This window comes from Streptomyces sp. NPDC056479 (assembly GCF_042795335.1).
Classification (GTDB): domain Bacteria; phylum Actinomycetota; class Actinomycetes; order Streptomycetales; family Streptomycetaceae; genus Streptomyces.
Genome location: NZ_JBHTRZ010000001.1, coordinates 35,768 through 151,110, shown reverse-complemented (window position 1 = coordinate 151,110; position 115,343 = coordinate 35,768). Strand labels below are relative to the sequence as shown.

General features: G+C 70.6%; 87 protein-coding genes, 1 tRNA gene and 1 pseudogene (1 of these 89 cut by a window edge). 44 read left to right on the top strand and 45 right to left on the bottom strand.

Annotated features, from left to right (window positions below; translation table 11 throughout):
- Together ACFQ6S_RS00595 and ACFQ6S_RS00590 are read left to right on the top strand one after the other, a co-directional pair.
- Positions 1-227: the end of an ATP-grasp domain-containing protein gene (locus ACFQ6S_RS00595; protein WP_383401311.1), read on the top strand. It extends 907 nt beyond the left edge of the window; only the last 227 of its 1,134 coding nucleotides appear in the window; its start codon lies beyond the left edge, outside the window; the stop codon is at positions 225-227.
- A 127-nt stretch (positions 228-354) separates the two neighbouring features.
- On the top strand, positions 355-2,037 hold the full coding sequence (locus tag ACFQ6S_RS00590; RefSeq protein WP_383401309.1) for a carbohydrate binding domain-containing protein: 1,683 nt from the start codon (positions 355-357) through the stop codon (positions 2,035-2,037).
- Positions 2,038-2,212: 175 nt separating this feature from the next.
- On the opposite strand, the gene ACFQ6S_RS00585 is transcribed toward ACFQ6S_RS00590, so the two are convergent.
- The 4 genes from ACFQ6S_RS00585 to ACFQ6S_RS00570 form a co-directional block, all read right to left on the bottom strand.
- Positions 2,213-3,463 carry an alpha-L-fucosidase gene (locus ACFQ6S_RS00585; RefSeq protein WP_383401306.1) on the bottom strand — a complete coding sequence of 417 codons (1,251 nt, stop codon included), beginning with the start codon at positions 3,461-3,463 and terminating at the stop codon, positions 2,213-2,215.
- Positions 3,463-6,510: an alpha-mannosidase gene (locus tag ACFQ6S_RS00580; RefSeq protein WP_383401303.1), complete on the bottom strand. Its 3,048-nt coding sequence runs from the start codon at positions 6,508-6,510 to the stop codon at positions 3,463-3,465. The genes ACFQ6S_RS00585 and ACFQ6S_RS00580 overlap by 1 nt, the downstream gene beginning before the upstream one ends.
- A gap of 88 nt (positions 6,511-6,598) precedes the next feature.
- On the bottom strand, positions 6,599-7,939 hold the full coding sequence (locus tag ACFQ6S_RS00575) for a 6-phospho-beta-glucosidase (protein WP_383401300.1): 1,341 nt from the start codon (positions 7,937-7,939) through the stop codon (positions 6,599-6,601).
- Positions 7,936-8,700 (bottom strand): DeoR/GlpR family DNA-binding transcription regulator, encoded by a 765-nt coding sequence (locus ACFQ6S_RS00570; RefSeq protein ID WP_383404240.1) that lies wholly within the window; start codon positions 8,698-8,700, stop codon positions 7,936-7,938. The genes ACFQ6S_RS00575 and ACFQ6S_RS00570 overlap by 4 nt, the downstream gene beginning before the upstream one ends.
- A 150-nt stretch (positions 8,701-8,850) precedes the next feature.
- Between ACFQ6S_RS00570 and ACFQ6S_RS00565 the strand changes: the two genes are divergently transcribed.
- The 9 genes from ACFQ6S_RS00565 to ACFQ6S_RS00525 all read left to right on the top strand — a co-directional run bounded on the left by ACFQ6S_RS00565 (position 8,851) and on the right by ACFQ6S_RS00525 (position 21,523).
- Positions 8,851-9,870: a carbohydrate kinase family protein gene (locus ACFQ6S_RS00565; protein WP_383401298.1), complete on the top strand. Its 1,020-nt coding sequence runs from the start codon at positions 8,851-8,853 to the stop codon at positions 9,868-9,870.
- Positions 9,871-9,927: 57 nt separating this feature from the next.
- Positions 9,928-11,214 carry an ABC transporter substrate-binding protein gene (locus ACFQ6S_RS00560; RefSeq protein WP_383401296.1) on the top strand — a complete coding sequence of 429 codons (1,287 nt, stop codon included), beginning with the start codon at positions 9,928-9,930 and terminating at the stop codon, positions 11,212-11,214.
- On the top strand, positions 11,214-12,170 hold the full coding sequence (locus ACFQ6S_RS00555; protein ID WP_383401293.1) for a carbohydrate ABC transporter permease: 957 nt from the start codon (positions 11,214-11,216) through the stop codon (positions 12,168-12,170). The genes ACFQ6S_RS00560 and ACFQ6S_RS00555 overlap by 1 nt, the downstream gene beginning before the upstream one ends.
- Before the next feature lie 15 nt (positions 12,171-12,185).
- Positions 12,186-13,049, top strand: coding sequence for a carbohydrate ABC transporter permease (locus ACFQ6S_RS00550; RefSeq protein WP_383401290.1), 864 nt, complete (start codon positions 12,186-12,188; stop codon positions 13,047-13,049).
- Entirely contained in the window at positions 13,049-15,964 is a 2,916-nt protein-coding gene (locus tag ACFQ6S_RS00545; protein ID WP_383401288.1) for a glycoside hydrolase family 2 TIM barrel-domain containing protein, read from the top strand. Before ACFQ6S_RS00550 ends, ACFQ6S_RS00545 begins: the two co-directional genes overlap by 1 nt.
- Before the next feature lie 56 nt (positions 15,965-16,020).
- The gene (locus ACFQ6S_RS00540) at positions 16,021-17,847 is read left to right on the top strand and encodes a LamG-like jellyroll fold domain-containing protein (protein WP_383401285.1); all 1,827 of its coding nucleotides are present in this window, start codon (positions 16,021-16,023) and stop codon (positions 17,845-17,847) included.
- A 20-nt stretch (positions 17,848-17,867) separates the two neighbouring features.
- Entirely contained in the window at positions 17,868-19,553 is a 1,686-nt protein-coding gene (locus ACFQ6S_RS00535; protein WP_383401283.1) for a PHP domain-containing protein, read from the top strand.
- Positions 19,554-19,558: 5 nt separating this feature from the next.
- Positions 19,559-20,410, top strand: a complete 852-nt coding sequence (locus tag ACFQ6S_RS00530; protein ID WP_383401281.1) for a hypothetical protein — start codon at positions 19,559-19,561, stop codon at positions 20,408-20,410.
- 219 nt (positions 20,411-20,629) lie between these two features.
- The gene (locus tag ACFQ6S_RS00525) at positions 20,630-21,523 is read left to right on the top strand and encodes an alpha/beta fold hydrolase (RefSeq protein WP_383401280.1); all 894 of its coding nucleotides are present in this window, start codon (positions 20,630-20,632) and stop codon (positions 21,521-21,523) included.
- A gap of 12 nt (positions 21,524-21,535) precedes the next feature.
- Here ACFQ6S_RS00525 and fxsT read toward each other — a convergent pair whose 3' ends face one another.
- The 8 genes from fxsT to ACFQ6S_RS00485 all read right to left on the bottom strand — a co-directional run bounded on the left by fxsT (position 21,536) and on the right by ACFQ6S_RS00485 (position 34,049).
- Entirely contained in the window at positions 21,536-25,606 is a 4,071-nt protein-coding gene (gene fxsT, locus ACFQ6S_RS00520) for an FxSxx-COOH system tetratricopeptide repeat protein (RefSeq protein WP_383401278.1), read from the bottom strand.
- Positions 25,593-27,071: a TIR-like protein FxsC gene (locus tag ACFQ6S_RS00515; protein WP_383401276.1), complete on the bottom strand. Its 1,479-nt coding sequence runs from the start codon at positions 27,069-27,071 to the stop codon at positions 25,593-25,595. Before ACFQ6S_RS00515 ends, fxsT begins: the two co-directional genes overlap by 14 nt.
- Complete coding sequence (locus ACFQ6S_RS00510) at positions 26,953-27,786, bottom strand: aminoglycoside N(3)-acetyltransferase (protein WP_383401274.1); 834 nt, start codon at positions 27,784-27,786, stop codon at positions 26,953-26,955. Before ACFQ6S_RS00510 ends, ACFQ6S_RS00515 begins: the two co-directional genes overlap by 119 nt.
- Positions 27,783-29,915, bottom strand: a complete 2,133-nt coding sequence (locus ACFQ6S_RS00505; RefSeq protein ID WP_383401273.1) for an FxsB family cyclophane-forming radical SAM/SPASM peptide maturase — start codon at positions 29,913-29,915, stop codon at positions 27,783-27,785. The genes ACFQ6S_RS00510 and ACFQ6S_RS00505 overlap by 4 nt, the downstream gene beginning before the upstream one ends.
- Positions 29,916-30,267: 352 nt before the next feature.
- Entirely contained in the window at positions 30,268-30,723 is a 456-nt protein-coding gene (locus tag ACFQ6S_RS00500; RefSeq protein ID WP_383401272.1) for a MaoC family dehydratase, read from the bottom strand.
- Positions 30,720-32,234 carry an o-succinylbenzoate--CoA ligase gene (menE, locus tag ACFQ6S_RS00495; RefSeq protein ID WP_383401270.1) on the bottom strand — a complete coding sequence of 505 codons (1,515 nt, stop codon included), beginning with the start codon at positions 32,232-32,234 and terminating at the stop codon, positions 30,720-30,722. The genes ACFQ6S_RS00500 and menE overlap by 4 nt, the downstream gene beginning before the upstream one ends.
- A 10-nt stretch (positions 32,235-32,244) precedes the next feature.
- Complete coding sequence (locus ACFQ6S_RS00490) at positions 32,245-33,120, bottom strand: amidohydrolase family protein (protein ID WP_383404238.1); 876 nt, start codon at positions 33,118-33,120, stop codon at positions 32,245-32,247.
- An 11-nt stretch (positions 33,121-33,131) separates the two neighbouring features.
- Complete coding sequence (locus ACFQ6S_RS00485) at positions 33,132-34,049, bottom strand: SDR family NAD(P)-dependent oxidoreductase (RefSeq protein WP_383401269.1); 918 nt, start codon at positions 34,047-34,049, stop codon at positions 33,132-33,134.
- A 219-nt stretch (positions 34,050-34,268) separates the two neighbouring features.
- On the opposite strand from ACFQ6S_RS00485, the gene ACFQ6S_RS00480 reads away from it, so the two are divergent.
- From ACFQ6S_RS00480 to ACFQ6S_RS00460, 5 genes are all read left to right on the top strand, one after another.
- Entirely contained in the window at positions 34,269-34,694 is a 426-nt protein-coding gene (locus ACFQ6S_RS00480) for a MarR family winged helix-turn-helix transcriptional regulator (RefSeq protein ID WP_383401267.1), read from the top strand.
- Between the two features lie 4 nt (positions 34,695-34,698).
- Positions 34,699-35,493 (top strand): IclR family transcriptional regulator, encoded by a 795-nt coding sequence (locus tag ACFQ6S_RS00475; protein WP_383401265.1) that lies wholly within the window; start codon positions 34,699-34,701, stop codon positions 35,491-35,493.
- Positions 35,494-35,628: 135 nt separating this feature from the next.
- Positions 35,629-40,728, top strand: coding sequence for a caspase family protein (locus ACFQ6S_RS00470; RefSeq protein WP_383401263.1), 5,100 nt, complete (start codon positions 35,629-35,631; stop codon positions 40,726-40,728).
- The gene (locus ACFQ6S_RS00465) at positions 40,725-41,075 is read left to right on the top strand and encodes a hypothetical protein (protein WP_383401261.1); all 351 of its coding nucleotides are present in this window, start codon (positions 40,725-40,727) and stop codon (positions 41,073-41,075) included. Before ACFQ6S_RS00470 ends, ACFQ6S_RS00465 begins: the two co-directional genes overlap by 4 nt.
- Positions 41,072-41,674, top strand: a complete 603-nt coding sequence (locus tag ACFQ6S_RS00460) for a hypothetical protein (RefSeq protein WP_383401259.1) — start codon at positions 41,072-41,074, stop codon at positions 41,672-41,674. The genes ACFQ6S_RS00465 and ACFQ6S_RS00460 overlap by 4 nt, the downstream gene beginning before the upstream one ends.
- A gap of 33 nt (positions 41,675-41,707) precedes the next feature.
- On the opposite strand, the gene ACFQ6S_RS00455 is transcribed toward ACFQ6S_RS00460, so the two are convergent.
- Positions 41,708-41,995: a DUF1905 domain-containing protein gene (locus tag ACFQ6S_RS00455; protein ID WP_383401257.1), complete on the bottom strand. Its 288-nt coding sequence runs from the start codon at positions 41,993-41,995 to the stop codon at positions 41,708-41,710.
- A 230-nt stretch (positions 41,996-42,225) separates the two neighbouring features.
- Here ACFQ6S_RS00455 and ACFQ6S_RS00450 point away from each other — a divergent pair, with 230 nt between their 5' ends.
- A complete protein-coding gene (locus tag ACFQ6S_RS00450) occupies positions 42,226-43,620 on the top strand; it encodes a glycoside hydrolase family 16 protein (protein ID WP_383401255.1) in 1,395 nt (464 codons plus the stop codon).
- Between the two features lie 54 nt (positions 43,621-43,674).
- Here the strand turns inward: ACFQ6S_RS00450 and ACFQ6S_RS00445 are convergent, their stop codons facing one another.
- Together ACFQ6S_RS00445 and ACFQ6S_RS00440 are read right to left on the bottom strand one after the other, a co-directional pair.
- Positions 43,675-44,106 carry a spore germination protein GerW family protein gene (locus ACFQ6S_RS00445; RefSeq protein WP_383401254.1) on the bottom strand — a complete coding sequence of 144 codons (432 nt, stop codon included), beginning with the start codon at positions 44,104-44,106 and terminating at the stop codon, positions 43,675-43,677.
- 74 nt (positions 44,107-44,180) lie between these two features.
- Positions 44,181-45,071 (bottom strand): AraC family transcriptional regulator, encoded by an 891-nt coding sequence (locus ACFQ6S_RS00440; RefSeq protein ID WP_383401252.1) that lies wholly within the window; start codon positions 45,069-45,071, stop codon positions 44,181-44,183.
- A 177-nt stretch (positions 45,072-45,248) separates the two neighbouring features.
- Here ACFQ6S_RS00440 and tkt point away from each other — a divergent pair, with 177 nt between their 5' ends.
- From tkt to ACFQ6S_RS00400, 8 genes are read left to right on the top strand one after another with little or no spacing between them, the layout of a single operon-like run.
- Positions 45,249-47,342, top strand: coding sequence for a transketolase (gene tkt / locus ACFQ6S_RS00435; RefSeq protein ID WP_383401250.1), 2,094 nt, complete (start codon positions 45,249-45,251; stop codon positions 47,340-47,342).
- A gap of 18 nt (positions 47,343-47,360) precedes the next feature.
- On the top strand, positions 47,361-48,509 hold the full coding sequence (tal, locus tag ACFQ6S_RS00430) for a transaldolase (protein WP_383401249.1): 1,149 nt from the start codon (positions 47,361-47,363) through the stop codon (positions 48,507-48,509).
- On the top strand, positions 48,506-50,050 hold the full coding sequence (gene zwf, locus ACFQ6S_RS00425) for a glucose-6-phosphate dehydrogenase (protein ID WP_383401247.1): 1,545 nt from the start codon (positions 48,506-48,508) through the stop codon (positions 50,048-50,050). The genes tal and zwf overlap by 4 nt, the downstream gene beginning before the upstream one ends.
- A complete protein-coding gene (opcA, locus tag ACFQ6S_RS00420; RefSeq protein WP_383401245.1) occupies positions 50,047-50,982 on the top strand; it encodes a glucose-6-phosphate dehydrogenase assembly protein OpcA in 936 nt (311 codons plus the stop codon). The genes zwf and opcA overlap by 4 nt, the downstream gene beginning before the upstream one ends.
- Positions 50,975-52,627 carry a glucose-6-phosphate isomerase gene (pgi, locus tag ACFQ6S_RS00415; protein ID WP_383401243.1) on the top strand — a complete coding sequence of 551 codons (1,653 nt, stop codon included), beginning with the start codon at positions 50,975-50,977 and terminating at the stop codon, positions 52,625-52,627. The genes opcA and pgi overlap by 8 nt, the downstream gene beginning before the upstream one ends.
- A gap of 1 nt (position 52,628) precedes the next feature.
- Complete coding sequence (gene gnd, locus ACFQ6S_RS00410) at positions 52,629-53,507, top strand: phosphogluconate dehydrogenase (NAD(+)-dependent, decarboxylating) (RefSeq protein WP_383401241.1); 879 nt, start codon at positions 52,629-52,631, stop codon at positions 53,505-53,507.
- A gap of 6 nt (positions 53,508-53,513) precedes the next feature.
- The gene (locus tag ACFQ6S_RS00405; RefSeq protein WP_383401240.1) at positions 53,514-54,101 is read left to right on the top strand and encodes a histidine phosphatase family protein; all 588 of its coding nucleotides are present in this window, start codon (positions 53,514-53,516) and stop codon (positions 54,099-54,101) included.
- A gap of 42 nt (positions 54,102-54,143) precedes the next feature.
- Positions 54,144-55,586, top strand: coding sequence for a membrane-associated oxidoreductase (locus tag ACFQ6S_RS00400; protein ID WP_383401238.1), 1,443 nt, complete (start codon positions 54,144-54,146; stop codon positions 55,584-55,586).
- Here ACFQ6S_RS00400 and ACFQ6S_RS00395 read toward each other — a convergent pair.
- Complete coding sequence (locus ACFQ6S_RS00395) at positions 55,573-57,375, bottom strand: bifunctional sugar phosphate isomerase/epimerase/4-hydroxyphenylpyruvate dioxygenase family protein (protein ID WP_383401237.1); 1,803 nt, start codon at positions 57,373-57,375, stop codon at positions 55,573-55,575. The genes ACFQ6S_RS00400 and ACFQ6S_RS00395 overlap by 14 nt on opposite strands.
- A 14-nt stretch (positions 57,376-57,389) precedes the next feature.
- Complete coding sequence (locus ACFQ6S_RS00390) at positions 57,390-58,274, bottom strand: shikimate dehydrogenase (protein ID WP_383401235.1); 885 nt, start codon at positions 58,272-58,274, stop codon at positions 57,390-57,392.
- Positions 58,275-58,444: 170 nt separating this feature from the next.
- Between ACFQ6S_RS00390 and ACFQ6S_RS00385 the strand changes: the two genes are divergently transcribed.
- Positions 58,445-59,110 carry a TetR/AcrR family transcriptional regulator gene (locus tag ACFQ6S_RS00385; RefSeq protein ID WP_383401233.1) on the top strand — a complete coding sequence of 222 codons (666 nt, stop codon included), beginning with the start codon at positions 58,445-58,447 and terminating at the stop codon, positions 59,108-59,110.
- A 212-nt stretch (positions 59,111-59,322) separates the two neighbouring features.
- Positions 59,323-60,663 (top strand): MFS transporter, encoded by a 1,341-nt coding sequence (locus ACFQ6S_RS00380; protein ID WP_383401231.1) that lies wholly within the window; start codon positions 59,323-59,325, stop codon positions 60,661-60,663.
- A 56-nt stretch (positions 60,664-60,719) separates the two neighbouring features.
- On the opposite strand, the gene ACFQ6S_RS00375 is transcribed toward ACFQ6S_RS00380, so the two are convergent.
- From ACFQ6S_RS00375 to wecB, 4 genes are read right to left on the bottom strand one after another with little or no spacing between them, the layout of a single operon-like run.
- Complete coding sequence (locus ACFQ6S_RS00375; RefSeq protein WP_383401229.1) at positions 60,720-62,903, bottom strand: glycosyltransferase; 2,184 nt, start codon at positions 62,901-62,903, stop codon at positions 60,720-60,722.
- Entirely contained in the window at positions 62,900-64,708 is a 1,809-nt protein-coding gene (locus ACFQ6S_RS00370) for a hypothetical protein (protein ID WP_383401227.1), read from the bottom strand. Before ACFQ6S_RS00370 ends, ACFQ6S_RS00375 begins: the two co-directional genes overlap by 4 nt.
- Entirely contained in the window at positions 64,708-65,379 is a 672-nt protein-coding gene (locus ACFQ6S_RS00365) for a class I SAM-dependent methyltransferase (RefSeq protein WP_383401226.1), read from the bottom strand. Before ACFQ6S_RS00365 ends, ACFQ6S_RS00370 begins: the two co-directional genes overlap by 1 nt.
- Positions 65,372-66,460, bottom strand: coding sequence for a non-hydrolyzing UDP-N-acetylglucosamine 2-epimerase (wecB, locus tag ACFQ6S_RS00360; protein WP_383401224.1), 1,089 nt, complete (start codon positions 66,458-66,460; stop codon positions 65,372-65,374). The genes ACFQ6S_RS00365 and wecB overlap by 8 nt, the downstream gene beginning before the upstream one ends.
- A 109-nt stretch (positions 66,461-66,569) precedes the next feature.
- Between wecB and ACFQ6S_RS00355 the strand changes: the two genes are divergently transcribed.
- The 3 genes from ACFQ6S_RS00355 to ACFQ6S_RS00345 are packed head-to-tail and all read left to right on the top strand — an operon-like array spanning position 66,570 to position 70,604.
- Positions 66,570-68,030 carry a glycosyltransferase family 4 protein gene (locus tag ACFQ6S_RS00355; RefSeq protein WP_383401222.1) on the top strand — a complete coding sequence of 487 codons (1,461 nt, stop codon included), beginning with the start codon at positions 66,570-66,572 and terminating at the stop codon, positions 68,028-68,030.
- Positions 68,031-68,035: 5 nt separating this feature from the next.
- Positions 68,036-69,361, top strand: coding sequence for a nucleotide sugar dehydrogenase (locus tag ACFQ6S_RS00350; RefSeq protein ID WP_383401221.1), 1,326 nt, complete (start codon positions 68,036-68,038; stop codon positions 69,359-69,361).
- A 55-nt stretch (positions 69,362-69,416) separates the two neighbouring features.
- A complete protein-coding gene (locus ACFQ6S_RS00345) occupies positions 69,417-70,604 on the top strand; it encodes a glycosyltransferase (RefSeq protein WP_383401219.1) in 1,188 nt (395 codons plus the stop codon).
- On the opposite strand, the gene ACFQ6S_RS00340 is transcribed toward ACFQ6S_RS00345, so the two are convergent.
- Together ACFQ6S_RS00340 and ACFQ6S_RS00335 are read right to left on the bottom strand one after the other, a co-directional pair.
- Positions 70,540-70,950, bottom strand: a complete 411-nt coding sequence (locus ACFQ6S_RS00340; RefSeq protein ID WP_383401217.1) for a VOC family protein — start codon at positions 70,948-70,950, stop codon at positions 70,540-70,542. The two genes, ACFQ6S_RS00345 and ACFQ6S_RS00340, sit on opposite strands and share 65 nt — an antisense overlap.
- Before the next feature lie 135 nt (positions 70,951-71,085).
- Complete coding sequence (locus ACFQ6S_RS00335; protein ID WP_383401215.1) at positions 71,086-71,535, bottom strand: PPOX class F420-dependent oxidoreductase; 450 nt, start codon at positions 71,533-71,535, stop codon at positions 71,086-71,088.
- A 90-nt stretch (positions 71,536-71,625) separates the two neighbouring features.
- Between ACFQ6S_RS00335 and ACFQ6S_RS00330 the strand changes: the two genes are divergently transcribed.
- The 3 genes from ACFQ6S_RS00330 to ACFQ6S_RS00320 all read left to right on the top strand — a co-directional run bounded on the left by ACFQ6S_RS00330 (position 71,626) and on the right by ACFQ6S_RS00320 (position 74,867).
- The gene (locus ACFQ6S_RS00330; protein WP_383404236.1) at positions 71,626-72,219 is read left to right on the top strand and encodes a TetR/AcrR family transcriptional regulator; all 594 of its coding nucleotides are present in this window, start codon (positions 71,626-71,628) and stop codon (positions 72,217-72,219) included.
- Positions 72,216-73,565 (top strand): MFS transporter, encoded by a 1,350-nt coding sequence (locus tag ACFQ6S_RS00325; protein ID WP_383401213.1) that lies wholly within the window; start codon positions 72,216-72,218, stop codon positions 73,563-73,565. Before ACFQ6S_RS00330 ends, ACFQ6S_RS00325 begins: the two co-directional genes overlap by 4 nt.
- Positions 73,566-73,631: 66 nt before the next feature.
- Positions 73,632-74,867 (top strand): serine hydrolase domain-containing protein, encoded by a 1,236-nt coding sequence (locus tag ACFQ6S_RS00320; protein ID WP_383401211.1) that lies wholly within the window; start codon positions 73,632-73,634, stop codon positions 74,865-74,867.
- A gap of 11 nt (positions 74,868-74,878) precedes the next feature.
- On the opposite strand, the gene ACFQ6S_RS00315 is transcribed toward ACFQ6S_RS00320, so the two are convergent.
- Both ACFQ6S_RS00315 and ribA read right to left on the bottom strand, forming a co-directional pair.
- Complete coding sequence (locus ACFQ6S_RS00315) at positions 74,879-76,018, bottom strand: NAD(P)/FAD-dependent oxidoreductase (protein WP_383404234.1); 1,140 nt, start codon at positions 76,016-76,018, stop codon at positions 74,879-74,881.
- A gap of 163 nt (positions 76,019-76,181) precedes the next feature.
- Positions 76,182-76,850, bottom strand: coding sequence for a GTP cyclohydrolase II (ribA, locus tag ACFQ6S_RS00310; RefSeq protein WP_383401209.1), 669 nt, complete (start codon positions 76,848-76,850; stop codon positions 76,182-76,184).
- 41 nt (positions 76,851-76,891) lie between these two features.
- On the opposite strand from ribA, the gene ACFQ6S_RS00305 reads away from it, so the two are divergent.
- Entirely contained in the window at positions 76,892-77,680 is a 789-nt protein-coding gene (locus tag ACFQ6S_RS00305) for a creatininase family protein (protein ID WP_383401208.1), read from the top strand.
- A gap of 146 nt (positions 77,681-77,826) precedes the next feature.
- Here the strand turns inward: ACFQ6S_RS00305 and ACFQ6S_RS00300 are convergent.
- From ACFQ6S_RS00300 to ACFQ6S_RS00280, 5 genes and pseudogenes are all read right to left on the bottom strand, one after another.
- A pseudogene (locus ACFQ6S_RS00300) lies at positions 77,827-78,888 on the bottom strand (YbhN family protein); the annotation flags it as partial.
- On the bottom strand, positions 78,885-79,832 hold the full coding sequence (locus ACFQ6S_RS00295) for a class I SAM-dependent methyltransferase (RefSeq protein WP_383401206.1): 948 nt from the start codon (positions 79,830-79,832) through the stop codon (positions 78,885-78,887). The pseudogene ACFQ6S_RS00300 and the gene ACFQ6S_RS00295, both read right to left, overlap by 4 nt.
- Before the next feature lie 116 nt (positions 79,833-79,948).
- The gene (locus ACFQ6S_RS00290) at positions 79,949-81,157 is read right to left on the bottom strand and encodes a glycosyltransferase family 4 protein (RefSeq protein ID WP_383401204.1); all 1,209 of its coding nucleotides are present in this window, start codon (positions 81,155-81,157) and stop codon (positions 79,949-79,951) included.
- Positions 81,154-81,552 (bottom strand): 6-pyruvoyl tetrahydropterin synthase family protein, encoded by a 399-nt coding sequence (locus ACFQ6S_RS00285; protein ID WP_383401202.1) that lies wholly within the window; start codon positions 81,550-81,552, stop codon positions 81,154-81,156. Before ACFQ6S_RS00285 ends, ACFQ6S_RS00290 begins: the two co-directional genes overlap by 4 nt.
- Before the next feature lie 110 nt (positions 81,553-81,662).
- Positions 81,663-82,643 (bottom strand): dehydrogenase, encoded by a 981-nt coding sequence (locus ACFQ6S_RS00280; protein ID WP_383401201.1) that lies wholly within the window; start codon positions 82,641-82,643, stop codon positions 81,663-81,665.
- A gap of 108 nt (positions 82,644-82,751) precedes the next feature.
- On the opposite strand from ACFQ6S_RS00280, the gene ACFQ6S_RS00275 reads away from it, so the two are divergent.
- Positions 82,752-83,519 carry a CDP-alcohol phosphatidyltransferase family protein gene (locus tag ACFQ6S_RS00275; RefSeq protein WP_383404232.1) on the top strand — a complete coding sequence of 256 codons (768 nt, stop codon included), beginning with the start codon at positions 82,752-82,754 and terminating at the stop codon, positions 83,517-83,519.
- A 6-nt stretch (positions 83,520-83,525) separates the two neighbouring features.
- On the opposite strand, the gene ACFQ6S_RS00270 is transcribed toward ACFQ6S_RS00275, so the two are convergent.
- The 5 genes from ACFQ6S_RS00270 to ACFQ6S_RS00250 are packed head-to-tail and all read right to left on the bottom strand — an operon-like array spanning position 83,526 to position 89,093.
- Positions 83,526-83,963 (bottom strand): GNAT family N-acetyltransferase, encoded by a 438-nt coding sequence (locus tag ACFQ6S_RS00270; RefSeq protein ID WP_383401199.1) that lies wholly within the window; start codon positions 83,961-83,963, stop codon positions 83,526-83,528.
- Between the two features lie 10 nt (positions 83,964-83,973).
- A complete protein-coding gene (locus ACFQ6S_RS00265) occupies positions 83,974-85,203 on the bottom strand; it encodes an MDR family MFS transporter (RefSeq protein WP_383401197.1) in 1,230 nt (409 codons plus the stop codon).
- On the bottom strand, positions 85,200-86,996 hold the full coding sequence (locus tag ACFQ6S_RS00260) for an ABC transporter permease subunit (protein ID WP_383401196.1): 1,797 nt from the start codon (positions 86,994-86,996) through the stop codon (positions 85,200-85,202). Before ACFQ6S_RS00260 ends, ACFQ6S_RS00265 begins: the two co-directional genes overlap by 4 nt.
- Before the next feature lie 3 nt (positions 86,997-86,999).
- Positions 87,000-88,496, bottom strand: a complete 1,497-nt coding sequence (locus ACFQ6S_RS00255; protein ID WP_383401195.1) for an ABC transporter substrate-binding protein — start codon at positions 88,494-88,496, stop codon at positions 87,000-87,002.
- A gap of 42 nt (positions 88,497-88,538) precedes the next feature.
- Complete coding sequence (locus ACFQ6S_RS00250) at positions 88,539-89,093, bottom strand: GNAT family N-acetyltransferase (protein ID WP_383401193.1); 555 nt, start codon at positions 89,091-89,093, stop codon at positions 88,539-88,541.
- A 182-nt stretch (positions 89,094-89,275) separates the two neighbouring features.
- Here ACFQ6S_RS00250 and ACFQ6S_RS00245 point away from each other — a divergent pair, with 182 nt between their 5' ends.
- The 3 genes from ACFQ6S_RS00245 (at position 89,276) to ACFQ6S_RS00235 (ending at position 91,125) form a co-directional block, all read left to right on the top strand.
- Complete coding sequence (locus ACFQ6S_RS00245) at positions 89,276-90,223, top strand: ATP-binding protein (RefSeq protein WP_383401191.1); 948 nt, start codon at positions 89,276-89,278, stop codon at positions 90,221-90,223.
- 93 nt (positions 90,224-90,316) lie between these two features.
- Complete coding sequence (locus ACFQ6S_RS00240; protein ID WP_383401189.1) at positions 90,317-90,460, top strand: hypothetical protein; 144 nt, start codon at positions 90,317-90,319, stop codon at positions 90,458-90,460.
- Between the two features lie 17 nt (positions 90,461-90,477).
- The gene (locus ACFQ6S_RS00235) at positions 90,478-91,125 is read left to right on the top strand and encodes a DUF6461 domain-containing protein (protein WP_383401187.1); all 648 of its coding nucleotides are present in this window, start codon (positions 90,478-90,480) and stop codon (positions 91,123-91,125) included.
- 551 nt (positions 91,126-91,676) lie between these two features.
- Here ACFQ6S_RS00235 and ACFQ6S_RS00230 read toward each other — a convergent pair.
- From ACFQ6S_RS00230 to ACFQ6S_RS00215, 4 genes are read right to left on the bottom strand one after another with little or no spacing between them, the layout of a single operon-like run.
- Positions 91,677-93,041: a GH1 family beta-glucosidase gene (locus ACFQ6S_RS00230; protein ID WP_383401185.1), complete on the bottom strand. Its 1,365-nt coding sequence runs from the start codon at positions 93,039-93,041 to the stop codon at positions 91,677-91,679.
- A 47-nt stretch (positions 93,042-93,088) separates the two neighbouring features.
- Positions 93,089-93,928 carry a carbohydrate ABC transporter permease gene (locus tag ACFQ6S_RS00225; RefSeq protein WP_383404230.1) on the bottom strand — a complete coding sequence of 280 codons (840 nt, stop codon included), beginning with the start codon at positions 93,926-93,928 and terminating at the stop codon, positions 93,089-93,091.
- Positions 93,929-93,935: 7 nt separating this feature from the next.
- A complete protein-coding gene (locus ACFQ6S_RS00220; RefSeq protein WP_383401183.1) occupies positions 93,936-94,925 on the bottom strand; it encodes a carbohydrate ABC transporter permease in 990 nt (329 codons plus the stop codon).
- A 5-nt stretch (positions 94,926-94,930) separates the two neighbouring features.
- Positions 94,931-96,250: an ABC transporter substrate-binding protein gene (locus ACFQ6S_RS00215; protein ID WP_383401181.1), complete on the bottom strand. Its 1,320-nt coding sequence runs from the start codon at positions 96,248-96,250 to the stop codon at positions 94,931-94,933.
- 207 nt (positions 96,251-96,457) lie between these two features.
- Between ACFQ6S_RS00215 and ACFQ6S_RS00210 the strand changes: the two genes are divergently transcribed.
- The gene (locus ACFQ6S_RS00210; protein ID WP_383401179.1) at positions 96,458-98,254 is read left to right on the top strand and encodes a coagulation factor 5/8 type domain-containing protein; all 1,797 of its coding nucleotides are present in this window, start codon (positions 96,458-96,460) and stop codon (positions 98,252-98,254) included.
- 64 nt (positions 98,255-98,318) lie between these two features.
- Here ACFQ6S_RS00210 and fusA read toward each other — a convergent pair whose 3' ends face one another.
- On the bottom strand, positions 98,319-100,367 hold the full coding sequence (gene fusA, locus ACFQ6S_RS00205; RefSeq protein WP_383401177.1) for an elongation factor G: 2,049 nt from the start codon (positions 100,365-100,367) through the stop codon (positions 98,319-98,321).
- Between the two features lie 518 nt (positions 100,368-100,885).
- Here fusA and ACFQ6S_RS00200 point away from each other — a divergent pair.
- The gene (locus tag ACFQ6S_RS00200) at positions 100,886-101,764 is read left to right on the top strand and encodes an ABC transporter substrate-binding protein (protein WP_383401175.1); all 879 of its coding nucleotides are present in this window, start codon (positions 100,886-100,888) and stop codon (positions 101,762-101,764) included.
- A 54-nt stretch (positions 101,765-101,818) separates the two neighbouring features.
- Here the strand turns inward: ACFQ6S_RS00200 and ACFQ6S_RS00195 are convergent, their stop codons facing one another.
- A complete protein-coding gene (locus ACFQ6S_RS00195; protein ID WP_383401174.1) occupies positions 101,819-104,551 on the bottom strand; it encodes a SpoIIE family protein phosphatase in 2,733 nt (910 codons plus the stop codon).
- Between the two features lie 173 nt (positions 104,552-104,724).
- Positions 104,725-104,809, bottom strand: a tRNA-Leu gene (locus tag ACFQ6S_RS00190).
- Positions 104,810-104,951: 142 nt separating this feature from the next.
- Between ACFQ6S_RS00190 and ACFQ6S_RS00185 the strand changes: the two genes are divergently transcribed.
- The gene (locus tag ACFQ6S_RS00185) at positions 104,952-106,283 is read left to right on the top strand and encodes a DUF2254 domain-containing protein (protein ID WP_383401172.1); all 1,332 of its coding nucleotides are present in this window, start codon (positions 104,952-104,954) and stop codon (positions 106,281-106,283) included.
- Between the two features lie 38 nt (positions 106,284-106,321).
- Here the strand turns inward: ACFQ6S_RS00185 and ACFQ6S_RS00180 are convergent, their stop codons facing one another.
- The 3 genes from ACFQ6S_RS00180 to sucC form a co-directional block, all read right to left on the bottom strand.
- The gene (locus ACFQ6S_RS00180; RefSeq protein ID WP_383401171.1) at positions 106,322-107,863 is read right to left on the bottom strand and encodes an aldehyde dehydrogenase family protein; all 1,542 of its coding nucleotides are present in this window, start codon (positions 107,861-107,863) and stop codon (positions 106,322-106,324) included.
- Positions 107,864-107,973: 110 nt separating this feature from the next.
- On the bottom strand, positions 107,974-108,858 hold the full coding sequence (gene sucD, locus ACFQ6S_RS00175) for a succinate--CoA ligase subunit alpha (RefSeq protein ID WP_383401169.1): 885 nt from the start codon (positions 108,856-108,858) through the stop codon (positions 107,974-107,976).
- A gap of 14 nt (positions 108,859-108,872) precedes the next feature.
- Entirely contained in the window at positions 108,873-110,006 is a 1,134-nt protein-coding gene (gene sucC / locus ACFQ6S_RS00170) for an ADP-forming succinate--CoA ligase subunit beta (RefSeq protein WP_383401167.1), read from the bottom strand.
- Between the two features lie 145 nt (positions 110,007-110,151).
- On the opposite strand from sucC, the gene ACFQ6S_RS00165 reads away from it, so the two are divergent.
- The 3 genes from ACFQ6S_RS00165 to ACFQ6S_RS00155 are packed head-to-tail and all read left to right on the top strand — an operon-like array spanning position 110,152 to position 115,235.
- Positions 110,152-111,834: a thiamine pyrophosphate-binding protein gene (locus tag ACFQ6S_RS00165; RefSeq protein ID WP_383401165.1), complete on the top strand. Its 1,683-nt coding sequence runs from the start codon at positions 110,152-110,154 to the stop codon at positions 111,832-111,834.
- A gap of 10 nt (positions 111,835-111,844) precedes the next feature.
- Complete coding sequence (gene frc / locus ACFQ6S_RS00160) at positions 111,845-113,086, top strand: formyl-CoA transferase (RefSeq protein WP_383401163.1); 1,242 nt, start codon at positions 111,845-111,847, stop codon at positions 113,084-113,086.
- Positions 113,087-113,090: 4 nt separating this feature from the next.
- Entirely contained in the window at positions 113,091-115,235 is a 2,145-nt protein-coding gene (locus tag ACFQ6S_RS00155; protein ID WP_383401161.1) for an acetate--CoA ligase family protein, read from the top strand.
- Positions 115,236-115,343 lie beyond the last annotated feature (108 nt).

Sequence of the window (115,343 nt, the reverse complement as noted above, 5' to 3'; positions counted from 1 at the left end):
ACGTTCCCTGGCTGGCCGTGAAGTTGGCGCTCGGGGAGGACCCGGGCGAGGTGGTTCCGCCGTTCCTGGGGCAGGACTACACGGTCGTCTCCGGACCGCGGCCCCTGCGGCCGGTGTCCATTCCGCAGCAGCGGGCGGAGGAAACCGAGCCGTTGCTGCCGGCGATGCCCGCACCGGCGCCGGTCGACTCGGTGGGGAGCGCGGCGGCTCAGGCACTGCCGCTCTAGCCCGCGACACCCGGTCTGGACCAATCTCGGCGTGAGAGCTTGACAGCGAGATTGGTCCATACCAACTTGGTCTGCGCACCTCAGCACCTGTGCACTCCCGAACACCCCACTTTCCCAGGGAGATCACGTGCGCAACCAACCCCTCAGACGTCTCAGACGTCGACTTCTCGCCCTGCTCGGCTCCGCCGCTCTCGCCGTGACCGGAGCCGTCGCCCTTCCCGGTACGGCACACGCGGCCAACGTCCTGACCAACCCCGGCTTCGAGTCGGGCGGCCTCTCCCCGTGGTCGTGCACCGGCAACCTCGGCTCAGTCGTCTCCTCCCCCGTGCGCGCGGGGTCCAAGGCCCTTGCGGGGGCGGTGAGTTCGAATGACATCGCCAAGTGCGGCCAGACCGTCACCGTGCGGCCCAACACGACGTACACCCTGAGCGGCTGGGTGCGCGGCTCCTACGTCTACCTCGGGGTGGACGGCGGAGCGTCCACCTGGACGTCGTCGCCCACGGCGTACAGTCAACTGTCCCTGTCCTTCACGACCGGTGCCTCCCAGACCAGCGCGACCGTCTATGTGCACGGCTGGTACGCCCAGGGCACCTACTACGCCGACGACATCGGTCTCGACGGTCCCGGTGGCGGCTCGGACAGCCAGGCGCCCACCGCTCCGGGCAGCCTGCGCTCCACCGGCAAGACCTCGTCCAGCGTGTCACTCGCGTGGAACGCCTCGACGGACAACGTCGGGGTCACCGGGTACGACATCTACAGCGGATCGAACCAGGTGCTGAGCGTCTCCGGTACGAGCGCCACGGTGAGCGGACTCGCGGCGAGCACCTCGTACACCTTCACGGTGAAGGCGCGGGACGCGGCCGGGAACACCTCGCCCGCCTCCAACGCCGTCAGCGTCACCACGGACACGGGCGGCGGTGGCGGTACCGGATTCAAGCAGGCCGCGCCCTATCTGTACCTCGGCTGGGGCGATCCGCCCAGCGCCACCTCCGTGATGAGCGCGACCGGCGTCAAGTGGTACACGATGGCGTTCATCCTGTCCTCCGGCGGCTGCAACCCGGCCTGGGACGGACAGCGTCCGCTGACCGGCGGCAACGACCAGAGCGTCATCAACTCCATCCGTTCCGCGGGCGGTGACATCGTGCCGTCGATCGGCGGCTGGAGCGGCAACAAGCTCGGGCCGAACTGCTCGACGCCGGAGGCGCTGGCGGGTGCGTATCAGCGCGTCATCGACGCATACGGACTGAAGGCGATCGACGTCGACATCGAGAACACCGACGAGTTCGAGAACGCGACCGTGCAGGACCGGATCCTGAGCGCCCTGAAGATCGTCAAGGCGAACAACCCCGGACTGCGGACCGTCCTCACCTTCGGCACCTCGACGACCGGGCCGACCTACTGGGGCAACCGGCTCATCGAGCAGGCCAAGGCACTCAACGCCGGCATCGACGTCTTCACGATCATGCCGTTCGACTTCGGCGGCGGCGCCGACATGTACGGCAACACCGTGAACGCGTCGGAGGGGCTGAAGAACAAGCTGAAGTCCACCTTCGGGTGGGACGACGCCACGGCCTACGCCCACATCGGCATCTCCGGCATGAACGGCCTGTCCGACCAGCAGGAGCTCACCTCGCCCGCGACCTGGACCCAGATCCGCGACTGGGCGAACTCCCACCACATCGCCCGCCTCGCGTTCTGGTCGGTCAACCGCGACCGGCCGTGCCCGGGCGGCGGCGTGACGAGCAACTGCTCCGGGATCAGCCAGAACAACTGGCAGTTCACGTCCATCACGGCCGGGTTCACCGGCTGAGGCAGAACTCTTCTCAGGAAAGGTGTATCAGGGCGCGGACAGCGCGCTCATAAGAGTGAAAGGCAACGGGGGAACCACGGGGGAACGCGCCACCACGGGGGAATCACGGGGGATTCGGGCCGGTCGGCCGCCGTAACGGGGACGGCGGCCGACCGGCCCGAGACGCGTCACGGGGTCAGAAGCGGCCCGCCCCCCGGTACAGCTCCAGTTCCCCGTCCAACTCGACGGCGAGCACGGTGGCGTACGGGTCGAGGTCCGCCCCGGTGGGCGGTTCGATCCAGAGCACCCCGGGTGTCTCGTGCAGGCCACCGGTGATCCGGTGGGCCAGTTCGGTGCCACTGCCGAGCACGGTGACCCGGCGTACCGAGCCGAGCAGTCCGCGTACGTTGATCTCGGCGCGCGGGGCGTCGAAGAGGACCAGGTAGAGGGTGCGGCGGTCCTTGGAGAGGGTGCTAGGGCCGTAGTGGTGGCCGGCCGGCAGACCCCGCACGGTGCCGTACACCGCCTCCGCGTGCCTGGCGATCCAGTCACCCAGTCCCTCCAGGCGCTCGATCTGTTCGGCCGGGATCGTGCCGTCCTCGCGTGGCCCGACGCTCAGCAGCAGGTTGCCACCGCCGCCGATCGTCTCCGTGAAGTAGCGGATCAGCTGGTCGACCGACTTGTGGTTGTGGTCGTGATGCTGATGGCCCCAGGAGTCGTTGATCGTCAGGCACAGCTCCCAGGGGCCCTCGGGCGGGACGACCGGGGCACCTTGTTCCGGTGTGGCGTAGTCGCCCTCGCCGAGCATCCGGGCGTTGAAGACGACGTCCGGCACCTCGGAGCGGATCAGCGCGGCCAGCTCCTGGATCCGCCACTGCTCCGCGCTGCGGTCCCACTCGCCGTCGAACCACATCAGGTCCGGCCGGTAGCGGGAGGTGAGTTCACGGATCTGGCCGTCCCGGTAGGCGAGGAAGCGTTCCCAGGCGTCCAGGTCCTCGAACTCGGCCGCGACCTCCGAGTAACGGTTGTCCTCCAGCTCCGGCGGGCGGCCGGGCTTTCGGGTGGACGCGTAGTCGGGATGGCTCCAGTCGGAATGCGAATAGTAGAGACCGACCTTGAGGCCCTGCTCGCGCAGGGCGTCGGCGTATCCGGCTATCAGGTCACGGCCCACGTTCAGGTCACCGAACGCGGTGTCCCAGAGGGCGACGCCGTCGTGATGGCGGCTGGTCAGGACGGAGTACTTGGCGCCGGCCCGCGCGAAGAGCTTCGCCCAGTCGCGCGGGTCGTAGCGGGAGGCCGTGAAGCGGTCGAACTGGGACATGTACCGGTCGTACGGGACGATGTCGTCGTAGAACGACCAGGACTCCTGGACGCCGTCGACCGCGTAGATGCCCCAGTGGACGAAGATCCCGAGCTTGGCGTCGGTGAACCAGGGCTGCATGGCCATCAGTTCACCTCGGCACGCCGCAGGCGCAGGGTCAGCACCTGGAAGGGGCGCAGCGAGACCGCGACCCCGCCGTCGACCGTGGCTTCCTCCAGCGGCCGCTCCAGCAGGTCGGTGATCTGCGCGCCGGCCAGCGGGAAGCCGGTGTGCAGCACGCCCTGGGCCCGGCCGCCGCGCGACTCGTAGAGCCGGACCACGACATCGCCGGACTGGTCGTCGGCCAGCTTGACCGCCTCCACGGTCACACCGTCACCGGTCACGGAGACGACCGGCTCGGGCGCGCCCGTGGCGTCCGCCACCCGCAGGGGCAGGTTGAGGGCGTAGCCCTCGGCGACGGCGTCCTCGATGCTCGCGCCGGGGAGCAGGGAGTAGGTGAAGCGGTGCATGCCCTGGTCGGCCTCGGGGTCCGGGACGCGCGGGGCACGGACCAGGCTGAGGCTGACCCTGGTCGTCGTACCGCCGTCCTCGCGGACCGTGCGGGTCACGTCGTGGCCGTACGTCGAGTCGTTGATGACGGCGACGCCGTAGCCGGGCTCGGCGATGTGCACCCAGCGGTGGCCGGCGACCTCGAAGCGGGCCGCCTCCCAGCTGGTGTTGGTGTGGGTGGGACGCTGGATGTGGCCGAACTGGATCTCGGCGGAGGAGTGCGGTGCCCGGATGTCCACCGGGAAGCCCGCCTTGAGGATCTTCTCGGCCTCGTGCCAGTCGATCTCGGTCTCGAAGTCGATACGGGGGCTGCCGGCCCGCAGGGTGATCGTCTGGGTGACGCGCGATCCCTTGCCGAAGGCCCGCTCGACCCTGATCGCCCCGATCAGCGGGTCCTGCTCCACGACGGTCACCGCGTCCGCGTCCAGCAGGTCCTTGTAGCGGTTCCGGTAGTGCTTGTCGATGTCCCAGGCGTCCCAGTAGTTGGGCAGGTCGGTGTGCAGGCGCAGCAGGTTGCCCTGCTCGGCGAGGACTTCGCGGTTCGCCCGGAGGTCGAGCACGGACGCCAGGGTGCCGTCCTCGGCGATCTCGACCCGGACCAGGCCGTTGTCGAGGACACGGCCGGTGACGGACACGGGCTGCGCGGGCTCGGTCGAGGCCAGTGGCGCGCTGCCGCTCGCGGGCACCGTGACGTACGCCGGTGCGCCCTCGGCCGTGCGGACCACCTCGGCGCGCTCGAACGGGCTCGTGTTGAAGACCCGGGCCTCTCCCCCGCCCAGCGCCGCGACCGCCTCGGCCGTCAGCGCTTCCAACTCTTCTGCCACGCGCGCGTATTCGGCCTCCGCCTCGCGGTGCACCCAGGCGATCGACGAACCCGGCAGGATGTCGTGGAACTGGTGCAGCAGGACCGTCTTCCAGAGCCGGTCCAGCTTCTCGTACGGGTAGCTGTAGCCCGGCGCGTGCAGCGCGGCTGTCGTCGCCCACAGCTCGGCCTCGCGCAGCTTGTGTTCGCTGCGCCGGTTGCCCTGCTTGGTGCGGGCCTGCGAGGTGTAGGTGGCGCGGTGCAGCTCCAGATAGAGCTCGCCGTTCCAGACCGGGGCGTCCTCGTACTCCGCGCGGGCCTTGGCGAAGAACTCGTCCGGGTGCTCGACGACGACCTTGGGCGAGCCCTCCAGGTCGGCGAGCCGGCGCGCTCGCTCCATGATCTCGCGGGTGGGGCCGCCACCGCCGTCGCCCCAGCCGAAGGGCGCGAGGGAGCGCGTACCGCCGCCCTTCTCCTGGTAGTTGCGGACCGCGCGGTCCATCTCCTCGCCGCTGAAGCGGGCGTTGTAGGTGTCGACCGGCGGGAAGTGGGTGAAGATGCGGGTGCCGTCGATGCCCTCCCACCAGAAGGTGTGGTGGGGGAACTTGTTGGTCTGGTTCCAGGAGATCTTCTGGGTCAGGAACCACTCGTTGCCGGCGAGCTTGGCGAGCTGCGGGTAGGCGGCGGTGTATCCGAAGGAGTCCGGCAGCCAGACGCCCTTGGTCTCGACGCCGAAGTGCTCGATGAAGAACCGCTTGCCGTGGATCAGCTGGCGGGCGATGGCCTCACCGCCGGGCAGGTTGCCGTCGGCCTCGACCCACATGCCGCCGACCGGCGCCCACTGGCCCTTCTTCACCGACTCCTGGATGCGGGCCCACACATGCGGGTAGTTGTCGCGCACCCACTCGTACTGCTGGGCCTGCGAGCAGGCGAAGATGAAGTCCTCGTACTCGTCGGCCAGGGACGTGACGTTGGAGAAGGTGCGGGACGTCTTGCGCTTGGTCTCGCGGATGGGCCACAGCCAGGCGGAGTCGATGTGGGCGTGGCCGACGCCGGAGATCGTGTGGGCGCTGGCGTGCGCGGGGCGGGCGAGGACGGGCGCGAGCACCTCTCGTACGGCCGCCGCGCTGCCGGAGATCTCGTCCAGGTCGAGGACGTCCATGGCCCGGTCCAGGGCGTGCATGATCTCGTGCCGGCGGGGCTCGTGTTCGCCAAGGTGGACCATGAGTTCGCTCAGCACCTGCAGGTCCAGGTCGAGGTGCCAGACCTCCTCGTCCAGGACGGCGATGTCGGCGCGCTGGAAGGTGTAAAGCGGCTTGTCGCCCGCGGTCAGGACGTCGCCGAGCGGGGTCGGGGCCGCGAAGTCGTTGGCCAGGATGTCGGGGTTGGAGGCGGCCTCGACGAGGTAGTCGATCTCCTCGCCGCCCGCGACCGGGTTGCCGATCGGCACGTACTGGTTCAGCGGGTTGACTGCCTTCAGCGGCCGGCCGTCGGCCAGGTGGACCAGGGCCTCGGCCTGGTTGCCGGGCCAGTCCCCCACGAAGCCGAGGTCGATGACCGCCTCGACCCGTCGTCCGGCCCACTCGGCGGGCACCTGTCCGCGCATCCGGAACCAGGTGGTGCCCCAGGGCGGGCCCCACGGGGTGTCCATCGCGAAGGGCTGGTACCGGGCGGCCGCGGCCTCCTCGAAGGAGACCGGCTCGCCCGGCGCCTGCCAGGCCTCGACCTCGAAGGGGACGGTGGCCGCGTAGATCGCGGGCTTGATGCGCTGGTTGTGGACGCGCTGGACGCGTTCCTCGATCCGGCGGCGTTCGTCGTGCATCAGGGTCTCCAGGGAGGGAGAGAACGGAGATGGGAAACGAGGGGACAGCGAGACCAGAAGGCGCTGGAAGCGCTTTCTGGGGCGGGCGCTACTTAAGGTACGCGAGGCCGGGATGGACCCCGGTGTAGCCCTCGACCAGCCTGCGGGCGACGCCCACCGAGTCGACCAGCGGGTGCAGCGCGAAGGCCTTCACCGCCGTGGTGCGCGAACCGGACTCGGCGGCGGCCAGCACCTCCCGCTCGACCGCCTTCACCGAGCAGACGAGGCCGGTGGCGTGGTCGGGCAGCGGGGTGACGGCGACCGGGTGGGCGCCGTTGGCGTCGACGAGGCAGGGCACCTCGATGACGGCCTCGGAGTCGAGCACGGAGAGGGTGTTCTGGTTGCGGACGTTGAGGATCAGGGTCGTGCGCTCGTCACGGGCGATGGCCCGCATCAGTGCGAGCGCCACCTTCTCGTAGCCGCCCGAGAGGTCGTCCGCGTCCCGCTCTCCGGCGCCGGCGGTCTCCCGGTTCTCGGCCATGTAGGTGGCCTCGCGCTCGGCGCGGGTGCGGTCCCAGATCTGCAGGGCGGAGGCATCGGGGTCGCGCACCTGCTCGTAGAAGCCGGCCTGCTGGTCGCGCAGGAAGGCCCCGCGGGTCTTGTCGGCCTCCTGGTAGGCCCGGACGGCCTCGCGGTTGAAGTAGTAGTAGTGCAGGTATTCGTTCGGGATGGCGCCGAGCGAGCGGAGCCAGTCGACGCCGAAGAGCTTGCCCTCCTCGAAGGAGCCGAGCAGGTCGGGGTCGGCGAGCAGACGCGGGAGTTCGTCGCGGCCGGCGACGCGCAGGCCGCGCACCCAGCCGAGGTGGTTGAGGCCGACGTAGTCGATCCACGCCTCAGCGGGGTTCTTCACGCCCAGCACGCGGGCGATACGGCGGCCGAGGCCGACCGGTGAGTCGCAGATGCCGATGACGCGGTCGCCGAGGTGGCGGGACATGGCCTCGGTGACCAGTCCGGCGGGGTTGGTGAAGTTGATGACCCAGGCGTCCGGCGCGAGACGGGCCACCCGCTGGGCGATGTCGACGGCGACCGGGACCGTGCGCAGGCCGTAGGCGATGCCGCCCGCGCCGACCGTCTCCTGGCCGAGGACGCCCTCGGCGAGCGCGACCCGCTCGTCGTTCGCCCGGCCTTCGAGGCCGCCGACGCGGATCGCGGAGAAGACGAAGTCGGCGCCCCGCAGGGCCTCGTCGAGGTCGGTGGTGGCGGTCACCTCGGGTGCGTCGGGCACGCCGGCCGCCTGCTCGGCGAGGACGCGGGTGACGGCGTTCAGCCGGCCGGCGTCCAGGTCGTGCAGCACGACATGGGTGACCCGGCCCTCGGCGCGGTCCGTCAGGAGCGCCCCGTACACGAGTGGCACACGGAAACCTCCGCCGCCGAGAATCGTCAGCTTCACGTCTGCACCTTTCCCGCCACGACGACCTCGACGCCTGCCTCCTGCAAAGAGGCCCTCGTCACCGTGTCGACCGGCGCGTTCGTCACCACCACGTCCAGGTCCTCGGGACCGCACACCTTCGCCATCCCGTGCCCGGGGAACTTCGCCGCGTCGGCGAGCAGGACGACCTTGTCGCTCGACTTGATCATGGCCCGCTTGACCGGCACCTCGACGACCGTCGTGTCCATCACCTGGCCGCCCGGCCGCACTCCACTGGTGCCCAGGAACAGCCAGTCGGCATGCAGCTGGCGCAGATTGTCCTCGGTGAGGAAGCCGACCAGGGAGCGGTACTCACGGCGGACCATGCCGCCGAGCAGCACCAGCTCGATGCCCTCGTCGTCGGCGAGTTCCTCGTAGACCACGAGGTTGCTGGTGATCACGGTGAGCCGGCGGCCGTGCAGCTGGCGGGCCAGCCTGAAGGCGGTGGTGCCGATGTCGAGCAGCACGGACTGACCGTCCTCGACCATCGAGGCGGCGTGCGCGGCTATGGCGTCCTTCTCGGCCACGCGCACCCCGGCGACCTCGGCGAAGGGCTGGTCGCCCTCGTCCGCGACCGCACCGCCGTGCACCCGCGTGAGCAGGCCGTCGTCCTCGAGTTTGAGCAGGTCACGCCTGATCGTGGCGGGGCTCACACCCAGCTGCTCGGAGAGATCGGTCACGGCCGCGGGGCCGCCTGAGCGCAGGGCCCGCAGGATGAGTTGGTGTCGTCGTTCTGCCAGCACGGCGTGAACACTACTCGTCATCTTCAATCATCGCCATGCTCATTTCTGCTCGGGTATTGACCAATCCCTCGGAGCGGCGCACGATTCCGGTCACCAAATGAAGAGTTTTGACGAGCTCTCCGAGCGGGTCCCGAACGAGAGGACGATTCCGTGGACGATGACCGGCCCGATGTGCTGCTGACCGGGCTGCTCTTCTACGACCTCGTTCTCACGGGGCTCGGGAAGCCGCCGACACCGGGCGAGGAGATCTGGACCGGCGGCATGGGCTGCGGTCCGGGCGGCATCGCCAACCTGGCGGTGGCCGCCTCCCGCTTCGGCCTGAGAACCTCACTGGCCACGGTGTTCGGCGACGACCTCTACGGCGAGTACTGCCGGGACATCCTGTGCGACCAGGAGGACATCGACCTCTCGCTCTCCCGCACCGCGGACGGCTGGCCCACCCCGGTCACCGTCTCCCTCGCCTACGGCCACGACCGGGCGCTCGTCACCCACGGCCAGGAACCCCCGTACTCGCAGGACGTGCTGATGGGCGACCCGCCCGAGGCGCGCACCGCCCTCGTGCACATCGAGGCCGAACCCTGCGAGTGGCTGGCCAAGGCAGCCGCGAACGGCACCCACATCTACGCCGACGTCGGCTGGGACCCCACCCAGCAGTGGTCGACCGACCTGCTCGACCAGCTCGCCCTGTGCCATGCCTTCCTCCCCAACGAGACCGAGGCCATGGCGTACACCCGCACCGACAGCGCGGTCGCGGCGCTCGGCACGCTCAGCGAGCTGGTGCCGGTGGCCGTGGTGACGCGCGGCGGCGACGGCGCCGTCGCCGTCGACCAGACGACCGGCGAGTACGCGGACGTGCCCGCCCTCGACATCGACGTCCTCGACGCGACGGGCGCCGGGGACGTGTTCGGGGCGAGCTTCGTCGCGGCCTCGCTCGGCGGCTGGCCCCTGGAGGAACGGCTGAGGTTCGCCGTACTCGCCGCCGGGCTGTCGGTCCGGCACCACGGCGGAGCCCTCGCGGCCCCCGGCTGGTACGGCGTCGACCGCTGGTGGCGCTCCCTGACCGACCCCGGACTGAAGCGGGCGTACGGCTTCCTGGCGGACCGGCTCCCGGACGATCCCGGGCCGCCCGTCGCGTACGCCCCCGTCACCCCTCCCGCACGGCAGAACTGACTTCCCCCCACGCCCCTCATGCGAAGTCCCGAAAAGATCCGAAAGGCGGTGGGAGCTGTGCGGCTCTCACGAAGAGGCCTGCTCCGCGCAGGCCTGGCCGGTACGGCCGCCACGGCGCTCGGCGGCCTGGCGTCCGGCTGTGCCGTTCCGACCGGCTCGACCGGCCGGAACATGGTCCTGTGGTACTGGGACGGCGGCCTCGGTGACACCGCCGTCGACAAGGCCAAGGCCCGCTACGCGAGCAGCGTGGACCTCCAGGCCATCAAGATCGGCGGCTACTACCGGTCCAAGCTGATCACCACGATGGCCGGCAACGCCCACGTCCCCGACATAGCCGGCCTCAAGGGCGAGGACATGGCGTCCTACCTGCCCAACGCGGACCAGTTCGTGGACCTCAGGACACTGGGCGCGGACAAGTACCGGAGCCAGTACCTGGACTGGAAGTGGGACCAGGGCATCGCCGACGACGGCACGATGATCGGCTTCCCGATCGACTGCGGCCCGGTCGCGCACTTCTTCCAGTACGAGGTGTTCCGCAAGGCGGGACTGCCGTACGAGCCCGCCGACGTCTCCAGGGAGCTGAACACCTGGGAGAAGTTCTTCGCGGCCGGCGAGCGGCTCAAGCAGCGGATCCCCGGCACCTCGATGCTCACCGACGTCAACAGCGTCTTCGAGAACGTCGTGCAGCAGGGCAGCAAGCGGTACGTCGACAAGGACCGGCACTTCATCGGCGACCAGGAGCACGTACGGAACGCCTGGGCGCTCGCTGTGGAGGCCAAGCGGCGCGGGATCGTCTCCAACCTCGTGACCGGCACCCCGGACCAGATCTCCGCGGTCGACAGCGGCAAGCTCCCCAGTCAGCTCGGCGCCTCCTGGGCGACGTACGACATCAAGAACGGCAACCCGAAGACCAAGGGCAAGTGGCGGATCGCCGACATGCCGGTGCGGCCCTCCAACAACGGCGGTTCGTTCCTGTCGATCACCAAGGCGTGCCGGGAGCCCGAGCGGGCCTTCGAGATCATCGTGTGGATGCTGAACGCGTCCAACCAGGCCTCCGGTTACGTCGACGCGGGCCTGTTCCCCTCGACGCCCGCCGCGTACGACCTGAAGCAGCTGCGCGAACCCGACCCCTTCTTCGGGGGCCAGGTGACGACGGACGTCTTCGGGCCCGCCGCGCAGAAGATCGTGGTCGCCTACAACAGCCCGTTCGACGTGGCGCTCGGGCAGCCGATCAAGGACGAGATCAAGAACGTCGGCGTCCTCGGCAAGGACCCGAAGAAGGCCTGGAGTGACGCCATGGGCAAGTGCCGGCGGATCGCGAAGCACCTGGGGGTGAGCTACTGATGGCCACCGCGTTGGAAAAGCCGCCCGTCATCACGGAGCAGGCGTCGGCAGCCGGGCCCCGCTCGGGTTTCCGTAAGTACTGGCACCTCTACGCCGCGATCTCCCCGTTCTACCTCCTCTTCCTCGCCTTCGGCCTGATCCCCGTCGGCTTCTCGCTCTACCTCTCCTTCCACCGCTGGGACGGCCTCGGCTCGATGGAGTGGGCGGGCCTCTCGCAGTACCAGTACCTGCTGAGCGACAGCGACTTCTGGAGCTCGATCGGGACCACGCTGATCATCTGGGCGCTGGCCACCTTCCCCATGATCTTCCTGGCGATGATCACGGCCGTGATGCTCAACTCGGCGGTGCGCTTCAAGAACGTCTACCGCTTCGCGTACTTCCTGCCGAACGTCACCTCGGTCGTCGCCATCGCCATCGTCTTCGGCTCGGTCTTCTCCACCAACTTCGGACTGATGAACGCCCTGTTGCAGGCCGTGGGGCTGGACCAGGTGGCGTGGCTGAACACCCCGTGGGGCATCAAGGTCGCCATCGCGACGCTGATGACCTGGCAGTGGACCGGTTACAACGCGATCATCTTCCTCGCGGGCCTGCAGACGGTCCCGAGCGAGCTGTACGAAGCGGCGCGGGTGGACGGCGCCGGTCCCGTGCAGACGTTCTTCCGGATCACGCTGCCGATGCTGCGGCCGACGCTGCTGTTCGTGCTGGTGGTCTCGACAGTCACCGGACTGCAGAGCTTCACCGAGGCGCAGGTGCTGCTGCAGAACACCTCGAACGACTCGACGTTCTCCGGCGGCCCGGACCACGCGGGCCGAACGATGGTCCTCTACTTCTTCCAGCAGACCTTCGACAACAACGACTTCGGCTACGGCGCCGCCGTGGCGTGGGGGATCTTCCTCGTCGTCGTCATCTTCTCGATCATCAACTGGCGCTTGGTGCAGCGCCGGGGCGAAGACTAGGGAGGCCTGACCACCATGGCATCCATTCAGGGAACACGGCGACCGAAGGCCATTCGGGGAACCCGCAGCCGGGGCATCGCGCTGCACGCCGTACTCGTCATCGGACTGCTGCTGTCGGCCTTCCCGTTCTACTGGGCCGTCATCATGTCGACGCACACGTCGACCGAGATCTTCTCCTACCCGCCGAAGCTGCTGCCCGGCTCGCACTTCCTGCAGAACGCCCGCAGCCTCTTCGACAACATCGACTTCTTCGGCTCGATGCTCAACTCGCTGCTGGTGGCAGTGGCCGTGACCTTCCTCGTCCTGCTCTTCGACTCGCTGGCCGCGTTCGTCTTCGCGAAGTTCGACTTCCCCGGCCGCAGACTGCTCTTCACCCTGCTGATGATCATCTTCATGGTCCCGACGCAGCTCGCGATCATCCCGCAGTTCGTGATGATGGCGAACATCGGCTGGATAGGCTCGATGACGGCGCTGATCGTGCCGGCGGCAGCGAACGCCTTCGGCATCTTCTGGATGCGCCAGTACATGAAGAGCGCCATCCACGACGAACTGCTGGACGCCTCGAAGATCGACGGCGCGAACTTCCTGCGCCAGTACTGGCACGTGGCCCTCCCGGTCGTCCGGCCGGGCCTGGCCTTCCTCGGCATCTTCACCTTCATGGCCCAGTGGAACGACTACGCCTGGCCCCTGATCGCCCTCACCAACCCGGACAACGTCACCCTCCAGGTCGCGCTGTCCCAGCTCAACGGCGTCCACGGCACCACGGACTACGGCATGGTGATGACCGGCGCGCTGCTCGCCCTGATCCCCCTGCTCATCGTCTTCGCCATCGGCGCCAAGCAGATCATCGGCGACCTCGGCAAGGGAGCCATCCGCTGATGGACCCGCTGCTGGGGCTCCGTCCCTGGGAGGCACCCGAGGTGACCTCCTGGGGGCGACTGCCCATGAACGCCGTCGACCGGCGCCGCGGAGCACTCCCCCTCGACGGCGACTGGCGCTTCCAGCTGCTGCCGGCTCCGGACGCGCCGGTCGGCGGTGCCTGGTCCTCGTCGTATGTCCCGGGCGTCTGGACCATGCAGGGCACGGACGACCTGCCGCAGTACACCAACGTCCGCATGCCGTTCTCCGAGTTCCCGCCCCACTCCCCCGCCGCCAACCCGACGGGGGTGTACGAGCGTGAGGTGGACGTCCCCGCCGAGTGGGCCGGGCGCCGGATCGTGCTCCAGATCGGGGCGGCCGAGAGCGTGCTGCTGGTGCACGTGGACGGGCGGCCCGTCGGCATCTCCAAGGACTCGCACCTGGCCGCCGAGTTCGACCTGACGGGACTGGTGCGCCCCGGCGAACGGGCCACCGTACGGCTGACCGTCGTGAAGTGGTCCGACGCCTCGCACATCGAGGACCAGGACCAGTGGTGGCACGGCGGCATCACCCGCTCGGTGCTGCTGTACGCGACGGACCCGCTGTATCTCGCGGACGTGAGCGTGCGGGCTGCCTTCAGCGGGGAGCTGCGGGTGGACTGCCGGGTGCGGGACGCTCGCGGCGCGCTCCCCGCGGGGTGGTACGTCAGCGGGGAGCTGGAGGGTCAACTCCTCTTGCAGGATCGAGAGTTCGACCGCTTCAATGCCGAGGACGAGCGCGTCTCCGACTTCCTCGGCGAGGCACGGATGGGGACGACCGTCGAGGAGGTGCGCACCTGGAACGCGGAGACGCCCGAGCTCTACGACCTGACCGTCCGCCTGCACCGCGCCGACGGCACGGTCGCCGACACCTCCCGCCACCGGATCGGCTTCCGGGACGTCGAGATCGTCGGCCGGGACCTGCTCGTCAACGGGGAGCGGGTGTTCATCCGGGGCGTCAACCGGCACGACTTCAACCCGCTGACCGGGCGGACGGTCTCGTACGACGACTTGCGCGCCGATCTCGTCCTGCTCAAGCGCTTCGGCTTCAACGCGATCCGCACCTCCCACTACCCGGGCGACCCGGCGCTGTACGACCTCGCGGACGAGCTCGGCTTCTACGTGGTCGACGAGGCGGACATCGAGTCGCACGACCACGCCCACGAGATCGCCGACGACCCGCGCTACCTGAACGCCTTCGTGGACCGCGTCTCGCGCATGGTGCTGCGCGACAAGAACCATCCGTCGGTGATCATCTGGTCGCTGGGCAACGAGTCCGACTACGGCGCCAACCACGACGCGGCGGCCGGCTGGGTGCGACGGCACGACCCGACGCGGCCGATCCAGTACGAGGGGGCGGCCAAGCTCGACTGGGCGGCGACGGACGACGCCTCCGACATCGCCTGCCCCATGTACGCGCCCGTCGAGGACTGTGTCGCCCACGCGCTCTCCGGCGAGCAGACCAGGCCGCTCATCCAGTGCGAGTACTCGCACGCCATGGGCAACAGCAACGGCACGCTGGCGGACCACTGGGCTGCCATCGAGGCCACCCCGGGTCTTCAGGGCGGGTTCATCTGGGAGTTCTGGGACCACGGAATTCTGCAACACGTGAGCGATGGCAGACCTGCCGGGCGCGCGGGCGCCGGGCTCTTCGACAACGGTGTCGCCGCGCCCGGGTATCGCTGGGCGTACGGCGGCGACTTCGGGGAGACGATCCACGACGGCGCCTTCATCGCCGACGGCGTGGTCTTCCCCGACCGCACGCCCAAGCCCGCGATGTACGAGCACCGGGAGATCGCGGCGCCCGTACGCATCGAGTGCTACAAGCACGAGGGCATCGTGCTCGGCAACCACCAGCACTTCCGCGGCCTTGACTGGCTGGCCGGCGAGTGGCGGCTGGACCTCGCCGACGGCACCACCCTGACCGGACCGGCCGAACTGCCGAGCCTGTGCCCCGGCGAGACGGCCGCCGTACCGCTGCCCTTCGCGGTGCCGCACGACGGCGGCGAGGCGTGGCTGACGCTGCGGGTGACGGTGGCCGAGGACCAGCCGTGGGCACCGCGCGGCACCGAGGTGTGCCTGCCGCAGATCAGGCTGCGCGGGCCGGCCGCCGTGGAGGACGCTCAGGTGCCCCGGCAGGTCGAGGTGGACGGCGAGGGTCTCCTCGTCCATCCGCTGCTGACGGCCGCGCCGACACTCTCGCTGTGGCGGGCGCCCACCGACAACGACGAGCTCGGCGGCATGGCGCGGCGCTGGCGGAGCTGGGGACTCGACGCGCTGGTACGCAAGGTCGTGTCGGTGCGCGAGGACGGCGGCCGCGTGACCGTGGAGACCGAGTACGCGGGCACGACCGGTGTCGTACGGCACCGGCAGGTGCTGACGCCCGTCGAGGGCGGCGTCCGGATCGAGGAGGAGGCCGAGCTCCCGGAGGCGTTCGACGACGTGGCCCGGGTGGGCACGGTCCTCGAGACGGTCGCCGGACTCGACCTGCTGGAGTGGTTCGGGCAGGGCCCGTGGGAGTCGTATCCCGACCGCAGCGCGGGTGCGCCCGTCGGTCATCACTCCGTCCCCGTCGACGAGTTGTTCACCCCTTACCTGCGGCCGCAGGAGAGCGGCGGCCGGCACGGCGTACGGCGGTTCACGCTGTCGGCGCCGGACGCCACCGGGCTCTCCGTCGCCCTGGACGAGCCGCGTCAGATCTCGGTGACCCGTTACCGGGCCGAGGACCTCGCGGCCACCGAACACCACGACGAGCTGGTCCCGCGGCCCGGCTGCGTGGTGCACATCGACGCCGCGCACCGGGGCCTGGGCACCGCCTCCTGCGGGCCCGACACCTCGCCCCCCTATCTCGTCGCACCGGGCATCCATCGCTGGAGCTGGACCCTGCGCGTTCTCTGAACCCCCCACGCCCTTCACCGTCACCTTTTCTCACGGATCTTCCTTACGGAGCACACGTGTGTACTTCGCATGACCAGGAACAGGGCGAGGCCGCGCAGGCCGGTGCCGGAAGACGCGGATTCCTGCGTGCCACGGCGCTGCTCGGCGCCGCGGCAACGGCGGGGGTCGCACTGCCGGCCACCGCCGAGGCCGTCACCGAGAGCCGCTGGCGCCCGGACACCGAGAGCGGCCGCTTCACGCTGGCCGTGATGCCCGACACCCAGTACCTCTTCGACGGGCCGAGCATCAACCCGGCGCCCATCGAGGCGTCCCTGCGCTACCTGCTGGAGCACGGCCGGGACAAGAACATCGTCTTCCTCTCCCACCTCGGCGACCTCACCGAGAACGGCGCGAAGGAAGAGTGCGCCGCGATCGGCAAGGCGTTCGAGCTGCTCGACCGGCGGGGCGTCGGTTACAGCGTCCTCGCCGGCAACCACGACGTGAAGTCGTCCACCGACGACCAGCGCGGCTCGACGCCGTACCTGGACACGTTCGGACCGCGGCGCTTCCAGGGCAAGTCCACCTTCGGCGGCGCCTCTTCCGACGGCTACAACACCTACCACCTCTTCAAGGCGGCCGGCCGCGAGTGGATGGTGCTTGCGCTGGACTGGCGGCTGTCGGCGAAGGGCTACGCCTGGGCGAAGGACGTCCTCGCTCGGCATCCGAAGACGCCCGTCATCCTCACCACACATGAACTGGTCGTCGACGACGACACGTTGTCGTCCTACGGTCAGCAGCTGTGGGACCAGCTGATCAAGGACCACGACCAGATCTTCCTCACCCTCAACGGCCACTACTGGCCGGCGGGCCGCGCCGTCCGCGAGAACGCGGCGGGCAACGACGTCCACCTGCACCTGACGAACTACCAGAACCGCTATTTCGGCGGCGCGGCGATGATCCGCCTCTACCACTTCGACCTGGACCGTAACGTCATCGACGTCGAGACGGTCTCCCCGTGGATCCTGGGCCGGGCCGCGAAGGGCCTCAACGAGCTGGAGCGGCAGGAGATCGAACTCAGCGGCGACACCGACCGGTTCTCGGTCGGCATCGACTTCGCCGACCGCTTCTCCGGTTTCGCCCCGGTGCCGGCCCGCCCGGCGCGCCCCGCGTCGAGGATGCTGATCCGAGGCACGGCCGCCTACTGGCGCTTCGACTCCCCCGTCTCCGGCACCGTCCGCGACCTGTCCGGCCGCGGCAACGACCTCACCGTGGTCTCCGTGGGCGGCGGCAGGCTCGGCTGGTCGGACGACCACCACCCCGACCAGCCCGGACACGGCAGCCTGGAGTTCCAGGGCTTCAAGTCCCCGCTGCGGGGCGCGTATCTGCGCACGGTCGACGGCGCCCCGCTCAACTCGGCGACCTTCAGAAGCGGTTACACCATTGAGGCCTTCTACCGGCTCCCCGCCGACTGGGACGCCTCGCACAACGCCTGGGGCGGCCTGATCAGCCGTACCGGCACGGGCGGCGCCGCCGGCAAGACGGAGGGCGACCCCGACGAGCCGCTCGCCACGCTGTCCCTCTCCGACGGGCCCGGCCCGCAGTGGGCGGTCCGGCCGCTCAACCAGCAGGGAATCGCCACCAACTGGGGCGACGAGACGGCGCGGGAGACGTGGTGGCACGTCGCCGTCGTCAACGACGGCCGGCACACCACGATGTACGTCCAGGGCTCCCCCGTGGCCCGCAACCCGCACGCCACCGCGATCGGCCTCACCTCGGTCGGCCTGCCGTGGCTGCTCGGCGGCTACGAGTACGGCGGCCGGATCGACCAGATCATGTACGGCCGCCTCGGCGACGTCCGTGTCGTCGAACGGGCGCTGCCCGTCACCTCCTTCATGACTCACTGACCCCCCTGCCGAGGATCACCATGACCGAGCAGCAGCTGCCCACCTGGGCCGACCCGTCCGTCTCCCCCGCCGACCTCGACCCGCAGGGCGTCTCCCGACGCGGACTCCTGCGCCGCGCGGGCCTGTTCGGCGCCGCGTTCGCGCTGGGCGGCGCGGCCGTGCCCGCGATGGCGGCACCGGCATCGGCCGCATCCGACCGCCGTCTCGGCGGGGACGACCCCCGCGTCGCCTACCTCGTCGGCGACCACCACATCCACACCGTCTACAGCCACGACGCCAAGTACACGTTCTCCCAACTGGCCGCCGCGGGCGCCAAGTACGGGCTGGACTGGATGGTGTTCACCGAGCACTCCAACTTCGGGCACGCCAAGTACGGTGCCCCGCTGGAGCACCGGGAGATCCTCAGGGCCCGCGCCGAGAACCCGCGCCAGCTCATCTTCCAGGGCTTGGAGTGGTACATCCCGGCCGCCGAGCACTGCACGGTCTTCGCGGCGCCCGGCCGCCACGAGGTGGACCTGCTCACCCAGTTCGAGAACGCCTACGACGGCAAGCTGCTCGGCTACACCGAGGGAGCCCCGGGGGCCGCGGACACGGCCCGCAACGAGGCCCACGCGGTCAAGGCCATCAAGTGGCTGGCCGAGCAGCGCCGCAGGGGCTACGTGGACGACGTCCTGGTCCTCGCCAACCACCCGCTGCGCCTGGGCATCGACTCCCCGCACGAGATGCGCAACTGGCGGGACGCGGCCCCCGAGATCATGATCGGCATGGAGGGCGCGCCGGGCGCCCAGGGCGCGGCCATCCCCGGCTGGCGCGGGGCGACCTCGATGCGCGGCGAGTACGAGAACAAGCCGTCGGCGCAGTCCTGGCCGGGCTACCCGGCACAGGCGTATCTGACGTACGGCGGCTTCGACTGGGCGACCGCGACGGTCGGCGGCCTGTGGGACTCGATGCTGGCGGAGGGCCGCCTGTTCTCGATCACCACGAACTCCGACGCCCACCGCATCGTCTTCGACACCTGGCGGAACGGCGACTGGCCGGCGGGCCAGAACTTCGACAACACCGGCAAGCTGCCCGACCCGGTGAACACCGACACCCCGCAGCCGGGCAGTGACTTCTGGCCTGGCCAGTTCAGCCGCACCCACGTCGGCGTGACCCGCTACGGCTACCGCGCGGTGATGGCGGGCCTGCGCGCGGGCCGGGTCTGGCTGGACCATGGGCATCTGCTGGACGGCCTCGACGTACGCGTCAAGCGGGACTGCGACCACGGCAGGGGCGTGACGCTGGGCGGACGGCTGCGCGTACGCAAGGGCGAGCGGATCACCCTGAACGTCACGGTCACTTCGGCCTCCCGCCCCAACGCCCAGGGCATCCTGCCGGAGTTGGCGCACGTCGACGTCATCCGGGGCACGGTGCGCGGCCCGGTGGCGGACCGGGACTCCTGGCAGGCGCCGGACACCAAGGTCGTGGCGACGAAGGACGTGTCCGGCCGCAAGGGGACGTACACCCTGCGGATCCCGCTGACCGCCGGGAGCGAGTCCTTCTACGTCCGACTGCGCGGCAGCGACGGCAACCGCAACGGCACGGGCTACCTCGGCGCCTCGGTCGACCCGCACGGGCCGATCCCGCACGCGCCCGGAGACGGTGACCCGTGGACGGATACGTGGTTCTATTCGAACCCCGTATTCGTCGACGTGGCAGGAGCCTGAGTCTGATGAAGCGTCAACTGACCGCCGTGACCGCCTTATTGAGCGCCTTCACACTGGGCGCCGCGGGCACGGCGTCGGCCGCCGGTGACCCGGGCTGGGCGGAGACCGGCACGGCGTACACCGACACCCTGGGCGGCGGGCAGGGCCTCGCGACCCGGGCGGACGGCTCCCTCCTGTACCGGGGCATGACCGACATCCCGCTGGACCTGCGGTTCAAGGGCTGGAACCACGTCGGCGACCCCGACATCGCCCGCGGCCACACCTTCGACGCCTACCAGGGCCCGGACACGGCCACGTCCAAGATGTTCGCGGTGACGACCCCGTCCGGGAAGCGCTACGAGTACGTCCACCAGCTCAACCCGGGCGAGAAACTGAACAACTCCTTCGCCACCGTCTCGCCCGACGGCCAGTGGCTGGTGTCGGGCGAATGGGGCGAGCAGCGAAGACTCCAGGTCTTCCCCGCGCCCCTGCTCAACCCGTCCACGCCCCAGACCGGCGGCGACCTGAAGGAGGCCTGGCAGATCACCCTGGACAAGCCCGTACGCGACATCCAGGGCTGCGACTTCGTGACGGACACCCGCCTGCTGTGCGCCTCGAACGACGCCTCGGCCACCCTCTTCCCCGAGCTCCGCCCGCTCCTCCAGGTGGACCTGCCCCGCAAGGTCGACGGCCAGCCGATCACCGGCTCGGTGAAGGCCCTGTTCGCGCTGCCGCAACGGAGCGTGTGCACGGGGGCGTTCGAGACGGAGGGGGTCGACCATGACGTGAACAGCGGGACGCTGCGGGTGGAGATGATTCCGCCGGGGGTGTGCGCGGTGGCGACGGCCGTGTACTCGTACCAGCAGGTCACCAGCTGACCGAGTAGTCGTGTGAGGGCCGCGGCGACCGCAGAGAACGGTCACCGCGGCCCTCATCTCTCGTACCGATCCGACAAGTCCCCGCCACCTCTTGGCCATTGACCCGCCAGAAGCCGGAAACAACCGCACACCGGGATGATGTGGGGCACGATGGGGAATGGCCGTGGCACGACCACACGGCATGCCGCAGCGGGCGGGGGCTTCGGAAGGGGGCCGCGCATGCTCAAGGACGTGTACACGGGGGACGGGCGCCGATTAGCCGTCGAGATCAGCGGAGATCCCGGCGGCTCACCGGTGTTCCTGCTGCACGGCACGCCCGGCAGCCGGCTCGGTCCGGCACCCCGGCCGATGCTGCTCTACCACCAACAGGTCCGGCTCATCACCTACGACCGCCCGGGCTACGGCCCCTCGGACCGTCTCCCGGGGCGTCAGGTTGCCCATGTCTCCGCCGATGTCGCCGCCATCGCGGACGCCCTCGGCGTCGAGCGCTTCGCCGTGGTGGGCCGCTCCGGCGGCGGTCCGCACGCCCTTGCCTGTGCCGCGCTGCTGCCGCACCGGGTGACCCGGGCCGCCGTCCTGGTCAGCCTCGCCCCGCGGGACGCGGACGGGCTGGACTGGTTCGCGGGGATGGCGGCCTCCAACGTCAACGAGTACACCAAGGCCCTGGACGGACCCGATCAGCTCGCGGACAGTCTGCGAAAACGTTCAGTCGACATTCGGTCGGATCCTGGAAAGCTGCTGGCACAACTGCGCTGGGAGCTGACCGAGTCCGATCTGCGGGTGGTCGCCGACGCGGCGATCCGCGCGATGCTGCTGCGCAACTACCGGGAGGCGTTCAGCGTGTCCGCGGACGGCTGGGTGGACGACGCGCTGTCCTTCTGCGGCCCGTGGGGCTTCTCGCCGGCCGACATCTCCGTACCCGTCCTGTTGTGGCACGGCGAACGGGACGGCTTCTCGCCGGCCAGCCACACCAGGTGGCTGGCCGAGCGCATTCCGGGCGGCCGGGCCGTGCTGCACCCCGAGGAGGCGCACTTCGCGTCGATCCGGGTACTGCCGGACGTCGTCACCTGGTTGTTGGGAGGACGCTCGCGGCTGACGGCCGACCCCGTCTGACTCCCGCACCCCTCACACGGCCGGCGGCTCCAGGTCCCGGTGGATGCGCTTGCCCTCGCGGACGCTCACCGTGTGCGGATGGTTCTCCCCGAGCAGTCGGACGAACTCGTCGTGGCTGCTCTTCTTGAGCTGCTCGGCCTCGGGGATACGCTCCAGAGCCCGCAAGGTCACGCCCAGGTTGGCGCGCGAGACGATGGTGTCCGGGTGCTCGTGGCCGAGGGTCTCCTGGAAGCCGGCCACCGCCATCCGCTCCAGACCTTCCGCCTGGCGCAGCTCGTTCAGCTCCGCCAGCACATTGGCGAGGTTGACGGCACAGGCGAGCGTATAGGGGTGGCCTTCGCCGAGCGCCTCGCGCAGGATGTCGAAGTTCTTCTCCAGCAGCGCCCGCGCCCTGCTCACCTCGCCGGAACCACGCAGGAAGATCCCGAGGTTGTTGACGGCGGCGAGCGTCGCCGGATGCCGCTCGCCGGGCGCCGTGCGGTACTGCCGCACGATGTCCTGAGCCAGCGTCAGGGCCTCCTCGCGCGCTCCGGTGGCGTACAGGTCGGTGGCGTAGTTCAGGGTGCAGTCCAGCACGTCGGGGGTGGACGCGGGCGTGTCGCGCAGCCGGTAGTGCTCCCGGGTCTGCTGGGTGAGCGCCCGAGCCTCGTCCACCCGCCCCGCCTTGCGCTGCGAGACGGCGAGGCTCTTGGCACTGCGCAGGGTGTCCGGGCTCGCTTCGCCGAACAGTCGCTTGTACGACTCGTAGCTGCTGCTCAGCAACGAGATGGACGCCTCGTACTCACCGGTCTCGCGCAGATCGCGGCCCAGGTTGGTGATGCTGATCAGGGTGTGCGGATGGGCGGCGCCCAGGTCGTTGCGCCGCAGATCGTAGATCTCCTGGTCGACATCGCGGGCCTCGGTGTAGCGGCCGAGGAGTCGCAGGCACACGGCACGGTTGTTGTTGGCGCTGAGGGTGCGCGAGTGATCCTCGCCGAAATACTCCCGGAAACCGTTGTACGCCTCGGTCGCCAGCTCCAGGGCGTCCTCGAACCGGCCGATGCTGCCCAGGTCGGTGGCGAGTCCGCTGGCCGTCATCATGATGTGCGGATGGCCCAGCTGCAGCAGGTCGCGCTGCTGGGTGAGGGTGTCGGAGCCGAGCTCCTCCGCCTCCACGTACTTGCCGAGCGAGCGCAGCACGTTGGCGATGTGGAACCGCAGGTGCAGCAGCTGGGTCTGGAGTTCCGTCGCGTACCGGCGCTCCTCGTCGAGGGTGCGCGGGGCCCGCGGATCGACTGCGCCGGCCGGCGCGGGCGCCTGCCGGCCGGGCCCTTGCACCTCGAGCTCGGCGATCCGGTCACGGCTGTCGGTCAGCTGCTGCTTCCACAGCTCCCGCAGGCCGTCGCCGAAGGCGAGCGCGGCGTTCAGGTCGCCGCGCTTCCACAGGTAGCGGACGCGGTCTATGAGCAGTTGCCGGGTCTTCGGCTCGTCACAGGTACTTGCCTCGGAGGCCTCCAGGTGCGGCCAGATCGCGGCGAAGATGGGCTGGTTCTTCGGGTCGTCGATGGGTTCCTCGCCCGAGGGACGCGCGCCGGCCAGGATGCGGTGCACGACATGCTGGGCGTCCTCCTGCTCCCGTGGGGTGAGCTGGGAGCGGATCACCGCCTGCACCAGCCGGTGCACCTGGATCGACTCGGTGGCCCGGTCCACCTTGGCGAGGGCGAACCGGCCGATCTCCCGGATCACCCTCCCGAGCACCATCTTCTCCTGGAGCGAGGGGTCGAGCTCGGACAGGACGCTCGTCATCTCGTCGCCGTACAGCAGCTCCATGGAGATGGGTTCGGCGGCGAAGAAGGCGCACAGCTGAAGCAGCCGAACGGCGGCCGGGGAGCGTTCCGTCAGCCGCTCGATGGACACGTTCCAGGTGGCGCCTACCGGCTCGGGGTAGTTCGCGGGCTGGCTGAGCGACAGCACCCGCGCCGCCTGCTGCTCCAGTTCGGCCAGATAGGTGTCGACCGGCGTGGCGGTCTCGGCCAGCCAGGCGCCGGCCTGGTCGAGGGCGAGGGGCAGGTCACCCACGGCGGCGGCGACCCGGTCGGCGTCCTCCGTGGTGAGGTCGGCGGCCCGCCGCAGCAGATGCTCGATGCTCTCCTCGCGCAGGAACGGGTCGATCTCCAGGGCCTCGCCGAAATGCAGCCAGGTCTGGTTGCGGGAGGTGACCAGCACATGCCCGGTGCCGCCGGGGAAGTGCTTGCTGACCTCCTGCGGCTCGTCGGCGTTGTCGAACACCAGCAGCCAGCGCAACGTCGAGGACGACTGGCGCAGATGGTCACAGACCTCCTGGGCGGCCTGGGCGGCGTCGTCACCGACCCGCAGACCCAGCCTGCGGGCGAGATCGGTGAGGGCGGAGACCACCAGTTCGTTCTGCTCGGACGGAATCCACCACACCAGGTCATAGTCCGCGGCGAAGCGGTGCACGTACTCCAGCGCGATCTGCGTCTTGCCGACACCGCCCAGCCCGTACAGGGCGCACGGCGCCGGGGAGCCCGCCGAATTGCTGCTTCCGAGTCCGTCGCGGAGTTTCTCCAGCAGTGCGCTGCGTCCGGTGAAGGAGGAGTTGCGAGGGGAGACGTTCCAGAACTTGGGCACGGTGTCCGGGAAGCGGGCGTCCCTGAGCGCCGTCTCATCGGTCAGCTCGGCGGGCAGCGTCGGCTTGCCGAGGGCACGCAGCAGCGCGGACGTGGCGATCTTCTCGCCGGTGCGCACCAGGTCGACCGAGGGCCGCTCACCGAACGTGGGCGACGGGCGCAGGTCGCCGACCCGTACGGCAACCACCTGGCGGCGTCCCGAGAGGTCGCCGCCGGTGGCCGCGTCCCACACCTGACGGGCCCGTGCCGAGCGCTGGAAGGCCGGTGAGAGGACGACGACGGTGCGGTCGGCGGGCTTCTCGGCACCGTCCCCCTCGCAGCCGACGTACCGTCGCGACACCTTGAATCCCGCCCGGGACAGCTGGATGGCGATCCAGTCGGCCCACATACGGTCCTCGGACACATAGCTGAGGTGCAGGTCGACGGGGAGCGCGAGGCGGGGGCGGGTGAACTTCGCCGTGACGGTCTCGCGCAGTTCCTTGGGCATGCGCGGCAGGGAGATGACGGCCTGTTCGCTGATCATGCCGGTGAGCCGCTCGAAGGCGGACAGCAGGGACGTGGCGTTGCCGGCCTCGTCGCCGAACGTGGCCAGCGTCTCCTCGTAGGCGTAGTAAGGCCGGTAGGGGACTTCCACCGACCCCCAGTAGTGGGTGAGTTCGTCCTCGGTCATTCCGGAGGGGAACCCGTCGAACTTGGCGCGGGCCAATGCGCGCCCGGCATCCGCCTTCTCCTTCTCGCCCTCGTCGATGCGCATGGGGACGGGCAGGATGCGGATACGACGGCTGCGGAACCGGTCGCGGATGTCGTACGCGACGGCCGCGGCGCCGTCGATGCTCTGGTCGCTGAGGGTGAAGCAGTCGACGAGGACGTCGGGCAGATGGGCGGTACATATGTCAGCTATGTCGGACAGACCGGTGCGGCTGTCGATGAGGACGTAGTCGTAGTTCTGCCGCATGTCGTCGCGCAGCGCGTCGAAGAAGAGTCCGCCGCCGAGGTCGTCGTAGAAGTGGTCCCAGTCGAAGGTGCTCACCAGTCCCGAGTAGTCGCGGTCCTGCCGTCCCGCGGAGACCAGATCGAGCGTGCCGGGCTCGGGAAAGTGCTGCCAGTCCAGGGAGACCGCGTGGCGCTGGATGCGGGCGTAGTCCAGATGCCAGTCCGGCGGCCGCTCGTCGGTGTCACCGAGGTCTGAGTCGCCGGTGGCCGCCCACGCGTATTCCTTCAGCATGTCGATGACGCCGGTGGTGGCGCCGACGGTGGCCGGATCGAGGAACGGGTGGTAGAAGCGGTGCAGTCCGGGCGCTTCGAGGTCCCAGTCCACGGCGAGGACCCGTTTGCCGTTGGCGGCCAGGATCCACGCCACGTTGGCAAGGGCCATCGTCCGGCCGGTGCCGCCCTTGTACGAGTAGAACGTGACGATGCGGCCGGCCCGGCCGTCCTGTTCGTCAAGGCTGCTCATCGCGGTCTTCCTCCTCGGCGTTCCGGCGGTGTCCCTGGGGTCGGCTGTCCTGGTCGTCCTTCCCGCACAGCCGGAATCGCTCGGTGCCCTTCCCGGCCGGCGGCCTGGGCTGGGCCCGTTTGCGGTACTCGCCCTCCGCCCAGTGCACGACTTCGGGGAGGACCTTGTCGAAGGCCTGGCGGTCCGGTACGCCGCGGACCGCGGGTCTGCAGGCCTGCCGCCCGATCCGGATGCGGCGCGGCAGCGTCGCCTCGGCCTGGGCGGCGAGTTCGAACTCGGCCTCGTCACTGTCGGGATCGTTCTCGTTCCACGGCACCACCAGGCCGGTCGGCGGCAGATCACTCCGGTCGAACTCGCCGAGCGCGGCGCGGCGTTCGGGATCGCGCAGCACCCAGCGGTCGAGGAGCACGACCTCCGGCCCCTCGGCCGGACCCGCGGTGTGGTCGAACTCGCGTATGTCGGGGCGGAAGGCCAGCCCCTCGGCGATGTCGGCGGCGACCTGGGCGAGGGGGCGGCCGGAGGTGGGCTCGTACGGGTTCCAGTCGACGGCCGAAGGACCGTAGTAGTCGGAGGTGCGTCCCTCGGGCAGCCGGTTCGCGGAAGGGGCCGCCACGCTGATCCGCAGCGTGCGCCCGGTGGTCGAGGTCGTCGCGGGGGTGGCCGCGAAGGCGTCGGGGGCCGCGTCCAGCTGGACGCGGTCGGCGTGGTCGACGACGACGTTGTCGCCCACGTCGACGATGCGCCGGGCCAGATGCAGGACGGCCTTCTCGTAGTCGCTGCGGAACGCTTTCAGCTTCGCCAGCCCGTACAGCCCGAACGTGCGGTAGCGCTGGCCGAGTTCGGGATGCGCGTACTGCACCTCTCTGACGCATGGGGGAAGTCGGTGATCGGGCACCGGCGCCCACAGTGCGGGCACCACCGCGCTGGCGACGCCTGGTTGTCCCGCCTCGCGGTGGCGCGCCGCGCGGCTGCCGAAGGCGGCCCACTCCCTGCCGCACCAGGAGCTGATGAAGTATCGCGGCGAGTACAAGGGCACGAACACCCTGCAGCGGGCCAGCGAGTCGCCGAGCTCACTGCTCCAGATCTGCCCGACGCGCATCGATCCGTCCATGAATCCCGGCGCGCCCGAATGGGCCGTCATGTTCTTGATGTGCTCGCATAGTTGGTCGAAGAGACGGTGAACCCACAGATCCGGGTTCGCCGCACCGGCCCCGTCCTGTGGCATTCGGGCGTAACTGAGAAAGAAATAGGGGGCAGCGGCATTCCCCCATGGTTCCGTCGGCTCCACGCGATCCCCCGATCCCGTCCCCCGCCCCCCGTGCCCCGGCTCCGCGGGGGGTGGACACTCAGTGTAGGAACCTCGCAGCGTTTTGTGACGGGTCTGTGAAAAGGCGGCGGGATCGATTTCCGGCCAGCCAAGTGGTGGCGAATTCCACGGCCGCGTCGAGCGGGAAGAGCCGGGCATGCGTGTCCCCGACGCGCCCACCGCGCACGACCGGGTCGGGCCGGGCGGCGTCGCCCTTCTCGAAGTCGGCACCCAGCGCACCGAAGTCACCGTCGTCCAGGTCGATGTCCTCGTACGACATCCAGCGGCGCACCCCGTCGCGCAGGACCACGCAGCGATACGTCCGCCGGGGCGGATCGGGGACCCGGTACTCCGCGAGGTGGAAGGCGCTGCACACCTCGAAGCCGACGCCCAGGAGCAGTACCTGGGCCTTTGCCCCGTACAGCCGGTTCAGCGGAGAGCGCTCACCCAGATGGCAGTTCTCGTCGTGCACCGTCAGCAGTTCCTCAGCCCGCCCGCCCACGGCGGCGAACGAGGTCTGCGGATGCGAGCTGCGCACCCGCCCTTCGGCGTGCCGAACAGCCTCGGCCAGCCGCCCCATCCCCTGGGAGGGCGTCCTGTCCGGATCGAAGGGGGGCATCTGCCGGTGCAGTGCCCGGATTTGATCGGTCGTCATGTTCCGGGTGCGGTCCCGGTACGCCGGTGAGGTGTCGGAGTTGCCCGCGGTGAACGTCGGCACGACGAGCGTGCCCTCGGGTCCGAGGACGGCGCGCAGAGCGGCCAGCGTGGCATCGGCGCCGGCTCCGACCCGGCGCAGGGAGGCGTGGGCCAGTACGGTGGCTCCGGGCCGCAGGCCAAGTGCCACGAGTTCTTCGGCGAGCGAGGCGGCGGTCACAGGCTCCGCCCGATGCCGTCGACGAACCGCCGGCCGAGCGCGGTCAGCGAGCCGGTCTCCGACAGCTCCGCCCACTGGGCGCGCGTGCGGCGAGCCGCCTCGGCGTCGGGCCTCAGAGCATCGGTCGCGGCGCGCGCGTAGGTGTCGCCGAGCAGCGCTCCGGTGCGGGCGTCCGACTCGTCGTACAGGTCGCACGCGTCGAGCAGGGCGTCCAGCACGCCCAGCCGGAAACCGCGCACCAGGTTCACGGCGACGCGTTCCGGGACGAGGTCGAGAGGGACGCCCAGCGCCCCGAATCCCCCGCCGGGTACGAAGTGTTCGGGATCCGGCGGGGCGGCCAGCGGAGTGATCACACGCACGCCCGCCGCCATCCCGGAGGCGACGGCCGGCAGCGCCTCGCGGATCAACGCCCAGGCCTGCGGCAGCACATGGCGCCAGAGCTCGCTCTCCGCGTCCGTCAGCCGTGCGCCGACGGGGATGCCGAAGCAGTCGCGATGGGGGTCCGCGTCGTCCAGGGCGATGTCCAGCCCGTCGGCGCGGACCCGGTGCAGCGGCTCCCAGTCCGGACCGGCGAGGTGATGCGCCGCCAATTTCGCTGTGGGCAAAGGAAGTTGCATCCGGAGGCTGCCCAGGCCCGGCAGATACGCCACTCCCGCACGCACCGGCACCGTCGTCTTCTCCACGGCCCCCGCCGGCAGCGCCAGGGCGGCCACGAGGGAGGCCAGATGAGCGGGCGAGGCGGCGCCGTCCAGGCAGCGCACGGCCCAGGTGCGGGTGTACGGGTGCGACAGCAGCGGTTCGAGCAGGGCGCCGTCGCGTCGCCCCAGGTCGAGGGCGAGCTGCCAGGATCGCTCCCACCCCTCGCCCGCGCCCGGCCCGATCTCCTCGTGCACGGCGGTCAGGAGCCCACGGGTGATGTCCTGCCGGACCCTCGCCAACTGCCGTACGCCGGGGCCCTCGTCGCTGCCGTCGGCGAGAGCGTCGAAGCCTTCGATCGGACGGGTCGCGCTCGCGCCGGTCCGGGCGTCGATGGACTGGATCAGTTCCTTGAGATCCGCGCAGAAGACGGACGGGTTGTCGAACCCGGTGCCGTCGGACCGGTAGCGGTGGGCGAAAAGTCCACCGCCACAGGACCGCACCACGGGGCAGGTGCGGCACTCGGCGCACAGGTCGTCCAGGCCGTGCTGCCGGGCTGCGATGCCGGGATGGCGGGCCACCTGGTCGAGGGTGTGCTGGAAGACGTCCTTGCCGGTGACCGGCGCCCCGTCGTAGGCGGTCTTCAGCGAGTCGGCCTGTTCGTAGGTGCCGTCGGTCTCGACCACTACGACGTCGGCGGCTTCCAGCCCCATCGCCTCGGTGAGGCCGGGACCGCCGCCCAGTGTGCTGACGATCGAGTCGAACAGCCGCACCGGCATCGGGCGCCCCCGCTCGCTCCAGCGGCGATGGATGGCGAGGAGCCACTTGGCATACGGGGTACCGGTGCCGTCGGGTCGCAGCGGCGGCTCGTCCCAGGTGGCGTGGGGCAGGAGGAAGTCGATGCGCGGGGGCCCCAGGGCGGCCAGGGCGTCGTAGACGGCGACGGGGTCGTTGCGCACGTCGATGGTGCACAGGATGCCGGCGTAGAGGTGGCGGTAGCGGTCCTGGTCGAGCAGGGCGATGGCCCGGAGAACCTTGTCGTGGCTGCTGCGGCCGTTGGCGAAGAGCCGGTGGCGGTCGTTTGCGGCCCGGTCCCCGTCGAGGGAGATGCCGACCCGGACGCCGTACTCGGCGAAGAGGTCGAGATGGCGCTCGCCGAGCTGAACGGCATTGGTGTGGATGCGCAGATCTAGGTCGCAGACGCCGTGCAGTGCGGTGGTCAGCGCCTCACAGACGGCCCGTAAGCGTGCTGGACCGGCGAGCAGCGGCTCGCCTCCGTGCAGAATGACCTGTACGGAGGCGAGCTGATGTTTCTTGGCATGCTCCGCCAGCCGGAGGGCGGTCCAGGAGATCGTTTCCTGTGAGATAACCCTGGGACGCGAGCTCCAGCTCTGGTCGGCATGCTCGTAGATGTAGCAGTGCCGGCAGGCGAGATCGCATCTGCTGTGCACCTTCAGCACGAGCTGCCGCAGCGGGACGGTCGGACCGGTCATGACGGCGTATGCGGTTGTCCTCAGATGGACGACTGGAAGGTTACCCCTGCCCCCTTGCGCGTCTGCGTGGACGAGCGGGCGCGACGTACGCCTCGGACGCTCTTCGGGTCGTGCGGAGCGTCGAGACGCGGCGCGGTGGTGTGAGCTTCGGCGGCCGACGGCCGCACCTCGGTGCCGGCAGTGGCTCTGGTTCGAACGGTCACGGTATTCCCTGATCAGGAGGGTAGGGTGAAGGTGAGTGGCTGGACACTCTGACAGCACGGTACAGCCGCGGGGTCGTCAGTACCCACTGGTGACCAAACTATGCCTCCGTCCGGGGGATATCGGTACCGTTTCGGGGTAACGAAACACCTCAGCTGTAGAAGCGCGACAGACTCGTCAGTACGGCCGCCGGCTTGGCCCCGCCCTCGATCTCGATGGTGCCTTCCACGGCGATCTGTACGCCGCCCGGCACCTCCTCCACCTCCGCCAGTTTCGCGACGAGCCGTATCCACGACCCGACTTTCACCGGAGCCGGAAAACGCACCTTGTTCAGCCCATAGTTGACCTTCGTCGTCACCCCCTGGACGTCCAACAGCTCGGTGAACAAAGGGATGAAGAGGGAGAGGGTCAGATACCCGTGGGCGATGGGCGCGCCGAACGGTCCCTCGGCAGCCTTGTCCGGATCCACGTGGATCCACTGGTGGTCGCCCGTCGCGTCGGCGAACGTGTTGATGCGGTCCTGGGTGATCTCGATCCACTCGCTGGTGCCGAGGTCGCTGCCGGCCAGCTTCTTCAGTTCGTCGAGGCCGTTGACGGTGATGCTCATGCGGTTCCTTCGCTGTTGCCGTATCGGGTACGGACACGGGACTTGAGGAGTTTTCCGGAGGCGGTGCGCGGGAGTTCGTCCGCGAGGACCACCGACTTGGGGATTTTGTATTTGGCGAGGCGGCCGGACAGGGAGGCGAGTACCTCGTCGGGGTCGAGTGCGGCGCCCTCCCGCGCGACGACCACCGCACGCGGGACCTCGCCCCACTTGTCGTCGGGGACGCCGATGACCGCGCACTCGACGATGTCGGGGTGGGCGAGGAGGAGGTCCTCGATCTCGGCGGGGTAGATGTTCTCGCCGCCGGAGATGATCATGTCCTTGATGCGGTCGACGATGAAGACGTAGCCGTCCTCGTCGACGCGGGCCGCGTCCCCGCTGCGGAACCAGCCCTCGGCGAAGGACGCGGCGGTCTCGTCCGGCAGGCCCCAGTAGCCGGGCATGACATGGGGGCCGCGGACCACGACCTCGCCGGTCTCCTCGACGTCGACGGGAGTGAGGTCCGGCCGTACCACCCTCACGTCGCTGAAGAAGTGCGGTACGCCCGCCGAACCGGCCTTGCTCACCGCGTGTTCGGCGTCCAGGAACAGGGTTCCGGGTGCCGCCTCCGTCATGCCGTAGCCCTGGAGGAAGGTCAGGCCGCGCTGCTGGTAGGCGGCGATCAGCGGGGTCGGGACCGGGGAGCCGCCGCAGGTCAGGATGCGGAGGGAGGACAGGTCCGCGCTCGGCCAGCGGGGGTGGCGGGCCAACTGGTCGAACATGGTCGGTACGCCGAACATGAAGGTGATGCCGTGACGCGCGATCAGGTCGAAGGTGACGTCCGGGTCGAAGGCCTCGACCAGCACGCAGGTGCCGCCCTTGAGGAGGACAGGCAGCGTCAGCATGTTCAGGCCGGCCGTGTGGAACAACGGCGCCGAGACCAGGGCGCGTTCGTCGGCGATCAGGTCGGTGTCGACGAGGACGTTGAGCGCGTTCCAGGTGATGTTGCCGTGGGTGAGCATCGCGCCCTTGGGGCGGCCGGTCGTCCCCGAGGTGTACATGATGAGGCAGGTGTCGTCGGGGGTGACGGGGGCGTCGATCGGTTCGTCGGACGCCGACGCCAGCGCCCCCTCGTAGTCGGGGCCCGCTTCGAGGTAGGTGCGGACGTCGGTGTGGCCGGGGAGTCCCGCGACCAGTCCGGCGTGCGACGGTCCGTAGATCAGGGCCTTGGCTCCGGAGTCGGCCAGTTGGTAGGCGATCTCGGGGCCGGCCAGACGGGTGTTGAGGGGGACGAAGACCGCGCCGAGCGTGCCGGCCGCGAAGAGGGTCTCCAGGTAGGACGGGTGGTTCGGGCCCAGGTATGCGATGCGGTCGCCGCGACGGACGCCGCGGTCGCGCAGGGCGTGGGCCAGGCGGTTGGTGCGCTGGTGCAGGGTGGCGTACGACGTCGGTGTCCCGCCGTGGATCAGGGCGGTGCGGTGGGGTGTCTTGCGGGCCCGGCGTGCGGGCCACGACCCCAGTCCCTCGTTGCGCATGTCACGCCCCTTAACGTTTCGTCAGCCCGAGCAGCCGGGCGGCGTTCCCCTTGAGGATCTTCGGCTTGACCTCGTCCTTGATCGACAGCTTCTCGAAGTCGGCGAGCCAGCGGTCGGGGGTGAGGACGGGGAAGTCGGAGCCGAAGAGGACCTTGTCCTTCAGCAGTGTGTTCGCGTACTGCACCAGTTGGGGCGGGAAGTACTTCGGCGACCAGCCGGAGAGGTCGATGTGGACGCCCGGCTTGTGGGTCGCCACCGCGAGGGCCTCGTCCTGCCAGGGGAAGGACGGGTGCGCCAGGATGATCTTCAAGTGCGGGAAGTCGGCCGCCACGTCGTCCACGTGGAGGGGGTTGGAGTACTTGAGGCGGATGCCGCCGCCTCCGGGCACTCCCGCGCCGATGCCCGTCTGGCCCGTGTGGAAGAGGGCGATCGTGCCGGTCTCCTCGATCACCTCGTAGAGGGCGTACGCCACCGAGCGGTCGTTGGGGAAGAAGCCCTGGATGCTGGGGTGGAACTTGAAGCCCCGTACCCCGTACTCCTCGACGAGGCGGCGGGCCTGCTTCACCCCCGCCTTCCCCCGGAACGGGTCGATGGACGCGAAGGGGATGAGGACGTCGGCGTTGGCGGCGGCCGCCTCGGCGACCTCCTCGTTCGGGACCGGTGGCGTGCCCGTCGCGGACTCGGCGTCGACCGTGAAGATCACGGCGGCCATCTTCCGCTCGCGGTAGTAGGCGGCGGTCTCCTGCAAGGTCGGCTTCCGCTTGCCCGCCACCTTGAAGTAGGCGGAGGAGGCGTCGTGCAGGTCGTCGTCCAGGGAGGAGTGGCCCTTGGAGGAGACCTCCGCGTGCGTGTGGACGTCGATCGCGACCAGCTCGTCGGGGTTCATGGAGGGAGCCATCACGCCTCCGGGAACTTGGGCGCCGGAATGCCGACCGACTGCAGCTCGGCGCCGACCGAGGTGGGCCAGACGTCGGCCAGGGTGTCGGGGGTCCAGCCGCCGTCGGCGAACGCCGCCGCGATCTCCTGCGGATGCGACCAGAGTGCCACCTTGTCGCCGCCGATGCCGATGCACTGACCGGTCACACCGCGGGCCGCCGCGGATGCGAGGAAGGGCACGAGGGCGGCGCAGTCCTCCGGGGTGCCGAAGCCCTCGCCCTTGCGCAGGAAGTCGGGCAGCGGCTCGCCGTTCCTCATCGCCTCGATGTAGGGGGCGAAGGCGGGGATGGTCTCGGTCATCGCGGTCGCGGCGACCGGCACGATCGCGTTGACGGTGATGTTCGCGCGGCCCAGCTCCATCGACCAGGTGCGGGCGAAAGCGGCGATGCCGGCCTTGGCGGCGGCGTAGTTCGTCTGCCCGAAGTTGCCGCGCTGCCCGGCCGGGGAGCCGACCAGGATCAGGGATCCGCCCTCGCCCTGCTCGCGCATGCGGACGGCGGCGGCGCGGGCACAGGTGAAGCTGCCCTTGAGGTGGGTGGTGACGACCGCGTCGAAGTCCTCGTCCGTCATCTTCCACAGGACCTTGTCGCGCAGGATGCCCGCGTTGGTGACCAGGACGTCCAGTCGCCCGAACTCCTCGACCGCGCGGCCGACCAGCCGGTCCGCGGCTTCGGTCGTGCCGACCGGGACGACCTCGGCGACGGCGGTGCCGCCTGCCTCGCGGATGGACTTCACTGCCGCCTCCGCCACGGCCTCGTCGACGTCGTTGACGACCACGGAGGCGCCGTGGGCGGCCAGGGCGTGGGCGTAGGCGAGGCCGAGGCCCCGGCCGCTGCCGGTGACGACGGCGGCCTTGCCGGTGAGATCGATGCTGGGCACGGGCGGGTCCCTTCGAGTGGCGGTCCGACTTCGAGATAGAAGGTAAGAACAATAGTTGTTGACGTCAATAGTTGTTGTGCCCCGGTCCTTGCGTCATGCTGGGAGCCGTACGTACGCCCGCCCCGCCCCGGGGCCTCGACCAGGGAGCCCGCCATCGCCAGCCGGCAGACCACCCAGCACACCGCAGGCCCTGCATCGATCGACGCCAACGAGCCGTGGATGCGAGGCCTGCACGCGGACACCGGCTATCTGCTGTACCGCCTCGGCCTGCGCTCCGGTCAGCTGTTCAACACGTTCCTCCAGGAGTCGGGGCTGCGGCTGCGCCACTACGCGGTGCTCCGCTTCCTCGCCACCACCCCCGGCGCGCTCCAGCGCGAGCTGAGCGCCTCGCTCGGCTACGACCCGAGCGCGATCGTCGGTCTGGTCGACGACCTGGAGAAGCTGGGCTTCGCCGAGCGGCGCCCCTCCCCCGACGACCGCCGCAGCCGGATCATCGTCCTGACCGAGGACGGCAGGGCCTTCCTGCGGGACACCGACGAGGCCGGGCAGCGCGTGACCAACGAGCTGGTCCAGCCCCTAGACGCCGCCGAGCGCGAGCAGCTGCACGCGTTGCTGCAGAGGGTCGCCGAGTCCGGGCTGGGGTGACGGGATGCCGATGACCGCGGAGGCCCTACCGTCCCGGCCGGCCGGGGGGACGCGTTCCGCGCCCGACCGGCTGCTGTCGGTGCTCGGGGCCTTCGACCTGGAGCATCCGGCGCTCTGTCTGACGGACATCAGCCGGCGCGCCGGGCTGAGCCTGAGCACCGCGCACCGGCTCGTGGCCGCGCTCACCGAGTGGGGCGCGCTGGAGCGGGACGACTCCGGGCTCTATCACGTGGGGCTACGGCTGTGGGAGCTCGCGGCACTCGCGCCGCGCGGGCCGGCGCTGCGGCAGATCGCGCTGCCGTATCTGGAGGACCTGTACGAAGCGACGCACGAAAACGTGCAGTTGGCCGTCCAGGACGGGCCGGAGGTCGTCTATATCGAGTGGCTGTCCGGCCGGTCGGCGGTCGGGGTGCACATCCGGGTCGGAGCGCGCTGGCCGCTGCACGCCACGGGCGTCGGGCTCGCGTTCCTCGCCCACGGCGAGCCGGACTTCCAGGAGCGCTACTGCGCCGGGCCGCTCGCCTCCTTCACTCCGTACACCGTGACCGATCCGGTCCAACTGCGCCGCATGCTGGCCGAGGTGCGCCGCACGGGGGTGGCGGTGAGCAGCCGCCAGGTCACCGATGACGCGCTGTCGGTCGCCGCGCCGGTGCGCGGTCCGGGCGGGGCGCTCGTCGCCGCCGTGTCGGTCGTCGTGCCGCAGGCCGACGCGCAGGTGCCGGTGCTGGTGCCGGCGGTGCGGCTGGCGGCGCGGGGGATATCTCGGGGGTTGGGGTGGCGGCCGGAGAAGGGGGCATAGGCGCCCTCGCCGGAAGGCTGCGGAAGGAGTGGCGCCGGACGCCGCCCACCTGCGGTGGATGTTGCATGTTCCGCCTCACCCTGACATTTCCGTAAACGGCCACGACCGGGCCGCACCCCCCGCTAGCGTGCCCGAGTGACGATCAGACGATCAGCACTCCTCGTCGGAGTCGGCGCGACGCCCCGCGCCACCACGCTGTTTCCCTCGCTGGACCAAGTGGTGGAGAAGGACCTCGCCGCGATGTACACACAGGTCGTGGCCTCCGGGTACGACGTCGTCACGCTCGGGCGGCCGGACGACGGTCCGGCGGGCAGGAACGACATCACGACCGCGCTCGAGCGAGCAGCGGCCACGGACTGCGATCTTCTGCTGATCTACTTCACGGGCCACGGCGTGCGCGTCGGAGACATCGACTACCTCGTGCCGGCCGACGCCCACGCCCCCGCGCCGGGGCAGGAGTGGTCGCAGGCGCAGCTCGACTCGTTGCTCCCGGTCGACGTCACGTCCTACCTGAGCGGATGCCGGGCGCCGTCGGTGGTCTACGTCGTCGACGCCTGTCGGGACGGCGGACCGGACGACGAGGCGAACGCCCACTGGGGAGCGTCCACCGTCCACGCCCCGTCCGAACGGCTCGCCCTGTTCCTGGGCTGTGGCAGGAAACAACGGTGTCACTACGACGGCGAGGGAAGCTTCTTCACACGTGGCTTCACCGAGGTCCTGGACCCGTTCACCCCCGAGCGCGCGTTCAAGGGCATCGTCCGCCGAGTCAAGAAGCGCACCAGCGAGTACGCGCAGAGGGCGAACCTTCAGCAGACGCCGAGCGTGAGCTGTGCACCTGCGGACGAAGAACTCTCGGCCTTCCCGGAGCTGTGCGAGGGAACGGAGATTCCGCTGCGTTGGCGCAGCGCGGTGGAGCGCGCCCCGCTGTGGAGCACCGCACCGGGCGACTTGGGTCCCGACGCGGCCATGCGGGAGCGGATCGCCAATTTCGCGCACGAGTGCGCCGTCTCCGTCCTGAAGGACCGGCGTCGCTTCGACGACCCCTGGGAGGACCGTGGTCTGCCCACCCGGACGCTGAGCCGTGTGATGAAGGAGCTCCTGCGCGGTGCCCCCGAGCGTTCCCCGCTGGAGACCGGTCTGCTGGCCGCGCTTCCCTTCCTGCGAGAGGCGCTGTGGGCGCGCAAGCTCAGCCGACTCGCTGAAGCCGACCCGTTCGACCTCGACCAGGTGCCCGCGGATGTCGGCGTCGCCATACGCACCGAGCTCCAGTACATCCACGAAAGCCACGCCCAACTCCTGCGCAAGGCTCGCGGACATGCCCGGCGTGGCGAGACCGAGGCATTCCGGGCGCTGGCGGCGTGGCTGGCCCACCGCTGGGTGGCCGAGCAACTCGTCGAGCCGCCCGACCCGGGTGGGGCAGAACTGATCCGGCAGCTGGCCCGGGCCCTGCTCGGACCGGAACAGGAGCACCAGGCCGACGAGGTCTACTGGTTGTTGGTGAAGAGCCTTCGGTTTCTCTTCGACGATCCGATGGACGCCGACCTGTACCGCCGTCACCTGGATCAGACACCCACGGCTCTGACGACGGCCGAGGGACGCTGTTCGGTGCGCTGGTGGGGCGTGCTGGGGGTCGTCCGGCTCGCCGGTCTCCTGGCGGCCGACGTACGGCAGTTCCCCGATGTGCTTCCGGACCATGTGGGCGTGGCGGCCCCGGTGGTCCCCGCCGATGTCGTCCAGTCCCTGCACGACCAGCTCGAGTGGGCCGTGGAGGGGGGCCACCTCGACCTTCAGATGCTGTGTCCGCATCCCGCCGTGCACGAAGGCATTCTGGACCTCGCGCAGCGCGCGGACATGGTGTTGCAGTCCCTGCACGGGGCCCAGGAACAGCAGCGCGGCGACCATGTCGAGGGCCTGCCCCGGAGGATCACCACGCATGGCCTGGTTCCGGCACGCCAGAAACAGACGGAAGAACGTCTCTACACCGTGCCCCTGCTGCGCTTCGCACTGGCTCAGGACGAGATACGCGAGCTCCTGATGGGTCACCAGTTGTATGGCGACCGATCCCTGGCCGTGCGGGAGCTTTACCAGAACGCCGCCGACGCCTGCCGTTACCGTGAACTGCGCTGGCGCTATCTCGACGATCACAAGGGCGGCGCACCCTCCGCGTGGAACGGCCAGATCAAGGTCACGCAGGGCCGGACGCCGACGGTCGACGGACGTCCCGGCCGGGCCTTCATCGAGTGCCGCGACAATGGCGTCGGCATGGGGCGCGCGCAACTGGAGCAGACGTTCAGTCGTGCCGGCCGCCGCTTTTCCCAGACCCGTGCGTTCCGGCAGGAACAGGCCCGGTGGCTGAGCGCGGACCCTCGGCTCCGGCTGCACCCCTACAGCCGGTTCGGCATCGGCGTTCTCAGCTATTTCATGATCGCGGACGAAGTGACCCTGGTGACCCGGGAGGTCCATCCGGACGGCCGGATCGCCCGGCAGGCTCTGGTGGTCGACATCTCCAGCAGCAGCGGTCTCTTTCGCATCCGGGTGTACGAGGACGAGGACGACCCCGTGCGCGAGGGCGGCACCCGCGTCCGCCTGATGCTCAGCGAGCCCGAGGGCGACGGGGAGCAGGTGTCGGCGCTGAGGGTCCTGAGCCATCAGGTGCGCCTGAGCGAGTACGAGTTCGTGTTGCGCGAGGAGGACGGCAGCCCCGAAACCCGCCCCGCCGGGGAATTGCGACACCCTGCGGGAAACGAGGTCGACCCGGTAGGGCCGCTCAACGCCAGGGGACCCGTGTGGTGGGTCACGGGTCAGGGCGCCGTACTCGCCGACGGCATCATCACGTCCCAGCAGACCGTCGGTTACGTGGTGAATCTTTCCGGCTCACACGCACCGCAGCTGAGCGTGAACCGCAACAGCCTGCTGAGCTGGGACCAGGAATGGGCCGCCGAGCGGATAGGCCAGGCCGCGGCAGACCTGCCGGGCTGGGAGGGCCTGGATCTCAGCTGGCTGTGGGATCTGGAGTCCCATGACGCGGCGTTGGCCCGGACGGTCGCCGCCGAACTGGCCGGCCGCGGACTCGTTCTGCCCGTGTACCGGACTTCCACGTTCGACTGGCCGGAACCCTCACTCGATGCCATCGGCTGCTTCGTCGATGACCGGGGCATGCTGCCTCGGAGCGCCGACGACAGGCGTAACCGGTTCGACGAACGCACGGCCCCTTGGCGGCTCGCGGTCCTGCGCAGTCAGGGTTTGCGTGTCGGCGACGAACGCAGCGAGGACATGGTCCCTCCGGAGGATGTCACCGGGTATCCCGTTCCGCGTCCGGGCGACAGCAGCCTCCTCGATCACGCGGTGGGCGTGGGACCGGAGTTGGTCGAGCACGCCCATCGCACCAAAAGGTCCGTCGCCGAAACTCTGCGGGACCTGCGGCGGTTCGCCATCCTTGGCAGGAAGGTCCGTATTCCGGCGGTCACGGCGGACCGCACCCCCGCCCTCGACTTCGTACCCGAACCCGGCGACGACGAGCTGGTGCGGTGGATGCACGACTGGTCGGATCCGAGCCGGGCGGAGTTGCGGCCCCCGGCAGCGGCACTGCTGCCGCTGTCGGTCGAGAGCGGCCTGACTCTGGGAGCGCTGCTCGACCGCTGTCGCCGCTATGAACCCCTTGGCCTGAGAGTGCCCGATGTGCCCTTGGCCCGTCTGGCCGACCTCGTGGCCACGCCCAAGGACGTGTCGCTGCTGGTCATCGGACTGGAGGGCAATCGCCGCCTGCCGGTCAACGGCCTGCCCAGAGACGTCCTGCCGATTCACGTCGCCCGCCTGGCGGACCGCCTCGGGCTCTCGGGCCCGCAGGTACTGGAAGAGCTCAAGGCCTGGGAGTTCCTCGGCTACCGGTTGCCGGCCGAGGAGGAACTGCTGCCGTCCGCGCTCAGCTCCACGGACTGGAATCTCCTGCATCAGCTCTGGAACGCGGACACGGAGGAGCCGGGCCCGAGTCTCCAGTCCGTTCTGGCCGAGGCCGCCCGCCAGAAGACGACCGCTGCCGAGCTCCTGGAGTCGGTCGGCTACGTCGCGGAACAGGTCGGCGCACGACTGCCGGAACTTCATGTACCGAAAGATCCACTCATGGCCTTGGAAGCGGCCGACCTGAAGCTGCTCACGGTCGACGCCGACGACGGCGCCCCGTTGCCCACACCTGGCATCCCCATCGACATCCTGGCCCTGGCCCATGCCCCGGGCGGCAAGCTTCCCGGGCTCGGTTCGGACCGGGACTGGGAGCCCTGGGAGATGTTCGTCGCCCGGGTGGACCGTCTGGCCGCGTTCGGCATGCAGGTCCCCGAGGATCTCGAACCACTGAGGCACTGGGTGGGCCTGCCCAACCGGGACCGTATCGCGGTGCTCATCGGCAGTCTCGATCCGGCGATTGCGTGGACCGCGGCCACCGTTGTCCTCGCGGCCGGTGAGCTCGGCGAGTCGCTGGACGAGTCTCTGCAACGGCTGGCCACCCAGGCCGATCACCTCGGCAAACAGGCACCCGCCCTGCCGGCGGAAGCCCTTTCGCTCAAGCCCACCGAAGCCGAGACGCAACTGATGCTCGACCTTGCCGGCCTGGACGCAGGCCTGCCGCTGCGGGCCGAATGGATCCCCATCACACCGTTCCACCTCGCCCGCTACGCCCACGATTCCGCCCTCACCCTGGGTGAGGCACTCCAACGCCTCGCCCCCTATGCCGCGCTGGGTGCCATGCTTCCCGACCTCACCGACGAGCAGCGTGCGGCGGTCGCGCCGATCGCGCCCGAACCGTACGACCTCCTCGCGCTGTCCACGGACATGGACCTCGCCACGCCCCGCCCCGACCAGCCTGTCAAGCCTCTGGAGCTGGTCGTCATGGCCGCCCGCATCGGACGGAGCGTCCGGGCGGTGCAGAAGATGCTGAGTGGCTACGAGGCGTTCGGCGTCGTCGTCGACGTGCCGGCGGCACCCGATGTGGTTCCCGTCTGGAGGGACCTCATTCTGCTGAGCGAAGGACTCAACGGCCGTGAACCGGCCCTCCATGGCGCGGTGTCACGGGATCGGGCTCAGGCGCTGGCGCGCGAGCTCGGCTCGGACCACGACTGGGTGACGCGCCGACTGGAGATGTACGCCACCATGTTCGAACTCGGCGTCGAGCCCCTCGACGAGGAACAACCCACCGCGGAAGGCCACCCGATCGTGGCCGCAACCGAGGAGCAGACGTCATGACCAGCCCTCCGCACGATGTGGACCTCAAGTACGCCCAGGCCCCGCTGGGTTCCGTCGACGATCAGTTCCAGTTCGGCGTCGACGAGGACGGAGTGACCGTCTCGGGTGCCTGCCCACGCTGCCACGGCCCGACGTCCACCACGTTCCCCAAGGGAATCGCCGGCTCGAAAGGGTTCCCCTGGTTCAGGCGCGGCACGGGCTCCAAGGCAGAACTGGAAGCAGCGGCGAGGGCGGAGACGATGTTCTGCGAATGTGGTTTCACGCATGCCGAACAACCCGAGGACACGCTCTTCGAGGGATGCGGCGCACAGTGGACGCTCAAGTCCGGTTCAGGAGGCACCCCTTGAGTCCCGGCGTCGTCCGCAGATGGGGAGAACTGGCCAGAGAACTCGAGTTCTGCCAGCTCGACATGCTCCGCAAGCAGGCGGAGGGATGGCGCAACGGACTCCTCGGCCTCACCGCCCTGGTGACGGTCGTCACGGTCCTGAAGGGCCGCGACGACCTGTCCCAGTTGCCCTCGTCCTGGCGGATCGTCGCGACCTCACTCCTGGGCGTCGCCTTCCTTCTCCTCGTGGTGGGGTCGCTGCTCGCCGTTCGAGCCTCGTTCGGCCGGCCGGGCGAGCAGCTCCTGCTCGGCGGGAACTCCCTCCGGCGCTGGACACGGGTCGAGACCACCCGGGTGCGCCGGGCGCTCCACCTGAGTGCGGCCGCATTCGCCGGAGGTGTGCTGCTGGTGGTCGCCGCGCTGGGCGTCTCCTGGACGTACACCGAGAGTCCTGCGACCAATCTGGTGAAGGTGACGACGGTGGGAGGAACGGTCTGCGGTGAGCTCGTCTCGTACGTTCCCGCTCGCGCCACGCTCCTTCGTACGTCACAGGGCAGCGATCACCAGATGGTGATCCCCGGCTCCCAGATCCGCAGAATGACGCCCGCGTCCGCCTGCTGATCTGGGCCGGGAGTGCTGTCCCCATGCGTGACATCAGAGACGGATGGTCATCTCCACCGACACCTCGTCACCGGAGCGCAGCCCCTGCGGCTTGCGCACCGCGTTCTTCAGCGGCAGCAGGTAGCCGCCGTCCTTGGGGAAGAGTGACGTCTCGAAAGCGACTTCGCCTACCCTGGCCTCAACCGGGATCACACCCCAGCCGTAGGTGGCCATCGCCGCCACCTCCCGGATGTCGCCGGCCTCCTCGTCCGGGACCCGCACGAAGTAGTACGGCGCCGGTCCGCGCCATTCGATCACCGGGCCGGTGAAGGCGAGTTCCATGCGTCAGGCCTCTTCTCTCTCCAGGACGAAGCGCTCCGGCACGTCCACGCATTCATAGGGTGAACTTACCTGTGGCGCAAGGGATTTCTCTGCTTCACCTCTTGACGACCGGGACGCCGGGGAGCACATTGGCGACACCTTGAGAGCGCTCTCAGAGGAACGTGCACGCGTCCTCGCACCCACCCCCCACACTCCCGGCTCGACTCCGTACACCGAGAGGCAGCACCCCCATGAGCGAACCCTCCGGCATACCCCGCAGACGCCGACCCCTCAGACGTGCGCTCGTCGCCGTGCTCGGCACGCTCGGCCTGGCGGCGGCCGCCGCCATCGTCGCCGTCCCGTCCGCGAACGCCTCCGCGCCCACGCCCCCGTCAGGTTGGACCCAGGTCTTCCTGGACGACTTCAACGGCGCCGCGGGCAGCGGCGTGAACACCTCCGACTGGCAGTACGCGACCGGCAAGGGCTACCCCGGCGGCCCCGCCAACTGGGGCACCGGCGAGATCGAGACGATGACGAACAGCGCGGACAACGTCTCGCTCGACGGCAGTGGCAACCTCCGCATCACCCCGCGCCGCGACGGGTCCGGCAACTGGACCTCCGGTCGCATCGAGACCAACCGCACCGACTTCCAGCCCCCGGCGGGCGGCAAGCTGCGCGTCCAGTCCCGCATCCAGATGCCGAACGTCACCGGCGCGGCCGCCCGCGGCTACTGGCCGGCCTTCTGGATGCTGGGCGCGCCCTACCGCGGCAACTACTGGAACTGGCCGAGCGTCGGCGAGCTGGACATCATGGAGAACGTCCAGGGCCTCAACACCGTGTGGTCGACGATGCACTGCGGCACAAGCCCGGGCGGGCCGTGCAACGAGACGACGGGCATCGGCGGTTCCCGCGCCTGTCCCGGCGCCACCTGCCAGGCGGGCTTCCACACCTACGCGATGGAATGGGACCGCTCGACGAGCCCGGAGCAGATCCGCTTCTACGTCGACGACATCAACTACCACACCGTACGGGCCGATCAGGTCGATGCGACGACCTGGACCAATGCCACCAACCACGGCTTCTTCGTCATCCTGAACGTGGCTATGGGCGGCGGTTTCGTCGACGCCTTCGGCGGCGGCCCGGACGGCGCGACCGTGCCCGGCCACTCGATGGTCGTCGACTACGTCCAGGTGTTGTCCAGCGGCGGCGGTACGACTCCCCCGCCGACGGGCAACCGTGACGCCTACAGCGCCATCCAGGCCGAGTCGTACGACGGCCAGGGCGGCGTGAGCACCGAGTCCACCTCCGACTCGGGCGGCGGCCAGAACATCGCGGCACTCGCCAACGGCGACTGGGCGCTGTACCGGGGCATCGACTTCGGCTCCTCGACGGCCACTCAGTTCGTCGCCCGGGTGGCGAGCGGTGCGGCGGGCGGCGTCAGCGGTCTGGTGGAGGTGCGCCTGGACAGTCGTGGCAACGCGCCCGTCGGCAGTTTCGCGGTGGGCAACACGGGCGGCTGGCAGTCGTGGCGGACGATCCCCGCCAACATCGGCGCGGTGACCGGCACGCACGACGTCTATCTCACCTTCACCAGCGGCCAGCCGGCGGACTTCGTGAACGTGAACTGGTTCAACTTCGGTCGCTGACAGCCGAGTTCGACCGATGCCCCGCGAGGCCGCCGCCGCGGGGCATCGGCGCGCTCAGCGCCCGCGCCGCAGCGCACGGACGGCCTTCGGCAGGGCGGTGCCCAGGAGGAGGGCGGCGAGGGGGAGCACGATGTCGCCCCAGGGGTCCCGGATCGGTTTGTACGTCGCCGCGCCGTCCCGGATCTCGATGTAGCCGAGGGGCCTGGCCTCCACCCCTCCCCCGCCGCCTCCGCCGTCACCGGCCTTGGCGCCCTCGACCATGCGTCCCGCGCCGCCGCCGAAGCCGAAGCCGACCTTGGCGACCGGGATGACGGTGAGGACGTCGACGGTGACGGGTTCGCCGTACACGGCGGTGACGGAGGCGCGGCCGCCGAGCTTTTCGGCGAGGCGTTCCAGGAGGACGGCCGTGGCCCCGGCCGCTGGGGCGTCCGCATCCGGCACGGACACGGAAGTGGAGTCCGCATTGTCTTGATTGCTGGCTGTCATGACGGTTTCGTAGGTGCACGGGATCCCCCTGTCAAGGGACCTCGCCGCAACGCCCCCGAAGGGGCGCGGGAGCGTCAGCTCAACTCGGCGCGAAACGCCGCCGGCGTCATCTCCGTGTGCTGATGGAAGAACTTGGAGAAGTTCGCGGCGTCCGGGAACCCGACCGCCGCTCCGACTCGGCCGATCGGCAGGTCCGTGTGGGCGAGGAGCCGCTTGGCCTCCAGGATCACCCGCTTGTCGATGAACCCCTTGGGCGTCTCGCCGGTCGCGGCGCGGACCGCGCGCACCAGGGTGCGGCGGGAGTAGCCGAGTTGGTCGGCGTAGGCGCTGACGCTGTGATTGGTGGCGAAGCCCTGCTCCACCGCGTCCCGGAAGAGGGTGAACGTCGTGTCGCCCTGATGGCGCGCGGCCTCCGCCGAGCTAGCGGCGAGATGGGCCAGGCGCAGCAGGAACGCGGTCAGTGAATGACGCAGCACCGCGGTGTGCAGGCTCAGGGGGAGGGTCGTCGTGTCCTCGTACTCGCGCTGGAGTTGGGCGAGGGACGAGCGGAGGGCGGTGAGCTGCGCGTCGTCGGGGTGGAGCAGGGGCGGGAGGTCGTAGCGGTAGAGGCCGGTGGCCTCGACCGTGGCGCGGGGCAGGAAACCCGGCTGCATGGTCAGGACGGTGCCCCGATAGCCGCCGGTCCCGGAGAAGCGGTGGACCTGGCCGGGGCGGATCCACAACAGGTCGCCGGCCCCCGCCTCGTACTCGGCGAAGTCGATCATGTGGTGCACGGGGCCCTCGCTGAAGAGCATCACGACATGGAAATCGATGCGGTGGACCCGCTCCAGGGGTGCTTCGGCGGCGTGCCAGGTGCGGCCTGCGCCCATCCGGCCCACCTGCATGCCGACGCCGAGGACGCTCAGATCGACCGGGAACGGAAAGGTCCGTATCGCCTGGCCGCCTTGGGCCCTTGTGTCCACCATGTCCGTCTCATGCCGTCTCAGTCGTGCACGGCCCGCGCTCAGCCGTGCGCCGCGTGCTGCGCCGTGTCCCACTTTCACCACAGCCTGACACACACCGACCTTCCCTCTCAAAAGTCAGACTTTTACTTTTGAACGCGTTGGACCAGCCACTTCGCTCCGATCGAGGACTTCTTGAAGATGAGCACGCAAACACCGGACACTTTCGAATGGACCGAACTGGACCGGCGTGCCGTCGACACAGCGCGCCTGTTGGCGGCGGATGCGGTACAGAAGGTCGGCAACGGCCACCCGGGCACCGCGATGAGCCTGGCCCCGGCCGCGTACACGATCTTTCAAAAGGTGATGCGTCACGATCCCGCCGACCCTGAGTGGACCGGACGGGATCGTTTCGTTCTGTCCCCCGGCCACACGTCGCTGACCCTCTACACCCAGCTCTTCCTCGCCGGGTACGAGCTGGAGCTCGACGACCTCAAGGCCTTCCGGACCCATGGTTCGAAGACGCCGGGGCACCCCGAGTACGGCCACACCGCCGGCGTGGAGACCACCACCGGCCCGCTCGGCCAGGGTGTCGCCAACGCCGTCGGCATGGCGATGGCCGCCCGCTACGAACGCGGTCTGTTCGACCCGGAGGCTCCCGAGGGCGAGTCCCCGTTCGACCACACCATCTGGGCGATCGTCTCCGACGGCGATCTGGAGGAGGGCGTCTCCGCCGAGGCCTCCTCCCTCGCCGGCCACCAGAAGCTCGGCAACCTCGTCTTCCTCTACGACGACAACCACATCTCCATCGAGGGCGACACCGCGACCGCGTTCTCCGAGGACGTGCTGAAGCGCTACGAGGCGTACGGCTGGCACGTACAGCGGATCGAGCCGGCCCTCGGCGGCGACATCGACGTGCACGCGCTGTACGCGGCGCTCAGGGCGGCGCAGGCCGAGACCGAGCGCCCCTCGATCATCTCGATGCGCACGATCATCGCCTGGCCCGCCCCCAACGCCCAGAACACCGAGGCCTCGCACGGCTCCGCGCTCGGCGCGGACGAGATCGCCGCCACCAAGCGCATCCTCGGATTCGACCCCGAGCGGTCCTTCGAGGTCACCGACGAGGTCCTCGCCCACACCCGCCGCGCCCTGGACCGGGGCGCCGAGGCCCACGCGGCCTGGGACAAGCAGCTCGGAGCATGGCGCACCGCCGGCCCCGAACGTGCCCGGCTGTTCGACCGGATCGTCGCGGGTCAGCTGCCCGAGGGCTGGGAGTCCGCGATCCCGGTCTTCGAGGAGGGCAAGTCGGTCGCCACCCGCGCCGCGTCCGGCAAGGTGCTCCAGGCGCTCGGCCCCGTCCTCCCCGAGCTGTGGGGCGGCTCCGCCGACCTCGCCGGGTCGAACAACACGACCATCGACAGGACGAGTTCGTTCCTGCCGAAGGGCAACCCGCTGCCCGAGGCCGACCCGTACGGCCGTACCGTCCACTTCGGCATCCGCGAGTTCTCGATGGCCGCCGAGATGAACGGCATCGCCCTGCACGGCAACACCCGTGTCTACGGCGGCACTTTCCTGGTCTTCTCGGACTACATGCGCAACGCCGTGCGCATGTCCGCCCTGATGCAGCTGCCGGTGACGTACGTCTGGACGCACGACTCCATCGGCCTCGGTGAGGACGGTCCGACCCACCAGCCGGTCGAGCACCTGGCCTCGCTGCGCGCCATCCCGGGCCTGAACATCGTCCGCCCCGCCGACGCCAACGAGACGGCGATCGTCTGGGCCGAGATCCTGCGCCGGCACTCCGCCGACCCGGCCCCGCACGGCCTCGCGCTGACCCGCCAGGCCGTGCCGACGTACGCGCCCGACTCGGATGCGGCGAAGGGTGGTTACGTCCTGCGTGACTCGTCCACCGAGACTCCCGACGTGGTCCTCATCGCCACCGGCTCGGAGGTCCAGCTCGCCGTCGCCGCGCGCGAGCGGCTGGAGGGCGAGGGGATCGGCACGCGGGTGGTGTCGATGCCGTCCGTGGAGTGGTTCGAGCAGCAGCCGCGCGAGTACCGCGAGAGCGTGCTGCCGCCGGCCGTGAAGGCTCGGGTCGCTGTCGAGGCCGGTATCGGGCTGACCTGGTACCGGTTCGTGGGCGACGCCGGGCGCATCGTCTCCCTGGAGCACTTCGGCGCCTCCGCCGACGCCAAGACCTTGTTCGCCGAGTACGGCTTCACCCCCGAGAACGTCGCCGCCGCCGCAAGGGCTGCATTGAATTCAACTACGGGCCTGGCCGCCGCCCGCGGTTGATCCGAACGCAGAAAGAAGATGATCACTGTGACCACCGAAGCGACCCCAACCGCGGGAATCCTCGAGCGACTTGCCGACGAGGGCGTCTCGATCTGGCTGGACGACCTCTCGCGCAAGCGGATCGAGTCCGGCAACCTCGCCGAGCTGATCGCCGACCGGAATGTCGTGGGCGTCACCACCAACCCGTCCATCTTCCAGGCCGCCATCGGCTCCGGCGAGGGCTACCAGGAGCAGCTCGCCGACCTCGCGGTGCGGGGCGTCACGGTCGATGAGGCCGTGCGCATGATGACCACCGCCGACGTCCGCGCCGCCGCCGACATCCTGCGGCAGGTGTACGACGCCACCGACGGCCGGGACGGCCGGGTGTCCATCGAGGTCGACCCGCGCCTCGCCCACGACACGACGGCCACCGTCGCCGAGGCCGGACAGCTGGCCTGGCTGGTCGACCGGCCCAACGTGATGATCAAGATCCCGGCGACCAGGGCGGGACTCCCCGCCATCACCGAGGTCATCGCCCAGGGCATCAGCGTCAACGTCACGCTGATCTTCTCCCTGGAGCGCTACCGCGAGGTCATGGACGCCTACCTGGCCGGTCTGGAGAAGGCCGCCGCCAAGGGCCTGGACCTCTCCCACATCCACTCCGTGGCCTCCTTCTTCGTCTCCCGCGTCGACGCCGAGATCGACAAGCGGCTGACGGCGATCGGTACGGACGAGGCCCTCGCGCTCAAGGGCCGGGCGGCGCTGGCGAACGCGCGGCTCGCCTACGAGGCGTACGAGGAAGTCTTCTCCGGTGACCGCTGGACGGCCCTCGCCGGCGCCCGGCCCAACAAGCAGCGCCCGCTGTGGGCGTCCACGGGCGTCAAGGACCCCGCCTACAGGGACACCCTGTACGTGGACCAGCTGGTCGCGCCCGGCACCGTCAACACGATGCCCGAGGCCACGCTGAACGCCACCGCCGACCACGGCGAGATCACCGGCGACACGGTGACCGGGGGCTACGCACAGGCCCGCGCCGACCTGGCCGCGGTGGAGGCGCTCGGGATCTCGTACGACGACGTCGTCACCCGGTTGGAGGACGAGGGCGTCGCCAAGTTCGAGGTGGCGTGGCAGGACCTGTTGGACGCCGTCAAGAAGTCGCTCGGCAGCAAGGGAGCTGACGCAGAATGACCTCCGACCGGGAGACCCCCGACTGGGACAACCCGCTCCGCGACACCCGGGACCGCAGGCTCCCCCGGATCGCCGGCCCGTCCGGGCTCGTGATCTTCGGGGTCACGGGTGACCTGTCCCGCAAGAAGCTGATGCCGGCCGTGTACGACCTCGCCAACCGCGGCATGCTGCCGCCGGGCTTCTCGCTGGTCGGCTTCGCACGCCGGGACTGGGAGGACGAGGACTTCGCGCAGATCGTGCACGACTCGGTGCGCGAGCACGCCCGTACGGAGTTCCGTGAGGAGGTCTGGCAGCAGCTCTCCGAGGGCATGCGGTTCATCCCCGGCGACTTCGACGACGACATGGCCTTCGAGCAGCTGCGCCAGACGGTCGAGGAGCTGGACAAGGCGCGCGGCACGAGCGGCAACTACGCCTTCTATCTCTCCGTACCGCCGAAGTTCTTCCCCAAGGTCGTGCAGCAGCTCAAGAAGCACGGCCTGGCGGACGCCCCCGAGGGGTCCTGGCGGCGGGCGGTCATCGAGAAGCCGTTCGGGCGGGACCTCGCGAGCGCCCGTGAGCTGAACGCGATCGTGCACGACGTGTTCGACCCGGAGCAGGTCTTCCGGATCGACCACTACCTGGGCAAGGAGACCGTCCAGAACATCCTGGCGCTGCGGTTCGCGAACCAGATGTTCGAGCCGATCTGGAACCGGTCGTACGTCGACCATGTGCAGATCACGATGGCCGAGGACATCGGCATCGGCGGCCGGGCGGGCTACTACGACGGCATCGGGTCGGCCCGTGACGTCATCCAGAACCACCTCCTGCAGCTGATGGCACTGACCGCCATGGAGGAGCCGGCCGCCTTCGACGCGGCCTCGCTGCTCACCGAGAAACTGAAGGTCCTCAGGGCGGTGAAGCTGCCGGAGGAGCTCGGCGAGCACACCGTGCGCGGGCAGTACGCGGGCGCCTGGCAGGGCGGCGAGAAGGTGCTCGGATACCTCGACGAGGACGGCATCGACCCGGGGTCGAAGACCGACACCTACGCCGCCATCAGGCTGAACGTGGACAACCGGCGCTGGGCGGGCGTGCCGTTCTACCTGCGTACCGGCAAACGGCTCGGGCGGCGGGTGACGGAGATCGCCGTCGTCTTCCAGCGGGCGCCGCACTCCCCGTTCGACTCCTCCGCCACCGAGGAACTCGGCCAGAACGCGATCGTCATCCGCGTCCAGCCGGACGAGGGCGTGACGGTCCGGTTCGGCTCGAAGGTGCCGGGCACGTCGATGGAGATCCGGGACGTGACGATGGACTTCGCCTACGGCGAGTCGTTCACGGAGTCCAGCCCGGAGGCGTACGAGCGGCTCATCCTGGATGTCCTCCTCGGGGACGCCAATTTGTTCCCCCGTCACCAGGAAGTGGAAGAGTCCTGGAAGATCCTCGACCCGATCGAGGAGTACTGGGACACGCACGGCAGGCCGGCGCGGTACGCGTCCGGGAGCTGGGGACCCGAGGAAGCGGACGAGATGCTCGCACGAGACGGACGGAGCTGGCGCAGGCCATGAAGATCGACCTGAGCGACACCACGGCAAGCAAGATCAACAAGGCGCTGGTGCAGGGCCGCCGCGCGATCGGCACGCCGGCCGTGGGCATGGTCCTGACGATGGTCATCGTCACGGACGAGGAGAACGCCTACGACTCGATCAAGGCGGCCGAGGAGGCCTCGCACGAGCACCCCGCACGCACCCTGGTCGTGATCAGGCGGCACGCCCGCACCCCGCGCGACCGCACCCGCTCGCACCTCGACGCCGAGGTCCGGGTGGGCGCCGACGCCGGCACCGGCGAGACGGTCGTGCTGCGGCTGTACGGCGAGGTGTCCGAGCACGCCGACTCCGTGGTGCTGCCGCTGCTGCTGCCGGACGCGCCGGTCGTCGTGTGGTGGCCGGTGGACGCGCCGGACAACCCCTCCAAGGACCCGCTGGGCGCGCTCGCCCAGCGCCGGATCACCGATCTGTACACCACCGAGACCCCGCTGTCGGACCTGGAGGTGCGCGCCCGCTCCTACGCGCCCGGCGACACCGACCTCGCCTGGACCAGGCTCACCCCCTGGCGCTCCATGCTCGCCGCGGCCCTGGACCAGGCCCGGGTGCCGATCGTCTCGGCGACCGTGGAGGCCGAGGCCGACAACCCGGCCGCCGAGCTGCTGGCCCGCTGGCTGGAGGCCCGCCTCCATGTCACCGCCGAGCGGGTGGTCACCGCCGGTCCGGTCGTCACGGGCGTGCGGCTGGGCACCGAGAACGGCGAGATCGTCATCGACCGTCCCGAGGGACCGCTGGCCACGCTGTCCCTGCCGGACCAGCCGTCGCGCACCCTCGCGCTGAAGGTCCGCACCACCTCCGAACTCATCGCCGAGGAGCTCAGGCGCCTCGACGCGGACGAGATGTACGCCATCGCCCTGCGGGGCGAGGCGACCAAGGAGACGTCCTCTCATGGCTGAGACCCCCAAGCTCACCCGGCGCCCCGAGTGGGCCGCGCTGGAGGACCACCGCGCGGATGTGCTCCAGCGCCCGCGGCTGCGTGAGCTGTTCGCGGCCGATCCCTCCCGCGCCGAGCGGTACGTCGTGCGCGTGGGCGATCTGCGGATCGACTACTCCAAGCACCTGATCAACGACGAGACCCTCGCCCAGCTGCGCGAACTGGCCGCCGCCACCGATGTGTCCGGGCTGCGCGACGCGATGTTCCGCGGCGAGAAGATCAACGTGACCGAGGACCGGGCGGTGCTGCACACCGCGCTGCGGGCGCCGCGGGACGCGGTGATCGAGGTGGACGGCGAGAACGTCGTGCCCAAGGTGCACGCCGTGCTCGACAAGATGGGCGACTTCGCCGACCGCGTCCGCTCCGGCGCGTGGACCGGCCACACCGGCCGCCGGATCCGCAACGTCGTCAACATCGGCATCGGCGGCTCCGACCTCGGGCCGGCCATGGCGTACGAGGCGCTGCGCCCGTTCACGGCACGGGAGTTGACCTTCCGGTTCGTCTCCAACGTGGACGGCGCCGACCTGCACGAGGCGGTCCGCGACCTGGACCCGGCGGAGACCCTGTTCATCGTCGCGTCCAAGACATTCACCACGATCGAGACGATCACCAACGCCACCTCGGCCCGCTCCTGGCTGCTGGCCGGACTCGGCGGTGAGGACAAGGCGGTCGCCAGGCACTTCGTCGCGCTGTCGACCAACGCCGAGAAGGTGTCCGCCTTCGGCATCGACCCGGACAACATGTTCGAGTTCTGGGACTGGGTCGGCGGGCGGTATTCCTACGACTCGGCGATCGGTCTGTCCCTGATGATCGCCATCGGCCCGGAGCGCTTCCGGGAGATGCTCGACGGCTTCCACCTCGTCGACGAGCACTTCAGGAACGCGCCCGCCGAGGCCAACGCCCCGCTGATCCTGGGCCTGTTGGGCATCTGGTACGTCAACTTCTTCGGCGCCGAGTCCCATGCGGTGCTGCCGTACTCGCACTACCTGTCGAAGTTCACGGCGTATCTGCAGCAGCTGGACATGGAGTCCAACGGCAAGTCGGTGGACCGTGACGGCCACACCGTGGGCTGGGAGACCGGACCGGTGGTGTGGGGCACGCCCGGCACCAACGGGCAGCACGCCTACTACCAGCTGATCCACCAGGGCACCCGGCTGATCCCGGCCGATCTGATCGGCTTCGCCCGTCCGGTCGCCGAGTTGAGCGACGAACTCAAGGCGCAGCACGACCTGTTGATGGCGAACCTCTTCGCCCAGGGCCAGGCGCTCGCCTTCGGCAAGACGGCGGACGAGGTGCGGGCGGAGGGCGTGCCCGAGGAGCAGGTCCCGCACCGCACCTTCCTCGGCAACCACCCCACCACCACGATCCTCGCCCGCGAGCTGACCCCGTCGGTCCTCGGCCAGCTGGTCGCCCTCTACGAACACAAGGTGTTCGTGCAAGGCGCGATCTGGAACATCGACTCCTTCGACCAGTGGGGCGTGGAACTGGGCAAGGTCCTCGCCAAGCGGGTCGAACCCGCGCTCACCGAGGGCGCGGAAGTCCCCGGTCTGGATGCCTCCACCGCCGCCCTCGTGGCCGCTTACCGTGAACTCAAGGAAGTGAACTGACATGCAGCTCGGTCTCATCGGTCTCGGCAAGATGGGCGGCAACATGCGCGAGCGGATCCGCCGCGCCGGCCACACCGTCATCGGCTACGACCGCAACCCCGACGTCTCCGACGTCAAGAGCCTCGAAGAGCTGGTCCAGCAGCTCGACGCGCCGCGCACGGTGTGGGTGATGGTCCCGGCCGGCACCGCCACCCAGGGCGTCGTCGACGAGCTCAAGGACCTGCTGTCCGCGGGCGACACGGTGGTCGACGGCGGCAACTCCCGCTGGACGGACGACGAGAAGCACGCCGCCGAACTCGGTATCAAGGGCATCGGCTTCGTCGACGCGGGCGTCTCCGGCGGTGTGTGGGGCCTGGAGAACGGCTACGCGCTGATGGTCGGCGGCGACAAGCAGCACGTGGAGCCGCTGAAGCCGATCTTCGAGGCGCTCAAGCCGGAGGGGCCGTACGGCTATGTCCACGCGGGCCGGGTCGGCGCCGGGCACTTCTCGAAGATGGTCCACAACGGCATCGAGTACGCCATGATGCAGGCCTACGCCGAGGGCTGGGAGCTGCTGGAGAAGGTCAACTCGGTGGACAACGTCCGCGAGGTGTACCGCTCCTGGCAGCAGGGCACGGTCATCCGCTCCTGGCTGCTGGACCTCGCGGTGAACGCCCTCGACGAGGACGAGCACCTGAAGAAGCTGAAGGGCTTCGCGCAGGACTCCGGCGAGGGCCGGTGGACCGTCGAGGCGGCCATCGACCACGCGGTGCCGCTGCCCGCCATCACGGCGTCACTGTTCGCCCGGTTCGCCTCCCGCCAGGACGACTCCCCGCAGATGAAGATGATCGCGGCGCTGCGCAACCAGTTCGGCGGCCACGCCGTCGAGTCGAAGGAGTAGCGAGCCGTGGGGGATCTCCTTCTGGTCCGCCACGGTGAGACGCCGTGGAGCAGGTCGGGGCAGCACACCAGCTTCACCGACCTGCCCCTCACCCAGGACGGCGAGGAACAGGCCAAGTCCCTCGCCCCCCTGCTGTCCGGCCGGACCTTCTCGCTCGCCCTCACCAGCCCCCTGCGCCGCGCGGTCCGCACCGCCGAACTGGCCGGCGTGACCGGGGCCGTACCCGACCCCGACCTGCACGAATGGGACTACGGCCGCTACGAGGGCGTCACCACCGTCGAGATACACCGCACCCGCCCCGACTGGTACCTGTGGACCGACGGGGTGGCACCGGGCCCCGCCGAGCACCCCGGTGAGTCACCGGCCGAGGTCGGGGCCCGCGCCGACCGGGTCTTGTCCCGCGTCGAGGCGGCGCTCGCCGACGGCGACGTCATCCTCGTCGCCCACGGCCACTTCCTGCGCGTCGTGACGGCCCGCCGCCTGGGCCTGGCCCCGGCGGACGGGCGCCTTTTCCAACTGGCGACGGGCACGGTGAGCCGGCTGTCGATGGAGCATGGGCGGCCGGTGGTCGCGGAACTGAACGTACGGGCATAGCCGGTTGACACTGCGTGAGCGGGCCCGCCAGAGTCGTGGCCGATGGAGATCAACGATCTGACACCGGCCGAACAGCGAGTTTGGCGGGCCTTCGCCACGGGAACGACCGTGGACCTCCGCCCGGAGGGGGAGGAAGACGCGCCTGAACGGACGGTCCGGGCAGCCGTGTTGCGGGCGCTGCTCCTCAACGGCCCCCGGGAACCGGGCGAAGTGGCGGCCCTGAAGGTGCTGGGGGCCCGGATCACCGGCGAACTGGACCTGCGCTACGCGACCGTCGACAGCGTGGTGCGCCTCGGCTACTGCCGCTTCGACGCGGCCCCTCGCCTGGCAGGTGCCCAGCTCAACTATCTCAGCCTGCGCGACTCGGTGCTGCCCGGCCTGGCGGCCGCGCGGAGCAGGGTCGACGGCAGCGTGCGACTGACCCGCTGCCGGATCGGTGGACCGGTGCGCCTCGGCGGAGCGCAGATCTCCGGAGCTCTGTTCCTGGACGAGGCCGAAATCACCGCCACGGACGCGGCAGAGCCCGTGCTTCAGCTCAACCAGGTCACCATCGACGACGATCTTTGCGCCCGTCACCTGCGCGTGCAAGGCCGGATCCGGCTGGACGGCGCCACTGTCGCGGGGTCGCTCGACCTGGAGGACGCCGAGCTCAGCAACCCAGACGGCAACGTCATCGACGCGGATGCTCTCGAGGTGGGCGCCAATGTGCTCTGGCGACGGCTGCGTGCCCGCGGCCGTATCGACATGCGCGGGGCCCGCATACCCGGCCGGCTCGACCTGCTGTACAGCCGGCTGTCCAACCCCGGCGGCACCGCGATGCGGGCGAGCAGCTGTGTCATCGGCGAGGTGTGGCTGCGCAGAGGCCCGCGGATCGAGGGCATGCTCAATCTGCGCAGTTCGCAGATCGAACACCTCAACCTGGACCCGGAGATGCTCCCGGACCAGGTCCGCCTGCTCGACCTCACCTACACGTCCCTCACCCCGCATGTGCCGCCCGAGCTGCGGCTGCCCATGCTGGAGCGGGACGAGGACACGTTCGACCCGCACGGATACGAGCAGTTGACCGCCGCCTACCGCCGTACCGGCGACGACCACGCCGCCCGTCTCGTCCAGCTCGCCAAGCAGCGCCGCCACCGCACCACCCTGCCCTGGTACGGCCGGCTGTGGGGCCATGTCCAGGACGCGACGGTCGGCTACGGCTTCCGGCCGATGCGGGCGCTCGGCTGGCTGCTGTCGCTGCTCGCCGTCGGCTCGGTCGCGTTCGCGCTGGACGCCCCGCCCCCGCTGAAGGCGGACGAGGCACCGCAGTTCAACCCGGTCTTCTACACCCTCGACCTGCTGCTGCCGGTGATCTCCTTCGGGCAGGAGCCGGCCTTCGCCCCGGAGGGCGGGCAACAGGCCCTGGCGTACGCCCTCGTCCTGATCGGCTGGATCCTGGCCACCACGGTCGTCGCCGGTGTGACCCGCACCGTCAGCCGCCAATGACCGCTCGCGCGATGTGCTGCGCGGCCAGCCGTACAGGCGCGTTCTGGGCGCCGTAACCCCGGTAGCCGTCCCGCTGCACCAGCTCGAAGAAGACGCGGCCCACGGTCATGGTGTAGCAGTGCCGGAACTCGCCGTGCGCGTCACGGTCGTAGAGGATGCCGAGCTCGCGATACGTCTCCAGCTCGCCGTCCGCGAACCCGTGCCGTGCGGCCAGGTCGTCGTGGTAGTTGGCGGGGATGGGCAGCAGGCGCCCGCCCGCCTCCCGGAACCGGCGGGCGGCGGCGACCACGTCGTCCGTGGCCAGTGCGATGTGCTGGGCGTGCACGGTGTCGTCGGTGGGCGCCGCGCCGACGCTCAGGGCGATGCGGACGCTGCCGTCGGTATTGGTGACGGCGCGGCTGCGCAGCAGGCCGTACGGGTCGGCGACGTCGACGCTCTCCTGGGCGTGAAGGCCGAGGACGCTGCGGTGGAAGAGGGCGGCCTCGTCGTAGTGGTGCCAGGGCTGGGTGAGGGCGAGGTGGTCGATGCGGTGGACGCCCGCGGTCGCGGGCCCGTGCTCGACCTCCGCGAAGTCGGCGCGCCAGTTGGGCAGTTCGGGGCGGTCCGTGGCGCAGAAGAACAGTTCCGTGCCGTCGGGTGCGGCGACCGCGTCGAGCGGGGCGTCCTCGGCGGCGCGGCGACGGGGCAGGACGGGGGCCAGCAGGGCCTCGGCGCGGCGGGCGGCGGCCGTCGGGTCCGGTGACTCCAGGCCGATCGCGGCGAGGCCGGTGCCGTTTCGGCGGGCGGCGCCGGAGGTGTTGACCAGGAGGCGGGCCTCGCCCTGCTGCCAGAGGTCGACCGGCTTGCCGCGGTGGCGTGCGGTGCGGGTGAAGCCCAGGGCGCCGAGTACGGCGCAGAGCGGTTCGGCGTCGGGTGTCACCAGTTCGGCGAAGGCGACGCCGGTGGGGACGACGGGCTCCGGCGGGGTGGTGACGCCGACCGTCTCCTGCAGGACCAGCAGGGAACGGTGGGCGTCCACGGCCGTCGGGCCGGCGTCGGCCTGGCGGAAGACGTCGTTGAAGACCTCCAGGGAGAGCGGGCCGTCGTATCCGGTGTGCAGGACGTGGCGTACCAGCCCGGCGACGTCGAAGCCGCCCTGGCCGGGGAAGCAGCGGTAGTGGCGGCTCCACTGCAGGACGTCCATCGCGAGCAGCGGGGCGTCGGCGAGCTGCAGGAAGAAGATCTTCTCGCCGGGGATGTCGGCGATGCCTTCGAGGTCCTTGGGTTCGGAACTCCTGGAGAGGATGTGGAAGCTGTCCAGGCAGGTGCCGAGCGCCGGGTGGTCGGCGGCCTCGACGATGCGCCAGGCGTGGGCGTATGTGTTGACGTGCCGTCCCCAGGCGAGCGCCTCGTATGCCACCCGGATGCCGGACTCCTGTGCCAGATCGGCGAGTTGCCGCAGGTGGTACGCGGCGAGCGCGTCGTCGTCCGCGGCGAGCGGATGGACGCTGGAGCAGACGAGCACGGTGTCCGCGCCGAGCCTGCGCATCAGCTCGAACTTGTGCCGGGCGCGGCGCAGATTGCGGGCGAACTCGTCGGCGGGCACCGCCTCGATGTCTCTCATCGGCTGGTAGAGGTCGATGCTCAGCCCCAGGTCCGCGCAGCGCGCACGGATCTCCTCCGGGGTCAGCGGGCTGGCCAGCAGGTCGTTCTCGAAGATCTCCACACCGTCGAAGCCGGCCCGGGAGGCGGCCGCGAGCTTCTCTGTGAGGGATCCGCTGAGGGAGACGGTGGCGATGGATGTACGCATGCCGGTACCTCTTCCTACCTGGGGGTTCCTACGGCTCCGGCCAGTTCGGCGATGTCCGCGAGCATGCGCGCGCTGTCCGGCTCCCGGCCCGTGAACAGACGGAACGCGTCGGCGGCCTGGAAGACGGCCATCCCGCCCCCGTCCAGGGTGGCGCAGCCGATCGCGCGGGCGGTGCGCAGCAACTCGGTCTCCAGCGGGCGGTAGACGACCTCGGCGATCCACAGCCCGGGGTGGAGCAGCTCGGCCGCGAGGGGCAGTCCGGGGTGGGCGGCCATGCCGGTGGGGGTGGCGTGCACGAGGCCGTCGGCCCGGCCGAGCAGTGCGGGGAGCGCGTCGGGGGTGGCGGCGACCGCGCGGCCGGCGCCGAAGTGCCCGTTCAGCGCGGCGGCGAGATCGGCGGCGCGGTCGGTGAGCGCGTCGACGACCGTGACCCGCTCGGCGCCGAGGGTCAGCATGGCGTGCGCCACGGCCGCGCCCGCGCCCCCGGCGCCCAGCTGCACGACCCGCTCCAGCGGTACGTCGGGCAGTCCGCGCGCGAAGGACGCGGCGAAGCCGGTGACGTCGGTGTTGTGGCCGACGGCCCGGCCGTCCTCGAAGACGACGGTGTTGACCGCGCCCAGCGCCTCGGCCTGCGGGGCGAGCGCGTCCAGGTGCCCGATGACGAGCTGCTTGCAGGGGTGGGTGATGTTGAGCCCGTCGAAGCCCAGGTCACGGGCGGCCCGCACCAGGTCGCCCACCGCCTCGGGCGGCACGCCGAGGGTGTCGATGTCGATGAGCCGGTACAGATAGCGCAGGCCCTGCCGGCCGGCCTCCCGCTCGTGCAGCGCCGGGCTGAGCGAGGGGCCGATGCCGGACCCGATCAGCCCGACGAGATACGAGTCCTTGGTGTCCTTGGCCACCGGGGGACCTCCTGAGCGGCTCACTAATGTACGAACTGGTGAGTTAGTCATAGCAGGCGGCAAGGGAGATTGGGAAGACCTCACCCGGCACACCTGCCGGAAGGGCTTCTACAATCACCGGCACGCGGGCGGGCCATCCGGGCACGCTCGTCCCTCGCCGAAGGAAGCCGATGACCAGCGTCGAAGAGCCGGCACGCGCGAACGGGCGGATCCGTGACGCCGCCCGCACCAAGGCCGAGATCCTCGACGTGGCGACGCAGGAGTTCGCCCGCGCCGGCTACGACGGCGCCCGCGTGGACGAGATCGCCGCCCGCACCCGCACCACGAAGCGGATGATCTACTACTACTTCGGCGGCAAGGAGCAACTGTTCACGGCCGTCCTCGAGCGGGCGTACGGCGTCATCCGGGAGACCGAGCAGCAGCTCGACGTCGAGCACCTGGACCCGGTGGCGGCCATCCGCCGGCTGGCCGAGCTGACCTTCGACCACCATGAGCAGCACCCCGACTTCATCCGCCTGGTCAGCATCGAGAACATCCACGGCGCCGAGCACATCGCCGCCTCCGAGAAGCTCGGCAAGATCGGCTCACCGGCTCTGGACGTGATCCGCCGGATCCTGGCGTCGGGCCGGGAGTCCGGGCTGTTCACGGCCGACGTCGACGCCGTCGACCTGCACGCGATGATCAGCTCCTACTGCTTCTTCCGGGTGTCCAACCGGCACACGTTCGGCGCCCTGTTCGGCCGCGACCTGGTGGACCCGGCCCGGCGCGAGCACTACCGCGCGATGCTCGGCGACATGGTGATCGCATACCTGACGGCACCCCGGGCCGGGGACTGACCGTCACACCCGCCGCGACAAGATCCTTCGACGCGACCTCTTGACACCCGGGAAACGTCGGCGCAACATCACTGGCCATCCGCTACTAACTATCCAGTGGGTTAATTAGCCGGGTAGCTCCCGGCGCGGCCGACCCGTCACCCCAGGGATCCGGCGCCTCTTCCTCTCCACTCACTCCCCCTATGGTGGAGTTCCCTCGAAGGAGCACCCCTGTGTCCGTCCCCGACACCCCCGCCGGCCAGCCGAGGAAGGCGGCCACGGCTGCCTGGATCGGCAGCGCCCTGGAGTACTACGACTTCTTCATCTACGGCAGCGCGGCCGCGCTGATCTTCCCCGAGGTCTTCTTCGACGAGTCCGACCCGGCGACGGCGACCCTGCTGTCGCTGGCCACGTTCGGTGTGGCGTACGCCGCCCGTCCGGTGGGCGCGCTGTTCCTCGGACACTTCGGGGACCGGGTGGGCCGTAAGAAGATCATGGTCTTCACGCTGATCCTGATGGGCGTGTCGACGTTCCTCATCGGCTGTCTGCCCACCCGTGACCAGGTCGGCACCCTCGCGCCCGTCCTGCTGGTGCTGTGCCGCGTGCTCCAGGGCATCTCGGCGGCGGGCGAGCAGGCCAGCGCGAACTCGATGACGCTGGAACACGCGCCACCGCACCGGCGCGGCTTCTTCACCAGCTTCACGCTGAGCGGCACCCAGGGCGGGCAGCTGCTGGCCACCCTGGTCTTCATCCCCATTGCCGCGCTGCCCGACGAGCAGCTGATGTCGTGGGGCTGGCGGGTGCCGTTCTGGATGAGTGTCGCGGTCGCCGTCGTCGGCTATGTCATCCGCCGCACACTGGACGAGACGCCGGCGTTCGAGCAGCAGGCCGCCGCCGAGGGCGTCGTCAAGCTGCCGCTCGCGGTGCTGATGCGGGAGCACTGGGCGGACGTACTGCGGGTGATCGCGGGTGCGCTGGTCGCCTCGGTCAGCACGATCTTCACGGTGTGGGCGCTGTCGTACGCCACCAGCGACTCGGTCGGGATGGACAGGTCCGCCATGCTGTGGGTGGGCGCGCTGGCCAACCTGGTGGCGCTCGGCGCGATCCCGCTGTGGGCCACCCTGTCGGACCGCATCGGCCGCCGACCGGTGTATCTGATCGGCGCGGCCGGCAGCGCGGTGACGATGTTCCTCTACCTGTGGGCGATCTCCACCGGCTCCTACCCGCTGATCCTGCTGCTGGGCATCGTCGCCTTCGGTGTGGTCTACAGCGCCGCGAACGGTGTGTGGCCGTCCTTCTACGGCGAGATGTTCTCCACCCGGGTCCGGTTGTCCGGCATGGCGATCGGCACCCAGATCGGCTTCGCGGTCGCCGGTTTCGCGGTCACCTTCGCCGCGCAGATCGCGGGCCCGGACGGCGACGACTGGTTCTCGGTGGCCCTGTTCACGGCGGCGCTGTGCGTGCCGCCGGTCGTGGCCGCGGTGTCCGCCCGCGAGACCGCCAAGGTCCCGACGGAGCAGCTCGGCGAGCGGGCGGCCGGGCAGGTCGCGCAGCCGGCGAAGGTCGCGGCCTGACTCTCGCGACCCGCCCGAGTCCCCGGACGCCGTGACGGCTCCGGGGACTCGGGGCCTCAGCCCGATACCAGCAGCTCGGTCCAGGTCTCGGCGACCCGGTCCAGGGAGAACCCCTCCCGTACCTGGGTGCGGGCCAGTTCGGCGGCGGAGCGCCAGTCCTCCTCACCCAGCGCGGCAATGGCCTCGGCCATCGCCTCGGGGTGGTCGTGGATCCACCGCCGGTCGTAGATCTCGTCCGCGCCGGGCCACGGCAGCAGTGACGGTACGGCGCCGGAGGCCATGCCCTCGGCGGGCGCGAGGTGGAAGCTCTCGTCGTCGCTGGTGGACAGCACATGCCCGACCCGTCGCAGCCAGCCCGCCACGTCCGGTCCGAACGTGTCGAAGACGACGGCCCCTTCGAGCAGCGGCGAGGTCTGCATCCGGCGCAGCACGCCTTCGTAGTGCGCACGCTCCTCGGGCTTGTTCCAGATCCACCAGTACTCCCAGGGCGGCTTCGACTTGACCGACAGATGCCAGCGCCGGTCGTCGGCGCGCAGCGCCTCCAGTACGTCGAGGCCGAGATCGAGGCGTTTGCGGCTGGGGGCGATGCCGATCATGCCGAGGCGGTGATGGGCGCCCGGTGCCTTGGGGCGGTCGAGCTGGTCGGTGTCGACCCAGTTCGGCACGACCACGACCTTCGACTCGGGCCAGCCGGTGTGCTCGCGGGTGCGGCGGGCGTAGTACGGGCTGACGCACACCACCCGGTCGACGGCGTCGATGTCGACCTGGCGGGGCCAGGGGGCGTCCAGCTCGAAGCGGTGCAGCCGTACGATCAGCCGGCTGCCGCGCCGCTTGTGGCGGCTGTACCAGACGGCGGCCGGGCCGCACCACTCGACGACCACCACGTCCGCCCAGTCCGCGAGTTCACGGCCGGCGTCCGGGTCGTGCCGGGACAGTGCGGGCCAGGCGTCGACCCGTACCTCCAGGCCGGGCAGTGCGCGGAAGTGGTCGAGCAGCCGGGTGAGGAACTTCAGATCGTGTCCGGCGACACCCACGCGCAAGGGCCGCTGACGTGCCGTCACCCCGGAGGGCGCGGCGGGGAAGGCCCGGTCGAGATGGGCGCGCCAGCGGGCGGCCGCTCCGTCCAGCGTGTACTGCCGGGCGGCGTCGCGGCACCGGTCGGCCGCGAGACGCCTGGCCTCCGGCTCACGCACGGCCCGGGCGACGGTGTCGGCGGCATCGTCGAGTCCGGCGTGTCCGGGCACGAACAGCGGGTAGTCGGTGCCGAGCAGCGTCTCGTGCGCCGGAGTGCGGTTGAGGACCACGGGCAGGCCGAGGGCGCCGAACTCCAGAACCTTGGTGGACAGTTCGAGGCTGGCGTCGAGCACCGGGTCCCGCCAGCCCAGGCCCACGTCGCAGTCCGCGGCGATGCGCATGGCCTCCTCGCGGGGCTGTCCGCCGTGGTGCTGGACGCCGGGGGTGGCGGCCAGCGCCCGCGCCATGTCGGCCTGGAAGTCGGGGTGGCCCGGGTCGTCGTGGATCTTGTCGCCGACGGTGTGCAGTTCGGCGCGGACGCCCCGCTCGGCGAGCAGCTGCGGCAGCCGCGTCATGGGCAGGGTGTTCCAGCGGGGCGCGAACTTGCCGGTGTAGACGAGCCGCAGCGGATCGTGCGGGTCGTCGCGCTCCGGCACCTCGAAGCCCGGCTCGGGTACGGCGGGCGGGCTGAGCACGCACTTGCCGCAGGCCTCGGGCACCCAGGTCTCCAGGAAGCAGCGCAACTCCTCGGTCTGGCACAGCAGCCGGTCGGCGGCCTCGGCGATCCGCACCAGGTCCGCGCGGGCCGCCTCGGTCATCTCGGCGGCGGACTGCGGGATGTCGGTGAGGTAGGCCCAGATCCGTCCGTCGAACATGCCGTCGGCCACGATCCGGGTGACCAGCCGGCGGCCCCGCAGCACCAGCAGGTCGCAGGGGTCCTCCTCGTCGAGCCGGGCGAGCACCTCCGAGGCCTGCACCGGCGACATGGGCCGGTCGACGAGGCCCGGCAGCAGCCGCTCCTCGTGCGGACGCACCAGGGTGACGCCGGGCAGCTCGGCCAGCGGATCGGTCAACCGGCCCGTGCGGACCGGGGACTTGAGAACGAGCCGGGCCTGGCAGCCCGCCCGGGACAGCGCCTGCACCGTGGACTGCGCCCACACGGCGGAGCCGTCGATGAGATTGAGGTCGACGTCGCCGTAGACGAGCGCCCGCAGCGTACGGCTCATGACGGCTCCTTCCCGCGCACGGCGAACAGTCGATGCCCTTGCCCCGCCCAACTGCCGGGTTCCGTACCGGACATGTGCAGCGACCGGCGCATCAGCAGGGGCCGCAGCGACGGTACGAAGAGGTAGTCGTCGGCGGTCGGCGTGTGGCCCACCGCGTCGGCGCCGGAATACTCCTGCGCGCACAGCAGATCGAGCAGCAGGGTGTCCGGCCGGTCCTCGGTGAGGTCCGTCCAGTCGGCGACCCAGGGCGCCAGGGGCGGTCCCCGGCGTACGGTCACTCCGGCGGCGGTGAGTTCGTCGAGGCCCGCCGGATCGGGCACGACGACCTCGGCCGGGCGGTGCAGTTGGCCGAGTACCTGGCCGACGAGCCGGGCGATGTCGGTCCGGCCTCGGGGCGCGGCCAGCACGGCGACGCGCCGCTCGTCCAGCGGATCCGGGGCGCCGGTCAGCCGCGCGAGCCGCGACAGCCGTACCCGGGTGCTGTCGGCCCGGAACACCTCGCGCAGCCGCTCCCTGCCCTGAGCGGCCGCATCGAGGCGACCGAGCCGGACTCCGGTGTCGGCGTCGACGACGGCGTCCCAGGCGAGCCGGGCGAGCCCCGGTGCGGCGGAGGCGGGACCGTCCCGCCACAGCACCGCCGACCGCCCCAACGCCCGGGTTTCGGCGAGCAGTTCGGCGAGGGTGCGGTCGAGATCGGGGGCGAGTCCGGTGCCGGTGAGCCACCACGGTCCCTCACCGGTGCAGGCGCTGAGCTGCACGACCAGCACGTCCGGATCGGTGCGCTGCACGAGCAGTCGCCCGTCGTGCGGCAGCAGACGGTTGACCGCCACGTCCGCCGCGAAGTCCTCCGCCGTGGCGGGCGTGAGCACACCGGCCACGACCAGGCGGTCACGGGGGGCCGCGGTCAGGGCGCGATGGGCGAGGTGGAACCGGTCGTCGACGGGTGCTTCGGGCTCGGCCTGCGGCTTCGGCCCGCCGTCGGCCACCCGTACGGCGGCCCGACGCCGGCCCCGCCACAGTCCGTACAGCTCCCCGGGCAGCCGAGACGCGCCCCGCTTCGGCGACCGCGCCGCCGTCACCAGGGCCTTTCCGACCCGCAGCGAGGTCGAGCCCTCCAGCATGGCCACGCGCGCCTGCAGCACATCGACCCGGTCCCGGGCGCCCCGCAGCGCGGCGGCGAGCTGCTCCTTCTCCCGTACGGCGGCGGCCAGCCTGTCGGCGAGCCCGTCCTGCCCGGATGCCTCCCGGATGCGTTCCGCCTCCTCGGCTGCCGTTTCGAGGTCCAGCAGCCGGGCGCGCATCGACCGGGAGGCGAGGTCGGCGAAGACGTACTCGTCGGCGATCCGCAGCGCCGTGGCGTGACCGTCGGACGGGACGGGCCGGCCGAAGAAGTCGTGCGGCGGAAGGAGTTCGTCGGTGCGGGCGATGACCGCGCCCGCGTGCAGATGGACGTAGTCGAGCGGCGCCGCGCGCAGGACCTGGCAGCGGTGGGCCACCAGATGGTCCAGCAGCCGGTGGTAGGGCAGCTCTGAGCCGCCGTGCCCGAACACGATCAGTCCGCGCGCGCCGGGCCGCATCCGTGCCAGTACGGCGCGGCAGGCGTCCTCGCTGCCGTGCAGCTCGGCGTCGGGGCCGTAGGAGAGAAGGGCCAACTCCGTGTCGGCGATGGGCCGTTCGTCATCGTCTCGCAGGGCGACGCCCGGCGGCAGATGCAGGTAGGGCTCGAGGCTCAGGCCGCCGCCGGTCGCGTCCACCACCGTGGTGACGGCGTCCAGGTGCGGATGGAGCAGATCGGTCAGACGCATCAGCGGGTCCTCGTGAAGACGTGGAAGCCGACCCGGTTCTCCCGGAAGCCGTACGGCCTGAAGAGGGTGTGCCGCAGGCCGAGCGGCTCGAGTTCGGCGCGGTAGGCAGCGGTCGGGCGGTGCACGATGTAGGCGCCGCGGGGCGTGCGGTGGGCGGTGTCCTCGTCGGTGACGATCAGCCGGCCGCCGACGCGGACGAGGGAGGCGAGGTTGCGCAGGCCGGCCGCCCACTCCTCGTCGTCCAGCACATGGAACAGGACGTCCACGCAGACGACGATGTCGTACGGCCAGGGACTGCGCCACTCGTCGAGGGTGCCGACGGCGTAGCGCGGGCCGCCGCCCTCGGCGCGGGCGTGGTCGACGGCGGTCGGGCTGGCGTCGAAGGCGTCGACCCGGTGGCCGCAGCGGGCCATGGCACGGGCGAAGTACCCCTTGCCGCAGCCGGCGTCGAGCACGAACAAGGGGGCGGCGGCGCTGGACAGGTCGCCGACGAGTTCGAGCAGGGTGCCGAGCCGCTGGGCGTAGAAGATCTCGTTGCCGGGGCGGTCGAGGCCGATGTGCCCGCCCGAGGCGAGCTCGTCGTGGTCGGCGTGCCGGGCGTCCCAGTACCGTCGCGCGGCGGTACTCGGACGGGTGAGCGTGCCGTCGTGGGTGAGCGTGTCGTCAGCCATGGCGCTCCAGCCACCCGGTGATCACACGGGCGATCCGGGCGCCGGCCCGGCCGTCCCACAGCGGCGGTCCCTCCGCCGGCGCCGCTCCCCCGCCGTCCAGCAGCTTGCGCAGCGCGGGCACGAGCTCCCCGTGCCGCACCAGCCGGTTGGTGCCGTGGGTGACGGTGACCGGGCGTTCGGTCGTGGTCCGCAGGGTCAGGCACGGGACGCCGAGGACGGTCGTCTCCTCCTGGACGCCGCCGGAGTCGGTGATCACCGCGGCGGCGCCGCGCACCAGGCTCATGAACTCGACGTAGCCGAGCGGGTCGAAAAGATGGATGCCCGGGGCGTCCGCGAGGCCCGCGGCGCGCAGTGCCTCGCGGCCGCGCGGGTGCAGCGGTACGACGAGGTCGAGATGACGGGCGGCCTCGGCCAGGACACGGGCGGCCGCCTTGGCGGCCTCCGGGTCGTCCACGTTGGCGGGCCGGTGCAGGGTGATGACGCCGTAGCGTTCGGGCAGCCCGTGGGCCGCGCGGACGCTCTCCGCGTCGAACTGCTCCATATGGGTGAGCAGGGTGTCGATCATCGGGTTCCCGACGAGGTGCACCCGCTCGGCGGCGACGCCCTCGCGGGCGAGATGACCGACGGCCTCGGGGCTCGTGGCGAACAGCAGCTCCGCCAGTTGGTCGACCAGACGCCGGTTGACCTCCTCCGGCATCGTCATGTCGAAGCTGCGCAGGCCCGCCTCGACGTGTGCGACCGGCACTCCCAGCTTGGCGGCGACCAGCGCGGCGGCCAGCGTCGAGTTCACATCGCCGTACACCGTGACCAGGGCGGGTGCGCGGGCGGTCAGTTCGCCCTCCAGGGCCACCAGGAGGTCGGCGGTCTGCCGGGCGTGGCTGCCGGAGCCGACGCCCAGGTCGGTGTGGGGTTCGGGCAGGCCGAGCTGCCGGAAGAAGATGTCCGACATCCGCTCGTCGTAGTGCTGCCCGGTGTGGACGAGCACCTGGTCACAGCCCGCCGTGCCGAGAGCGGCGACGACCGGCGCGGCCTTGACGAAGTTCGGCCGGGTGCCGACGACATGGAGTACGCAGCCGTTCATCTGGCCTCCGTTGTGATGGCTCGGTCGCCTACGGGGCGCCGGATGCCGGTGTCGTGGGGACGGTGCCTGTTGGTGGGCCGTTGATCGGCGTTGGATCTACCTTGACGGTATGTCCAGGAATGTTCCACTTGCACTGAGTCTGGCCGCCTCGGTCGCCGTCGGTGAACTGCGCCAGGATCCGCTGCGGGCGGCCCTGCTCGCCGTGCGCCTGCTGCCGGACCCCGCCCGGCGCGGGTTGCATCCGGTGGAACGGCGGCTGGCCCGGCGTGCCCGTGCCGCCGGGCCGGTCGCCACACCGTCCGCCGAGCGGGTCCCGGCGCCCTCCGGCCGGCGGTTCCGCCCGGTGCCCGGCCGGGTGCTCCATCTGGTCGGCAGCGGGCTGCCGTTCCGGCACGCCGGCTACACGGTGCGCACACAGAAGCTCGCCGAGGCCCAGCTGGCGGCGGGGCTGGACCCGCACGTCGTGACGCGGATCGGGTTCCCGGTGACGGCCGGCGTACTGGACGCCCGCCCGACGCAGCACGTGGGCGGGGTGCCCCAGCACCGGCTGCTGCCGCCATGGCTGCCGTACGGACAGGCCGCGGCGCTGGCACGCAATGCCGAACTGGCGGCGCGACTGGTGCAGCGGCTGCGTCCCGCCGTGCTGCACGCCGCGAGCGACCACGGCAACGGGCGCGTGGCGCTCGCTCTGCGGGAGACCTTCGGGCTGCCGGTGGTCTACGAGGTGCGCGGCTTCCTGGAGGAGACCTGGCTGACGCAGGCACCGGGGCGCACCCGGGGCGACGAGACGTACCGGGCACGACGTGCGCTGGAGACGTACTGCATGCGGGAGGCCGATCTGGTGCTGACGCTGGGCGCGGCGATGAAGGCCGAGATCGTGGGCCGGGGCGTGCCGGAGGAGCGCGTGCTGATCGCGCCCAACGCGGTGGCCGACGACTTCCTGGCCCCGCTGCCGGACGGGGCGCCCGTGCGCGCCCGGCTCGGCATCGCGGCGGACGAGTTCGTCGTGGGCACGGTCGGCACGCTGACCCCGCACGAGGGGGTCGGCACATTGCTCCATGCGGGTGATGAGCTGCGGCGGCGTGGCGTGCCGCTTCGGCTGTTGATCGTCGGGGACGGTCCGGAGCGTCCCGCGCTGGAGCGATTGGCGGCGCGGCTGGGGCTGGACGACGGGACGGTCTTGTTCACCGGCCGGGTGCCGCATGCTCAAGTCCGGGACTTTCACGCCGTGTTGGATGTGTTCGCGGTGCCGCGCACCGACGAACGCGTCTGTCATCTGGTGACCCCGCTCAAGCCGGTCGAGGCGATGGCGAGCGGTGTTCCGGTGGCCGCGAGCGATGTCGCCGCACTGAGGGAATTGGTCGAACCGGAGGTTAACGGACGGCTAATCAAGCCTGAATCAGTACATTCCTGGGCTGATGAGCTGGAAATAGTCCTTTACAGTCGAAACCGGCGCACTGAGTGGGGAGCAGCCGCCCGCGCGATGGTCGCGCGTGACCGCACCTGGAAGCGTGTCGCCGCCACAACCCGTGAGGCGTACCGCACCCTCGGCAGCCTTGATGCGGGGTGAGCCCAATGCAGGTCGAACAGACCGGACCGCTCGGGGAAGAGAGCGAATCGCCCGGCGAAGCAGAACCGCCCGATCGCGTGGAACTCGCGGTGATCGGGCTCGGGTACGTAGGACTGCCGCTCGCCCGTGAGGCGGCGTCGATCGGCCTGAGAGTCGTCGGCCTCGACCGTGACCCCCGGGTCGTCGAGGCGCTGAACACCGGGAACTCCCATGTCGACGACGTCTCCGACGAAGACGTCCGCCGGATGCGCGCCGCCGGTTTCGCGGCGTACACGGACGACGCCTGTCTGGCCCGTGCGCAGACCGTGGTGATCTGCGTGCCGACCCCGCTCAGCGAGGACGGCGGGCCCGATCTCAGCGCGGTCAAGTCCGCCGTGCGCACGGTGGCGAGCCGACTGCGGCCCGGTCAGCTGGTCGTGCTGGAGTCGACCACCTATCCGGGCACCACGGAGGAGGTCGTACGGCCGCTGCTGGAGGAGTCCGGGCTCAAGGTCGGCTCGGACATCGCGCTCGCCTTCTCACCGGAGCGCATCGACCCGGGCAACACCACGCACGGGCTGCGCACCACGCCCAAGGTGGTCGGCGGCTGCACCCCGTTCTGCGCGGCGCGCGCCGTCGCCTTCTACGGCAAGCTCGTCGACACCGTCGTCCAGGCGAAGGGCACACGCGAGGCCGAGATGGCCAAGCTGCTGGAGAACACCTACCGGCATGTGAACATCGCCCTGGTCAACGAACTGGCCGTGATCAGCCACGAGTTGCATGTCGACCTGTGGGACGCCATCCGCTGCGCCGGCACCAAGCCCTTCGGCTTCCAGGCGTTCCGGCCCTCTCCCGGCGTCGGCGGGCACTGCATCCCGATCGACCCCAACTACCTCTCGTACAAGGTGCGTTCGTCGCTCGGCTACGAGTTCCGCTTCGTGGAGCTGGCCCAGGAGATCAACCGGCGGATGCCGGAGTACGTGGTGCGCCGCGCCCAGGACCTCCTCAACACCGCGGGCCGGCCGCTGCACGGCTCCCGGGTGCTGCTGCTCGGGGTCACCTACAAGCCGGACGTGGCGGACCAGCGGGAGTCGCCGGCGGTGCCGGTGGCACGGCTGCTGCGGGAGCGGGAGGCCGAGGTCTCCTTCCACGATCCGCATGTGCGGCTGTGGTCCGTGGACGGGGCGAGCATCCCGCGCGTCGACGACGTCCTGACGGCCGTGCGCGAGCACGACCTCACGATCCTGCTGCAGGACCACTCGGCCTATGACCTGCCGGCCCTCGGCGACGCGGCCCGGCTGCTGTTCGACACCCGGGGGCGGGTGTTCCGGCCCGGGGTCGAGGTGCTGTGACCGTCCGGCCCGCTGGGCCGGAGGTTCTCGGGGCAGTCGAAAGGTGCGTGCTCTGATGCGGATACTCGTCGTGACCATCGTCCACCACCCCGAGGACGCCCGGATCCTGCACCGGGAGATCGCCGCCCTGCGCGAGCACGGCCACCGGATCGTGTACGCCGCGCCCTTCGCGGCACGGGAGACGTCGCCGCGGCCGTACGTCGAGGGCGTGGACCTGCCGCGGGCCGCCGGCCGGGACCGCCGGGCGGCGCTGCGCGCGGCGCGCACCCTGCTCGCCGAGCGGGGCCCCCAGGCGGACGTCGTCCTGCTGCACGACCCGGAGTTGCTGCTCGCACTGCCCGGCACCCTGCGTCGCTGGCGACGGGCGGGACATGTGCCGGTCACCGTGTGGGACGTGCACGAGGACACGGCGGCGGCGCTGGTGATGAAGCGCTGGCTGCCCCGGCCGCTGCGGCCACCGCTGCGGATGGTCGTACGGGCGGCGGAACGAGTGGCGGAACGTCATCTGCGGCTGCTCCTCGCCGAGGACGCCTACCAGCGGCGCTTTCGCCGGACGCATCCCGTGGTCGGCAATCTCGCGACGGTGCCGCCCGAGCCGCCCGAGGCGCCGGGCGACGACCGGGCCGTCTACCTCGGGCATCTGTCGCAGGCGCGGGGCGCGTTGGAGCTCATCGAGACGGCGCGGCTGCTGGCGCCGGACATCCGGGTGGAGGTGATCGGCGCGGCCGACCCCGACATGCGGGGCCCGCTCACCGAGGCCGACCGGGAGGGCATACTGCGCTGGCACGGCTACCTGCCCAACGACCGTGCCCTCGCCCTGCTCTCCGGCAGCCTGGCCGGCCTCTCCCTCCTGCGGGACCAGCCCAACTACCGTCATTCGCGGCCCACCAAGGCCGTGGAGTACATGGCCCACGGCGTCCCGGTGGTCACCACGCCCACCCCGCTCGCGGCCGAACTGGTCGAGCGTTACGGCTGCGGTCTCGTCGTCCCCTACGAGGATCCGGTCACCGCGGCACGGGCCGTACGGCATCTGCGCGCCGACCGGCAGATGCGCCGCCGCGCGGCCGCCCGGGGCTGGGAGGCCGCGCTCGCCGACCTCAACTGGGCGGACCGGGCGACGGAGTTCGTGATGTACCTGGAGTCCTGGGTGAAGGAGGCGACCGCGGACGCGGCGCCCGCTAACCGTTCGACCAGCCCCGCCGGCACAGCACCAGCCGGTACCCGTCCGGGTCCTCGATCGTGACGCCCCACTCGTTCCAGTAGGGGTTGGGCGACACGACCCGCTTGCCGCCGTGCTCCTCCAGACGGGCGAGGAGGTCGTCGGGCACCGGACCGTCGAGGTAGATGACGAGCAGGTCCTCCTCGGTCGGCCGGGGCTCGACGGGGCGGGCGGGCTCGTGGACGAGTTCCAGGTGCCAGTCGGCGTCCGGCCAGCCGAGCATCAGCAGGTCGTGCTCGCCGGGCTCCGGACCGCCCACCGCCCGCCAGACGACGCCGAGTCCGAGCCCCTCGCGCCAGAATCGCTCCGCCGCGGCGAGGTCCCGGGACGGGCGGGCGATCCGGATGTGGCTGCGGCCGGTGACCGGCATGGTGACCCTCCCATGGGGCGTTCTGTTCTGCGTCGATCCACTCGTCAGCGTAGGCAGCCCACCCGCGCCGGGGCCATCGGTCATGAGCCCCCCGCCCTGCGTCCTAGGTCCGCCATGCGCCCAAGTGACCGGACGTCAGCCCCGGTTCGCGCCTTTCGGGATGCCGTACACCCGCTCCACCCGCAGCCGCAGCACCAGCCGCCGGTCCCGGACCATCGCCGTGCGGTAGTCCTCCCAGTCGGGGTGCTCGCCCAGGACGTCCCGGTAGAGGCGGACGAGTTCCTCGACCGTGGCGTCGTACGGGTCCCGCGCGACCGGTGCGAGGTCGGCCGTGCCCTCGGCGACGGCGTACGCCCACCGGTCGGGGGTCGTGACGTGGTACGACGCCCTGGGGTCGCGGCGCAGGTTACGGGTCTTGGCGCGGTCGTCGGTGATCGAGACGCGCAGGATGCGCTCGTCGGGGTAGTAGGCGTGGCTGACGTTGGACAGTTGCGGACGGCCGTCACGCTTCAGCGTGACCAGCACTCCGCCGTGGCTCTCGGCGAGCAGCGCGAGCAGTGCGTTGTGGGTGGCGTCCTGAGTCATGCCTGGATCAACCCTGGCAGGCCGCTGCCGCATTCCCCCGCGGACACCTTCCGGTAGACACTGTCTACTCGATCATGGTAGACAATGTCTATGCAGGCTTCGCGGGAACAGGAATCCGATCAGGGGCTGCGGGCCCGGCTGGTCGACGTCGGCGTGGATCTCGTGTCACGGGAGGGCGTCCAGGCGCTCACCCTGCGGGAGATCGCCCGGCGGGCCGGCGTCTCGCACGGCGCCCCGCGCCGGTACTTCCCCACCCACCTGGAGCTTCTGTCGGCCATCGCGCGCCGCGGCTTCGACGAGCTGGGGGCGCGGGCGGCAGCGGCGGCCGGTGAGGGCGCCGCGCATCCTCGGGTGCGGCTGACGGAGCTGGGGCGGGTGTATCTGGAGTTCGCACTCGGCAATCGCGGCATGTACGAGCTGATGTTCCGTCACGATCTGCTGGAGAGCGGCCACTTGGGACTGCGCGACACCAGTCTCCCGCTCTTCGGCCGCCTGGTGGACCTGGTCGGCCGGGTGCGCCCCGACGCCGACGCCCGTCTCGTCGCGGGCGCGCTGTGGGCGGGCCTGCACGGCGTCGCCCAGCTGTGGGGCTGGGGCAGCCTCCAACTCGCCACGGGCGCCGATGACTTCGCACCCGTGCTGCGGTCGGTCCTGGACGCGCACCTCGGGCCGGAGGGCGAGTGAATCCCCGCCTCACCCTCGCGAGCAGCGTCGTCGGAGCCGTGGTCGTCGCGCTCGACGGCACCGTGCTGACCGTCGCCCAGCCCGCCCTGCAACGCGACCTGGGTGCCTCATTCGCCCAGGTCCAGTGGACCAGCACCGGCTATCTCATCGCGGTGGCGAGTCTGCTGGTGTTCGCCGGAAGGCTCGGCGATCGCCATGGACACCACCGCCTCTTCGGCATCGGCATGCTCGGCTTCGGGGCCGCGTCGGCGGGGATCGCCCTGGCACCCGGCATCGGCTGGATGATCGGACTGCGGGTCGTGCAGGGCGTGTTCGGGGCGCTGCTCCAACCGGCCACGCTGGGGATGCTGCGGGCCGCCTTCCCGCCCGACCGGCTGCGCACGCCGATCGCCGTGCGGACCGCCGCGATCGGGGTGGCGGCCGCCGCCGGGCCGGTGCTGGGCGGTGCGCTGGTGGCGGGGCCGGGGTGGCGGGTGGTGTTCCTGCTGAACGTCGTGCCGGCGATCGTCCTCGGCGGGCTCGCGCTCAGGGTTCGACCCGCGCGCCATGTCTCTCCCGTCCGGCTGGACGTGCCGGGAGCTCTCCTTCTCGCGGTGACCCTGGCCTCGCTGGTCCACGCGCTCGTAGCACTGCCGGGCTGGGTCTGGACGGCCGCGACCGCCACGGTCACCGCTGCCGCCTTCGTCCGGCACGAACGCCGCACCGCCGGCCCGCTACTACCGCCGGACGTGATCGGATCGGCGGCCGTCGGATCGGCGCTCGGCATGCTGGTGGCCGCGTCGGCGGCGCTGTCCGGCTCGCTGTTCGCCGGCACGTTCCTGCTACAGGACACCCTCGGTCTGGACCCGTTCCGCAGTGCCCTGGTCAGTCTGCCGCTGGCCGCGTCGATGGTGCTCGCGGCCCCCGCGTGCGCGGTGCTGCTGCGCCGGGTCGGGGCCCGGCGTACGACCGTGGCGGCGATGGCGGTGCTCGCGCTCGGGATCCTCGTGCTGTCCCGGGAGACGGCGATTGAGCTGCTCTGCGTGGCGTTCGCCCTGGTGGGGGCAGGGTTCGGCACGGTGATGGTGGCGGCGACCCATGTCGTCGTACGGGAGGCGCCCGTCGAGTCGGCCGGGGTGGCCGGCGGGCTCCAGCAGACCGCGATGAACGTCGGGCCGGTGCTGGGCGTGGCCGTCGCGACCGCCCTCATGGGAACCGGCGGTGACCCCGCGCGGCCGCCGGCCGTCCTCGCCGCCCTCGCCCTGGCCGGAGCCGCGCTGGGCCGTGCGCTACCGGGGCGGCACGCCATCACCCCGGACGATCATGGCCATTCGAAGGACCGTACACGCGTTCCTGCGCAACGATGAGATCAGAGGCCGTTCCGGCGGGGTATGCCGGAGCGCACCCTCGTCGTAGGAATTCGGAGGAGAGCGATGGCACTGCTGACACAAGAGGTCGACCCGGGTGAGGCCGGACTGGACGCGAAGGCGCTGGACCGCCTCGACCAGTACTTCGCCCACTACGTCGACGAGGGGCGGCTGCCCGGCTTCCTGGTGTCCGTCGCCCGCGGTGGACGCGTCGCCCACCTCACCACGCACGGCCACCGCGACATCGCGGCCGGGCTGCCCGTGGAGGCCGACACGCTGTGGCGGATCTACTCCATGACCAAGCCGGTCACCTCGGTCGCCGCGCTGCTGCTGGTGGAGGAGGGCAAGCTGTCGCTCGACGACCCGGTCGGCCGCCATCTGCCCGGCTTCGCCGAGCCCCGGGTGTATGTGAGCGGCTCCGGCGCCGACATGGTGACCCGCCCCGCCGACGGGCCGATAACCGTCCGGCATCTGATGACCCACACCGCCGGGCTGACCTTCGCCTTCTACCACACGCATCCCGTCGACGCCCTGTACCGCGACGCCAATCTGGAGTCGGCGGTGCTGCCGGGCTCCGACCTGGCCGGGACGGTCGATGTGTACGCGAGCCTGCCGCTCCAGTTCGAGCCGGGCACGCAGTGGAACTACTCGGTCGCCTCCAACGTCCTCGGCCGGGTCATCGAGGTCGTGTCCGGGCAGCGGCTCGACGAGTTCTTCGCGGAGCGGATCTGCGGGCCGCTCGGGATGACCGACGCCGGCTTCTGGGTGAGCGACCGACAGGGCGACCGGCTCGCCGAGTTGTACGGCGAGAAGGAGGGCGGCGGTATCGAGGCGATCCCCGGTCTCCCGCTGCGCGGCGGGCGTCCGCGCTTCCTGTCCGGCAGCGGCGGTCTGGCGGCCTCCGCCCACGACGTCCATCGCTTCATGGAGCTGCTGCGCCGCGGCGGCGAACTCGACGGCACCCGGCTGCTCGCCCCCGAGACCGTGGACCTGATGACGTCCAACCTGCTTCCGGGAGGCGCCGACCTGCGTGCCTTCGGCAGCCGCCCCGCCCATGACGAGTCCGGCAACGACGGCCTCGGCTTCGGCCTCGGCGTCTCCGTCGTGATCGATCCGACCCGTACGAAGGCCCCGACCACCCTCGGCTCCTACGGCTGGAGCGGGGTGGCGACCACCACGTTCTGGGTCGACCCGCGTCACGATCTGACGGTGCAGTTCATGACGCAGGTACGGCCGAAGACCTCGCACACGATGTTCCAGGACCTCAAGCGGCTCGTGCAAGAGGCCCTCATCGGCGAGTGAGTCCCCGCCGGTCAGACGCGGTTGGCCTCCGGACGCGGGGCGTCGGCCGCGAACCGGCCGGCGCCCAGGGGGCCGACGTCCACGAAGGGTGTCCGGCCGAGGTACAGATCGCGGACGACCTCGCCGACGGCCGGGCCCTGGAGGAAGCCGTGGCCGGAGAAGCCGGTCGCGTACAGGAAACGGGACACGGAAGCCGCCTCGCCGATCAGCGCGTTGTGGTCCGGGGTGACCTCGTACAGGCCCGCCCAGCCGCCGGTGCGGCGCAGGTCGAGCAGGGCGGGCGCCCGGCGTTCCATGGCCGCGGTCAGCCGGGGGATCCAGCGGTCGTGGGTGTCGGTGGCGAAGCCGGGCCGCTCGTCGGGGTCGGACATGCCGAGGAGGAGGCCGGGGCCCTCGGTGTGGAAGTAGAGGCTGCTGGTGAAGTCGATGGTCATGGGCAGCCGTGGCGGCAGTCCGGCGACGGGTTCGGTGACCGCGATCTGCCGGCGCAGCGGCAGCACCGGCAGGTCCACGCCGACCATGGCCCCGATCGCCCGCGACCAGGGCCCGGCCGCGCAGATCACGGTGTCGGTGGTGATCCGCGCGATGGTCGTCGTCACGGAGGTGATCCGGTCGCCGTGCAGTTCGATGCCGGTGACGTCGTTGCGGCGTAAGATCCGCGCCCCGTACGCGCGGGCGGCGGACGCGTAGCCGTGGACCACGGATTCCGGGGTGCAGTGGCCGTCGTCCGGCGAGAACGCGGCCGCGAGCAGCCCGTCGGTGGTGATCAGCGGGGAGAGGCGCTGCGCCTCGGCGGGGTCGATCATCCGGCTCGGCACCCCGAGCGCGTTCTGGAGCCGGACGCCCGCCTCGAAGCCGGCGACCTCCTCCGGCGTCGAGAGCAGGAACAGATAGCCGACCCGGTGCAGCCCGATGTCGTACCCGGTGTCCTCCGCGAACCGGTCGAACGCCTCCAGACTGCGCGCCCCGAGCTGGATGTTGAGCTCGTCCGAGAACTGCGCGCGCACCCCGCCGGCCGCCTTCGAGGTGGAGCCGGAGGCCAGTTCGTCCCGCTCGACGAGGACGACGTCCCCTACGCCTGCGCGGGCGAGGTGGTAGGCGATGCTGGTGCCCATCACACCGCCACCGATCACGACAACGCTCGCGTGCATGTCCACGGGCGGACCTCCTCGACCGACTCGACCAGAACCCCTGCGACGCCATCCATACCGGAACGCGGGCCGGGAAATCCCTCGTTCTCTCGCTCCGCCGCCGGCAGGAGCGAATGCGGTACGGCACCCGGCGGCACCAGGTCCGGCCGAACCACCCCGCCGATCAGGACAGGTGGGCGACCGCGTCCAGGTGGGGCAGGTGGTGGTCGAGGCGCTCCCGCTTGGTGCGCAGGTAGGTGATGTTGTTCTCGCACGGCGGGATCAGCAGCGGGACCTGCTCGGCCACCTCGATGCCGTGCCGCACCAGCGCCTCGCGCTTGCGCGGGTTGTTGGACATCAGGCGGACGGAGTTGACGCCCAGGTCGTGCAGGATCTCCGCGGCGACGCCGTAGTCGCGGGCGTCCACCGGCAGTCCCAGCGCGAGGTTGGCCTCGACGGTGTCCAGGCCCTCCGCCTGAAGGGCCATCGCGCGCAGCTTGCCGAGCAGGCCGATGCCGCGCCCCTCGTGACCCCGCAGATAGACGACGATGCCGCTGCCCTCCGCGACGACCGCGCGCAGCGCGGAGGCCAGCTGGTCGCCGCACTCGCAGTGCTGGGAGCCGAAGGCGTCCCCGGTCAGGCACTCGGAGTGCAGCCGGGTGAGCACGTCGTCCGCGCCTATCTCACCGTGGACGAGGGCCACTTGCTCGTCGCCGCGGTCGTGATCGAGGTAACCGATCGCACGGAATTCCCCGTACACGGTGGGCAGCGGTGCATTCACCACGCGTTCCACGCCGGAACGCTGCGTCCGCGGGGCGGACTTCTTGCCGAGGACGCCAATTTTTTCTGTCATGATTCTTCAGATCCTAAGCAGAGACGAAAGGCCGTGAAAAGATGAGTGGTTCGCAAACGCGGCCGGTGGCACACTCGCTGGTGCCGGCGGACACCACCGAAGACGTACGGACGCGGGGAGCGGGCGTCTCACGACAGGTGGCGGTCCTTCCCGTCGGGAGCTTCGAGCAGCACGGTCCGTTCCTTCCGCTGGCGACCGACACGCTCGTGGCCTGCGCCATCGCGCGCGAGATCGCCGCCGCGTACCCGGTGCACCTCCTTCCGCCGGTGACGATCGCCTGTTCACACGAGCACTCGGCCTGGCCGGGGACCGTCAGCATCTCCTCCGTGACCCTTCATGCGGTGGTACGGGACATTGCGGCTTCGCTCCGCCGGTCGGGCGTCGACGCCCTGGTGCTGGTCAACGGGCACGGCGGAAACTACGTACTGGGCAACGTCGTTCAGGAGTCCTCCGCGCGCGGTGAGCGTATGGCGCTGTTCCCGGCCCCGGAGGACTGGGAGGGGGCACGGGAGCGGGCGGGGGTGGAGACCTCGCTGCTCACCGACATGCACGCGGGGGAAATCGAGACCTCCATCCTTCTGCACGCTCATCCCGAATTGATCCGACCCGGTTATGAGACTTCCGATTTCGTGGCGGACGACCGCCGTCATCTGTTGACCCTCGGTATGTCCGGCTATACCGATTCCGGTGTCATTGGCCGTCCTTCGCTGGGTTCCGCGGAAAAGGGGAAGCGACTGCTGGCGAGCCTCGCTGATTCCTTCGGCGCGTATGTGTCACTGCTGACCTCCGCGGACGATTCCGTAGCGGACACGGGAGACGCACGAAAATAGCCGCTGCGTCCCGGGTCCGCCACGGTACGGGCGGACCCGGATCCCGCGCGCAGCCCGGCGTACCAGCGGGCGACCAGGACGATGAGGCCGGGCAGGGCGGCCACGAAGCTGAGCACGCCGTACACGACGGATACGGCCAGTCCCGTGGTGGCGCCGAGACCGGCGGCGCCGAACGCCCAGGCGGTGACGCCCTCTCGGGGGCCCCAGCCGCCGACGTTGAGCGGCAGGCCCATGGCGAGCAGGGCCAGTACGGCGAGCGGCAGCAGGGCGGCCACGGAGGCGCCGGATCCGGCGACCCGGGCGGCGAGCACGAACATCCCGAGGTGTCCGGCGAGCACGACGGCCGAGGAGAGGGCGACGCCGGGGCCGTTGCGGCGGGAGAGCAGGGCTTCCCGTGCCTCCTCGAGGGTCGTGCGCAGCGCCGTCGGGTTGGTCCGGTCACGGCGGGAGGGCGTGCGGTTCATGCGCACGGCGGCGACGACGGCGAGCGCGCCGACACCGGCGAAGAGGATGAGCGGGGTGATGTCGCGGGCCTCGTTCAGCACCGGTGACGGCATGGTCAGCAGGATGCCGGCGCCGACGACCGCGAGGACGAGCTGACCGGCCGTGCGCTCCAGCACGACCGCGCGGACCCCGCGTCCCAGGTCACCGGCGCTCTGCCCGTGCCGCACCGCCCGGTGCACATCGCCGAGGACGCCGCCCGGGAGGGCCGCGTTGAGGAAGAGGGCCCGGTAGTAGTCGGCGACGGCCGGCCAGAGCGGCAGCCGGATGCGCAGCCCGCGCGCCACCAACTGCCAGCGCCAGGCACTGAACACGGTGGTGACGAACCCGATCCCGAGCGCGCCGGCCAGCGCCACCGCGTCGATCCGCCGCAGTCCGTCCAGGAAGACGCCGGTACCGAGGCGCCAGAACAGCACGCCGAGGATGACGACTCCGACGGCTGTACCGAAGTGGGTCCGCACGGTGGGGGTGTTGAGGCGGGACAGGACAGTACGCAGGCGGCCGCGGTGGGACTCGTCGGGGCCGGCGTCCGGGCGGGGCTCGGTGACGATGATGCCGATGCGGGAGGGGGAGACGGCCGCGGGGACGAGGGCGCCCCTGCGGACCGTCAGGACCGGCACGGCAGGCGCGGTCGTGTGCACCTTCGGAGCCGCCCCGAGGGCGTCGCGGCGGGTGGGCTGCGTCTTCGCCACCGTCTCCACGCTCATGACGCTCCGCCCGTCGGTCGGCACAGTGCCAGCAGGTCGCTGTGGTGGACGACGACTCGCAGCTCGCCCGCCCGGCAGGCGGCGAGGCGTTCGCTCAGGTAGCGGTCGGCGCGCTCGCGCAGTTCGGGGCGCTCCTCGACCGCCGCGCCGACCCAGCCGCGCAGCCACTGGGCGGTGAGCGCCGACTCGCCGGGGCCCAGCCGCCAGGGGCTCGGGTGCACCTGGACGGTGGCGCCGTGCTCGGAGAAGGCCTCGGCCGCCGCAGTGATCGCGTCCGGGCCCAGCATGCCCGAGCGCCGCTGGTGGGCGTTGAACGCCTCGGCGATCTCCTGGTCCAGCGGGTCGGACGGGCTGAGTTCGACGCGTCCGGCGACGGAGAGCGTCAGCAGCGCCGGGCAGCCCGCGCCCGCGCAGGCGGCGGCGAGGGTGTCGACCTCCTCGCGGGTGAGGACGTCGAGCAGCGCGGACGCCGTCACCAGCGAGGCGCCGAGGAGGGCGTCCGCGGTGAGGCGGCCGACGTCACCGCGGCGCGTCTCGACGGTGACCCGGCTGCCGTCGGCGGACGAGCGCGGTGAGGCGACGGCGGCGAAGTGCAGCAGGTACGGGTCGCGGTCGTGCAGGACCCAGTGCTGGGCACCGTCCAGGTGCGGCGCGAGCCAGCGGCCCATGGAGCCGGTGCCGCAGCCGATGTCGTGGATGGCCAGTCCGCCGGGCCGCCCGGGCAGGTTGGCGAGCCGGATGCGCAGCGGGTCGAGCAGGTCGTGCGCCCGCGCGGCGGCGTCGGCGCCCTCCCGCAGCTCCAGCCACTCGGGGGCGTAGCGGGGCGGGTCCTCCGGCCCGGCGTCCCTGAGGCGTATGGTGGCCCGCTCTCCGGGACGGAAGCTGGGCCCGGCACCGAGGATCACGGCGTCGTCGTCGGACGCCGGTACGGACACGCCACTCACGTCATCCTCCGCTGAAACGATCCCGCTGTGCGCCTCGTGACCGGTCGAGTCCGTCGCGTCCCTCGGTCCCGGCTGGACCGGAATGGCCCCGCCGCTCTGTGCCGTCGCCGTCTTCCTCATGCCGCCCTCCGGGGCTCGTTGGGCAGTCGGCCCAGTACCGTGGCCAGGCTGCGGGCCGTGCCGGCCCAGCCGTTCAGGGCGGACCGGCGTCCCCGGGCCGCCGCCTTCAGCCGGCGTCGTACGTCCGCCTCGCCGAACCAGCCGCGCAGTTCGACGGCGATCGCGGCGGGGTTCTCCGGCGGGACGAGGATGCCGGGGACACCGCCGTCGGGGGCGCGGCCGACCGCCTCCGGCAGCCCGCCGACGTCGGTCGCCAGCACCGGAATACCGCGCGCCAGCGCCTCCGTCACCGCCATGCCGTACGTCTCGGCGTAGGAGGTGAGCACCATGAGGTCGGCGGCGTTGTAGCTGGCGTCGAGTTCGGCGCCGGCCTGCGGGCCCGCCAGGATCAGCCGGTCCTCCAGGCCGTGCTTCGCGATCAGGGACCGCAGATCGGCGACGTACTCGGGATCCTGGTTCAGCCCGCCCACGCACACACAGCTCCACGGCAGGTCGGTGACCGCCGCCAGTGCCTCCACCAGCCGGTGCTGTCCCTTGCGCGGCGTCACGGCGGCCACGCACAGCAGACGGGACACTCCGTCGGTGCCGGCCGCGAGGGGCGCGATGTCGGCGCCGGGGGCGGCGACATGGACCCTTTCGGGCGCGAGGCCGTGGTGGGAGACGAGGCGGCGGACCGCCCAGTCGCTGGTGGCGATCACCGCGGGGACCGCCCTCAGCACCGTGCGTTCCCGGGTGTCCAGGTCCGCCGCTACGGCCGGCTCCAGCCCCGTCTCGTCGCCGAGCGGGAGGTGGACGAGGACCGCCAGGCGCAGTCGCTCGGCCTCGGGGACGATGATCTCGGGCACGCCGCAGGCGACCAGACCGTCCAGCAGGACGACGGTGCCGTCCGGGAACTCCCGCAGCGTACGGGCGAGTTCCGCGCGGGCCGCCGCTCCGGGCCGGGGCCAGCTGCCGTCCACGGCGTGCTTGTGCACCTGCCAGCCGAAGCCGGGCAGATCCAGACACACCCGCCGGTCATAGGCGTTGCCGCCGCTCGGGGCGGCCAGGTTGTCGACGCCGCCCGGCAGGACGAAGTGCACGGAGCGCAGGGACATGGGGATGATCTCGGCGTTCTTCAGGACGGAGTGCTGTACGGGCACATAGCCGAGCGTGACCTTGTCCGGCTGCCCCGGGGACACGTTCTTCTCCAGGGTCGTGTCGGTCACAGCGCACGCTCGTAACTCGCCCACGCGATGTGCGACTCGTGCAGTGCGACGGTGAGACCGGCCAGGCCCCTGGCGCCCTCGCCCAGCGCGCCCTTCTCGATCCGCTCGGCCAGCCGGTCGGCGATCACCTTGGCCAGGTACTCGGTGGAGGTGTTGATCCCGGCGAAGTCGGGCTCGTTGTCGAGGTTTCTGTAGTTCAGCTCAGCGACGACGGCACCCAGTTCCCGTGTGGCCAGTCCGATGTCGACGACGATGTTGTCGTCGTCCAGCTGCTCGCGCCGGAACGTTGCGTCCACCAGGAACGTCGCTCCGTGCAGACGCTGCGCGGGTCCGAAGACCTCGCCGCGGAAGCTGTGGGCGATCATGATGTGATCGCGGACGGTGATGCTGAACAACGGACACCCTCCAGGTGCGGTGCGTTCCTCATCCCCCGCTGATCGCTGCCGGGGATGTCGTGTAGTACGGCTCTTCGCTTCCCCGCGTTCAGCCCCCTCTCACTCTTTTCTCAGGTCAGCGCGTACCTGATGCGGTGGCAGAGCGCCGGGATCTCCCCGGAGGCGAGTTTCGGCATCACCTCGGGCAGCTCTTCGAAGGTGCTCTCCCCCGTGACGAGCGCGTCGAGGGCGGGATCGGCGAGCAGGTCCAGGGCGAGCGCGAGCCGGTCGGCGTAGCTGCGGGTGGCGCTGCGGGCCGGGGAGACGGTGCCGACCTGGCTGCTGCGGATGACCAGCCGCCGGGAGTGGAATGCCTCGCCGAGCGGCAGGCCGACCTGGCGGTCGCCGTACCAGCTGAGTTCGAGGACGGTGCCCTCGGGCCTGAGCAGTTCGAGCGACCGGGCGAGGCCCTGTTCGGTGGCGCTGGCGTGGACGACCAGGTCGCATGCGCCGAGCGCCGTCCCGGGTGAGGCGAAGTCGACGCCGAGGGCCTCGGCGACCTCGGCCCGGCGCGGATCGGCGTCCACCAACTGGAGGCGTACGCCGGGGAAGCGGGCCAGCAGGGCGGTCACCGAGCAGCCGACCATGCCGCCGCCGACCACGGCGATCCGGTCGCCGACCAGGGGCGCGGCGTCCCAGAGCGCGTTGACGGCGGTCTCGACGGTGCCGGCGAGGACGGCGCGGGCGGCGGGGACGGTGTCCGGTACGACGGTCACGGCGCTCGCGGGGACGACGTACCGTGTCTGATGCGGATACAGGCAGAAGACCGTACGGCCGACCAGTGCCGTCGGCCCTTCCTCCACCACCCCCACGCTGAGATAGCCGTACTTCACCGGTGCGGGGAACTCGCCCTCCTGGAACGGCGCCCGCATGGCCGCGTGCTGGCTCTCGGGGACCCCGCCGCGGAACACGAGTGTCTCCGTGCCCCGGCTGACCCCGGAGTACAGCGACCGCACCAGGACTTCGCCCTCGCCCGGCTCCGGCAGGGCGACCTCCCGGACCTCTCCCTCTCCCGGAGAGCTGAGCCAGAACGCACGTGCGGCGCGGTTCATCGGGATCCTCCTGAACGATCGTGAAGCCGTGCACGTACGGAGGTGTGCACAGGTCGCGCACAGTACGCGGCCTTGATCGTCTCTGTCATCTGGCCGGAGGAATGCGCGGTGGCCCTGAACAACACTTACGACGCAAGGCTGGTACAGCAGGAGACCGCGGTGGGAGCGGGCGTGCAGATCCTGTTGCTGGCCCTGCTCGGTTCGGCGATAGGCATGGGGCCGGCGGGCTGGCTGACCGGCCTCGTCTTCGCCATCGCCACGTGGGCACTGCTCTCACTGGCCCTGTACCGCTCCGGACTCCGCCGGTTCGGCCCGGCCAACCGGGTCACCCTGGGCCGCGCGACGCTGGTGGGCGGAGTGACGGCGCTGGTCGCGGACTCCTTCCAGAGTTCACCGCCGGTGACGCTGTTCGTCGGTCTGACGGCGGTGGCCCTGATTCTGGACGGCGTGGACGGGAAGGTGGCCCGGCGCACGGGCACGTCCACGGCGCTCGGCGCACGCTTCGACATGGAGGTGGACGCGTTCCTGATCCTGGTGTTGAGCGTGTACGTCTCGATGTCGCTCGGTCCCTGGGTCCTCCTGATCGGCGCCATGCGCTACGCGTTCGTCGCCGCCGCCCGCGTCTGGCCCTGGCTCAACGCCCCGCTCCCTGCGAGCACGGCCCGCAAGACGGTCGCCGCGCTGCAGGGTGTGTTCCTGCTGCTGGCCGCGTCCGGCTACCTCCCCTACGCGGCGACGTTCGCGGTCGCAGCGACGGCTCTGGCGGCGCTGGTCTGGTCGTTCGGCCGGGACATCCTGTGGCTGTACCGGACGTCGCGTACGGAGAAGGTCTCGGTGCCGAAGGCGTCGGGGGTGCGGGAACTGGTGGCGTCCTGAACGCGGTCAGCCGTCGAGCGGCATCCGGTACACCGTCGACTCGCGCACCGCGAACCCCAGTCGCTCGTACAGCCTGTTCGCCGCGGCCCGGTCCGGCCGCGAGGTGAGGTCGACGGTCCGCGCCCCCGCCTCCCGCGCGAGCCGTACCGCCTCCCCCATCAGCAGTCCGGCGACGCCATGACCGCGCGCCGCGTCGTCCACGACCACGTCCTCGATCCGCGCGCGCAGCCCCGAGGGCACAGGGACCATCACCAGGGTCAGGGTGCCGACGATCTCGCCGTCCGCCCGTGCGACGAGCACCGTGTTCGCGTCGCACCCCACGATCCGGCCGACCGCCGCCAGGTCTAGGGGCTCGGCGGTCCGGGAGAGCTGTGGCAGCAGCCGGCCGAAAACGGCCACGAGTTCCGTGCCCGCCTCCCGGGCGATCTCCACCGAGACGTCCATGCCGTGCACCCTACCTGCGCGGCAGCACCCCGATGGCCGCGAGCGGTACGGCCGCCAGCGCCAGCCAGGGCACGGCCGCGGGCAGGCCGGAGTCCAGGAGAGTTCCCGTGGCCGAGCTGCCGACGAGGACGATGAGGCCGGAGACCGAGGACAACGCCCCGGTGTAGAGGCCGAGGCGGCCCTCCTCGGCAAGGTCGGGTACCCAGGCGCGGGCGACCGGGGCGATGAGCATCTGGCCGAGGGTGAGCAGGACGACGAAGCCGGCCGCGGGCAACAGGCCCGCCGTGCCCGTCCAGCCGTTGGGGCGCGCCGCGGCGACGACCGCGAAGCCCGCCGCGATGAGCAGCAGCCCGGCCACCATGGACCGGCGCAGCGTGAGCCGCTCCCCCACCCACCGGGTCACGGGCAGCTGGGCGATCACCACCAGCAGCGAGGACAGGGCGAACAGCCAGGCCAGTGCCGATTGGGAGCCGGTGGCGCGTTCCACCTCGTCGGGGAGGGCGAGGTAGAGCTGGTTGTAGGCGAGCAGGTAGGCGCCGTACGCGCAGCACAGGGCGATGAAGCGGCGGTTGCGCAACAGCTTGCCCGCGCCGCCGCGGAACCCGACCCCTCCTCGCCCGGGTATGTGCTGCGGCAGCAGCCACGCGTGCCCAGCGAGGACGAGTACGAAGATCCCGGCGCCGGCGAGGCACACCGTGCGGAAGTCCACGGACAGCAGCAGCGCGCCCAGCAGCGGCCCGACGAACGCGCCCGCCTGCCCCGCCACCGTCAGCAGTGCGAGGACCCGGGTCCGGGAGCCGGCACCCGACTCCTCCCACAGCACGGCCTGCCGGGCCACCTCGGACTCCACGGCGGGCGAGAACAACGCGGCGGCGAACCCGATCAGCAGCACGGCCCCGATGACCGCCCCGGTCTCCCGTGCGTACCCCAGCCACACGAACCCGCCGATCCGCAGCACGCACCCCGTGAGCACGACCGGCCTGATCCCGTACCGGTCGGCCAGCGCCCCGCCCACCACGAAGAGCCCCTGCTGGCTGAAGGTCCGCAGCCCCAGCACGAACCCGACCAGCCAGCCCGCCATGCCGACGGCCTGCCCCAGATGCTCGGCGAGGAAGGGCAGGACGGCGAAGAAGCCGATGTTGAAGGCGAGTTGGGTGACGATGAGAAGGCGGAGGAGAGGGGACAGACGGCGGGTTCGGTCGGGAGCCGCCTTGCGGAAACCGAGCGCCGACGGCGTCATCGGACCGCCACCAACTCCCTTGTGTCCGACTGCTGTTCGGGCTCAGTCACGACGGGCTCGGCCTTGCGACCTCGACGACGCACGCGCCGCACGCCTCCGGCCGCCGTCACCGCCAGCGCACCCAGCAGGGCGAGTACGGCGGCGGGCGCGAGGACCGCCCAGGGGGCGCGCTCGGCGTAGGGCTGGTTCTCGGCGAGGAGCAGACCCCACTCCGGCGAGGGCGGCTGGGCGCCCAGGCCGAGGAAGGCGAGCGAGGCGAGCGCGAGGGCGATGCCGGGCAGACGCAGCAGGGCGTGCCGGGTGACGGGCGGGACGACGGCGGGCAGCAGCTCGTGGCGCAGCAGATACCAGGGGCCGGCGCCCAGGGCGCGGGTCGCGGTCAGATGGAGGGCGGCGCGTTCCTGCCGCAGCAGCGCGGAGGTGTGGGCGGCGAGCGGTGTCCATGCGACAGCGGCCACGGCGAGCGCGGGGGTGGCGTCGCCGCCGCCGACGACCGCGGTGACGAGCAGGGCGACGAGGACCGGCGGCAGCGCGGTGACGGTGTCGACGAGCGGCCCGGACAGCCGGGGCAGCAGGCCGAGCGCCAGCCCGGTGACCAGGGTGACGGCGGTGATCGCGAGGGCGAGCAGCAGGGTGTCGAGGGCACCGTGCGCGACCCGGGCGAGGACGTCCCTGCCGAGGGCGTCGGTGCCGAACGGATGCGCTCGGGAAGGGGCCGCGAGTCGCTCGGCGGTGTCAAGGGCCAACGGGTCGCGCGGCAGGCCGAGGGCGACTACGGCCACGAGCAGGCCGCCGTAGAGGAGGGGCAGGATCCTGTGGGCGGGCGGCGACGGCCGGTGCAGGGACGGCAGCGCGCCGTCGCGCAGGGCCGGGCCGATCAGCAGACGGGTCAGGAGGTGGGCCAGTCCGGCGGCGGCCGCGCCGAGCAGGACGAGGGCGAGCGTGCCGGCCTGGAGGACGGGCAGGTCCTGGGCGAGGGCGGCCTGGAGGGTGGTGCGGCCCAGGCCCGGGATGTCGAAGATCTGCTCGACGGTGACGGCCCCGCCGGTGATGCCCACGACGAACAGGCCGGTGTTGGGCAGCAGTCCGGGCAGACAGCGGCGCAGGGCCTGGCGGGCGACCGTCCGGCCGGGCAGTCCGCGCGAGGTGGCGGCGAGCGCCCAGGGCTCGGCGAAGGCGCCGGGCAGCAGGTCGTCGAGGAGCCGGCCGAGGACGGCTCCGGCGGGCAGACCGAGGGCGAGGGCGGGCAGGATCGTCCACTGGGGGCCGTACCAGCCGAGGGCGGGCAGCCAGCCGAGTTGCACGCCGACGACGGTGGCGAGGACGGACGCGGTGAGGAACTCGGGCAGTGCGGCGAGTACGGCGGAACCGCTGCCTCCCGCGCGCCGCCCGTCCAGCCGCCTTCGCGCCCCGAGCCACAGGGTGCGGGCGCAGATCAGCGCGGCGGTGACGGCGGCGACCGCGAGGGCCACCGCCATCAGCAGCAGGGACACACCCAGTGCCTGGAGCACGGCGGGGGTGACCTCGCTGCCTGAGATCCACGACCGGCCGGCGTCCCCGCGCCACAGCCCGCCCACCCAGTCACCGAGCAGGCGGAACGGGCCTGCGTCCAGGCCGAGTTGCGTGCGGATGTCCGCCAGCGCCTCGGGCGTGGGGTCGCGGTCCGCCGACCGGGCCTTGAGGACGGTGAGCGCGGGGTCGGTCTGCGAGAGCCAGGGCAGTACGCCGATGACCGTGATGAGGCCGACCGCGATCCCGACCCGCCACAGCAAGGTGGCCGTGCGCTGTCGCACGGGTCAGCGCCGGGTGCCGACGCCGACGAGGGTGCGCTCGTACGGGTCGAGGAGCGCACCGCTGACGGAGGTCCCGACGCCGGTGATGATGCGCTGGTGGACGAGCGGTACGACCGCGTCGGTGCCCAGGATGCGGGCCTCGGCGGCCATCGCCGCGTCCTGCCGCTCGGCGGTGTCGGTCGAGCGCTCGGCCTTCGCGACGGCCCGGTCGACGTCCTTGTCGCAGAGCTGGGCCATGTTGTAGCCGCCGTCACACGTGTAGTCGCCGGCGAGGATGGAGACGGGGTCGCCGGTGTCGACGAGGGTGTTGCGGGCGAGGACGAAGGCGTCGAACTTGCCGGTCAGCGCGTCGCTCTCCAGCCGCGAGTACTCGCGCACCTCCAGCGTGACCTCGAATCCGGCCTTCTCCAGCTGCTGCTTCAGCACCTGGGCGACTTCCGGGAGTTCGGGCCGGTTGTCGTAGGTGGCGAGTGTGATGCGCGTCCCCTGCGGCTTCCCGGGCTTCGCGCGCCCGACGGGCTCGGTCCGCTTGCCCTCGGCCCAGGTGACGGCGGGGCCGTAGATGCCGGCGCCGGCGTCGGCGTACCCCTCGTAGACGTCCTTGGCCAGCGCGGAGGTGTCGACGGCCTGGCGGGCGGCGGCCCGCAGCGCGGCGTCCTTGAAGGGGCCCTTCTCGGTGTTGAGGAGCAGGCTCGTGGTGCGGGTCGTGGCGGTCGCCTCGCGGGTGGCCTTGTCGAGGGTGGCGGCCTGGGCGACGGGGATCGCCTCGGCGAGATCGACCTGGTCGGTGCGCAACGCGCTTGCTCGGGCGGTGCCGTCGGCGACGAACTTGACGTCGATGCCGGTGGCCTGGGCACGGCCGCCCCAGTAGTCGTCGTAGCGGTCGAGGGTGGCCGCGGTGGTGCCCATGACCTTGGTGAGTGCGAAGGGTCCGGTGGCGGTGCCGACCGGGTCGACGTCGTCCTTCTTGTCGTACGCCTTGGCGGAGAGGACGGCGAGGGAGGGGCCGGCCAGGCGCAGCGGCAGGATCGGGTCGGGGGCGGCGGTGGTGATCCGCACCCCTGTTTCGCCCTCCGTGCGCGCGGTGAGGGTGACGCCGGCGAGGGCGGCCGGGGCGGGCTTCGCCTGCGTGGCGCGGGTGAGGGAGGCGGCGACGGCGGCCGGGGTGACCTTCGAGCCGTCCTGGAAGGTGGCCTCGCGCAGGGTGAACAGCCAGGTGCGGTCGTTCTCCTGGCGCCAGGAGGCGGCGAGGGCGGGGGTGGCGGCGCCGTTGGCGTCCAGCGCGGTCAGGCCCTCGGTGACGCCGAGGCGGCTGAGGATGGTGGAGTCGGCGCCGTACGGCGAGAGGTTCTCGGCGGGCGGGAAGGCGAGGGCGACGCGGAGGCGGGAGCCGGCGTCGGCACCGTCGGCGGACTCGCTTCCGCCGCCGGAGGCGAAGCAGCCGACGAGGGCGGGGGCGAGCAGGAGGGCTAGGAGCGGGCGGAGCCGGTGTCCGTGCATGTGTATGTGCCGGTGTCGGTGTCGGTGTCGGTGTCGCACGGTCTATCGCTCCATGGCTGTCTCGAACGGAATCTCGAAGTGGACGACGCCGTTGCCGCCGTCCTGGTGGTCGTCGCGTTCGTCGTGCACGGCCTTGCCGAGCGAACGCCAGAAGCTCTCGGCGCCGGGCACCTGCGGGTCGGTGTGCAGATACGCGGCGCGGTAGCCGCCCTCCGCCGCCGCGAAGGCGAGCAGCTCCCCGACCAGCCGCCGGGCCAGGCCGCGCCTGCGGTGCTCGGGCCGGACGTAGACGCGGCGCAGTTGCGCGGTCGTGCCGGAGGGGTAGCGCTCGGCGAGGTCGCGCGGGTTCGGCGGGTGGGCCGGGCCCCGGGAGTCGAGGGCGGCGGTGGCCACGACGACACCGTTGTCGCGCGGGTCGAGCGCGACGAGGAGGGTGTGACGGGGCGGGGCGAGGTAGGCGGCGGCCGGGTCGATGATGTCCGCGTGCCAGCGCGGCACATAGCCGGTACCGAAGTCGCGGTAGACGGTGTCGAGCATCAGGGCTCGCGCGCCGTCCAGGTCGTCCGGGCCCGCCGCCCTGATGCTGTAGTCATGCACTTGCACATCATATGCATTAAGCGCAAGAGCTGATCATGACACCCCATGGCACCCACTCAACCCCCGTACGGCTCAGACAATTTGACAGTGATCGCGGGCCGCGGACAACCTACCCACATGACATCCATTTTCAACAACGATGCCCTAATGGTCAAGCCGGTACAGAAGGCAGGCCCCTGCTGATGCGGATCGCATTCGTCGGCAAGGGCGGCAGCGGGAAGACGACACTGTCGGCTCTCTTCTCCCGCCACCTGGCTGGCTCCGGCGCGCCCGTGCTCGCCATCGACGGCGACATCAACCAGCACCTGGCCGAGGCCCTGGGCCACACCGGCGACGCCCTGGACGCCCCTCCCCTCGGCGCCCACGTACGGGACATCAAGGACTACCTGCGCGGCACCAACCCGCGCATCCGCTCGGCCGACGCCATGATCAAGACCACCCCGCCCGGCCGGGGCTCCCGCCTCCTGACCCTGCTCGGCGACGACGAACTGCACGCCCGCCACGTCCGGCGCGCGGGCGATGTGCCGCTGATGGTGACGGGCGAGTTCGACGAGAGCGACCTCGGGGTGGCCTGCTACCACTCCAAGCTCAGCGGGGTCGAGCTCTACCTCGGCCACCTCGTCGACGGCCCGGGCGAATACGTGGTGGTCGACATGACGGCGGGCGCGGACGCCTTCGCGTCGGGCCTGTTCACCCGCTTCGACCTGACCTTCCTGGTGGCCGAGCCGACACGCAAGGGAGTCTCGGTGTACCGCCAGTACCGGGACCACGCGCGGGAGTTCGGCATCCGCATCGCGGTCGTCGGCAACAAGGTGACCTGCGAGGACGACCTGCTCTTCCTCAAGGAGGAGGTGGGCGACGACCTTCTCACCCATCTCGTCCAGTCGTCGTGGGTCCGGGCGGCGGAACAGGGGCGGGAGCAAGGCGAGTTGGAGCCCCACAATGTCCACGCCCTCAACGTCCTGCGCGAGGCGGTCGACGCGCTTCCGAAGGACTGGGCCGCGATCCACGCCCACGCCGTCGAGTTCCATCTGCGCAACGCGCGGGCGTGGGCGGACGACAGGACGGGGGATGACCTGGCGGGGCAGGTGGACCCGGGATTCGTGGCGGGACCTACGGCACGGGTCTGAGGCGTACGCCCTCCCCCCTCGCCCATACCCCGCACCCCTGGACCGGCACTTCGGCATCGCCCCCGCCTGCTGTTCACCTGACGCACCTGCACGATGAGCGACCATCAGGAGCAGGTGAGCCACGCCTCCGGCAAGTACCGGTTGCTCGACAAGGACCCGTACTGGGTGAACTTCCCCCAGTTCGCGCACTGCGATGCATCGAAGGCGACCGTGACCTGCACGGTTCCCAAGCCATGACAGTCTTCTGAACGTTGGTGGGGCGCAGCACCGGTTCTCGCTGTGCCCCACCCTGGCGCGGCGCTGGCCCGAGCGCCACCGACCTGTACATCACCTGCGCCCGCGGCCTCAGCCCTCAGCAGCTGGCCGAACGCATGGCCGACCATGAGCCCGTCGAGGTCGGGCCTGCCCTCACCATCCAGGAAGCACACCGCATGGTCGACCTCACCCAGGTCTACTGTGTCGGCCGCATCGGTCAAGGCGGCGACTGGTCGTTCATCGTGGAGTGCGTGGGCAGTGAAGGCTGGTCCCTCGACCCGGCGGTGTCCCGTGACGGCGCCGAGGTGCTGCTCTTCGACCCACGGCCGGACGATCCGCCCTCCTTCCTCACCTACCTCGCCGACGGTGAGCTGCAGCTGCACTTCGAGTTGGGCTTTGGCTACGACCCCGTCGGCGCCCGGCCCGACCTCCTGCGCCCGGCGCTGGAAGCGGCCGGAGTCATCCCGCCAGAAGACGACATCGACGACCTGCTCGGCGATGACGAGGAACTGTCGACTGTCGAAGAGAAGCGTCGGGTGTTGAAAGTGGTCGGTGAGCATTTCGGGCTGTCACTCCCCCGACAGGTGATCGAAAGCGGGCAGCTTCCTGCCGTGGTCACCCGCACCTCACCTCCATCCTCCTGGTGACCACGAGCGCCCTCACTGATGCGACAGGCGCCCCACGGGCCGCGAGGCCGCACCCGGACGGCCGGGGAACGGCCGTGTAGGCGCAGCAGGCAATCCCAGCCACCGCCGTCCGGTAACCGGCGCACCGGCTGGCCGGAAGATCGCCTCACCCACGAGGCTTGCCGCCTACCCGTCGGACAGCGCGTTCTGGACGTCTCCGAAGAGGAGCAAGCAGCGCTCGAAGCCGCCGACCATCGCATCCTTCACAGCCCGGACGCGTTGCAGGCCATCTCCGCAACATGCGGGCCGAGCAGTGAAGCCGATGCGGCGATAGACACTCCCGCTACCGCTTCTGCTCCACCCGCACCCAATCCACCTCGGCCTGCACTCCAAAGCCGAGCCGGCTCCGAGGAGGGTGAGGGCGGTGAGCGCTGTCAGGAGGGTGCGGGGAGTACGGGATGGCATGCGGCTCTCCTTGGGGAGGTGGGGTGATCCTCGGGGGATGCGCATTCCGTGCCGTGGTGTCTTGCCTTCCGTGCCGTTCCGCCTTCGGAGCTGTGCTGCCGTAAGGGTCAGGCAGCCCGTTCCGCCCGCGCCCCGTGCGCCCGGACGATGTCCGCATAGCGCCGCCCGGTCCCCTTGACCGTCCGCACCTGCGTCCCGTAGTCCACGTGCACCAACCCGAACCGCTTCGCATAGCCGTACGCCCACTCGAAGTTGTCGAGCAGCGACCACGCGAAGTACCCGGCCAGCGGGGCTCCCTTGCGGGCTGCGGAGGCGCAGGCGGCCAGGTGCCGGATCAGGTAGTCCTGGCGCTCGGGGTCGTCGATCGTGCCGTCGGGGCGCACGACGTCCGGGAAGGCGGAGCCGTTCTCGGTGACGTAGATCTTCCGCGGCCCGTACTCGTCGGTCAGGCGCAGCAGCAGGGTCTCGATGCCGCTCGCGTCGATCTCCCAGTCCATGCCGGTGCGTGGCACGTCCGGGCGGCGGACCGCGCGGGCGTGGGGTGCGGGGCCCTCGGGGTCGTCGACGACGTGCGCCGGGAAGTAGTAGTTCAGACCGAGCCAGTCCAGGGGGGCGGCGATCGTCTCCAGGTCGCCGGGGCGTTCGGGGAGGTCCACGCCGTACGTCTCGACCATGTCGGCCGGGAAGCCACGGCCGTGCACCGGGTCGAGCCACCAGCGGTTGACGTGGCCGTCCTGGCGGCGGGCGGCGGCCTCGTCCTCCGGGCGGTCGCCCGCCGCGTACACGGTGGAGAGGTTGTTGACGATGCCGACCTCGGCGCCGGGGGCGGCCGCGCGGATCGCCCGGGTCGCGAGGCCATGGCCGAGGAGGAGGTGGTATGAGGCGCGGACGGCGGCCGTCAGGTCGGTCAGGCCAGGCGCCATCTTTCCTTCCAGATGGCCGATCCACGCCGAGCAGGAGGGCTCGTTGAGGGTGGCGAAGTGGGATACGCGGTCGCCGAGACGGGTGGCGACGACCGAGGCGTACTCCGCGAAGTGCTCGGCGGTCTCCCGCTCGGGCCAGCCGCCCCGGTCCTGGAGTGCCTGTGGGAGGTCCCAGTGGTACAGGGTGACGGACGGGGTGATGCCGGCTTCCAGGAGGCCGTCGACCAACTCGTCGTAGAAGGCGAGGCCCTTGGGGTTCACCGGGCCGTCCCCGCCGGGTACGACGCGCGGCCAGGCGATCGACAACCGGTAGGCGTTCGTGCCCAGTTGGCGCATCAGCCCGATGTCCTCGCGCCAGCGGTGGTAGTGGTCGCAGGCGACGTCGCCGTTGTCCCCGTTGTCGATCTTGCCGGGCGTGTGCGAGAAGGTGTCCCAGATCGATGGGGAACGGCCGTCCTCCGCCACGGCTCCCTCGATCTGGTAGGCCGCTGTGGCCGTGCCCCACAGGAAGTCGTGCGGGAGTGCGGCGAGGTCGATGCGGTCGGACACTGAAATCCTCTCGGAACGGGGGGTGTTGGTCACTTGACGACTACTGGTCACTTCACGGCGCCCGCCGTCAGACCGGCGACCAGATAGCGCTGGAGGAGAAGGAAGCCCGCCACCACGGGGACGCTGACGACCAGCGACGCGGCCATGATCTGGTTCCAGTACACGTCGTTGAGCGTGGAGTAGCCCTGGAGGCCGACGGCGAGCGTGCGGGTGGTGTCGTTGGTCATCACCGATGCGAACAGCACCTCGCCCCAGGCCGTCATGAAGGCGTAGACGGCGACCGCGATGATGCCGGGGATCGCGGCCGGCACGACCACCCGGAACAGTGCGCCGAGCGGCCCGCAGCCGTCGACCAGCGCCGCCTCGTCCAAGTCGCGCGGCACCGAGTCGAAGTAACCGATCAGCATCCAGATCGAGAAGGGGAGGGAGAAGGTCAGATACGTCAGGATCAGACCGCCACGCGAGCCGAACAGGGCGATGCCGGTGGCGTTGCCGATGTTGACGTAGATGAGGAACAGCGGGAGGAGGAAGAGGATGCCGGGGAACATCTGCGTGGACAGGACGGTGACGGTGAAGACCCGCTTGCCGCGGAAGTCGTAGCGGCTGACCGCGTACGCCGCGAACACCGCGATCACCACCGAGCAGACCGTCGCCGCGCCCGCCACGATCAGCGAGTTCACGAAGTACCTGGCGAGCGGCACCGTCGACCAGATGTCGATGTACGGGCGGATGGTCACCTCGCTCGGCAGCCAGCGGAACGTACCCGTGACATCCGCGAGCGGCTTGAGCGAGCTGGAGACCATGACGTAGACGGGGACCAGGACGAAACCGGTCAGCAGCGTGAGGAAGATCCGCCGGGACCACAGGAAGGAACGCGGCGGCGCCATGGGCGAGTCAGGCATCGGCGGTTCTCCGTCCGCGCGAGGTGAGCCAGAGGTACGCGCCGGTCACCAGAAGCAGGAACAGCAGCAGGAGTACGGACATCGCCGAACCGGTGCCGAAGTTCCAGGTGACGAACGACGCCTGGTAGATGTGCACCGAGATCAGGTCCGCGGCCTGCGGCGCGGTCCTGCCGAACAGGACGTACGGCGTGTTGAAGTCGTTGAAGGTCCACAGGAACAGGACCAGCACGAGGACCTGGTTGACGGGGCGCAGGGACGGCAGTGTGATGCGGCGGATCTGCTGCCACATGCCGGCGCCGTCCAGGGCCGCCGCCTCGTACAGCTCCTTCGGGATGTTCTGCAGGCCGGCCATGACGATGAGGAAGGCGAACGGCCAGCCCTTCCACACCGAGACCGTCAGCAGCGCGATGAAGCTGTTGTCGCCGATGAGCCAGAAGGAGGGCTTGTCGGTGAGGCCGAGCTGGTCGTGCAGGACGTGGTTCACCAGGCCGTTGTCGTGCTGGAACATGAAGACCCAGGTGATGACGGCCGTGTAGACGGGCAGCGCGTACGGCACCAGGAACAGGGCACGCAGCAGGCCCCGGCCGCGGAAGTTGTCCTGCAGATAGATCGCGGCGGCCGTGCCGATCAGCCAGCACAGGCCCACCGAGAGCAGCGTGAAGGCCACGGTGACCAGGAACGAGTGGAGCAGCGCCTCGCCGACGGGGGCGTTGAAGTCCACCGACATCGCGTAGTTGTCGAAGGCGTTCCAGGGCGCGGTGGTCCAGTCGCGGATGTAGAACTGCGTGAGCTCCTTGAAGCTCATCATGATGCCGATCACCATCGGCACCAGGTGGACCAGGAGTTCGAGCAGCAGGGCCGGCAGGAGGAGCAGGTACGGCAGTCCGATGCGGCGGATCCGCCCGGGACGGCGGCTACGCCCGCTCGCCGTCCCGGGGGAGCTCTGTCGCGCGGCGGCCTCCGGAGGGACCGTGGTCGTCATCGTGCTCACTTCGTCGGCATCTGCTGCTGGGCCTTCTCCAGGGCGGCCTTCACCGACTCCTCGGTCACCGCACGGCCGGCCGCGGCGTCGGCCCACAGCTCCTTGATGGCCGTACCGACCGCCGTCTCGAACTGGGACTCGTCGGCGACCTGGGGTGCCGCGACGGCGCTCTTGGCGAGGGTGTCCTTCAGCACGGCGTTCGCCGGGGTGTTGAAGGCCGTGTCCGACTGGGCGCCCTTGACCGGTGGGATCGAGCTGTAGGCCTCGTTGAGGACCTTCTGCTCCGCGTCGCTCGTCATGAACTTCACGAACTTGGTGGCGCCGTCGGTGTTGTCGGTGTTCTTGAAGACGGCCAGGTTGATGCCCATGACCATGGAGTTGACGCCGGTGTCGGTGCCGGGGGTGCCGGACTGCACGGGCACGGGGGCGATGCCGTAGGCGTCCTCGCTCATGCCCTGCGACTTGAGGTTGGCGGACGCGGACTGCCACAGCAGCATCGCCGTCTTGCCCTTGGCGAAGTCGCTGACGGACTGGTTCTGGGCATACTCGGCGTTGCCCGGCGCGATGATCTTGTCCTTGGCCATCAGGTCGACGAACTGCTTGACGCCCTGGACGGCCTTGTCGGAGGTGAAGTCCGGCTTGCCGTCGGCGGTGAAGAAGTCGGCGCCGTGCTGCTTGGCGAAGACGACGGCGTGATGGATGTTCTCGGCGGGGTTCGAACCCTCCACGCCCAGGCCCCACTTGCCGCCCTGCGACAGCTTCTTACCGTCGGCCACGAGCTCGTCCCACGTGGCCGGCGGCTTCGAGATGCCCGCGTCGGCGAACATCTTCTTGTTGTAGTAGAGCGCGTACGACATCGAGTACAGCGGCACCGCCGCCGGGTCCTGGCCCTCGGCGCCGGTCGAGCCGAGCGCGGAGTCGACGAACCGGTCCTTGCCGCCGATCTTGCCGAAGTTCTCGGCGTTCCACGGCAGCAGCGCCCCGGTGGCCTGCAGGGAGGCGCTCCAGGTGTTGCCGATGTTGAGGACGTCGGGGCCCTGACCGGAGGTGGTCGCGGTGAGGATCCGGTTGAGCAGGTCGGACCAGGGCACGACCTCCAGCTCCACCTTGATGCCGGTCTCCTTCTCGAACTTGTCGAGTTCGGGCTGGAGGACCTTCTTGTCGACCTCGATGCTGGCGCCCTGATTGGAGGCCCAGTAGGTGAGGGTCTTCGGCGAGTCGTTGGACCCCCCGCCATCGGTCGACGAACCGCCTCCGCAGGCCGAGGCGGCCAGAACGAGAGACATGGTGACGGCAGCTACGGCCGCGGCTCGCGTTGTGCGCATGGCTCCAGGTGTCCCTTCCGGGAGTACTGCTGCTTAATTTAGAGCGTGAGTTAAGCCCTAAGGCGAGCCCGCGTCAAGGCTTTTGACACAGTCGCCTGACTCTGGCCCCAACTCTTGACTCCTTCGTTTCCCGGCTGAACCATTCACCGGCGAGAGAGCGCTCACAAACCCCACCCTGTTCACTTCCTGAACAAGGAGAGCTGCCCCATGTCTGATTCATCCGCACCTTCTCGACAGCCCTCGATCAACCGCCGCACGGTGCTCGGCGCCGCTGCCGCAGCCGCGGCGACACCCGCCGTGCTGGGCGCGTCCGCGCCCGCCTCCGCCGTCCCGTCGGCCCGTAAGGGGCCGCGCGCCCTGCCCGGCGGCGGTGACCTCGGCCCGAACGTCCTCGTCTTCGACCCGTCGACCCCCGGCATCCAGGCCCGCCTCGACGAGGTGTTCCGCCAGCAGGAATCCGCGCAGTTCGGCACCGGCCGCTACGCCCTGCTGTTCAAGCCCGGCACCTACCACGGCCTCAACGCCCAGCTCGGCTTCTACACCTCGATCGCGGGCCTGGGCCTGTCCCCCGACGACACCACCATCAACGGCGACGTCACGGTCGACGCCGGCTGGTTCAACGGCAACGCCACGCAGAACTTCTGGCGTTCGGCGGAGAACCTGGCGCTCGTCCCCGCGAACGGCACCAACAGATGGGCGGTCGCACAGGCGGCCCCCTTCCGTCGGATGCACGTCCGCGGCGGCCTCAACCTCTCCCCCACCGGCTACGGCTGGGCCAGCGGCGGCTACATCGCCGACAGCCGGATCGACGGCCAGGTCGGGCCGTACTCCCAGCAGCAGTGGTACACCCGCGACAGCGCGATCGGCAGCTGGCTCAACGGCGTGTGGAACATGGTGTTCTCCGGAGTCGAGGGCGCCCCCGCGCAGAGCTTCCCCAACCCGCCGTACACCACGCTCGACACGACGCCCGTCTCGCGGGAGAAGCCGTTCCTGTACGTCGAGGGAAGCGGGTTCCGTATCTTCCTGCCGGAGAAGCGGACGAACGCACGCGGCGTCACCTGGGGCAACGGCACCCCTCGGGGCACCTCACTCCCGCTGACGCAGTTCTACGTGGCCAGGCCCGGCGTCTCGGCGGCCACGCTGAACGAGGCCCTCGCGCAGGGACTGCATCTCCTGCTCACGCCGGGGATCTACCACCTCGACCGGCCGATCCAGGTGAACCGGCCGAACACCGTGGTCCTGGGCCTCGGCTACGCCACCCTCATCCCCGACAACGGCGTCACGGCCCTGAAGGTCGCCGACGTCGACGGCGTCCGGCTCGCCGGCTTCCTGGTCGACGCCGGCACGGTCAACTCCGCGACTCTGCTGGAGATCGGGCCACGGGGCGCGTCGGCGGACCACTCCGCCAACCCCATCACCGTCCAGGACGTGTTCGTCCGCATCGGCGGCGCGGGCGCCGGCAAGGCCACCACCAGCATGGTCGTCAACAGCCGGCACACGATCGTCGACCACACGTGGGTGTGGCGGGCCGACCATGGCGAGGGAGTCGGCTGGGAGACCAACCGGGCCGACTACGGCGTCGTGGTCAACGGCGACGACGTCCTGGCGACCGGGCTGTTCGTGGAGCACTTCAACAAGTACGACGTGCAGTGGTTCGGCCAGCGGGGCCGCACGATCTTCTTCCAGAACGAGAAGGCGTACGACGCCTCGAACCAGGCCGCCATCCAGAACGGGTCCGTCAAGGGCTACGCCGCCTACAAGGTGGGCGACGGCGTGACGGCGCACGAGGGCTGGGGCCTGGGCAGTTACTGCTACTACAACGTCGACCCCACGATCGTCCAGCACCACGGCTTCGCCGCCCCCGTCCGGTCCACAGTGCGCTTCCACAACCTGCTCGTCGTCTCACTGGGCGGCAACGGGCAGTACGAGCGCGTCATCAATGACACCGGGTCGCCCACGTCGGGGACTTCGACGGTGCCGTCGACGGTGGTGTCGTTTCCCTAGGACCCGCCACATCGGTCCACTTCGCGAGCGGCCCCACCCGCGTACAGGTGGGGCCGCCCCGCACTCACCGGACCGGTGTCGGCACCGGTGCCGGCGCGTAGCCGGTGGGCCGGCTCGTGAACGTGCCACGGCCCTGGGTCCGGCTGCGCAACCGCGTGGCGTAGCCGAAGAGTTCGGCCAGCGGCACGGTCGCGGTCACGATCGCCGCGCCCGCCCGCGCGACCGAGCCGGAGACCCGGCCGCGCCGTGCCGCCAGGTCGCCGAGAACCGCACCGACGGCGTCCTCGGGCACGGTGACCGTGACCTCGACGACCGGCTCGAGGAGGACCATCGCGCAGGTGCGCAGGGCCTCACGGAGGCCGAGTCGGCCGGCGGTGCGGAACGCCGTGTCGGACGAGTCCTTCACGTGGGTCGCCCCGTCGGTGAGCGTGACGCGCAGCCCGGTCACCGGGTGGCCGCCCAGCGGTCCCTCGGCCAGGGCGTCGCGACAGCCGGCCTCCACGGCACGGACGTACTCCTGCGGCACGCTCCCGCCGACGACGGTCGAGCGGAACTCGAAGCCGGACTCCGTGTCCAGCGGTTCGACGTCGAGGACGACATGCGCGAACTGCCCTGCCCCGCCGTCCTGTTTGACGTGCCGGAACACAAAGCCGGACACCCCGCGGCCGAGCGTCTCACGGTAGGACACCCGCGGGCGGCCGACGTTGACCGCCAGCCCGGCGTCCCGCCGGATCTTCTCCACCGCGACCTCCAGATGCAGTTCACCCATGCCGGACAGCACCGTCTGCCCGGTCTCGGCGTCGGTCCGTACGACGAGCGACGGGTCCTCCTCCGCCAGCCGTGCCAGCGCCGACGCCAGCCTGCCGGTGTCGGTGGACCTGCCCGCCTCGACCGCCACGGACACCACCGGGTCGGCGACACCGGGCGGTTCGAGGACGAGCGGAGCGTCCGGTGCGCAGAGGGTGGAGCCCGCGCGGGCCGACTTCAGACCCACGACGGCCACGATGTCCCCGGCGACCGCCCGGTCCACATGGGCGTGCCGGTCGGCCTGGACCCGCAGGATCCGCCCGATCCGCTCGGTGCGCCGCGTGCTCGCATCCAACACCGTGTCTCCCTTCTCGATCGTTCCCGAGTACACACGCAGGTAGGTGAGCCGCCCGGTCGGCGTGGCGCTCACCTTGAACGCCAGCGCCGCGAAGGGCGCCTGAGGGTCGGCGGGCCGCTCTTCGTCGCCGCCGTCACGCAGGCCGCGCACGGCCGGCACGTCGAGCGGCGACGGCAGATACGCCACCACCGCGTCCAGCAGCGGCTCGATCCCCCGGTTGCGGTAGGCCGAGCCGCACAGCACGACGACACCGTCGCCGCTGCGAGTCAGCTCGCGCAGGGCGAGGTCCAGCGTCTGCGGCGACAGAGCCGACCGTGCGCAGAACTCCTCCAGCGCGCCGGCATGCAGCTCGGCCACCGCCTCCTCCAGCAGTCGTCGACGCCGAGCGGCCTCCTCCCGCAACTCCGGTGGTACTTCTTCCGCTACGAACGTGTCGGCCCCGTCGGCCCACACCAGCGCCCGCATCCGTACGAGGTCCACGACACCGCGGAACGCGTCCTCCGTGCCGATGGGCAACTGCACGACCAGCGGCGCCGGATGCAGCCGCTCCCGGATCGACGCCACGGCCGCGTCGAGGTCGGCCCCGGCACGGTCCAGCTTGTTGACGAAGGCGATCCTCGGCACACCGTGCCGGTCGGCCTGCCGCCACACCGACTCGCTCTGCGGCTCGACGCCCGCGACGGCGTCGAACACCGCGATCGCGCCGTCGAGCACGCGGAGCGCCCGCTCCACCTCGTCGGCGAAGTCGACGTGCCCGGGGGTGTCGATGAGGTTGATCCGATGACCGCTCCAGGCACAGCTCACCGCGGCCGAGAAGATGGTGATGCCGCGATCGCGCTCCTGCGGGTCGAAGTCGGTGACGGTGGTGCCGTCGTGGACCTCGCCGCGCTTGTGCGTGGTCCCGGTGGCGTACAGGATCCGCTCGGTGACGGTGGTCTTGCCGGCGTCGACGTGGGCGAGGATGCCCAGGTTGCGGACGACGGCGAGGGTGCTGGGGTTGGTGCGCACGGCCCTTGGCCTTTCGGACGATCCGGATGTCCCGGATACGAAAAGGGGTCAGCGCGATTTCCGGACGATGGTGCCTGGGCGCACGCGAGCACGACCTGCCGCCCGTCAGAAATGGGACTGGGCAGGGAGTTCGAGGTGCTCGCGCGCTGTCAGAGATTCGTCACGGGCATCCGGTACCGGCCGCGCAGCGGGCACCGGGAGGACGAAGACACCAGGATCACCTCGGACCGGAAGGGCCGGAAGAACCGGGGACGGGGAGCGGCGACAGCGACGTAATCACGCACGGCCGGGCTCCCCTCACTGGTCACGATGTCGTGGTGAGTGTAGGGAGAGTCGGGACGGCAGGGCCACGGAATTTCTGACGGGTCCCTTCACCAGGCACAGCGGGGCGCCGAGGAGGCACGTCCCGTGGGCGACCCGACCCACGCCCCGGAGTCCTCGCACGTGGTCATTGCGGTCGTATGACCCTGCGTGATTTATGGTGAATCAAGGAGTATGCCCCTACCGGAGGTGCAATGATGCGCGCCGCGGCAGCGATCGTCTCTCTGGCTGTCAGCGGGGCGCTCATCGTCGCGACATCGGCATGCGAGCAGGGCGGGTCGGAGTCGTCGAACGCCCACTACGGCCACTGCCAGGTCTCGGGACATCACGGGGAGTTTCACCTGTCACCCGAGACGGCGGGCGCACTCACGGTCAAGACGACCCTGCCCGCACCCGGCTGGTGGAACGGCGACACGCCGGAGTCCGTCAAGAGCGGCTACGAGTACTGCATGGCCGCCAACATCGCCTACCGGTCCGGACTCGACCGGGTCAAGGTGAAGAACGCCCCGTTTCCCGAGGTCGTGTCCGGCCGAACGAAGGACTTCGACCTGGCCCTGGCCCAGATCACGATCACCCCGGAACGGAGCAAGGTCGCCGAGTTCTCCCCGCCCTACCTCTCCTCGACCCTGGGCCTGCTGATCAGGGACGGCGAGAAGATCAACCAGGACAACGTCCGTGACGTCCGCATCGGGGTGGCCGGGGGCACCACGGGCGAGGAGTTCGTCGAGGACCGCATCAAGCCGACCAAGCCCGTCACCGCCTTCGCCAACGACCCGGAGATGATCACGGCGCTGGAGGAGGGACGGATCGACGCGGTCATCCACGACACGACCATTCTGCTGGCGTATCCCCAGAAGCCGGGAAGCAGGGTGAGCCTGGTGGGCCAGTACAGGACCGACCAGGGTTACGGCGCCCTGTACCCGACGGGGTCGCCCAACAGGGACGAACTGGACCGGATCATCAAGCAGTTGATCGACGACGGGACACTCGCCAAACTGTCGGCCGTCTATCTCGGGGCTGCTTTCGGCCGGGACCCGGCCAAGATCCCGTACATCACGGTCGACGACGGTTCCTGAACGCTCCGGGTGCCGTACGCCCAGGGCGTACGGCGGTCCGGTTCCCGTCCCGCTTCACAGGTTCGCCATCGGGAGACCGCTCGGATCCCCGGCGGCTCCGCCGTCGATCGCCTGCTCCGCCCAGATGATCTTGCCTCGGTCGGTGTACCGGGTCCCCCAACGTTGGGACAGCTGCGCGACGAGGAACAGGCCACGGCCCCCCTCGTCGGTGAAGGTCGCGCGGCGCAGGTGCGGGGAGGTGCTGGTGCCGTCGGCGACCTCGCAGATCAGGCGGTCGCGGTCGCGCAGCAGCCGCAGACTGATGGGGCTCTTCCCGTACCGGATGGCGTTCGTCACCAGTTCGCTGAGGATCAGCTCGGTGGTGAAAGCCGTCTCCCCGAGCCCCCAGGACTCCAGCCTGCGGGTGGCCTCGGCGCGGATCCGGGCGACGGCCGCGGGGTCCTCGGGCACGTCCCACTCCGCGACCTGATCCGGGTCGAGCAGGCGGGTGCGTGCGACGAGCAGCGCGACATCGTCACTCGGTTTGGTGCGCAGCATCGCGTCGAGCACCGCCTGACAGGTGTCGTCCAGGGTGGCACCGTGCGTACCGGCCAGCGCCTCCCTCAGCATGTCGAGCCCGATGTCGATGTCACGGCCTCGGGCCTCGATCAGGCCGTCGGTGTAAAGGACCAGCCGGCTGTCGGCGGCCAGCCGGAGTACGGCCTTCTCACCCGGCAGACCTCCTCCCACGCCGAGTGGCGGGGCGACGGGGATGTCCGGGAAGGACACGGAGCCGTCGGGTGAGACCAGCCCGGGACCGGGGTGACCGGCCCGGGCGAGAACACATTGCCCGGAGACCGGATCGTAGACCGCATACAGGCAGGTGGCACCGGTGACGGCCTCGGTCTTGCCCTCGGCCTCCGCGTCCTGGTCGATCCTGGTGATCAGGTCGTCCAGGTGCGCGAGAAGTTCGTCCGGAGGCAGGTCCAGGGCGGCGAAGTTGTGCACCGCGGTCCTCAGACGCCCCATCGTCGCGGCGGCGTGCAGACCGTGTCCGACCACGTCGCCGACCACCAGGGCCACCCGGGCCCCCGGCAGCGCGATGACGTCGTACCAGTCGCCGCCCACCCCCGCCTGGGCGGGCAGGTACCGGTGCCCGACCTCCAGGGCGGACAGTTCGGGCAGCGCACCGGGCAGCAGGCTGCGCTGGAGGGTGACGGCTGTGGTGTGCTCGCGGGTGTAGCGGCGCGCGTTGTCGATGCACACGGCCGCGCGGGTGGCGAGTTCCTCGGCGGGGGACACGTCGTCCGACTCGAAGGGGTCCTGGTCCGAACGCCAGAACTCCACGACCCCCAGCAATTGGCCTCGGGCCTGGAGCGGTACCGAGATCATGGAGTGGATGCCGTACGCGATGACCTGCCGGGCCCGCTCCGGGTCCTGGGGCCGCCATTCGTCGGCCGAGGCGAGGTGCGACACCAGGACCGGCCGGCCGGTGGTCATGCCGGTGGCCACGGGGTTGCCGGGCGCATAGCTCACCAGCGTCCCGACCGGGTGAAGGGGCGCGTCCTCCCGGATGCCCGCGGCAGCGATGTGGCGCATCGCCGCACTGGCCCCCGTCGGTTCACCACCTTGCAGCACGGGCTCAGCCAGCTCGACGGTGGCGAAGTCGGCGAAGCGCGGGACCGTCACCTCGGTCAACTCCTCGGCGGTGCGCTTCATGTCGAGGGTGGTACCGATCCTCGTACTGGCCTCGTAGAGCAGTTGCAGGCGCCCGCCCGCCACGTCCGCCCGGCCCGCGAGGGCGCGCAGCTCCGTGGTGTCCCGCAGGGTGGCCACGCTGCCCTCCTTCGGGCCCACCGGCCGCACGTTGACCGCGAGCAGGACGTCACCGGCAAGGAAGACCTTGTCGGTGGCCGCCCGGCCCGATCCCAGCAGTGCGGCCAGGGCGGGGCTCAGACCGAGTCCGGTGACCGGCCTGCCCTCGGCCTCCGGCGGCAGTGCGAGCAGCCGCCGCGCCTCGTCGTTGACCAGCAGCAGCCTTCCGTCACCGTCCAGGATGAGCACGCCTTCACGGACCGCGTGCAGCACCGCGTCGTGGTGCTCGTACATGCGGGTCATCTCCACCGGCCCCAGGCCCCGGGTCTGACGCCGCAGACGCCCGCTGACCAGAGCCGACCCCCCTGCGGCCAGCAGCAGCGCGACACCGCCGGCGGCGAGGATCACCGGCAGTTGCTGCTGCACCACACTGGTCACCTTGTCCACCGTGACCCCCACGGTGACGAGGCCGACCGCGGTCCCCTTGTCGTCGAAGACGGCCACCGTCGAGTCGACCGCCTTCCCCAGACTGCTGTCGAACGTGGTCTGGTGGGGCTCGCCTTCGAGCGCCTGACCGTAGGAGGTGGAGACGTGCTTCCCGATCTGGTCCGTGTCCGGGTGAGTCCACCGGAAGCCGTAGGGGCTCAGCGCCACGACGTAGTCGACTCCGGTCTTCTTGCGCACCACCTCGGCATGTGGCTGGAGTTCCGCCGTCGGGTCGTCGCTCTGCATCGCCTCCGCGGTGCCCCGGGCATTGGCGAACGACTCGGCCGCCACCAGTGACCGGTCCTTGGCTTCCTGGATCGCGCGATTGCGGTCCTGGATCACGAGCGCTGTCACGGCCGTGGCGATGAGCAGCAGGACGACCACCAGTTGCAGCAGGAAGACCTGACCGGCGACACTGCGCGGCTTCCGCAACGACAGCAGACGTCGGCCGGCCGAAGGGTGACGGGTCGTCGGGCCGGCTTCCGGTGGCCCGGCCTCCGTTGGCACGCGGTCGCCCCGTCGGCTCACTGGGACATATCGCCCAAGTTTGCCCATTTCTCCAGTATCAGGGACCGGGTAGACAGGCGCGGCTCAGGACGGGCCGGGGTGGGCCGCAGCCCCCGGAAAAGCGAAAGCCCTCCACATGAGGACCATGCGGAGGTGCTGGAGTTGATTGAAAGTGTCCGAGGGGGGACTTGAACCCCCACGCCCGATAAAGGGCACTAGCACCTCAAGCTAGCGCGTCTGCCATTCCGCCACCCGGACCAGGTGTCTGCCGCCTTGCCGGGGGTGCTCCCCTCGGCGACGTGGACAACAATACCAAGCTTTCGGAGTGCCTTTCACCTGCGTTTCCTTCCATAGGGCGGGGGTCCGGGACCTCACGCTCCGATGTACTTAGGGTCGCACCATGAGTGACTGGCTGGTTACGCAGAGCCCGCATGCGCGCCGACGCCCGCGTGCGCTGTCGCCGTTCCGGGAGCATCTGCGGGACACATTCTGGTTCGCCCCGACCGCCGCGATGGTGGCTGTCTTCGTAGTCTGGCTCGCGGCGCAGGCGCTCGACACCGCCATCGTGGACGCGCTGCGGGATGACGGCGACTACGAGACGCTCGACGAGCTGCTGCGGTTCGCGCAGGACGCGAAGGCCGTGGTGAGCGCCGTCGGGTCGGCGATGATGACCTTCATCGGTGTGGTCTTCAGCATCTCGCTGGTGGCCGTGCAGATGGCGAGCGGGCAGTTCACCCCGCGTGTGGTGCGGCTCTTCGTCCGCAGCCGGATCACGAAGGCGACCTTTGCGGTCTTCCTGGCCACGTTCGTGCTGACCCTGCTGGTGTTGACCGCCTTCGACACCGCCGACGACCCCCGGGACGTGACGACCCTGCCCCTGGTGCAGTCGATCCTCACGCTCTGCATGGTCGCGCTGAGCCTTCTGCTGTTCGTGCTGTATGTGAACTCCACCCTGCGGCTCATGCGGATCAGCCATGTGATCGCGCGGATCGCCACGGAGTCCTTCCGGGCGATCTCTTCGATGCCTCCGCCCGCGAGCGGAGCGGACACGCCCGAACTCGGCTCCGCGACGGCATGGGTGCCGCACGAGGGCCGGGCGGGGGTGCTGCGGGACGTGCACATCGCGCGGCTTGTGCGAGTGGCCCGCAGGCACGGCATCGTGCTGCGGCTGATCCCACGGATCGGGGACTTCGTGGTGCCCGGCACGCCCCTGCTCGCGGTCCACGGCGGGTCGGCCCCGCCGCTCGGCGCGCTGCGCTACACCACCTCCGTCGGGGTGGAGCGGACCTACCACCAGGATCTCGGTTTCGGGCTGCGGCAGTTGTGCGACATCGCGCTGCGTGCCCTGTCGCCCGCGATCAACGATCCGACGACGGCCGTGCAGGCAATGGACCGCATCGTGCAGTTTCTGGCGGCGCTGACCCGGCACCCGCTGGACGTCGCGCTGCACCGGGACCGGGGCGGGACCGTGCGGCTGGTGCAGCCGGTGCCGGGGTGGACCGAGCTGGTGGATCTGGGGTTCACCGAGGTGCGCGGGTGTGCCCTCGCGAGCCCGCAGGTGTCACGCCGCATGCTGGCCGGTCTGGACGACCTGCTGCTGCTCGCCCGTCCGGACCGGCGGGAGTCGCTGCTGCGGCACCGCGAACTGCTCCGCCAGGCAGTCGACGAGAGCGCCCTGAACGCGACGGACCGCGCGTTCGCGCTGCGCCCGGACCGGCAGGGCATCGGCTGACCGGTTCGCGGGCCGGCCGATGCCCCGTCACTCTCCGCTCAGGGAAGAAGCTGGTACTCCGGGAAGTTCCCCGGCAGCCGCTCCCCCGCCGGCCCCTGCGTCACCGCGCGCACCAAGAGCTCGCCGCCGACGAACGCCCCGCGCCAGGACGCGCCGAACCCGCCGAACAGCTCGTCGCGGTCGCCGCGGGAGCGCGGCTTGCCGTGGCCGACCTTGAACGCCCGGATCTGCGGGGCCAGCCGCTCGTATGTCTCCCGGTCGTCCGTCGAGAGCGTGGCGACCAGCGCGCCGTTGGACGCGTTCATCGCCGCCAGCAGCTCGGCCTCCGTGTCGACCAGGACGATCGTGTCGACCGGACCGAACGGCTCCGCGTGGTGGAGCGGGGAGGACGGCGGTGGGTTGAGCAGCGTGACCGGCTGAACGTACGCCGAGGTGTCCTGGCCGGGCAGGAAGTGGGCGTCGGACTGCTTGCCGCGGTGCAGCGGGACGGCGCCGCGGTCGATCGCCTCGGCGACCTGGTCGCCCAGCTCCTTGGCCTTGGCCGCGTTGATCACCGGACCGAAGTCCAGCTGCGGGTAGGGGTCGTCCTGGTTCTCGACCGCCAGGGGGTGGCCGACCCTCAGCGTGCGCACCGCCGGGAGGTACGCCGCCAGGAACTCGTCGAACAGCTCACGCTGGACGACGAAGCGCGGGTACGCCGTGCAGCGCTGTTTGCCGTAGTCGAAGAGCTTGGGGATGACCGCGGTGAGCGCGTCCCAGTCCGTGTGGTTCCAGATGCCCCAGGTGTTCAGTCCTTCCTGTTCGAGTACATGCCGTTTGCCGAGGTCGGCGACGGCCGTGGCCACCGCGGCGCCGGTGTCGCGGCCGCCGACGAAGGAGACGCAGCCGATCTCGGGCGCCTGCACCAGCGCCTGGGACAGCTCGCCTCCGCTGCCGCTGACGAGGGTGACGGGAAGCCCCTCGCGCGCGGCGAGCGCGCAGGCCAGGGTCAGACAGGCGACACCGCCGTCGGTCGGGGTCTTGGCGATGACCGCGTTGCCTGCCAGTGCCTGTACCAACACTGCGTGAACGAGCACGCTCATCGGGTAGTTCCAGCTCGCGATGTTGGAAACCGGACCGTTCAGCGGGGCCCGGCCGGCGACCATCGGCTCGATGCCGTCGACGTACCAGCGCACGCCGTCGATGGCCCGGTCGACGTCCGCCCGGGCGAGCCGCCAGGGCTTGCCGATCTCCCAGACGAGGAGCAGGGCGAGCAGGTCCCGGTGCTGGGTCAGGGCGTCGAGGGTGGCCGCGACCCGGGCCCGCCGCTCCTCCAGGGGGATGTGCCGCCATGCGCGGTGCTGGTCGAGCGAGGCGCGTACGGCCTGGTGGGCGGTGGCCCGGTCCAGGCGGGGCGGGCCGGCTATCGGGCTGCCGTCGACGGGGCTGGTGGCCGGCAGGGCGCGGCCGTCCGCCTGCCAGGTGGAGTTCCAGAGGTTGAGGACACGGTCGTCCCGGAAGGCCTCCGGGGCGACGGCGAGGCAGCGCTGCCAGGCGTCGGTCCAGGAGGTGCCTGCTTTGAGGGTGAGGGTGGTTGGCAAGGGGGTCTCCGCTCTCGGTGCACAGTCGGGGGCGGTTGGTGATGGGTATGGCGGAAGCTAGCGAGGCTCGGGTACACCCGAAAGTGACCTCACATGGACTTTGAGTGACGTCACGCCTCTGCGTCGAGGCGATCCAGCACCAGGCGCGCGGTCTCGGTGGGCGTACCACCGACCCGGACGCCCACTGCCTCCAGTGCCACCTTCTTCGCGGCCGCCGTACCCGACGAGCCGGACACGATCGCTCCCGCGTGCCCCATCGTCTTGCCCTCGGGTGCGGTGAACCCGGCGATGTAGCCGACGACAGGCTTGGTGACGTGGTCGCGGATGTACGCGGCCGCGCGTTCCTCCGCGTCACCGCCGATCTCCCCGATGAGAACGATCAGTTCGGTGTCGGGGTCGTCCTGGAAGGCGGCCAGGCAGTCGATGTGGGTCGTGCCGACGACCGGGTCGCCGCCGATGCCCACACAGGTCGAGAAGCCGATGTCGCGGAGTTCGTACATCAGTTGGTAGGTGAGCGTGCCGGACTTGGAGACCAGACCGATGCGGCCGGGCTTGGTGATGTCGGGCGGGATGATGCCCGCGTTGGACTGGCCGGGGGTGATCAGGCCGGGGCAGTTGGGGCCGACGATGCGGGTGCCCTTGGTCTTCGCATACGAGGTGAAGGCCACCGAGTCATGGACCGGGATGCCCTCCGTGATCACGACGGCGAGTCCCATGCCGGCGTCGGCGGCCTCGATGACGGCCGCCTTGGCGAAGGCGGGCGGCACGAAGACGACCGTCACATCGGCGCCGGTGGCGCGCATGCCGTCGGCGACCGACCCGAAGACGGGGACGGCACGGTCGTCGAAGTCGACGCTCTGGCCCGCCTTGCGCGGATTGACGCCACCGACGACGTCGGTGCCGGCGGCGAGCATGCGCCGGGTGTGCTTCATGCCCTCGCCGCCGGTCATGCCCTGGACGAGGACCTTGCTCTCCTTGGTGAGGTAGATGGCCATGTCGTCATGTCTCCTCAGGCTGTGGCGGTGGCGAGTCGGGCGGCGCGCTGGGCGGCGCCGTCCATGGTGGTGGCCTGCTGGACCAACGGGTGGCCACGGTCGTCGAGGATGGCGCGGCCCCGGGCGGCGTTGTTGCCGTCGAGGCGGACGACGAGCGGCTTGGTCAACTGGACGCTGTCCAGGGCCTGCACGATGCCGTCGGCGACCGCGTCGCACGCGGTGATGCCGCCGAAGACGTTGACGAAGACCGACTTCACGGCCGGGTCGGAGAGGATGACGGACAGCCCGTCGGCCATGATCTGGGCCGATGCCCCGCCGCCGATGTCGAGGAAGTTGGCGGGGCGGGCGCCACAGCCCGCGACGACGTCGAGGGTCGACATGACGAGGCCGGCGCCGTTGCCGATGATGCCGACCTCGCCGTCGAGCTTGACGTAGTTGAGGCCCTTGGCGGCGGCCGCCGCCTCCAGCGCGTCGTCGTGCTCCACGGCGTCGGCGCCCCAGCGCGCCTGACGGAAGCGGGCGTTGTCGTCGAGGGTGACCTTGCCGTCGAGGGCGAGGATCTGTCCCTGCTCGGTGCGCACGAGCGGGTTCACCTCGACGAGGACGGCGTCCTCACGGACCAGTACCTCCCACAGTCGTACGAGGACGTCGACGGTCTGCGGTGGCAGCCCGGCCGCTGCGGCGATCTCTCCCGCCTTTGCGGAGGTGACGCCTTCGGCCGGGTCGATCGGGATGCGCGCCACCGCGTCCGGCCGGCCGGCGGCGACCTCCTCGATCTCCATGCCGCCCTCGGCCGACGCGATGGCTAGGAAACCGCCCGCCGCTCGGTCGAGTACGTAGGACACGTAGAACTCGGTCTCGATGTCGACGGGTTGGGCCAGCATCACCTTGCCGACCGTGTGGCCCTTGATGTCCATGCCGAGGATCTGGCGGGCCGTGATCTCGGCGGCCGCGGGGTCCGCGGCGAGCTTCACGCCGCCTGCCTTGCCCCGGCCACCGGTCTTCACCTGCGCCTTCACCACCACACGGCCGCCGAGCCGACGTGCGATCTCGCGCGCCTCCTTGGGTGAGTCCGTCACCTCCGCCCGCGGCACCAAGATGCCGTGCTCCTCGAAAAGTTCCCTTGCCTGGTGTTCGTACAGGTCCATTCCGGCTCCTGACTCAAAAGTGCCGCACGCCCCCTGGACACCACCCACCGGATGCGGGATAACAAGGTTCATACAGTATTCGTCGACTGTATGCAATGTACCGCGAGAGCCGTTCCAACCCCCTACGAAGGGACAGGACTTCGCCATGCCCGACGACACCCAGGACGTCATTTCCGGTGGTCATCTCGTTGCCAAGGCTCTGAAGGCCGAGGGGGTCGACCGCATCTACACGTTGTGCGGCGGCCACATCATCGACATCTACGACGGCTGCGTCGACGAGGGCATCGAGGTCGTCGACGTCCGCCACGAGCAGGTCGCCGCACACGCCGCCGACGGTTACGCCCGTATCACCGGCAAGCCCGGTTGCGCGGTCGTCACCGCCGGTCCCGGCACCACCGATGCCGTCACCGGCGTCGCGAACGCCTTCCGCGCCGAGTCCCCGATGCTGCTCATCGGCGGCCAGGGCGCCCTCACCCAGCACAAGATGGGGTCCCTGCAGGACCTGCCGCACGTCGACATGATGACGCCGATCACCAAGTTCGCGGCGGCCGTGCCGGACACGGCGCGCGCGGCGGACATGGTGTCGATGGCGTTCCGCGAGTGCTACCACGGAGCACCCGGGCCCTCCTTCCTGGAGATCCCGCGCGATGTCCTCGACGCCAAGGTGCCGGTGAGCAAGGCGCGCGTGCCCAAGGAGGGCGCCTACCGTGCCTCCACCCGCTCGGCCGGCGACCCCGAGGCCATCGAGAAACTCGCCGATCTGCTGATCCACGCCGAGAAGCCGGCCATCCTGCTCGGCAGCCAGGTGTGGACGACCCGCGGCACCGAGGCGGCCATCGAACTCGTCCGCACCCTCAACATCCCCGCCTACATGAACGGCGCCGGCCGCGGCACCCTTCCGCCCGGCGACCCGCACCACTTCCAGCTGTCGCGCCGGTACGCCTTCTCAGGCGCCGACGTCATCGTCATCGTCGGCACGCCCTTCGACTTCCGCATGGGCTACGGCAAGCGGCTGTCGCCGGACGCGACCGTCGTGCAGATCGACCTCGACTACCGCACCGTCGGCAAGAACCGCGACATCGACCTCGGCATCGTCGGCGACGCCGGCCTGGTGCTGAAGTCGGTGACCGAGGCCGCCTCCGGGCGGGTCAACGGCGGCGCGTCCAAGCGCAAGGAGTGGCTCGACGAACTGCGCGCGGCCGAGCAGACCGCTCTGGAGAAGCGGCTGCCCAGCCTGAAGTCGAACGCCTCACCGATCCACCCGTACCGCCTGGTCAGCGAGATCAACGACTTCCTCACCGAGGACTCGATCTACATCGGCGACGGCGGCGACATCGTCACCTTCTCCGGTCAGGTCGTGCAGCCCAAGTCGCCGGGTCACTGGATGGACCCGGGTCCGCTGGGCACGCTCGGCGTCGGGGTGCCGTTCGTGCTCGCGGCCAAGCAGGCGCGGCCCGACAAGGAGGTCGTCGCACTCTTCGGTGACGGGGCGTTCTCCCTCACCGGCTGGGACTTCGAGACGCTCGTCCGCTACAACCTCCCCTTCGTCGGCATCGTCGGCAACAACTCCTCCATGAACCAGATCCGCTACGGCCAGGCCCAGAAGTACGGCCTGGAGCGCGAGCGGGTCGGCAACACCCTCGGCGACGTCCACTACGACAAGTTCGCGCAGATGCTGGGCGGTTACGGCGAGGAGGTCCGCGACCCCGCCGACATCGGCCCCGCGCTGCGCCGCGCCCGCGAGTCCGGGAAGCCGTCGCTGATCAACGTCTGGGTCGACCCGGACGCGTACGCCCCCGGAACCATGAACCAGACCATGTACAAGTGAGGTGGCCTCCATGACTGGCACGCCTACCAAGGCTCTCGAAGGCATCCGCGTCCTGGACATGACCCACGTCCAGTCCGGGCCCTCCGCGACCCAGCTGCTCGCCTGGCTCGGCGCGGACGTCGTCAAGCTGGAGGCGCCGACCGGAGACATCACACGCAAGCAGTTGCGTGACCTCCCGGACGTCGACTCCCTCTACTTCACGATGCTCAACTGCAACAAGCGGAGCATCACCCTCAACACCAAGACCGAACGCGGCAAGGAGATCCTCACCGAGCTGATCCGGCGCTCCGACGTCATGGTCGAGAACCTCGGACCGGGCGCGGTCGACCGCATGGGCTTCACCTGGGACCGCATCCAGGAGATCAATCCGCGGATCGTCTATGCCTCCATCAAGGGGTTCGGCGACGGCCCGTACACCAACTTCAAGGCGTACGAGGTCGTCGCGCAGGCCATGGGCGGGTCGATGTCGACCACCGGTTTCGAGGACGGGCCGCCGTTGGCGACCGGAGCCCAGATCGGAGACTCGGGGACGGGTGTGCACGCCGTCGCGGGGATTCTCGCGGCGCTGTTCCAGCGCGAGAACACCGGGCGTGGGCAGCGGGTCAACGTGGCCATGCAGCACGCTGTACTCAACCTGTGCCGGGTGAAGCTGCGGGATCAGCAACGCCTGGCACATGGGCCGCTCGCTGAATATCCGAACGAGGACTTCGGCACGGAAGTTCCCCGCTCGGGAAACGCGTCCGGCGGCGGTCAGCCCGGCTGGGCGGTCAAGTGCGCGCCGGGCGGCCCGAACGACTACGTGTACGTCATCGTGCAGCCCGTCGGCTGGAAGCCGATGAGCGAGCTCATCGGCCGTCCCGAACTCGCCGACGACCCCGAGTGGGCGACGCCGGAGTCCCGGCTGCCCAAGCTCAGCAAGATGTTCCAGCTGATCGAGGAGTGGTCCTCGACCCTGCCCAAGTGGGAGGTGCTGGAGCGGCTCAACGCACACAACATCCCGTGCGGGCCGATCCTGTCCACCAGGGAGATCATCGAGGACGCCTCGCTGGTCGCCAACGAGATGGTCGTCACCGTGCCGCACCCCGAGCGGGGCGACTTCGTGACCGTCGGCAGCCCGCTCAAGCTCTCCGACTCCCCCGTCGAGGTGAGCAGTTCGCCCCTGCTCGGCGAGCACAACGAACAGGTCTACATCGGCGAGCTCGGCCTCGGTGACGAGGAGCTGCGCCTGCTCAAGTCGAACGGAGTGATCTGACGTGATGGCCGAAGACCGCGTCCTGAGGGTGCGGACTGTCCTCGACTCCGTGCGGGCCCAGGGACGCACGGCGCTCACCGCGCCCGAGGGCAAGGTGATCGCCGACGCGTACGGGATCGCCGTACCGGGCGAGGAGCTCGCCACCGACGTCGACGAGGCGGTGGCGTACGCGGCGCGCTTCGGCGGGCCCGTGGTGATGAAGATCGTCTCGCCGGACATCCTCCACAAGACCGACGCCGGCGGCGTGATCGTCGGCGTCGAGGGCGCGACGGACGTACGGGCCGCGTTCCACAGGATCGTCGACAACGCGCGCGCCTACAACGCGGATGCCCGCATCGAGGGCGTGCAGGTGCAGGAGCTGCTCCCTCAGGGGCAGGAGGTCATCGTCGGCGCGGTCACCGACCCGACGTTCGGGAAGGTCGTCGCCTTCGGACTCGGCGGAGTGCTCGTCGAGGTCCTCAAGGACGTCACCTTCCGGCTCGCGCCCGTGAGCGCCGACGAGGCGCTGTCCATGCTGGACTCGATCCGGGCCGCCGAGATCCTGCGCGGCGTGCGCGGCCAGGCGGCCGTGGACCGGTGGGCGGTCGCCGAGCAGATCCGGCGGGTCTCGCAGCTGGTCGCGGACTTCCCGGAGATCGCCGAGGTGGACCTCAACCCGGTGATCGCGACGGCGGAGGGCGCGATCGCGGCCGACATCCGCGTGATCCTGTCCGAGGCGCCCGCGAAGCCACGCCGCCGCTACTCGCGCGACGAGATCCTCACCTCCATGCGCCGCCTGATGCAGCCGTCGTCGGTCGCCGTCATCGGCGCCTCCAACGAGCAGGGCAAGATCGGCAATTCGGTCATGCGCAACCTCATCGACGGTGGTTTCGCCGGGGAGATCCATCCGGTGAACCCCAAGGCCGATGACATTCTGGGCCGCAAGGCGTACAAGAGTGTCACGGACGTTCCCGGTGAGGTGGATGTGGCGGTCTTCGCTATCCCCGCCAAGTTCGTGGCCTCGGCCCTGGAGGAGGTGGGACGCAAGGGGATCCCCAACGCGGTGCTGATTCCCTCCGGGTTCGCGGAGACCGGTGAGCACGAACTCCAGGAGGAGATCGTGGCCATCGCCGAGCGGCACGGCGTCCGGCTGCTCGGCCCGAACATCTACGGCTACTACTCGACGTGGCAGGACCTGTGCGCCACGTTCTGCACGCCGTACGACGTCAAGGGCGGGGTGGCGCTGACCTCGCAGTCCGGCGGCATCGGGATGGCCATCCTGGGCTTCGCGCGGACCACGAAGACGGGCGTGTCGGCCATCGTGGGCCTCGGCAACAAGTCCGACCTGGACGAGGACGACCTGCTGACCTGGTTCGGTGAGGACCCGCACACCGAGTGCATCGCGATGCACCTGGAGGACCTCAAGGACGGACGTGCCTTCGTCGAAGCCGCGCGGGCGACCGTCCCCAAGAAGCCGGTCGTGGTGCTGAAGGCAGGCCGAACGGCAGCGGGTGCCAAGGCCGCCGGGTCGCACACCGGAGCCCTCGCCGGCGACGACGCCGTGTACGAGGACATCCTCAAGCAGGCCGGTGTCATCCGGGCGCCCGGGCTGAACGAAATGCTGGAGTACGCGCGCGGGTTGCCGGTGCTTCCCACTCCCCGGGGCGACAACGTCGTGATCATCACCGGGGCCGGCGGCAGCGGCGTACTGCTGTCGGACGCGGTCACCGACAACGGCCTGTCCCTGATGGAGATCCCGCCGGACCTGGACGAGGCCTTCCGGAAGTTCATCCCGCCCTTCGGAGCTGCCGGCAACCCGGTGGACATCACGGGTGGCGAGCCGCCGTCGACGTACGAGGCGACGATCCGGCTCGGTCTGGAGGACCCGCGCATCCACTCGCTCGTCCTCGGCTACTGGCACACGATCGTCACTCCCCCGATGGTCTTCGCGGAGCTCACCGCGCGCGTGGTGGCCGAATTCCGGGAGCGCGGCATAGAGAAGCCCGTCGTCGCGTCGCTCGCGGGTGACGTCGAGGTCGAAGAGGCCTGCCAGTACCTGTACGAGCGGGGAGTCGTGGCATACCCGTACACGACCGAGAAGCCGGTGGCCGTGCTGGGCGCCAAGTACCGGTGGGCGCGGGCGGCGGGACTGTTGGGGGGCGGCTCATGAGGTGAGGCAGCGGGGGGGGGGGGGACAGGGGGGGTTGGGCAGCCCCCGGAACCACCCCCCCCCAAAAAAAAATGGGAAAAGGGGGGTGGTCCGAAACCTCCCCCCCCA

Excerpts from the sequence above, each read along its gene's own strand:
- wecB (WP_383401224.1), bottom strand. The coding sequence starts at position 66,460 with ATGAACGGCTGCGTACTCCATGTCGTCGGCACCCGGCCGAACTTCGTC.
- ACFQ6S_RS00240 (WP_383401189.1), top strand. The coding sequence starts at position 90,317 with ATGAGCGACCATCAGGAGCAGGTGAGCCACGCCTCCGGCAAGTACCGG.
- ACFQ6S_RS00475 (WP_383401265.1), top strand. The coding sequence starts at position 34,699 with ATGCCGATGACCGCGGAGGCCCTACCGTCCCGGCCGGCCGGGGGGACG.
- ACFQ6S_RS00455 (WP_383401257.1), bottom strand. The coding sequence starts at position 41,995 with ATGGAACTCGCCTTCACCGGCCCGGTGATCGAATGGCGCGGACCGGCG.
- ACFQ6S_RS00365 (WP_383401226.1), bottom strand. The coding sequence starts at position 65,379 with ATGGCTGACGACACGCTCACCCACGACGGCACGCTCACCCGTCCGAGT.
- ACFQ6S_RS00505 (WP_383401273.1), bottom strand. The coding sequence starts at position 29,915 with ATGACCGGTCCGACCGTCCCGCTGCGGCAGCTCGTGCTGAAGGTGCAC.
- gnd (WP_383401241.1), top strand. The coding sequence starts at position 52,629 with ATGCAGCTCGGTCTCATCGGTCTCGGCAAGATGGGCGGCAACATGCGC.
- ACFQ6S_RS00200 (WP_383401175.1), top strand. The coding sequence starts at position 100,886 with ATGCGCGCCGCGGCAGCGATCGTCTCTCTGGCTGTCAGCGGGGCGCTC.
- ACFQ6S_RS00335 (WP_383401215.1), bottom strand. The coding sequence starts at position 71,535 with ATGACTCAGGACGCCACCCACAACGCACTGCTCGCGCTGCTCGCCGAG.
- ACFQ6S_RS00245 (WP_383401191.1), top strand. The coding sequence starts at position 89,276 with ATGCGGATCGCATTCGTCGGCAAGGGCGGCAGCGGGAAGACGACACTG.
- ACFQ6S_RS00265 (WP_383401197.1), bottom strand. The coding sequence starts at position 85,203 with ATGACGCCGTCGGCGCTCGGTTTCCGCAAGGCGGCTCCCGACCGAACC.
- ACFQ6S_RS00375 (WP_383401229.1), bottom strand. The coding sequence starts at position 62,903 with ATGAGCCGTACGCTGCGGGCGCTCGTCTACGGCGACGTCGACCTCAAT.
- ribA (WP_383401209.1), bottom strand. The coding sequence starts at position 76,850 with ATGACAGAAAAAATTGGCGTCCTCGGCAAGAAGTCCGCCCCGCGGACG.
- ACFQ6S_RS00465 (WP_383401261.1), top strand. The coding sequence starts at position 40,725 with ATGACCAGCCCTCCGCACGATGTGGACCTCAAGTACGCCCAGGCCCCG.
- ACFQ6S_RS00490 (WP_383404238.1), bottom strand. The coding sequence starts at position 33,120 with ATGAACCCCGACGAGCTGGTCGCGATCGACGTCCACACGCACGCGGAG.
- zwf (WP_383401247.1), top strand. The coding sequence starts at position 48,506 with ATGACCTCCGACCGGGAGACCCCCGACTGGGACAACCCGCTCCGCGAC.
- ACFQ6S_RS00450 (WP_383401255.1), top strand. The coding sequence starts at position 42,226 with ATGAGCGAACCCTCCGGCATACCCCGCAGACGCCGACCCCTCAGACGT.
- ACFQ6S_RS00545 (WP_383401288.1), top strand. The coding sequence starts at position 13,049 with ATGGACCCGCTGCTGGGGCTCCGTCCCTGGGAGGCACCCGAGGTGACC.
- ACFQ6S_RS00270 (WP_383401199.1), bottom strand. The coding sequence starts at position 83,963 with ATGGACGTCTCGGTGGAGATCGCCCGGGAGGCGGGCACGGAACTCGTG.
- ACFQ6S_RS00255 (WP_383401195.1), bottom strand. The coding sequence starts at position 88,496 with ATGCACGGACACCGGCTCCGCCCGCTCCTAGCCCTCCTGCTCGCCCCC.
- ACFQ6S_RS00385 (WP_383401233.1), top strand. The coding sequence starts at position 58,445 with ATGACCAGCGTCGAAGAGCCGGCACGCGCGAACGGGCGGATCCGTGAC.
- ACFQ6S_RS00220 (WP_383401183.1), bottom strand. The coding sequence starts at position 94,925 with ATGACGACCACGGTCCCTCCGGAGGCCGCCGCGCGACAGAGCTCCCCC.
- ACFQ6S_RS00585 (WP_383401306.1), bottom strand. The coding sequence starts at position 3,463 with ATGGCCATGCAGCCCTGGTTCACCGACGCCAAGCTCGGGATCTTCGTC.
- ACFQ6S_RS00555 (WP_383401293.1), top strand. The coding sequence starts at position 11,214 with ATGGCCACCGCGTTGGAAAAGCCGCCCGTCATCACGGAGCAGGCGTCG.
- tal (WP_383401249.1), top strand. The coding sequence starts at position 47,361 with ATGATCACTGTGACCACCGAAGCGACCCCAACCGCGGGAATCCTCGAG.
- ACFQ6S_RS00280 (WP_383401201.1), bottom strand. The coding sequence starts at position 82,643 with ATGAACCGCGCCGCACGTGCGTTCTGGCTCAGCTCTCCGGGAGAGGGA.
- ACFQ6S_RS00535 (WP_383401283.1), top strand. The coding sequence starts at position 17,868 with ATGACCGAGCAGCAGCTGCCCACCTGGGCCGACCCGTCCGTCTCCCCC.
- ACFQ6S_RS00320 (WP_383401211.1), top strand. The coding sequence starts at position 73,632 with ATGGCACTGCTGACACAAGAGGTCGACCCGGGTGAGGCCGGACTGGAC.
- ACFQ6S_RS00395 (WP_383401237.1), bottom strand. The coding sequence starts at position 57,375 with ATGCGTACATCCATCGCCACCGTCTCCCTCAGCGGATCCCTCACAGAG.
- ACFQ6S_RS00370 (WP_383401227.1), bottom strand. The coding sequence starts at position 64,708 with ATGCGTCTGACCGATCTGCTCCATCCGCACCTGGACGCCGTCACCACG.
- ACFQ6S_RS00315 (WP_383404234.1), bottom strand. The coding sequence starts at position 76,018 with ATGCACGCGAGCGTTGTCGTGATCGGTGGCGGTGTGATGGGCACCAGC.
- ACFQ6S_RS00165 (WP_383401165.1), top strand. The coding sequence starts at position 110,152 with ATGCCCGACGACACCCAGGACGTCATTTCCGGTGGTCATCTCGTTGCC.
- ACFQ6S_RS00155 (WP_383401161.1), top strand. The coding sequence starts at position 113,091 with ATGGCCGAAGACCGCGTCCTGAGGGTGCGGACTGTCCTCGACTCCGTG.
- ACFQ6S_RS00515 (WP_383401276.1), bottom strand. The coding sequence starts at position 27,071 with ATGCCCGGCTCTTCCCGCTCGACGCGGCCGTGGAATTCGCCACCACTT.
- ACFQ6S_RS00480 (WP_383401267.1), top strand. The coding sequence starts at position 34,269 with ATGCGAGGCCTGCACGCGGACACCGGCTATCTGCTGTACCGCCTCGGC.
- ACFQ6S_RS00400 (WP_383401238.1), top strand. The coding sequence starts at position 54,144 with ATGGAGATCAACGATCTGACACCGGCCGAACAGCGAGTTTGGCGGGCC.
- ACFQ6S_RS00440 (WP_383401252.1), bottom strand. The coding sequence starts at position 45,071 with ATGGTGGACACAAGGGCCCAAGGCGGCCAGGCGATACGGACCTTTCCG.
- sucC (WP_383401167.1), bottom strand. The coding sequence starts at position 110,006 with ATGGACCTGTACGAACACCAGGCAAGGGAACTTTTCGAGGAGCACGGC.
- ACFQ6S_RS00185 (WP_383401172.1), top strand. The coding sequence starts at position 104,952 with ATGAGTGACTGGCTGGTTACGCAGAGCCCGCATGCGCGCCGACGCCCG.
- opcA (WP_383401245.1), top strand. The coding sequence starts at position 50,047 with ATGAAGATCGACCTGAGCGACACCACGGCAAGCAAGATCAACAAGGCG.
- ACFQ6S_RS00345 (WP_383401219.1), top strand. The coding sequence starts at position 69,417 with ATGCGGATACTCGTCGTGACCATCGTCCACCACCCCGAGGACGCCCGG.
- ACFQ6S_RS00580 (WP_383401303.1), bottom strand. The coding sequence starts at position 6,510 with ATGCACGACGAACGCCGCCGGATCGAGGAACGCGTCCAGCGCGTCCAC.
- ACFQ6S_RS00445 (WP_383401254.1), bottom strand. The coding sequence starts at position 44,106 with ATGACAGCCAGCAATCAAGACAATGCGGACTCCACTTCCGTGTCCGTG.
- ACFQ6S_RS00500 (WP_383401272.1), bottom strand. The coding sequence starts at position 30,723 with ATGAGCATCACCGTCAACGGCCTCGACGAACTGAAGAAGCTGGCCGGC.
- ACFQ6S_RS00305 (WP_383401208.1), top strand. The coding sequence starts at position 76,892 with ATGAGTGGTTCGCAAACGCGGCCGGTGGCACACTCGCTGGTGCCGGCG.
- ACFQ6S_RS00530 (WP_383401281.1), top strand. The coding sequence starts at position 19,559 with ATGAAGCGTCAACTGACCGCCGTGACCGCCTTATTGAGCGCCTTCACA.
- menE (WP_383401270.1), bottom strand. The coding sequence starts at position 32,234 with ATGCGCAACGAGGGACTGGGGTCGTGGCCCGCACGCCGGGCCCGCAAG.
- pgi (WP_383401243.1), top strand. The coding sequence starts at position 50,975 with ATGGCTGAGACCCCCAAGCTCACCCGGCGCCCCGAGTGGGCCGCGCTG.
- ACFQ6S_RS00350 (WP_383401221.1), top strand. The coding sequence starts at position 68,036 with ATGCAGGTCGAACAGACCGGACCGCTCGGGGAAGAGAGCGAATCGCCC.
- sucD (WP_383401169.1), bottom strand. The coding sequence starts at position 108,858 with ATGGCCATCTACCTCACCAAGGAGAGCAAGGTCCTCGTCCAGGGCATG.
- ACFQ6S_RS00355 (WP_383401222.1), top strand. The coding sequence starts at position 66,570 with ATGTCCAGGAATGTTCCACTTGCACTGAGTCTGGCCGCCTCGGTCGCC.
- ACFQ6S_RS00330 (WP_383404236.1), top strand. The coding sequence starts at position 71,626 with ATGCAGGCTTCGCGGGAACAGGAATCCGATCAGGGGCTGCGGGCCCGG.
- tkt (WP_383401250.1), top strand. The coding sequence starts at position 45,249 with ATGAGCACGCAAACACCGGACACTTTCGAATGGACCGAACTGGACCGG.
- ACFQ6S_RS00550 (WP_383401290.1), top strand. The coding sequence starts at position 12,186 with ATGGCATCCATTCAGGGAACACGGCGACCGAAGGCCATTCGGGGAACC.
- ACFQ6S_RS00525 (WP_383401280.1), top strand. The coding sequence starts at position 20,630 with ATGCTCAAGGACGTGTACACGGGGGACGGGCGCCGATTAGCCGTCGAG.
- frc (WP_383401163.1), top strand. The coding sequence starts at position 111,845 with ATGACTGGCACGCCTACCAAGGCTCTCGAAGGCATCCGCGTCCTGGAC.
- ACFQ6S_RS00340 (WP_383401217.1), bottom strand. The coding sequence starts at position 70,950 with ATGCCGGTCACCGGCCGCAGCCACATCCGGATCGCCCGCCCGTCCCGG.
- ACFQ6S_RS00215 (WP_383401181.1), bottom strand. The coding sequence starts at position 96,250 with ATGCGCACAACGCGAGCCGCGGCCGTAGCTGCCGTCACCATGTCTCTC.
- ACFQ6S_RS00225 (WP_383404230.1), bottom strand. The coding sequence starts at position 93,928 with ATGGCGCCGCCGCGTTCCTTCCTGTGGTCCCGGCGGATCTTCCTCACG.
- fxsT (WP_383401278.1), bottom strand. The coding sequence starts at position 25,606 with ATGAGCAGCCTTGACGAACAGGACGGCCGGGCCGGCCGCATCGTCACG.
- ACFQ6S_RS00210 (WP_383401179.1), top strand. The coding sequence starts at position 96,458 with ATGTCTGATTCATCCGCACCTTCTCGACAGCCCTCGATCAACCGCCGC.